This window comes from Tritonibacter multivorans, assembly GCF_001458415.1.
GTDB lineage: Bacteria > Pseudomonadota > Alphaproteobacteria > Rhodobacterales > Rhodobacteraceae > Epibacterium > Epibacterium multivorans.
In genome coordinates, this window is the sequence record NZ_CYSD01000037.1 from 287125 (window position 1) to 397735 (window position 110611).

The 110611-nt window shown below is 58.3% G+C and carries 115 protein-coding genes and 1 tRNA gene (1 of these 116 cut by a window edge); 50 read left to right on the forward strand and 66 right to left on the reverse strand.

Annotated features, from left to right (window positions below):
• Positions 1 to 2564 carry the 3' portion of a DNA mismatch repair protein MutS gene (gene mutS / locus TRM7557_RS12415; RefSeq protein WP_058290521.1) on the forward strand. It extends 76 nt beyond the left edge of the window, so the window shows 2564 of its 2640 coding nt (coding positions 77-2640); its start codon lies off the left edge, out of view; its stop codon occupies positions 2562 to 2564.
• A 108-nt stretch (positions 2565 to 2672) separates the two neighbouring features.
• On the opposite strand, the gene TRM7557_RS12420 is transcribed toward mutS, so the two are convergent.
• Positions 2673 to 3233 (reverse strand): nucleotide exchange factor GrpE, encoded by a 561-nt coding sequence (locus TRM7557_RS12420; RefSeq protein ID WP_058290522.1) that lies wholly within the window; start codon positions 3231 to 3233, stop codon positions 2673 to 2675.
• 9 nt (positions 3234 to 3242) lie between these two features.
• Positions 3243 to 4307 carry a heat-inducible transcriptional repressor HrcA gene (gene hrcA, locus TRM7557_RS12425; protein ID WP_058290523.1) on the reverse strand — a complete coding sequence of 355 codons (1065 nt, stop codon included), beginning with the start codon at positions 4305 to 4307 and terminating at the stop codon, positions 3243 to 3245.
• Between the two features lie 142 nt (positions 4308 to 4449).
• On the opposite strand from hrcA, the gene rph reads away from it, so the two are divergent.
• The 4 genes from rph to TRM7557_RS12445 are packed head-to-tail and all read left to right on the forward strand — an operon-like array spanning position 4450 to position 7282.
• Positions 4450 to 5163, forward strand: a complete 714-nt coding sequence (rph, locus tag TRM7557_RS12430; RefSeq protein WP_058290524.1) for a ribonuclease PH — start codon at positions 4450 to 4452, stop codon at positions 5161 to 5163.
• Positions 5160 to 5774 carry an RdgB/HAM1 family non-canonical purine NTP pyrophosphatase gene (gene rdgB, locus TRM7557_RS12435; protein ID WP_058290525.1) on the forward strand — a complete coding sequence of 205 codons (615 nt, stop codon included), beginning with the start codon at positions 5160 to 5162 and terminating at the stop codon, positions 5772 to 5774. The genes rph and rdgB overlap by 4 nt, the downstream gene beginning before the upstream one ends.
• Positions 5767 to 6924, forward strand: coding sequence for a radical SAM family heme chaperone HemW (gene hemW, locus TRM7557_RS12440; RefSeq protein WP_058290526.1), 1158 nt, complete (start codon positions 5767 to 5769; stop codon positions 6922 to 6924). The genes rdgB and hemW overlap by 8 nt, the downstream gene beginning before the upstream one ends.
• Positions 6925 to 6928: 4 nt before the next feature.
• Positions 6929 to 7282: a YbaN family protein gene (locus TRM7557_RS12445; protein ID WP_058290527.1), complete on the forward strand. Its 354-nt coding sequence runs from the start codon at positions 6929 to 6931 to the stop codon at positions 7280 to 7282.
• Here the strand turns inward: TRM7557_RS12445 and TRM7557_RS12450 are convergent.
• From TRM7557_RS12450 to TRM7557_RS12480, 7 genes are all read right to left on the reverse strand, one after another.
• Entirely contained in the window at positions 7272 to 8180 is a 909-nt protein-coding gene (locus TRM7557_RS12450) for a ParB/RepB/Spo0J family partition protein (protein WP_058290528.1), read from the reverse strand. The genes TRM7557_RS12445 and TRM7557_RS12450 overlap by 11 nt on opposite strands.
• 19 nt (positions 8181 to 8199) lie before the next feature.
• Positions 8200 to 9009 carry a ParA family protein gene (locus TRM7557_RS12455; RefSeq protein ID WP_058290730.1) on the reverse strand — a complete coding sequence of 270 codons (810 nt, stop codon included), beginning with the start codon at positions 9007 to 9009 and terminating at the stop codon, positions 8200 to 8202.
• Positions 9002 to 9607 (reverse strand): 16S rRNA (guanine(527)-N(7))-methyltransferase RsmG, encoded by a 606-nt coding sequence (gene rsmG / locus TRM7557_RS12460; protein WP_058290529.1) that lies wholly within the window; start codon positions 9605 to 9607, stop codon positions 9002 to 9004. Before rsmG ends, TRM7557_RS12455 begins: the two co-directional genes overlap by 8 nt.
• On the reverse strand, positions 9604 to 11478 hold the full coding sequence (gene mnmG, locus TRM7557_RS12465) for a tRNA uridine-5-carboxymethylaminomethyl(34) synthesis enzyme MnmG (RefSeq protein ID WP_058290530.1): 1875 nt from the start codon (positions 11476 to 11478) through the stop codon (positions 9604 to 9606). Before mnmG ends, rsmG begins: the two co-directional genes overlap by 4 nt.
• A 12-nt stretch (positions 11479 to 11490) precedes the next feature.
• Complete coding sequence (mnmE, locus tag TRM7557_RS12470; protein WP_058290531.1) at positions 11491 to 12777, reverse strand: tRNA uridine-5-carboxymethylaminomethyl(34) synthesis GTPase MnmE; 1287 nt, start codon at positions 12775 to 12777, stop codon at positions 11491 to 11493.
• Between the two features lie 26 nt (positions 12778 to 12803).
• Positions 12804 to 14075, reverse strand: a complete 1272-nt coding sequence (gene rho / locus TRM7557_RS12475; RefSeq protein WP_058290532.1) for a transcription termination factor Rho — start codon at positions 14073 to 14075, stop codon at positions 12804 to 12806.
• A 155-nt stretch (positions 14076 to 14230) separates the two neighbouring features.
• Complete coding sequence (locus TRM7557_RS12480) at positions 14231 to 14686, reverse strand: CopD family protein (protein ID WP_058290533.1); 456 nt, start codon at positions 14684 to 14686, stop codon at positions 14231 to 14233.
• A 418-nt stretch (positions 14687 to 15104) separates the two neighbouring features.
• Between TRM7557_RS12480 and TRM7557_RS12485 the strand changes: the two genes are divergently transcribed.
• Genes TRM7557_RS12485 through dnaQ form a run of 4 tightly spaced genes read left to right on the forward strand, consistent with a single transcriptional unit; the run spans position 15105 to position 17842 of the window.
• Positions 15105 to 15704, forward strand: a complete 600-nt coding sequence (locus TRM7557_RS12485) for a Maf family protein (protein WP_058290534.1) — start codon at positions 15105 to 15107, stop codon at positions 15702 to 15704.
• Complete coding sequence (locus tag TRM7557_RS12490) at positions 15701 to 16534, forward strand: shikimate dehydrogenase (protein WP_058290535.1); 834 nt, start codon at positions 15701 to 15703, stop codon at positions 16532 to 16534. The genes TRM7557_RS12485 and TRM7557_RS12490 overlap by 4 nt, the downstream gene beginning before the upstream one ends.
• Positions 16531 to 17124, forward strand: a complete 594-nt coding sequence (coaE, locus tag TRM7557_RS12495; protein ID WP_058290536.1) for a dephospho-CoA kinase — start codon at positions 16531 to 16533, stop codon at positions 17122 to 17124. Before TRM7557_RS12490 ends, coaE begins: the two co-directional genes overlap by 4 nt.
• Complete coding sequence (dnaQ, locus tag TRM7557_RS12500; RefSeq protein WP_058290537.1) at positions 17117 to 17842, forward strand: DNA polymerase III subunit epsilon; 726 nt, start codon at positions 17117 to 17119, stop codon at positions 17840 to 17842. The genes coaE and dnaQ overlap by 8 nt, the downstream gene beginning before the upstream one ends.
• A 52-nt stretch (positions 17843 to 17894) precedes the next feature.
• Here dnaQ and secB read toward each other — a convergent pair whose 3' ends face one another.
• Together secB and TRM7557_RS12510 are read right to left on the reverse strand one after the other, a co-directional pair.
• The gene (gene secB / locus TRM7557_RS12505; RefSeq protein ID WP_058290538.1) at positions 17895 to 18386 is read right to left on the reverse strand and encodes a protein-export chaperone SecB; all 492 of its coding nucleotides are present in this window, start codon (positions 18384 to 18386) and stop codon (positions 17895 to 17897) included.
• A gap of 66 nt (positions 18387 to 18452) precedes the next feature.
• Entirely contained in the window at positions 18453 to 18950 is a 498-nt protein-coding gene (locus TRM7557_RS12510; RefSeq protein ID WP_058290539.1) for an FxsA family protein, read from the reverse strand.
• Between the two features lie 112 nt (positions 18951 to 19062).
• Here TRM7557_RS12510 and TRM7557_RS12515 point away from each other — a divergent pair, with 112 nt between their 5' ends.
• From TRM7557_RS12515 to TRM7557_RS12525, 3 genes are read left to right on the forward strand one after another with little or no spacing between them, the layout of a single operon-like run.
• Positions 19063 to 19719: a Tim44/TimA family putative adaptor protein gene (locus tag TRM7557_RS12515; protein ID WP_058290540.1), complete on the forward strand. Its 657-nt coding sequence runs from the start codon at positions 19063 to 19065 to the stop codon at positions 19717 to 19719.
• Between the two features lie 7 nt (positions 19720 to 19726).
• Entirely contained in the window at positions 19727 to 20776 is a 1050-nt protein-coding gene (gene mltA / locus TRM7557_RS12520) for a murein transglycosylase A (protein WP_058290541.1), read from the forward strand.
• Positions 20776 to 21375: a Smr/MutS family protein gene (locus tag TRM7557_RS12525; protein ID WP_058290542.1), complete on the forward strand. Its 600-nt coding sequence runs from the start codon at positions 20776 to 20778 to the stop codon at positions 21373 to 21375. The genes mltA and TRM7557_RS12525 overlap by 1 nt, the downstream gene beginning before the upstream one ends.
• A gap of 19 nt (positions 21376 to 21394) precedes the next feature.
• Here TRM7557_RS12525 and TRM7557_RS12530 read toward each other — a convergent pair whose 3' ends face one another.
• From TRM7557_RS12530 to hslV, 4 genes are all read right to left on the reverse strand, one after another.
• A complete protein-coding gene (locus TRM7557_RS12530; RefSeq protein WP_235811470.1) occupies positions 21395 to 22438 on the reverse strand; it encodes an alpha/beta hydrolase in 1044 nt (347 codons plus the stop codon).
• Between the two features lie 145 nt (positions 22439 to 22583).
• Complete coding sequence (gene hslU / locus TRM7557_RS12535; protein WP_058290543.1) at positions 22584 to 23894, reverse strand: ATP-dependent protease ATPase subunit HslU; 1311 nt, start codon at positions 23892 to 23894, stop codon at positions 22584 to 22586.
• 9 nt (positions 23895 to 23903) lie between these two features.
• Positions 23904 to 24962: a hypothetical protein gene (locus TRM7557_RS12540; protein ID WP_058290544.1), complete on the reverse strand. Its 1059-nt coding sequence runs from the start codon at positions 24960 to 24962 to the stop codon at positions 23904 to 23906.
• The gene (gene hslV, locus TRM7557_RS12545) at positions 24959 to 25516 is read right to left on the reverse strand and encodes an ATP-dependent protease subunit HslV (RefSeq protein ID WP_058290545.1); all 558 of its coding nucleotides are present in this window, start codon (positions 25514 to 25516) and stop codon (positions 24959 to 24961) included. The genes TRM7557_RS12540 and hslV overlap by 4 nt, the downstream gene beginning before the upstream one ends.
• Before the next feature lie 261 nt (positions 25517 to 25777).
• On the opposite strand from hslV, the gene TRM7557_RS12550 reads away from it, so the two are divergent.
• Positions 25778 to 25969, forward strand: a complete 192-nt coding sequence (locus tag TRM7557_RS12550; RefSeq protein WP_058290546.1) for a DUF1127 domain-containing protein — start codon at positions 25778 to 25780, stop codon at positions 25967 to 25969.
• Positions 25970 to 26025: 56 nt separating this feature from the next.
• On the opposite strand, the gene TRM7557_RS12555 is transcribed toward TRM7557_RS12550, so the two are convergent.
• The 10 genes from TRM7557_RS12555 to regB all read right to left on the reverse strand — a co-directional run bounded on the left by TRM7557_RS12555 (position 26026) and on the right by regB (position 38852).
• A complete protein-coding gene (locus TRM7557_RS12555) occupies positions 26026 to 26391 on the reverse strand; it encodes a Lin0512 family protein (RefSeq protein ID WP_058290547.1) in 366 nt (121 codons plus the stop codon).
• Positions 26388 to 26735, reverse strand: a complete 348-nt coding sequence (locus TRM7557_RS12560; RefSeq protein WP_058290548.1) for a Lin0512 family protein — start codon at positions 26733 to 26735, stop codon at positions 26388 to 26390. The genes TRM7557_RS12555 and TRM7557_RS12560 overlap by 4 nt, the downstream gene beginning before the upstream one ends.
• A 136-nt stretch (positions 26736 to 26871) precedes the next feature.
• Entirely contained in the window at positions 26872 to 27192 is a 321-nt protein-coding gene (gene trxA, locus TRM7557_RS12565; RefSeq protein WP_058290549.1) for a thioredoxin, read from the reverse strand.
• Positions 27193 to 27253: 61 nt separating this feature from the next.
• Entirely contained in the window at positions 27254 to 30628 is a 3375-nt protein-coding gene (addA, locus tag TRM7557_RS12570) for a double-strand break repair helicase AddA (protein WP_058290550.1), read from the reverse strand.
• Positions 30625 to 33561, reverse strand: a complete 2937-nt coding sequence (gene addB, locus TRM7557_RS12575; protein WP_058290551.1) for a double-strand break repair protein AddB — start codon at positions 33559 to 33561, stop codon at positions 30625 to 30627. Before addB ends, addA begins: the two co-directional genes overlap by 4 nt.
• Positions 33554 to 34231 carry a nucleotidyltransferase family protein gene (locus TRM7557_RS12580; protein ID WP_235811471.1) on the reverse strand — a complete coding sequence of 226 codons (678 nt, stop codon included), beginning with the start codon at positions 34229 to 34231 and terminating at the stop codon, positions 33554 to 33556. Before TRM7557_RS12580 ends, addB begins: the two co-directional genes overlap by 8 nt.
• Before the next feature lie 14 nt (positions 34232 to 34245).
• A complete protein-coding gene (locus TRM7557_RS12585) occupies positions 34246 to 35244 on the reverse strand; it encodes an aminoglycoside phosphotransferase family protein (protein WP_058290552.1) in 999 nt (332 codons plus the stop codon).
• A complete protein-coding gene (gene tsaE / locus TRM7557_RS12590) occupies positions 35241 to 35720 on the reverse strand; it encodes a tRNA (adenosine(37)-N6)-threonylcarbamoyltransferase complex ATPase subunit type 1 TsaE (RefSeq protein WP_058290733.1) in 480 nt (159 codons plus the stop codon). The genes TRM7557_RS12585 and tsaE overlap by 4 nt, the downstream gene beginning before the upstream one ends.
• A gap of 57 nt (positions 35721 to 35777) precedes the next feature.
• On the reverse strand, positions 35778 to 37349 hold the full coding sequence (locus TRM7557_RS12595) for a PAS-domain containing protein (protein WP_058290734.1): 1572 nt from the start codon (positions 37347 to 37349) through the stop codon (positions 35778 to 35780).
• An 84-nt stretch (positions 37350 to 37433) separates the two neighbouring features.
• The gene (gene regB / locus TRM7557_RS12600) at positions 37434 to 38852 is read right to left on the reverse strand and encodes a sensor histidine kinase RegB (RefSeq protein WP_058290553.1); all 1419 of its coding nucleotides are present in this window, start codon (positions 38850 to 38852) and stop codon (positions 37434 to 37436) included.
• A 110-nt stretch (positions 38853 to 38962) separates the two neighbouring features.
• Here regB and TRM7557_RS12605 point away from each other — a divergent pair, with 110 nt between their 5' ends.
• Both TRM7557_RS12605 and TRM7557_RS12610 read left to right on the forward strand, forming a co-directional pair.
• The gene (locus tag TRM7557_RS12605; protein ID WP_058290554.1) at positions 38963 to 39580 is read left to right on the forward strand and encodes an SCO family protein; all 618 of its coding nucleotides are present in this window, start codon (positions 38963 to 38965) and stop codon (positions 39578 to 39580) included.
• A gap of 91 nt (positions 39581 to 39671) precedes the next feature.
• Positions 39672 to 40226 (forward strand): ActR/PrrA/RegA family redox response regulator transcription factor, encoded by a 555-nt coding sequence (locus tag TRM7557_RS12610; RefSeq protein ID WP_058290555.1) that lies wholly within the window; start codon positions 39672 to 39674, stop codon positions 40224 to 40226.
• A gap of 3 nt (positions 40227 to 40229) precedes the next feature.
• Here TRM7557_RS12610 and TRM7557_RS12615 read toward each other — a convergent pair whose 3' ends face one another.
• Complete coding sequence (locus tag TRM7557_RS12615; protein WP_058290556.1) at positions 40230 to 40823, reverse strand: HD domain-containing protein; 594 nt, start codon at positions 40821 to 40823, stop codon at positions 40230 to 40232.
• A gap of 24 nt (positions 40824 to 40847) precedes the next feature.
• Positions 40848 to 41993 (reverse strand): glycosyltransferase family 8 protein, encoded by a 1146-nt coding sequence (locus TRM7557_RS12620; RefSeq protein ID WP_328586548.1) that lies wholly within the window; start codon positions 41991 to 41993, stop codon positions 40848 to 40850.
• Between the two features lie 92 nt (positions 41994 to 42085).
• Here TRM7557_RS12620 and TRM7557_RS12625 point away from each other — a divergent pair, with 92 nt between their 5' ends.
• Together TRM7557_RS12625 and ahcY are read left to right on the forward strand one after the other, a co-directional pair.
• The gene (locus TRM7557_RS12625; protein ID WP_058290558.1) at positions 42086 to 42400 is read left to right on the forward strand and encodes a hypothetical protein; all 315 of its coding nucleotides are present in this window, start codon (positions 42086 to 42088) and stop codon (positions 42398 to 42400) included.
• A gap of 144 nt (positions 42401 to 42544) precedes the next feature.
• The gene (gene ahcY, locus TRM7557_RS12630) at positions 42545 to 43930 is read left to right on the forward strand and encodes an adenosylhomocysteinase (protein ID WP_058290559.1); all 1386 of its coding nucleotides are present in this window, start codon (positions 42545 to 42547) and stop codon (positions 43928 to 43930) included.
• Between the two features lie 52 nt (positions 43931 to 43982).
• Here the strand turns inward: ahcY and queF are convergent, their stop codons facing one another.
• Genes queF through queC form a run of 4 tightly spaced genes read right to left on the reverse strand, consistent with a single transcriptional unit; the run spans position 43983 to position 46236 of the window.
• Entirely contained in the window at positions 43983 to 44447 is a 465-nt protein-coding gene (queF, locus tag TRM7557_RS12635) for a preQ(1) synthase (protein ID WP_058290560.1), read from the reverse strand.
• Between the two features lie 15 nt (positions 44448 to 44462).
• A complete protein-coding gene (queE, locus tag TRM7557_RS12640) occupies positions 44463 to 45170 on the reverse strand; it encodes a 7-carboxy-7-deazaguanine synthase QueE (RefSeq protein WP_058290561.1) in 708 nt (235 codons plus the stop codon).
• Positions 45167 to 45532, reverse strand: a complete 366-nt coding sequence (gene queD, locus TRM7557_RS12645) for a 6-carboxytetrahydropterin synthase QueD (protein WP_058290562.1) — start codon at positions 45530 to 45532, stop codon at positions 45167 to 45169. The genes queE and queD overlap by 4 nt, the downstream gene beginning before the upstream one ends.
• Positions 45532 to 46236 (reverse strand): 7-cyano-7-deazaguanine synthase QueC, encoded by a 705-nt coding sequence (queC, locus tag TRM7557_RS12650; protein WP_058290563.1) that lies wholly within the window; start codon positions 46234 to 46236, stop codon positions 45532 to 45534. The genes queD and queC overlap by 1 nt, the downstream gene beginning before the upstream one ends.
• Positions 46237 to 46488: 252 nt before the next feature.
• Between queC and TRM7557_RS12655 the strand changes: the two genes are divergently transcribed.
• Positions 46489 to 46830 carry a DUF2853 family protein gene (locus TRM7557_RS12655; RefSeq protein WP_058290564.1) on the forward strand — a complete coding sequence of 114 codons (342 nt, stop codon included), beginning with the start codon at positions 46489 to 46491 and terminating at the stop codon, positions 46828 to 46830.
• A 197-nt stretch (positions 46831 to 47027) separates the two neighbouring features.
• Here TRM7557_RS12655 and TRM7557_RS12660 read toward each other — a convergent pair whose 3' ends face one another.
• The 5 genes from TRM7557_RS12660 to tsaD are packed head-to-tail and all read right to left on the reverse strand — an operon-like array spanning position 47028 to position 50222.
• Positions 47028 to 47423: a DUF1761 domain-containing protein gene (locus tag TRM7557_RS12660; protein ID WP_058290565.1), complete on the reverse strand. Its 396-nt coding sequence runs from the start codon at positions 47421 to 47423 to the stop codon at positions 47028 to 47030.
• 46 nt (positions 47424 to 47469) lie between these two features.
• On the reverse strand, positions 47470 to 47892 hold the full coding sequence (locus tag TRM7557_RS12665; protein ID WP_058290566.1) for an EVE domain-containing protein: 423 nt from the start codon (positions 47890 to 47892) through the stop codon (positions 47470 to 47472).
• Positions 47892 to 48164, reverse strand: a complete 273-nt coding sequence (locus TRM7557_RS12670; protein ID WP_058290567.1) for a YciI family protein — start codon at positions 48162 to 48164, stop codon at positions 47892 to 47894. The genes TRM7557_RS12665 and TRM7557_RS12670 overlap by 1 nt, the downstream gene beginning before the upstream one ends.
• A gap of 1 nt (position 48165) precedes the next feature.
• Positions 48166 to 49128 (reverse strand): NAD(P)H-dependent glycerol-3-phosphate dehydrogenase, encoded by a 963-nt coding sequence (locus TRM7557_RS12675; RefSeq protein ID WP_058290568.1) that lies wholly within the window; start codon positions 49126 to 49128, stop codon positions 48166 to 48168.
• Positions 49125 to 50222: a tRNA (adenosine(37)-N6)-threonylcarbamoyltransferase complex transferase subunit TsaD gene (gene tsaD, locus TRM7557_RS12680; RefSeq protein ID WP_058290569.1), complete on the reverse strand. Its 1098-nt coding sequence runs from the start codon at positions 50220 to 50222 to the stop codon at positions 49125 to 49127. Before tsaD ends, TRM7557_RS12675 begins: the two co-directional genes overlap by 4 nt.
• 71 nt (positions 50223 to 50293) lie before the next feature.
• Here tsaD and TRM7557_RS12685 point away from each other — a divergent pair, with 71 nt between their 5' ends.
• Genes TRM7557_RS12685 through TRM7557_RS12695 form a run of 3 tightly spaced genes read left to right on the forward strand, consistent with a single transcriptional unit; the run spans position 50294 to position 53968 of the window.
• Entirely contained in the window at positions 50294 to 51019 is a 726-nt protein-coding gene (locus TRM7557_RS12685; RefSeq protein ID WP_165592459.1) for a uroporphyrinogen-III synthase, read from the forward strand.
• Between the two features lie 53 nt (positions 51020 to 51072).
• The gene (locus TRM7557_RS20175) at positions 51073 to 52452 is read left to right on the forward strand and encodes a COG4223 family protein (protein ID WP_058290571.1); all 1380 of its coding nucleotides are present in this window, start codon (positions 51073 to 51075) and stop codon (positions 52450 to 52452) included.
• A gap of 10 nt (positions 52453 to 52462) precedes the next feature.
• Positions 52463 to 53968 carry a heme biosynthesis protein HemY gene (locus TRM7557_RS12695; protein WP_058290572.1) on the forward strand — a complete coding sequence of 502 codons (1506 nt, stop codon included), beginning with the start codon at positions 52463 to 52465 and terminating at the stop codon, positions 53966 to 53968.
• A 110-nt stretch (positions 53969 to 54078) separates the two neighbouring features.
• On the opposite strand, the gene TRM7557_RS12700 is transcribed toward TRM7557_RS12695, so the two are convergent.
• Positions 54079 to 54154, reverse strand: a tRNA-Thr gene (locus TRM7557_RS12700).
• 185 nt (positions 54155 to 54339) lie between these two features.
• Between TRM7557_RS12700 and TRM7557_RS12705 the strand changes: the two genes are divergently transcribed.
• The 6 genes from TRM7557_RS12705 to TRM7557_RS12730 all read left to right on the forward strand — a co-directional run bounded on the left by TRM7557_RS12705 (position 54340) and on the right by TRM7557_RS12730 (position 62208).
• Positions 54340 to 55971, forward strand: coding sequence for a GMC family oxidoreductase (locus TRM7557_RS12705; RefSeq protein WP_058290573.1), 1632 nt, complete (start codon positions 54340 to 54342; stop codon positions 55969 to 55971).
• Positions 55972 to 56330: 359 nt separating this feature from the next.
• Positions 56331 to 57176 carry a flagellar motor protein MotB gene (locus TRM7557_RS12710; protein ID WP_058290574.1) on the forward strand — a complete coding sequence of 282 codons (846 nt, stop codon included), beginning with the start codon at positions 56331 to 56333 and terminating at the stop codon, positions 57174 to 57176.
• 117 nt (positions 57177 to 57293) lie between these two features.
• Positions 57294 to 58595 (forward strand): flagellar hook protein FlgE, encoded by a 1302-nt coding sequence (locus tag TRM7557_RS12715; protein ID WP_058290735.1) that lies wholly within the window; start codon positions 57294 to 57296, stop codon positions 58593 to 58595.
• Between the two features lie 56 nt (positions 58596 to 58651).
• Entirely contained in the window at positions 58652 to 60097 is a 1446-nt protein-coding gene (flgK, locus tag TRM7557_RS12720) for a flagellar hook-associated protein FlgK (RefSeq protein ID WP_058290575.1), read from the forward strand.
• A 3-nt stretch (positions 60098 to 60100) separates the two neighbouring features.
• Complete coding sequence (locus TRM7557_RS12725; RefSeq protein WP_058290576.1) at positions 60101 to 61105, forward strand: flagellin; 1005 nt, start codon at positions 60101 to 60103, stop codon at positions 61103 to 61105.
• Positions 61105 to 62208, forward strand: coding sequence for a flagellar basal body P-ring protein FlgI (locus tag TRM7557_RS12730; RefSeq protein WP_058290577.1), 1104 nt, complete (start codon positions 61105 to 61107; stop codon positions 62206 to 62208). Before TRM7557_RS12725 ends, TRM7557_RS12730 begins: the two co-directional genes overlap by 1 nt.
• 404 nt (positions 62209 to 62612) lie before the next feature.
• Here the strand turns inward: TRM7557_RS12730 and fliP are convergent, their stop codons facing one another.
• Genes fliP through fliF form a run of 4 tightly spaced genes read right to left on the reverse strand, consistent with a single transcriptional unit; the run spans position 62613 to position 65926 of the window.
• Positions 62613 to 63356, reverse strand: a complete 744-nt coding sequence (gene fliP / locus TRM7557_RS12735; RefSeq protein WP_058290578.1) for a flagellar type III secretion system pore protein FliP — start codon at positions 63354 to 63356, stop codon at positions 62613 to 62615.
• Positions 63353 to 63649: a FliM/FliN family flagellar motor switch protein gene (locus TRM7557_RS12740; RefSeq protein ID WP_058290579.1), complete on the reverse strand. Its 297-nt coding sequence runs from the start codon at positions 63647 to 63649 to the stop codon at positions 63353 to 63355. The genes fliP and TRM7557_RS12740 overlap by 4 nt, the downstream gene beginning before the upstream one ends.
• Positions 63642 to 64238 carry a FliH/SctL family protein gene (locus TRM7557_RS12745; RefSeq protein WP_058290580.1) on the reverse strand — a complete coding sequence of 199 codons (597 nt, stop codon included), beginning with the start codon at positions 64236 to 64238 and terminating at the stop codon, positions 63642 to 63644. Before TRM7557_RS12745 ends, TRM7557_RS12740 begins: the two co-directional genes overlap by 8 nt.
• Positions 64238 to 65926, reverse strand: coding sequence for a flagellar basal-body MS-ring/collar protein FliF (gene fliF, locus TRM7557_RS12750; RefSeq protein ID WP_058290736.1), 1689 nt, complete (start codon positions 65924 to 65926; stop codon positions 64238 to 64240). The genes TRM7557_RS12745 and fliF overlap by 1 nt, the downstream gene beginning before the upstream one ends.
• Positions 65927 to 66045: 119 nt before the next feature.
• On the opposite strand from fliF, the gene TRM7557_RS12755 reads away from it, so the two are divergent.
• The 10 genes from TRM7557_RS12755 (at position 66046) to TRM7557_RS12800 (ending at position 76283) form a co-directional block, all read left to right on the forward strand.
• Positions 66046 to 66570, forward strand: coding sequence for a flagellar basal body-associated FliL family protein (locus TRM7557_RS12755; protein WP_058290581.1), 525 nt, complete (start codon positions 66046 to 66048; stop codon positions 66568 to 66570).
• Positions 66571 to 66579: 9 nt separating this feature from the next.
• Positions 66580 to 67074, forward strand: a complete 495-nt coding sequence (locus TRM7557_RS12760; RefSeq protein ID WP_058290582.1) for a hypothetical protein — start codon at positions 66580 to 66582, stop codon at positions 67072 to 67074.
• Entirely contained in the window at positions 67074 to 67682 is a 609-nt protein-coding gene (locus TRM7557_RS12765; RefSeq protein WP_058290583.1) for a MotE family protein, read from the forward strand. Before TRM7557_RS12760 ends, TRM7557_RS12765 begins: the two co-directional genes overlap by 1 nt.
• Before the next feature lie 89 nt (positions 67683 to 67771).
• On the forward strand, positions 67772 to 68641 hold the full coding sequence (gene motA / locus TRM7557_RS12770) for a flagellar motor stator protein MotA (RefSeq protein ID WP_058290584.1): 870 nt from the start codon (positions 67772 to 67774) through the stop codon (positions 68639 to 68641).
• Positions 68638 to 71025 (forward strand): hypothetical protein, encoded by a 2388-nt coding sequence (locus TRM7557_RS12775; protein ID WP_110590792.1) that lies wholly within the window; start codon positions 68638 to 68640, stop codon positions 71023 to 71025. The genes motA and TRM7557_RS12775 overlap by 4 nt, the downstream gene beginning before the upstream one ends.
• Before the next feature lie 300 nt (positions 71026 to 71325).
• Complete coding sequence (locus TRM7557_RS12780; RefSeq protein WP_328586549.1) at positions 71326 to 71916, forward strand: transglycosylase SLT domain-containing protein; 591 nt, start codon at positions 71326 to 71328, stop codon at positions 71914 to 71916.
• A gap of 62 nt (positions 71917 to 71978) precedes the next feature.
• Positions 71979 to 74018 (forward strand): flagellar biosynthesis protein FlhA, encoded by a 2040-nt coding sequence (flhA, locus tag TRM7557_RS12785; protein ID WP_413081162.1) that lies wholly within the window; start codon positions 71979 to 71981, stop codon positions 74016 to 74018.
• Positions 74015 to 74794 carry a flagellar biosynthetic protein FliR gene (locus TRM7557_RS12790; RefSeq protein WP_058290587.1) on the forward strand — a complete coding sequence of 260 codons (780 nt, stop codon included), beginning with the start codon at positions 74015 to 74017 and terminating at the stop codon, positions 74792 to 74794. Before flhA ends, TRM7557_RS12790 begins: the two co-directional genes overlap by 4 nt.
• Positions 74791 to 75879 carry an EscU/YscU/HrcU family type III secretion system export apparatus switch protein gene (locus TRM7557_RS12795; protein ID WP_058290588.1) on the forward strand — a complete coding sequence of 363 codons (1089 nt, stop codon included), beginning with the start codon at positions 74791 to 74793 and terminating at the stop codon, positions 75877 to 75879. Before TRM7557_RS12790 ends, TRM7557_RS12795 begins: the two co-directional genes overlap by 4 nt.
• Entirely contained in the window at positions 75879 to 76283 is a 405-nt protein-coding gene (locus TRM7557_RS12800; protein WP_058290589.1) for a hypothetical protein, read from the forward strand. Before TRM7557_RS12795 ends, TRM7557_RS12800 begins: the two co-directional genes overlap by 1 nt.
• Positions 76284 to 76366: 83 nt before the next feature.
• On the opposite strand, the gene TRM7557_RS12805 is transcribed toward TRM7557_RS12800, so the two are convergent.
• The 9 genes from TRM7557_RS12805 to TRM7557_RS12845 are packed head-to-tail and all read right to left on the reverse strand — an operon-like array spanning position 76367 to position 80981.
• The gene (locus TRM7557_RS12805; RefSeq protein WP_058290590.1) at positions 76367 to 76879 is read right to left on the reverse strand and encodes a hypothetical protein; all 513 of its coding nucleotides are present in this window, start codon (positions 76877 to 76879) and stop codon (positions 76367 to 76369) included.
• 10 nt (positions 76880 to 76889) lie between these two features.
• Entirely contained in the window at positions 76890 to 77627 is a 738-nt protein-coding gene (flgH, locus tag TRM7557_RS12810; protein WP_058290591.1) for a flagellar basal body L-ring protein FlgH, read from the reverse strand.
• Entirely contained in the window at positions 77627 to 78043 is a 417-nt protein-coding gene (gene flgA, locus TRM7557_RS12815) for a flagellar basal body P-ring formation chaperone FlgA (protein WP_058290592.1), read from the reverse strand. Before flgA ends, flgH begins: the two co-directional genes overlap by 1 nt.
• A complete protein-coding gene (gene flgG, locus TRM7557_RS12820; RefSeq protein WP_058290593.1) occupies positions 78043 to 78828 on the reverse strand; it encodes a flagellar basal-body rod protein FlgG in 786 nt (261 codons plus the stop codon). Before flgG ends, flgA begins: the two co-directional genes overlap by 1 nt.
• A 12-nt stretch (positions 78829 to 78840) precedes the next feature.
• Positions 78841 to 79554 (reverse strand): flagellar hook-basal body complex protein, encoded by a 714-nt coding sequence (locus TRM7557_RS12825; protein WP_058290594.1) that lies wholly within the window; start codon positions 79552 to 79554, stop codon positions 78841 to 78843.
• Complete coding sequence (locus TRM7557_RS12830; RefSeq protein ID WP_058290595.1) at positions 79555 to 79827, reverse strand: flagellar biosynthetic protein FliQ; 273 nt, start codon at positions 79825 to 79827, stop codon at positions 79555 to 79557.
• 3 nt (positions 79828 to 79830) lie between these two features.
• Positions 79831 to 80127, reverse strand: a complete 297-nt coding sequence (gene fliE, locus TRM7557_RS12835) for a flagellar hook-basal body complex protein FliE (protein ID WP_058290596.1) — start codon at positions 80125 to 80127, stop codon at positions 79831 to 79833.
• Between the two features lie 29 nt (positions 80128 to 80156).
• Positions 80157 to 80549 carry a flagellar basal body rod protein FlgC gene (gene flgC, locus TRM7557_RS12840; protein WP_058290597.1) on the reverse strand — a complete coding sequence of 131 codons (393 nt, stop codon included), beginning with the start codon at positions 80547 to 80549 and terminating at the stop codon, positions 80157 to 80159.
• 15 nt (positions 80550 to 80564) lie between these two features.
• Complete coding sequence (locus TRM7557_RS12845; RefSeq protein WP_082626605.1) at positions 80565 to 80981, reverse strand: FlgB family protein; 417 nt, start codon at positions 80979 to 80981, stop codon at positions 80565 to 80567.
• 62 nt (positions 80982 to 81043) lie between these two features.
• Between TRM7557_RS12845 and TRM7557_RS12850 the strand changes: the two genes are divergently transcribed.
• Entirely contained in the window at positions 81044 to 82372 is a 1329-nt protein-coding gene (locus TRM7557_RS12850) for a FliI/YscN family ATPase (protein WP_058290739.1), read from the forward strand.
• Between the two features lie 86 nt (positions 82373 to 82458).
• Here the strand turns inward: TRM7557_RS12850 and TRM7557_RS12855 are convergent, their stop codons facing one another.
• From TRM7557_RS12855 to TRM7557_RS12880, 6 genes are all read right to left on the reverse strand, one after another.
• The gene (locus tag TRM7557_RS12855) at positions 82459 to 84345 is read right to left on the reverse strand and encodes a DUF1217 domain-containing protein (protein ID WP_058290598.1); all 1887 of its coding nucleotides are present in this window, start codon (positions 84343 to 84345) and stop codon (positions 82459 to 82461) included.
• Positions 84342 to 84746 carry a flagellar biosynthesis repressor FlbT gene (gene flbT / locus TRM7557_RS12860; RefSeq protein ID WP_058290599.1) on the reverse strand — a complete coding sequence of 135 codons (405 nt, stop codon included), beginning with the start codon at positions 84744 to 84746 and terminating at the stop codon, positions 84342 to 84344. The genes TRM7557_RS12855 and flbT overlap by 4 nt, the downstream gene beginning before the upstream one ends.
• 2 nt (positions 84747 to 84748) lie before the next feature.
• Positions 84749 to 85120 (reverse strand): flagellar biosynthesis regulator FlaF, encoded by a 372-nt coding sequence (flaF, locus tag TRM7557_RS12865; RefSeq protein ID WP_058290600.1) that lies wholly within the window; start codon positions 85118 to 85120, stop codon positions 84749 to 84751.
• Between the two features lie 83 nt (positions 85121 to 85203).
• The gene (locus TRM7557_RS12870) at positions 85204 to 86058 is read right to left on the reverse strand and encodes a flagellin N-terminal helical domain-containing protein (RefSeq protein ID WP_058290601.1); all 855 of its coding nucleotides are present in this window, start codon (positions 86056 to 86058) and stop codon (positions 85204 to 85206) included.
• Between the two features lie 214 nt (positions 86059 to 86272).
• A complete protein-coding gene (locus tag TRM7557_RS12875) occupies positions 86273 to 86632 on the reverse strand; it encodes a flagellar biosynthesis protein FlgN (protein WP_058290602.1) in 360 nt (119 codons plus the stop codon).
• Positions 86629 to 86952 (reverse strand): rod-binding protein, encoded by a 324-nt coding sequence (locus tag TRM7557_RS12880; RefSeq protein ID WP_058290740.1) that lies wholly within the window; start codon positions 86950 to 86952, stop codon positions 86629 to 86631. Before TRM7557_RS12880 ends, TRM7557_RS12875 begins: the two co-directional genes overlap by 4 nt.
• A gap of 311 nt (positions 86953 to 87263) precedes the next feature.
• On the opposite strand from TRM7557_RS12880, the gene TRM7557_RS12885 reads away from it, so the two are divergent.
• The 9 genes from TRM7557_RS12885 to TRM7557_RS12925 all read left to right on the forward strand — a co-directional run bounded on the left by TRM7557_RS12885 (position 87264) and on the right by TRM7557_RS12925 (position 97401).
• The gene (locus tag TRM7557_RS12885) at positions 87264 to 88580 is read left to right on the forward strand and encodes a flagellar hook-length control protein FliK (RefSeq protein WP_165592460.1); all 1317 of its coding nucleotides are present in this window, start codon (positions 87264 to 87266) and stop codon (positions 88578 to 88580) included.
• 2 nt (positions 88581 to 88582) lie between these two features.
• Positions 88583 to 89278, forward strand: a complete 696-nt coding sequence (locus tag TRM7557_RS12890) for a flagellar hook capping FlgD N-terminal domain-containing protein (protein WP_058290604.1) — start codon at positions 88583 to 88585, stop codon at positions 89276 to 89278.
• A 137-nt stretch (positions 89279 to 89415) separates the two neighbouring features.
• Positions 89416 to 90183, forward strand: coding sequence for a phosphotransferase family protein (locus TRM7557_RS12895; RefSeq protein WP_082626607.1), 768 nt, complete (start codon positions 89416 to 89418; stop codon positions 90181 to 90183).
• A 53-nt stretch (positions 90184 to 90236) separates the two neighbouring features.
• Positions 90237 to 90977 (forward strand): GntR family transcriptional regulator, encoded by a 741-nt coding sequence (locus tag TRM7557_RS12900; protein WP_058290742.1) that lies wholly within the window; start codon positions 90237 to 90239, stop codon positions 90975 to 90977.
• A 92-nt stretch (positions 90978 to 91069) separates the two neighbouring features.
• Entirely contained in the window at positions 91070 to 92455 is a 1386-nt protein-coding gene (locus TRM7557_RS12905; protein WP_058290605.1) for an aspartate aminotransferase family protein, read from the forward strand.
• 322 nt (positions 92456 to 92777) lie between these two features.
• Positions 92778 to 93878: an ABC transporter ATP-binding protein gene (locus TRM7557_RS12910; RefSeq protein WP_058290606.1), complete on the forward strand. Its 1101-nt coding sequence runs from the start codon at positions 92778 to 92780 to the stop codon at positions 93876 to 93878.
• 132 nt (positions 93879 to 94010) lie between these two features.
• A complete protein-coding gene (locus TRM7557_RS12915) occupies positions 94011 to 95084 on the forward strand; it encodes an ABC transporter substrate-binding protein (RefSeq protein WP_058290607.1) in 1074 nt (357 codons plus the stop codon).
• Positions 95085 to 95154: 70 nt separating this feature from the next.
• Complete coding sequence (locus TRM7557_RS12920) at positions 95155 to 96474, forward strand: ABC transporter permease (RefSeq protein ID WP_058290608.1); 1320 nt, start codon at positions 95155 to 95157, stop codon at positions 96472 to 96474.
• A gap of 6 nt (positions 96475 to 96480) precedes the next feature.
• Positions 96481 to 97401 (forward strand): ABC transporter permease, encoded by a 921-nt coding sequence (locus TRM7557_RS12925; RefSeq protein ID WP_058290609.1) that lies wholly within the window; start codon positions 96481 to 96483, stop codon positions 97399 to 97401.
• 71 nt (positions 97402 to 97472) lie between these two features.
• Here TRM7557_RS12925 and TRM7557_RS12930 read toward each other — a convergent pair whose 3' ends face one another.
• The gene (locus TRM7557_RS12930) at positions 97473 to 98786 is read right to left on the reverse strand and encodes a lytic murein transglycosylase (protein ID WP_058290610.1); all 1314 of its coding nucleotides are present in this window, start codon (positions 98784 to 98786) and stop codon (positions 97473 to 97475) included.
• 110 nt (positions 98787 to 98896) lie between these two features.
• Positions 98897 to 99589, reverse strand: coding sequence for a helix-turn-helix transcriptional regulator (locus tag TRM7557_RS12935; protein ID WP_058290611.1), 693 nt, complete (start codon positions 99587 to 99589; stop codon positions 98897 to 98899).
• Between the two features lie 141 nt (positions 99590 to 99730).
• On the opposite strand from TRM7557_RS12935, the gene TRM7557_RS12940 reads away from it, so the two are divergent.
• Positions 99731 to 100432, forward strand: coding sequence for a glutathione S-transferase family protein (locus tag TRM7557_RS12940; RefSeq protein WP_058290612.1), 702 nt, complete (start codon positions 99731 to 99733; stop codon positions 100430 to 100432).
• Between the two features lie 13 nt (positions 100433 to 100445).
• Here TRM7557_RS12940 and rnr read toward each other — a convergent pair whose 3' ends face one another.
• The 3 genes from rnr to dapE form a co-directional block, all read right to left on the reverse strand.
• Positions 100446 to 102737, reverse strand: coding sequence for a ribonuclease R (rnr, locus tag TRM7557_RS12945; RefSeq protein WP_058290613.1), 2292 nt, complete (start codon positions 102735 to 102737; stop codon positions 100446 to 100448).
• A 115-nt stretch (positions 102738 to 102852) separates the two neighbouring features.
• Positions 102853 to 103278 (reverse strand): GNAT family N-acetyltransferase, encoded by a 426-nt coding sequence (locus TRM7557_RS12950; protein WP_058290614.1) that lies wholly within the window; start codon positions 103276 to 103278, stop codon positions 102853 to 102855.
• A complete protein-coding gene (gene dapE, locus TRM7557_RS12955) occupies positions 103275 to 104420 on the reverse strand; it encodes a succinyl-diaminopimelate desuccinylase (RefSeq protein ID WP_058290615.1) in 1146 nt (381 codons plus the stop codon). Before dapE ends, TRM7557_RS12950 begins: the two co-directional genes overlap by 4 nt.
• Before the next feature lie 278 nt (positions 104421 to 104698).
• On the opposite strand from dapE, the gene TRM7557_RS12960 reads away from it, so the two are divergent.
• On the forward strand, positions 104699 to 105733 hold the full coding sequence (locus tag TRM7557_RS12960; protein ID WP_058290743.1) for a transporter substrate-binding domain-containing protein: 1035 nt from the start codon (positions 104699 to 104701) through the stop codon (positions 105731 to 105733).
• 21 nt (positions 105734 to 105754) lie between these two features.
• On the opposite strand, the gene TRM7557_RS12965 is transcribed toward TRM7557_RS12960, so the two are convergent.
• From TRM7557_RS12965 to TRM7557_RS12975, 3 genes are all read right to left on the reverse strand, one after another.
• The gene (locus TRM7557_RS12965; RefSeq protein WP_058290744.1) at positions 105755 to 106123 is read right to left on the reverse strand and encodes a hypothetical protein; all 369 of its coding nucleotides are present in this window, start codon (positions 106121 to 106123) and stop codon (positions 105755 to 105757) included.
• A gap of 158 nt (positions 106124 to 106281) precedes the next feature.
• Positions 106282 to 107109, reverse strand: a complete 828-nt coding sequence (gene dapD, locus TRM7557_RS12970) for a 2,3,4,5-tetrahydropyridine-2,6-dicarboxylate N-succinyltransferase (RefSeq protein ID WP_058290616.1) — start codon at positions 107107 to 107109, stop codon at positions 106282 to 106284.
• Between the two features lie 108 nt (positions 107110 to 107217).
• On the reverse strand, positions 107218 to 107817 hold the full coding sequence (locus TRM7557_RS12975) for a GntR family transcriptional regulator (protein ID WP_058290617.1): 600 nt from the start codon (positions 107815 to 107817) through the stop codon (positions 107218 to 107220).
• A 161-nt stretch (positions 107818 to 107978) separates the two neighbouring features.
• Between TRM7557_RS12975 and TRM7557_RS12980 the strand changes: the two genes are divergently transcribed.
• Positions 107979 to 108824: an LOG family protein gene (locus TRM7557_RS12980; protein WP_058290618.1), complete on the forward strand. Its 846-nt coding sequence runs from the start codon at positions 107979 to 107981 to the stop codon at positions 108822 to 108824.
• 34 nt (positions 108825 to 108858) lie between these two features.
• On the opposite strand, the gene TRM7557_RS12985 is transcribed toward TRM7557_RS12980, so the two are convergent.
• On the reverse strand, positions 108859 to 109065 hold the full coding sequence (locus tag TRM7557_RS12985; protein WP_058290745.1) for a hypothetical protein: 207 nt from the start codon (positions 109063 to 109065) through the stop codon (positions 108859 to 108861).
• A 189-nt stretch (positions 109066 to 109254) separates the two neighbouring features.
• Positions 109255 to 110448 carry a dual-specificity RNA methyltransferase RlmN gene (gene rlmN, locus TRM7557_RS12990; protein ID WP_058290619.1) on the reverse strand — a complete coding sequence of 398 codons (1194 nt, stop codon included), beginning with the start codon at positions 110446 to 110448 and terminating at the stop codon, positions 109255 to 109257.
• Between the last annotated feature and the right edge of the window lie 163 nt (positions 110449 to 110611).

Sequence of the window (110611 nt, forward strand, 5' to 3'; positions counted from 1 at the left end):
TGGGCGATTTCTACGAGATGTTCTTTGAGGACGCGGTCAATGCAGCCGAAGCCCTGGACATTGCGCTGACCAAACGTGGCAAACACGATGGCAATGACATTCCGATGTGTGGCGTCCCGGTGCATGCGGCCGAAGGGTATCTGCTGACCCTGATCCGCAAGGGCTTCCGTGTCGCGGTCGGCGAACAGCTGGAAAGCCCGGCTGAGGCCAAGAAACGCGGCTCTAAATCGGTGGTAAAACGCGATGTTGTGCGTCTGGTCACCCCCGGCACCCTGACCGAGGACAGCCTGCTTGAGGCGCGCCGCCACAACTTTCTCGTGGCTTATGCAGAACTGCGCGATCAGGCGGCCCTGGCCTGGGCAGATATCTCCACCGGCGCATTTCACGTGATGCCCCTGGCGCGGGTTCGCCTGTCGCCCGAACTTGCCCGCCTTGCCCCGTCTGAACTGATTGTGGCAGATGGCCCGGCCTATGACCTGACCCGTCCGCTCGCGGATGAATATCACATCCCTCTGACCCCTCTGGGCAAGGCCAGCTTTGACTCCACAGCCGCCGAAAAGCGGATCTGTGCCCTGTTCAATGTCGGCGCACTGGATGGGTTTGGCACCTTCACCCGCGCAGAAGTGTCGGCCATGGGGGCACTTGTCGACTATCTGGAGATCACCCAGAAAGGCAAACTGCCGCTCTTGCAGCCGCCCCTCCAAGAAGCCGAGGACCGCACCGTTCAAATCGATGCCGCCACGCGGCGCAACCTTGAAATCACCCGCTCTTTGTCCGGTGGTCGCGCTGGATCGCTGCTGGCGGTGGTTGACCGCACCGTCACCCCCGGCGGCGCGCGTTTGCTGGAACAACGTCTATCCAGCCCCTCGCGCAGTCTAGATGTGATTGCCGCACGCCTTGAGGGTCTGGATGCAATGGTTTCAGACCACACGCTGTGCAGTGCCCTGCGCGACGACCTGCGCAAAACCCCCGATCTGGACCGCGCTCTGTCGCGTCTGGCGCTGGAACGGGGCGGGCCGCGCGATCTGGCCGCAATCCGCAATGCGCTGACACAGGGGGAAGCCATCCGGACAGGGGTTGCAGGCTTCGAACTGCCACATCTTCTGACCGACGCTGTGGCAAAGCTCGGCGGATTTGACGCACTGCTGGATCTCCTCGACGCGAGCCTCATTGCAGAACCGCCCCTGATGGCGCGAGACGGCGGCTTTATTGCCGAAGGCTATGACGCAGAGCTGGACGAAGCCCGCACCCTGCGCGACGAAGGCCGATCCGTGATCGCCGGGCTGCAAAAACAATACGCAGAACAAACCGGCATCACCTCGCTCAAGATCAAGCACAACAATGTGCTGGGCTATTTTATTGAAACCACAGCGACCCATTCCGAGAAAATGCTCTCTGCGCCACTGTCGGAAACCTTTATCCATCGCCAGACCACCGCAAACCAAGTGCGTTTCACCACGGTGGAGCTGAGCGAGCTGGAAACCAAGATCCTGAACGCCGGAAATCTGGCGCTGGAGATCGAAAAGCGGCTCTATCAAAGCCTTTCTACAGCCATCCTCGACATGGCTGCGCGCCTGAACCAGGCCGCGCGTGGCTTTGCAGAGCTTGATTTGATCACTGCATTGGCCGATTTGGCCCGCGCCGAAAACTGGTCTCGCCCCCGTGTCGATACGTCCCGCACGTTTCACGTGGAAGGCGGCCGCCACCCGGTTGTGGAACAGGCCCTGCGCCAACAAGGCGGAGAGGCTTTTGTGGCCAATGACTGCGACCTCTCCGCTCAGGATGGCGCTGCGGTCTGGCTGCTGACTGGTCCGAACATGGCTGGTAAATCGACCTTCCTGCGCCAGAATGCCCTCATCGCGATTCTTGCACAAATGGGCAGCTATGTCCCAGCTGAGGTCGCACATATCGGCATGGTCAGTCAGGTGTTCAGCCGCGTGGGTGCCTCGGATGATCTGGCCCGCGGCCGGTCAACCTTCATGGTCGAAATGGTGGAAACAGCCGCGATCCTGAATCAAGCCGACAATCGCGCAATGGTGATCCTGGATGAGATCGGCCGCGGCACGGCGACCTATGATGGCCTGTCGATTGCCTGGGCCACACTTGAACACCTGCATGAAGTGAACCAATCCCGCGCCCTCTTTGCGACGCATTACCACGAACTGACCCAATTGGCCGCGAAACTTGACGGTGTGGAAAATGCCACCGTGGCCGTGAAAGAATGGGAAGGGGAAGTCATCTTCCTGCACGAGGTCCGCAAAGGCGCGGCTGACCGCTCATACGGCGTGCAAGTGGCGCAGCTTGCGGGCCTGCCGACAGCCGTTGTCGAACGTGCCCGCGATGTTCTGGACATGCTGGAACAGGGAGCCCGCGATCATGGTGCCGCTAAAATCCAGATCGATGACCTACCTCTGTTTGCCGCAAGCCCTGCCCCACAGCCCCGCGCACCGGCTGGCCCGTCACCGCTTGAATCGCTTCTCGCGGAGATCCACCCAGACGACCTGTCCCCCCGCGAGGCGCTGGACGCGCTCTATCAGCTGAAAGACGCAGCCAAGGCACAATAAAAAAACAAAGGGCGACGCTTAAAACAGCATCGCCCTTTCATCTTTTCCCAAATATCCCCGCCGGAGGCACGGGCCCAAAGGCCCGTCCCCAAACAGGACCTCTATCGCTTAGCCCGGATTGGAAGAGACCCCAACCTGCGCCGGGCGCAGCAGGCGATCATGCAGCATGAAACCGTCTGCAGAGACCTGGATAATGTCGCCGGCTTTGGTGCCGGGCACCGGTGCCTCGAACATGGCTTCGTGTTCTTTGGGATCAAATTTGTCCCCCACTTTCGGAGACACAATAATGATGCCGTGCTTGTTGAAGATATCCAGCAGCGAACGCAGTGTCAGTTCCACGCCTTCGATCAGCGCGCCGGACACTTCTTTCTGCTCGTCTGTTGCGGCCTCAACAGCGCGCTTCAGATTGTCATAGACCGGCAGCAGGTCGCGGGACAGCTTGGAGCCGCCGTATTGCTCTGCTTCGCGGCGCGCCTTGTCGCCACGCTTGCGGGCGTTCTCGGCATCGGCCAGCGCGCGCATAAAGCGGTCTTTATACTCATCGCGCTCAGCCCGCAGCGTTTCCAGCTCCAGCGCTTCACCATCAATTTCTTCCATTTCAGCCGCCAGCTCTTCGGCTTCCGCGTCTGCGATATCGTCCAGAAATTCGTCGTTTTTGGGCTCTGCCATGTTTCACCTCTAACTCCGGTCGGAGACCAGCTTCCCGACCAGCTGTGCCGTGTAGTCTACAATCGGCACGATCCTTCCGTAATTCAGGCGCGTCGGGCCGATCACGCCCACCGCACCGATGATCTTTCGATCAGCGTTCATATAAGGAGACACCACCAAAGAGGAACCCGAAAGTGAGAAAAGTTTGTTCTCTGAGCCAATAAAAATGCGCACACCGTCGCCGTCTTCGGTGAGCTGCAGGAATTCGGCAATGTCTCGCTTGCGTTCAAGGTCGTCAAACAGCTCTCTGATCTTGTCGAGTTCCTCAACAGAACCCTCTTCGGCCAGAAGATTCGACCGCCCTCGTACGATCAGTCGCGCCTGATCTGCGCCCTGATCTTCCCAGGCCGCCAAACCGCTTTCGATCAGATCCGAGGCCAGCGTATCAATCTCTTGGCGCCGTTTTTCAATCTCGCTCTGCATGGTGCGCCGCACATCGCTTAACGTGCGCCCTTCGATCAGCGCGTTCAGGAAATTCGCAGCCTCACGCATGGAACTTGGCGTCTGCCCCGGCGGAGGTGTGAACAGACGGTTCTCCACGTGACCGTCCGAGAACACAAGAACAACCAACGCCCGATCCGCAGCCAGGCTGACAAATTCAATATGGCGAATCTCGGCCTCGTGTTTGGGTGTCAGGACCAGCGATGCGCCTTGTGTCACGCCAGACAACGCCGCGCCAACGCGGTTCAGCACACGTTCCACGTCCCCCGAATTTTCCCCCAATGTTGCATCAATCCGGTCGCGGTCCGTGGCACTGGGATCGCCCATCTGCAACAAGCCATCCACGAACAGCCGAAGGCCGGCCTGCGTTGGAATGCGACCGGCACTGACATGGGGGCTATCGAGCAGACCAAGGTATTCCAGATCCTGCATGACATTGCGCACAGTGGCCGCCGAAACCTTTTCGCTCAGGGATCGTGTCAGCGTGCGGCTCCCGACGGGCCCGCCTGTATCCAGATAATTTTCGACAACCACGCGGAACACTTCCCGCGAACGGTCGTTCATCTCCTCCAGAATGGATTTGGGGTCTGTCATGGATCTCTCGCTTTGGCCCGAAGACACCATAGGGTTAGCAGCTTTCGATGTCACTAAAGCGCATCTGCGCAAATGGTCAATCGCCCTTGCGTCGCGCCCCTTGCGGGCGGTATCCCGGGGCCAAGCTACAAAGGATATTCCCATGCGACCCTCTGGACGTGCCCTGAACGAAATGCGGCCTGTGTCGATCGAGACCGGCTTTACCAAACACGCAGAAGGCTCTTGCCTGATCAAGATGGGGGACACCCATGTTCTGTGTACCGCAACCATCGATGAACGCGTTCCCCCGTTTATCAAAGGATCGGGTCTGGGTTGGGTGACGGCGGAATACGGCATGCTGCCCCGCGCCACCAACACGCGCATGCGTCGCGAAGCTGCCTCTGGCAAACAAGGTGGCCGCACCGTGGAAATCCAGCGTCTCATCGGTCGGGCCCTGCGCGCAGGCGTGGACCGCGTTGCGCTCGGCGAACGTCAGATCACTGTCGACTGTGACGTGCTGCAAGCCGACGGCGGCACCCGTTGTGCATCGATCACCGGTGGCTGGGTGGCCCTGCGTCTGGCCGTGAACAAGCTGATGAAAGCGGGCGTCGTGAAGATGGATCCGCTGGTAGACCCTGTGTCTGCGATTTCCTGCGGTATCTACGCAGGCCAGCCGGTGCTGGATCTGGACTATCCCGAAGACTCTGAAGCCGGCGTTGACGGCAACTTCATCATGACCGGCTCTGGCAAGCTGATCGAAATCCAGATGTCTGCCGAAGGCTCTGTCTTCTCGCGCGAGCAGATGAACGAACTGATGGATCTGGCCGCCAAAGGCACATCCGAACTGGCCGAAATCCAAAAGGCAGCCTGCGCATGACCCGCAAATTCGAAGGCGACACTCTGCTGGTCGCGACCCACAACAAGGGCAAGCTGGGCGAGATCACAGAGATCCTCGCCCCCTTTGGTGTCAAAGTCATCGGCGCCGGCGAGATGGATCTGCCGGAACCGGAAGAGACCGAAGACACCTTTGTCGGCAATGCCCGTATCAAGGCCCATGCGGCAGCTAAGGCCACCGGCCTGCCGGCCCTGTCTGATGACAGCGGTATCACCATCGACGCGCTGGATGGTGCGCCCGGCGTATACACCGCTGACTGGGCCGAAACCGGCAACGGTCGTGACTTCATGCAGGCCATGACCCGCGCCAATGATGAGATCACCGCCAAAGGCCCCGACGCCCCACGTACAGCCCAATTCCGCTGCACGCTGGTCATCGCTTGGCCCGATGGCCATGATGAGGTGTTCGAAGGCGTCATGCCCGGTTCCCTCATCTGGCCCATTCGTGGCGAAGGCGGTTTTGGCTATGACCCGATGTTCATGCCCGAGGGCCTGGATGTGACCTGCGCACAGATGCCCAAAGACGAGAAGAACAAAATCTCGCATCGCGGTCGCGCCGTCGCGCAGTTTGTGGCAGGCTGCTTCGGTGCTTGAGGACTGGCGCAACGGGGGGTTTGGCCTCTACGTCCACTGGCCGTTCTGTCAGGCCAAATGCCCCTACTGCGACTTTAACAGCCATGTGGTTTCCCGGATCGATCAAAAGGACTGGGTGACCGCTTACAAAGCAGAGCTCGCCCGCGTGGCAGAGCTTGCGCCAGGCCGGGTGTTGAACGCCATCTTCTTTGGTGGTGGCACCCCGTCCTTGATGCATCCAGACACTGTTGCAGCGGTTATTGAGTCTGCGCAAGATATCTGGACCTTTGCCAATGACATTGAGATCACCCTGGAAGCCAACCCAGGATCTGTCGAGGCCGGCCGGTTCGCAGGATACCGGGATGGCGGGGTCAACCGTATCTCTATGGGCTTTCAGGCGCTCAATGACGACGACCTGCGCCGACTGGGCCGCATCCACACCGTGGCCGAAGGCAAAGCCGCCTTTGACATCGCCCGCAATTGCTTTGACCGCGTCAGTTTTGACCTGATCTATGCCCGTCAGGGACAGTCCCTGGACCACTGGCAGGCAGAGCTGCGCGAGGCGTTATCAATGGCGATTGACCACCTGTCGCTTTATCAGCTGACGATCGAGGAAGGCACCGCCTTTGGTGATCGCTATGCCCGCGGCAAACTGCGCGACCTTCCCACCGATGACACCGCCGCCGATATGTATCTGGCCACGCAGGAGATCTGCACCGACTTCGGCATGCCCGGTTACGAAATTTCCAACCACGCACGTCCCGGCGCCGAGAGCCGCCACAATCAGATCTACTGGCGCTATGGAGACTATATTGGCATCGGCCCCGGAGCGCACGGGCGGATCACATCCAATGGCACCCGCTATGCCACCGAAGCCATTCGCGCCCCTGGCGCATGGATGCAAGCTGTCAAGGACGGCTCAGGAGAGTTGCCCACCACGGCCCTCACCCGCGAAGACGAGATTGCCGAATATCTGATGATGGGCATGCGTCTGTACGAAGGTCTCGATCTGCGGCGCTATGAAATGCTCGCCGGCGCGGAAATGGATGCAGACAAAATCGCGCACCTCCAATCCATCGGCATGATTGCGCTGGACGGCCCCTACATGCGCGCTACAAATGAGGGACGCGCGGTTCTGAATGCGGTGTTGCGCGAACTTTTGACGGATTGATTTAATGCGATACCTCTTTGCCAGCTTTGGACTGATTTCAATCGGGCTGGCCTTGATAGGTGTCATCCTTCCCCTCGTGCCAACTGTGCCATTCCTGCTGCTGGCTGCCTTCTTTTTTGCGCGCTCTTCCACGCGGCTGCACCATTGGCTGATGTCGCACCAGACCTTTGGACCGATGATCGAAGACTGGCAGGACCACGGCGCCATTCGCCCAAGCGCAAAAAAGGCGGCCACCCTGTCGGTCGCCGCCGTTTTCGCGATCTCTCTTGCCCTGCAATTGCCTGTCCACGTCTTGGGAATTCAGGCCGTCACGCTGGGCTGTGTCATGATCTTCATCTGGACCCGCCCTAACGGCTGAGCAGATTGCACAGTTCGTCCAGCTGGTCGAGGTTGTCATAGCTGATCGTAATCGAACCAGCCTCTCCCCCAGGCTTGTGATCGATCGACACCTTCATCCGCAGCATGGCAGACAGATCGCCTTCCAACGCGCGCGTATCAGCATCTTTGTCGCCAGCTGGTTTTGCCTTTTTCGGGGCCGCATTGGTGTTCACGCCGGCCGCGTCTTTCTTCACCAATGCTTCCGTTGCACGAACAGAAAGACCACCTTTGACGATCTTCTTTGCCAGATCAGACGCGTTGTCGGACGTGATCAGCGCGCGTGCATGACCGGCAGAGAGCTTGCGCTCCATCACCAGATCCTGCACGTCATCCGGCAGGTGCAGCAAACGCACGAGATTGGCGATGTGACTGCGGCTTTTGCCAAGCGCCTCGGCCATCTTTTCCTGCGTGTGGCCGAATTTGTCCATGAGCTGCTTATAGCTCTGCGCTTCTTCCAAAGCATTCAGGTCAGAACGCTGAATGTTTTCGATGATGGCAACTTCCATCATCTCCAGATCGGAGTAGTCGCGGATCAGGACCGGAACTTCGTGCAAACGCGCAGCTTGCGCGGCACGCCAACGGCGTTCACCGGCAACGATCTCGTAGACGCCCTCTTTGTTGGGGCGGACGATCAGCGGCTGAAGAACGCCCTTTTCTTTGATGGAAGCCGTCAGGTCATCCAGATCTTCTTGCAGAAACTGGCGACGGGGCTGATCCGGGTTGGCCCGGACTTTTTCTATTGGTACTAGCACTTCTGCATTTCGCGGAGCGGTTCCTGCGGCAGGTTCAGATGTGCTGACGGGATCCGCCGTCACATCCGCCATCAGGGCCGAAAGGCCACGCCCCAATCCTCTTGGCTTGTTTTTCTTGTCTGCCATTTCTTGACCTTTGACTTTCTTAAGCTGCGACCTTTTCGTGGTTCGCAATTACCTCGGCGGCGAGCTGGCGGTATGCCTTAGCACCAAGTGACATCGGATCATAGCTCAGAACCGGCATTGCATAAGACGGCGCTTCGCTGACACGTACATTACGTGGAATTTTGGTCCGGAACACCAATTCACCTAGGTTATCACGTGCATCCTGTTCGACTTGAAGCGACAGGTTATTGCGGCGATCATACATGGTCAGAACCACGCCTTCGATCCGCAAATGTGGATTGGCCGCCTGGCGTACTTCGCGCACCGACAGCATCAGCTGCGACAGGCCTTCGAGCGCAAAGAACTCGCTCTGAAGCGGGATCAGAACGGAATCGGCCGCAACCATTGCATTCACAGTCAGAAGGTTCAGCGAAGGCGGACAATCAATCAGGATGTAATCCCAGTCGTATTCTTCCATCCCCCGCTGGCGCAAAGCGGTATGCAGTAGGAAGCTGCGGCGTTCATTGGCAATCAGCTCAATATCCGCGGAACTCAGATCCACTGTGGCCGGCACAATGCACAGATCTTCAGTATCCGTTGTGTGAATGACCTGTTGCAACGTCGACTGCTGGGTCAGTAGCTCATATGTCGTATGTTCACGCTGGTCGAGATCAATACCTAGGCCGGTGGAGGCGTTGCCTTGCGGATCCAGATCGACAATCAAAACCCGCATACCTTCTTCGACCAAAGCGGCTGCAAGATTAATGGTTGTTGTTGTCTTTCCTACCCCACCTTTTTGGTTAGCGATCGCAATAATACGAGGTCCTTCCGGACGGGACATGTCAGACACGCTCAACTCCCTTCATCTTGAGAATAACAGCCTGGGGCTCAGTAAGACTTGTAATCGCTTCCCACTCAAACCGCCATTGCTGCAATGCGTTATCCACTTCTTTTTTCCAATTTCCGCCCTTCGGGAAGATGCAGACGCCATCCTTTTTAAGATGCCGCTCGGAAAATTCGCACAGTTGCGAAAGATCCGCCAACGCCCTGGCAGACAGGATGTCTGCGGACTGCGCAGCGGCGGCTTCAATGCGTTCTGAAATCACATTGATTTTGACACCGCATTCACGTGCTGCGGTCCGCAAAAAGGCCGATTTTCGTTGGTCGCTTTCGATAAGCGTCACACTTAGGTCCGGTGCCTTATCCGCCGCGCAGATCGCAACAATCACGCCAGGCAAACCACCGCCGCTGCCTATATCAACCCAGTGACCTTTGGGGTCGGTAATGGCCTCGAAAACTTGAATCGAATCCAAGATATGTCGCGTCCAAAGATCCGGAATGGTGGATTTGGAAACCAGATTGATCCGCGGGTTCCACTTCTGCAATGTTGCGTCGAAGGTTTTCAGGCGCTCCATTGTTTCACGTGAAACATTCAACGCCGCGGTCATGCGGTTTTTCCCTTTTGCAAAGAACCCCGCTTGACGCGGCCAAGGATGAGCGCAAGCGCTGCCGGCGTCATGCCCTCAATCCGCGCAGCTTGTGCAAGGTTGGCAGGCTTAATGCGATTCAGCTTTTGCTGAAGCTCGTTGGACAAACCGTCTATGGCGTAATCAAAATCACTCGGAATGACATGCGCTTCGTCTTTGCGCATTGCCTCCACTTCTTTCCGCTGACGCTCAATGTAATTTGCATAAAGCGCATCCCGTTCCAGCTGTGACGTAATCTCCTGCGACAGGTCACTAAGTTCCGGGAACAAAGGCGCAATGGATGCAAAGTCGACATCAGGGAAGGCCAGAACCTCAATGCCATCACGACGGTTGCCATCTTGGTTCACCGCAATGCCGGTTTCCAAAATCTGCTTTGGCGTGAAGTGACGCGACTTCATAAGCGACACCGCCTTATTGAGGTGACCGATCTTATCCTCGAAATGCTCTCGCCGTTCATCCCCGACACAACCCAACTCCATCGCAAGCGGCGTCAAACGCTGATCCGCATTGTCCGCCCGCAGCGACAAGCGGAACTCCGCACGTGACGTGAACATTCGATAAGGTTCCGAGACACCATGGGTGGTGAGGTCGTCGATCATCACCCCAATATAGGAGGTCGCCCTGCTGAACAGCAGCGGATCCCTTCCCTGACAGGACAAGGCAGCATTAAACCCGGCGACCATGCCTTGGGCAGCTGCCTCCTCATATCCTGTTGTGCCATTGATCTGACCAGCGAGGTACAGGCCCTTCACATCACGAAGTTCCAGCGTCTGCGACAAAGCGCGGGGATCGACATAGTCGTATTCAATCGCATAGCCGGGCTGAAGAATGACGGCCTCTTCCAGACCAAAGATAGACCGGACGTAAGCGACCTGCACATCTTCCGGCAAACTGGTGGAAATACCGTTTGGATAGACGGTGTCATCCGTCACCCCTTCCGGCTCGAGGAAGATCTGATGAGACAGCTTATCGGCGAAACGCACAATCTTGTCTTCAATAGAGGGACAGTAACGGGGACCGACACCTTCGATGTGCCCACCGTACATCGCAGACCGATCCAAATTCGCACGGATGATATCGTGCGTTTTCTCATTTGTATGGGTGATCCCACAGGCAATTTGCTGGGCAAACGTGCCTTTGGTCAAAAACGAGAAGAACGTCGGATCTTCGTCTCCGGGTTGTTCATCCAGATCTGCCCAACGAATGGTTTTGCCATCAAGACGAGGTGGTGTTCCTGTTTTCAGACGGCCAAGCGGCAAATCAAAGCTCGCCAGACGTTCCGCCAGTTTGATCGACGGACGATCTCCGATCCGCCCTCCTGGCCGGGACACATCACCGATGTGAATAATGCCGTTCAGGAAGGTCCCAGATGTCAGAATGACCGCGCCGGCATTGATTTCTCGCCCATCCGCCAATACCACGCCGGCGACATGTTTTTCCTCGGAAAACGAAAAATCTGTGACCTCTCCTTCGACAATGTCGAGGTTCGGTTGCGCTTTGGTCGCTTTCAACATCTCAGTGCGATAGATTGCACGATCTGCTTGTGCCCGGGGCCCTTGGACCGCCGGCCCCTTGCGTCGGTTCAGCAGACGAAACTGAATGCCAGCGAGGTCCGCAACGCGCCCCATAACCCCGTCCATGGCGTCAATCTCGCGCACGAGGTGCCCCTTGCCGAGCCCCCCGATAGCAGGATTACATGACATCACACCGATGCCGTCTTCATGAAGGGTTACCAAGGCGGTCGACGCCCCCATACGGGCCGCAGCGTGCGCCGCTTCCGAGCCGGCATGCCCGCCGCCGACAACCACTACGTCATAGGCCGAATGTTTCACGTGAAACAATCCTCATTTTCCAAGACAAAAACTGGAGAAAATTTCATCCAGCAAGTTTTCTACACCCACACGGCCAACCAGCGCTTCAAGCGACCGAATGGCAGATCGCATGTCTTCTGCTGCTATATCATAAAATTCGGGGCCACGCGCCAGGATCTGTCGTGCCGAGGTAAGGCTGGTCTGCGCCGCCTGCATTGCATCCCGGTGCCGCGCGCGTGTTGCAATGCCGGCTTGTGTTGATCGCTCTTTGAGTTGTTCGGACACAAGGGACACCAACTGGTCCACCCCCTGCCCTGTCACCCCAGAAATTGCGCCGCTTGCATCAGCTCGTTGGTCAGCCTTTGGAAAGAAACGCAGATCGCCCTCTTGATACAGGTCCTCAATGTCCTGAAAGTCCTCGGACAGAAAGATACGAAGATCCGCTTTCTCTGCACGCTGACGGGCCCGTTCGATGCCGATACCTTCCACATGGTCTTCGGTTTCGCGCAGCCCAGCTGTATCCAGCAAAGTGACCGGCAGCCCAGCAAGGTCCATACGAACTTCAATAACATCTCGGGTGGTGCCGGCAAATTCTGACGTGATCGCGGCCTCACGGCCGGCAAGCGCATTCAATAACGTGGATTTACCAACATTGGGTGCGCCTACGATTGCGACCTCGAATCCATTGCGAATGCGTTCCGCAATTTTGACACCAGCGGTTTCCTTCTCCAGATCCGACGCCACGCCGGCGAGAAGGCTTTCAACCTCGGGTGTCACATCAACGGGGACGTCTTCATCGGCAAAATCAATGGTCACTTCGATCAGAGAGGCTGCACGGATCAGATCCGCGCGCCAGCGCTCCGCCAGATCGCCAAGCTCGCCGGCAAGGATCACCTGCGCTTGTTTGCGCTGTGCCTCGGTCTCTGCATCTATCAAGTCTGCCAGACCTTCGACCTGCGCAAGATCAAGCTTCCCGTTTTCCAACGCACGTCGGGTGAATTCACCGGGTTCTGCCAGGCGTAGACCGTCTTGGCGGCCCAGCTCTTCCAGCATCGCGCCTACGACCGCAGTACTTCCATGCAATTGAAATTCAACAACATTTTCACCGGTGAAGCTGTTTGGTGCGGAAAACGACAGGACCAGTGCATCGTCAATGACCTCCCCTGCCCCATCCTTCAGCTGCGCCATACGCATACCGCGGGCCGGCAGGGATTTAGCAGCCAATCTCGCCCCACACTCCAATGCCAAAGGACCGGAGACGCGAATAACCGCGACCCCGGCCTTACCATGAGCGGTTGCCAGTGCAAAAATTGTGTCCATGGTGGCCTCCTGGGCCGGCGTGAACGTTAGGCGTTCATCGAATCGAAGAACTCACCGTTGGTTTTGGTTTGCTTAAGCTTCGACAGCAAGAACTCGATCGCATCTGTGGTGCCCATCGGGTTGAGGATACGGCGCAGAACAAAGGTCTTGGCCAGATCCCCTTTGTCGACCAGCAGATCCTCTTTCCGGGTGCCGGACTTGAGGATGTCGATTGCGGGGAACACGCGCTTGTCTGCGATCTTGCGATCCAGAACGATTTCAGAGTTACCGGTGCCTTTGAATTCTTCAAAGATGACCTCATCCATACGCGAGCCGGTGTCGATCAGCGCGGTCGCGATAATGGTTAGCGAGCCACCCTCTTCGATGTTACGGGCTGCACCAAAGAAACGCTTCGGGCGTTGCAGCGCGTTTGCATCAACACCACCGGTCAGAACCTTACCCGAAGACGGGACAACAGTGTTGAAGGCCCTACCAAGTCTTGTGATGGAATCGAGAAGAATCACAACATCTCGTTTATGTTCCACCAGGCGCTTGGCCTTTTCGATGACCATTTCGGACACAGCCACGTGGCGGGTCGCGGGTTCATCAAAGGTCGAAGACACCACCTCGCCCTGTACAGAGCGCTGCATGTCGGTGACTTCTTCCGGGCGTTCGTCGATCAGCAGAACGATCAGATAGCACTCTGGGTGGTTCTGTTCGATCGAATGCGCGATGTTCTGCAGCAGCACGGTTTTACCGGTCCGCGGTGGCGCCACGATCAAAGACCGCTGGCCCTTACCAATCGGCGCAACCAGGTCGATCACACGGGCCGAACGGTCTTTGACGGTGGGATCTTCGATCTCCATCTTCAGGCGTTCTTCCGGGTAAAGCGGTGTCAGGTTGTCAAAAGCAATCTTGTGACGCGCTTTTTCCGGTTCTTCAAAGTTGATCTTGGTCACTTTGGTCAGTGCAAAGTAACGCTCGTTTTCCAGCGGTGCTTTGATCTGACCTTCGACAGTATCGCCTGTACGCAGCGACCACTGACGGATCTGATCCGGAGAAACGTAGATGTCATCGGGACCCGGCAGGTAGTTTGCTTCGGGGGAACGCAGGAAGCCAAAACCGTCCTGCAGCACCTCGAGCACACCATCGCCGCCGATTTCCCAGCCCTCATCCGCGCGTTCGCGCAGAATTTGGAACATCATCTCGCCTTTGCGCATGGTGGAGGCGTTTTCGATCTCCAGCTCTTCCGCCATGGAGAGCAGATCTTTGGGGCTTTTTGCCTTCAGATCGGACAGATTCAAAGATTGGACAGTCATAGCACAGGGCCCTTTAGCCCCATTGGGGCATCGCACACATAAAAATGGAGAATACGGAATCCCGGACGGGCCCGTTTGAGCCCTAGTTACTCAGTCCCCGAGGGTGAGTCAAACCCACTCTCAGCCCCCTGCCCGCTTTTCCGCGATTTGTTGCGTCAGAATTTGAAAATGACCGAAACCACAATGATCACCATCAGCAAAGTCGGCACTTCGTTCATCAGCCGATACTGACGACCGGTCAGTCGGTTTGCGCCTTTTTCAAAGCCTTTGTGGCGCGCCATCAGCCAATGATGGAACCAGGTCATGCCAATGACGCTAGCGCCCTTCATCCAGGGCCACAGAGCGCCCCAATCAACAATCCCTGGGGTCAGCACCAGAAACAGCCCAGCAAGCCACGTAACGACGCTTGCTGGGCCCATGATCAGTTTAAGAAGCTTCCGCTCCATGACGAGGAAGATCGGGCTGACACCTTCCACATTCTCAGCCTGCTCCACGTGATACACAAACAGGCGTGGCAAATAGAAGAGCCCTGCCATCCAACTGATCACGGCCATGATGTGCAGTGATTTCGCGTATGGGTAGAGCGTGTGCATGAGATCAACCAGATCCATTCCAGATATCCTTGGTCCGGAGTTCGAGGGTCATAACCCCATATATAATAAAAAGTTTTATAAGGATGATGATTATGTAGTGCACCCCAAAAACGGTGGATTAATGAGTCGCCGGCTGAGTCGTGCACAGGGTGGATAAAAATAGCGCTCTTTCTGGTGATTCTGTAGAGAAACGGTAATGCGCCATAAAAATAAGGCATCCAAGCCGTGTTGTAACCAGTTTGGGATTGTGGATATGTCTGGGAGAAACTTGAGTAACTGAGTTTATCCCCGCCGGCAGAGTTATCCATATCCCCTCTGATGGAATCGGTGAATGGATGGGACGACTCAGGGGGGTTACTCCCACCCTTGCCTTCGAGGTGGAAAACCATACAAACCGTCCAAAGACCATCGTCAGCTTACTCATAGGGTTTCCCACATGCCTACCCACATCGTACTTGCCTCAGGATCCGAGATCCGCGCCCAACTTCTGCGTCAGGCGGGGATTGAATTCGTGGTAGATGTGGCGCGCGTGGACGAGGATGCGATCAAATCTGCGCTCTTGGCAGAGGAGGCCTCACCGCGGGACATTGCTGATGCGCTGGCCGAATCCAAAGCGCGCCGGGTGAGCCACAAACACCCCGGTCACCTCGTTATGGGATGCGATCAGGTGCTGGATTTCAACGGCGAATTGCTGTCGAAACCCAAAACACCGGAAGAGGCGCAGGAACAATTAAAGCGCATGCGCGGCAAGCGGCACATGTTGTTGTCGGCGGCGGTGATTTACCGCGATGGGGAACCGATCTGGCGTCATGTTGGACAAGTACGCCTGTCCATGCGCATGTTCTCAGACGCCTATATTGAAACTTACGTGGAGCGGAACTGGGACAGTATCCGCCACGCGGTTGGGGCCTATAAACTGGAAGAAGAGGGCGTGCGCCTGTTCACCACGGTTGACGGCAGCTACTTTAATGTTCTGGGATTGCCCCTGCTGGAACTGATAAATTACCTGGGGCTGCAAGGGATCATCGAGCAATGAGTGAGGCAAAAATTCCTCTGGCTGGCGTCATCGGATGCCCGATCGCGCATTCTAAATCACCGCAGATCCATGGCCATTGGCTGAAAACCTATGGCATCAAAGGACACTACGTGCCGATGCATGTGGAACCCGAAGATCTGGAAGCGACCCTGCGCCAGATGCCCAAGATGGGCTTTGTGGGCGCAAATGTGACGATCCCGCATAAAGAAGCGGTGATGGAGATCGCGGATCTGGTCACTGACCGTGCCAAACTGATCGGGGCTGCCAATACGCTGATTTTCCGCGAAGATGGCTCAATCGTCGCGGACAATACCGATGGCTATGGTTTTATCTTCAATCTCCACCAGGGCGCACCCGATTGGGACCCCAAGGCCGGGCCGGCAACGGTGATCGGGGCAGGGGGCGCGGCACGGGCTGTTGTGGCCTCGCTGCTGGAGGCTGGTACGCCGGAAATCCGTGTGACGAACAGAACGCGCGCACGCGCTGATCAGTTCCGCGAGGAATTTGGCGAGAAAATCACTGTGGTCGATTGGATTGAGGCCGGCCTGATCATTGAGGACGCAGGGCTGGTGGTGAACACCACGTCATTGGGGATGCAGGGGCAGAAACGCCTGCGGGTGCCGCTGGACGGGCTGCACAAGGGGATTGTTGTGACCGATCTGGTCTATGCGCCGCTGAAAACTGAACTGCTCGAGGTGGCAGAGGCCAAAGGCTGCACCACGGTGGATGGTCTTGGCATGTTGCTGCATCAGGCGGTGCCGGGGTTTGAGCGCTGGTTTGGTCAGCGACCCGAAGTTGACGAGGCCACGCGCGCGGCGGCGTTGGCATGAGGTTTGCGCTTGGGCTTACGGGCTCTATCGGGATGGGGAAATCCACCACCGCCAAGATGTTTGCGGCGGCGGGCTGTGCCGTGTGGGACGCAGATGCGGCTGTGCACCGGCTTTATGGGGCAGGGGGCGCGGCTGTCGAACCTATGCGGGCGGCCTTTCCTGACGCCATTGTCGACGGTGCGGTGAGCCGCGCGGCGCTCAAAACGCTGATCGGCGCAGATCCCAGTGTTCTGAAGCGGATCGAGGCAATTGTGCACCCGCTGGTTGCCGCCGACCGGGCGCAATTCCGCGAAACCGCGACGGCTGATGTTCTTGTCTTTGATATTCCACTGCTTTTTGAGGCCGGCGGGGCGTCTGAAATGGATGCGATTGCCTGTGTTCATGTGGATGCAGAGACCCAGAAAGCCCGCGTCATGGCACGTGGCACCATGTCCGAAGCGCAGTTTGAGCAGATCCGCGCAAAACAGATGCCTATCGCCGACAAGCTGGCGCAAAGCGACTATCATATAGAGACGGACACCCTGGCCCATGCAGAGGCGCAGGTGGCAGAAATCCTGGCTGACATTCGGGGGAAGCAAACCCATGCGTGAGATTGTTCTCGATACGGAAACAACGGGGTTTGATCCGTTTTCCGGTGATCGCATTGTTGAAATTGGTGCGGTTGAATTGTTCAATCATATGCCAACCGGCGAAACGTTCCACGTCTATATCAACCCGCAGCGCTCCATGCCGCACGAGGCCTTTGGTGTGCATGGGATTGGTCCTGACCTGCTGGAGCCGCCGCAGCCCCCTGAACCCGGTCAGGTAACGTTGAAAGACAAGCCGTTGTTTGCTGCCGTTGGTCAGGCATTTCTGGATTTTGTGCGTGATTCCAAGATGATCATTCACAACGCAAGCTTCGATATGAAGTTCCTGAATGCAGAGCTTGATTGGATGGGGCTGCCGAAATTGCCGATGGATCAGGCGGTGGATACGCTTGCCATGGCCCGGAAGAAGTTTCCGGGCTCGCCGGCGACGCTGGACGCGCTGTGCCGCCGGTTTAGCATCGACAACTCCAACCGGACCCTGCACGGGGCGCTTCTTGACTCTGAAATCCTCGCGGATGTGTACCTCGAGCTGATCGGCGGCCGTCAGCCCGACTTTGGTCTGGCCAACGTTGCGGAAACCGGTGGGGCTACCTCTGCGGATGATTGGCGCCCTGTTCCACGTGCAACGCCTCTGTCGTCGCGCCTGTCCGCTGATGAACAGGCTGCTCATGAGGCTTTTGTCGATAAACTGGGGGACGAGGCCCTTTGGAAGCAGGCCTGAACGAAAAACGCCGCCCCAAGAGGCGGCGTTTTCGATTTGATCTGAACCGGACTTAGTTCGCGATTTCTGCGGCAGCAGCCTGACGGCGGGCCAGCTCGTTGCGGTAGATCGCAACAAAGTCGATATTGTCGAGGTTCAGCGGCGGGAAACCACCGTCGCGGGTCACGTCAGACACGATGCGACGCAGGAAGGGGAACAGCATCCGCGGGCATTCGATCATCAGGAAGGGGTGCATTTGCTCTTCCGGGATGCCTTGGATGTTGAAGATGCCAACATAGTCGAGTTCCAGAACAAACAGCGGCTCACCGTCGTTTGCTTTGTTCTTGGATTCGACGTTCAGCTTGGTCATCACCTCGTACTGGTGTTCTGCGGAACGTTTTTTGGCGTCCAGAGCAACCTGAACATTGACGTCGGGCTGAACTTCGCCTGCAACGCCTTTTTGGGCCATAATGTTTTCAAAAGACAGATCGCGGATGAACTGTCCGAGGATGTTCATTTGAACTTGCGGCTGCTGTGCGCCTTCAGTTGCGCCATTCTCGGCCATGGAAATCTCCAAAATTATCGGTTTCGCTTGTGCTTATCAGTTTGGGCGGCTTGGCTCAAAGTTATTTTAGCCCTTATCCGGACCATCGACCCAACCAGACGGCCCCTGACGTGGATTGCGGGGTGCAACCTCTTCGAAGTCGCCGTCAATGACATCATCCTGCGCAGGTCGATGTGGCGCGCCGTAGCTGTGGCTGCCCCCCATTTGGAAGGAGGCCACAGTCATACGATTGCGCAGATAGGCAAACGCCCGCGACCGCACAGCCGGCACCAGCAATAGAAACCCGACCGCATCTGTGAAAAAGCCAGGCGTCAGCAACAATGCACCGGCAAACAGGATCATTGCACCATGCGCCAGAGGTTCGGTTGGGTCTGACAGACGCTCAAAGCTGCCACGCAATTGGCCCAGTGCCATCATACCCTGTGTCCGCACCAGCCAGGTGCCCAGAATCGCTGTAATCACGACGATTGCCAGCGTTGGAAGCAAGCCAATTGCGCCGCCGACCTGTATGAACAGTGCGATCTCGATGATGGGAACCATTAGAAAGGCCAGAAAAAGCGGCATGAATTCAATCCTTATAGCTGGGCTGAGCAGTAGACTTGCCCTAACCTAACACCTACATAAGAGCAGAAGGGGCTGGTTTCAAACCAGCCTGACAGTCTAGCGAGAGGTAGAAATGGAGTCCCCCTTGATCCAGCTTTTGGTATTGGCCGGTATCGCCGTCTTTTTGATCCTGCGCCTGAAAAGCGTTCTTGGGACCCGAGAAGGATTTGAAAAGCCACCTCTTTCGCCCAGCGAAACCCAACGGCCGGAACGCAAGTTCGAAGTGATCGATGGCGCGCCGGATCCCGATATCGTCCACTATGTGGCGGAAGATAGCGACGAGGCCAAAGCGCTGGCGGATATGAAGCGGGTTGAGCCCGATTTTGGTGTCGCTGATTTTGTTCAGGGCGCGCGTGGCGCTTATGAAATGATCCTTATGGGTTTTGAGACCGGCGAACTGGATGGTATTCAGCCCTTCCTGTCCGAAGAAGTGTTCCAAAGCTTTGTGGATGCGGTGTCGCATCGTGAAGATCAGGGCCTGACAATTGAAGCAGACTTCATTGGTGTCCGTGAAACCAATCTGGTCGGTGCAAAATACGATCCGGTGACCGGTCTTGCGGAAATCTCCATGCAGTTTGTCGGAGAGCTTACCTCGGCGGTGCGTAACCGTGAGGGGGAAATCGTCGAAGGCGACCCCAAGGCTATTAAACGCCAGAAGGACACATGGACCTTCGCCCGTACAATGGGCGCAGACGATCCGAACTGGCAGCTTGTCGCCACGGACGTTTGATGTCGTCATGTCGGTGGCGCGCTTAGCACCCCTCAAAGCCGCGGCTTTTGTCGCGGCTTTATGCTGTCCAAAAGGCGCAGGAGCCGAGGTCACGCATCGGGTTCTTGGCTTTCCTGAACTGCCGGGCTGGGTGGGCGATGACCATGCTGCTGCGCTTGATGTGTTCAAATCGACCTGCATCGATATGGATGGCGCGGATTGGCAATCGCTCTGTGCTGTGGCGCATAATCAGGAACCAGATGGCGCGCGCAGTTTTTTTGAGCTGTTCTTTCGCCCCGTTTTGATCGAGGACGGCAAGCAGGGGCTTTTTACCGGCTATTTTGAACCCGAACTCAGGGGCTCTCGTCGGCGCAGCAGCCGCTACCGTTACCCCGTGTATCGCATGCCGCCCGAGGCCCGTGGGGCCCAATGGCTGACCCGGCGCGAGATTCTGACCAGCAATGTAATGCAAGGCCGAGGCCTGGAGATCGCCTGGGTCGACGATCCGGTTGAGCTGTTTTTCCTGCAAATCCAAGGCTCGGGGCGTATTCGTTTGCCTGATGGCAGTGTGATCCGCGTGGGCTACGGTGGCGCCAATGGGCACCCTTATCGGTCGATCGGGCAGGAGTTGGTGCGGCGGGGCATTTTCAATATCCATCAAGTCAGTGCTGATGTCATTGGCAATTGGGTGCGCCGCAACCCGCAAGCAGGGCAAGAGCTTCTGATGCACAGCCCGTCTTATGTCTTCTTCCGCGAAGTGCGCCGTGTCAGCCAGACGGATGGCCCCTTGGGGGCAATGAACCGATCCATCACACCAATGCGGTCAATTGCGGTGGACCCAAAGTTCACGCCACTTGGTGCGCCTGTCTGGGTTGAAAAATCAGGGGCCACTCCGATGAACCGTCTGATGGTGGCGCAGGATACGGGGTCTGCGATCAAGGGCGCGCAGCGCGCAGATATTTTCTTTGGTCCGGGTGACAAAGCCGGCAAGGCCGCAGGACGGCTGAAAGATCCGGGTCGAATGCTGGTGTTATTGCCGATACAACGCGCCTATTCGCTTCTCTCGGAAGACATCTAATGACCCGGCGCAAATTATCAAAAGACGAAATCGAGCTTTGGCACAAAGTGGTCGAACATGCCGAACGCATGCCCAAAGCCCGTGTCCTGCCCGAGGATGGCAGTACGCCGGATCGCCCCTTGCCCAAGCCAAAACCGAAACGCGAAGTGCGCCCGGGCCTTGAACCTTTTACGGTTGGCAGCCGCGCGGCATTGCCACCGCATCCCCACGATCTGAAACCCTCGCCGGCCCGGAAGCTGGCCAGTGATCCCCTGCGCATGGATGAAAAAGCCTATCGCCGGATGAAGCGCGGCAAGCTGAAGCCGGAAGGCAAGCTGGACCTGCATGGGATGCGCGTCGATGCGGCCCATGGTGCGCTGAACCGGTTTATCCTGTCGGCGCAGGCCTCGGGCAAACGCCTGGTGCTGGTAATCACTGGCAAAGGCAAAGACCGGGACGAGCCGGGCCCGATGCCCGTTCCGCGTGGCGTTCTTCGTCATCAGGTGCCGCAGTGGCTGGCGCTGCCGCCTTTGTCGCAGGCAGTTCTGCAGGTGACCCCAGCCCATATCAGCCATGGCGGTGAAGGCGCTTATTACGTCTATCTGCGCCGTGGCCGCTAGTTGGGTGTTTCACCTATAATCAACGCTCTTCTGAGCGCGATATCCGAATTTTCCCATTTTGCAACAATGATGTCTGGCTGGGTGGGAAGAGCTGTCCAAAGAAGGTTTCTCGTGGCCCTTCAAAACTCTGGGTGATCTGGTCGGTGGACCGGATCATGGCGATCAGACTGGGCGATGTGGCGGCTACAAAGTGGCCGACAGTGGCGTCAGATGCGAATTCGGTAATGTCGATAACCTCAACAGGGAGATCTTCCAAACGCTCTGCCGAGGCAATATTGCCCAGACGTCCGGTGGTGACATTGCCCCGAAGCATGGCTGACACGCTCAATACAGCGTCTTTTTCAGACACCATGACGCCAAAGGGCTGCGGCACGCGGGACAGGTCGCGGATCTGGCTTTCGAACAAATCGACACTCAGATCCGGTGCGATCAGAAGAACCGAATCCAGCGTCCGCGCGGCCCAGCCGGGATCTTTGAAATCGCTTTGTCGCAGCATTTCCATTGCCAGTGCTGTTCCCATGGAATGGGCAACAAGGATGATACGTTTGGCGCCCGCTGCCTTGGTGTCCCGGATGACCTGTTCCAAGCCGTTTCGCGCAAAGAGCATGCTTTCGAGATCGTAGGCGTAACCAAACGCGCGGCCGCGGCTGGGCCAGGCGTACATCAGCAAGGATCCGGGCAAATCCACGTCATGGGCAATCTGAGCAGCCCGGTACGCCACTTCAGGCAGGGTGCTGTTGTAACCATGCACAAAAATGGTGACTTCTCGCTCTGACCAGTTGTTCTGACGCTGTTCGCGGACTAGCCGCCCGGCAAGGTCGCGAACACCTGTAACTGGGGTAAGATCGGCAAGCGCAAAGTCACGTTCAGGGTCGGGATTGCGATGGCGGTAAGACAGATCGCCGGGAACGTGGTTTGGCGGGATGGAAACCGTCGCTTCCATCAAGTTCAATGTCTCACTGCGACCGGGACCGAATGTGCCGTCATCAGCCTGTTCGCGGTTGGTTGCAATGAAAACCGTATGCGGCGTTCCGATTGCCTGTGCCTCGGGGAGAATGGGCATCTGATTTCGGTCTGCACAGCCCGCCATGGCGAAACAAAGCACGAAGCTTGTGAAAATGCGCCATAGGAAGTGGCTGCGCATGTGCTTTCCCCCGAACATGTAATGTCAGGAGAAAGCTATTCTATCTGGAGTCGCTGTCTAGTGTTTAAAGAACGTAGCGGCTGACGTCGGTGGACCGGGTCAGCTCGCCGAGGTTCTTTGCCACAAAGGCCTCATCCACCACAATTTTGTCACCGCCGCGATCTGGGGCGGTGAAGGACAGCTCCTCGAACACACGTTCCATAACGGTATAGAGACGACGTGCACCGATGTTTTCGACCGTCTGGTTCACCTCGGCTGCGATCTTAGCCAGCGCCTTGATGCCACCCGGAGTGAATTCCACCACCACCTGTTCGGTGCCCATCAGGGCTTCGTACTGGCGGGTCAGCGCGTTGTCTGTCTCAGTGAGGATCCGGACAAAGTCGTCCTCGGTCAGCGCAGACAGGCTGACGCGGATCGGCAGACGGCCCTGCAGTTCCGGCAGCAGATCCGAGGGCTTTGCAATGTGGAACGCACCCGATGCAATAAACAGGATGTGGTCGGTTTTCACCGGGCCGTGCTTGGTGCTGACGGTTGTACCTTCGATCAGCGGCAGCAGGTCGCGCTGCACACCTTCCCGGCTGACATCGCCGCCGCGGGCGTCCGAGCGGGCACAGACCTTGTCGATCTCATCGAGGAAGACAATGCCGTTCTGCTCCACGCTTTCGAGTGCGGCGCGGGTCACGTTTTCGTCGTCCAGCAGCTTGTCCGCTTCTTCGCCAATCAGGATCTCGTAGCTGTCCGCTACAGAGAGCTTCTTGCGCGTGGTGCGCCCGCCCATGGCTTTGCCGAACAGATCGCCAAGGTTCATCATGCCCATATTGCCGCCGGGTTGGCCGGGGATTTCGAACATGCCGCCCATTGGGTTGGAGGTGTCCGTGATATCCAGTTCAATCACGGTGTCATCCAGCTCGCCAGATTTGAGCTTCTTGCGGAACATCTCGAGCGTCGCGGGGCGCGCATCCTCGCCGGCGATTGCGGCCAGAACACGATCCTCAGCCGCCTTATGGGCCTTGGCTTTGACGTCTTCGCGCATGTGTTCGCGGGTCTGGATGATTGCGGTGTCAACCAGATCGCGGACGATCTGCTCCACGTCGCGGCCAACATAACCCACTTCGGTGAATTTGGTCGCTTCGACCTTGATGAAGGGCGCGCGCGCCAGCTTTGCCAGCCGGCGGGAGATTTCGGTTTTGCCGACGCCGGTGGGGCCGATCATCAGGATGTTTTTGGGATAAACCTCGTCGCGCAGGTCATCCGACAGCTGTTTGCGGCGCCAGCGATTGCGCAGGGCCACGGCCACGGCGCGCTTGGCGTCCTTCTGGCCGATAATGAAACGGTCGAGTTCCGAGACGATTTCGCGGGGTGTCAGATCAGTCATATTTATCCGTCACTGGTGGGAGGGCGGCAGCCGGTGAAGCGGCAGGACGCCCGAAAGAAGGGAGAGAAGCGCGGCGCGGATGCGGGCCCAGAAGGCCCCCAGCGCCACAAGGAAAAGGCCAAGGCCCAGCACAAAAAGGCCTGCGCTTTCGCCGTCGAACACGGTCGAGGCCAGCGCCACAATGTAGCCGATGGCGGTGATCAGGAACGACCGGCGGTCGATCACAATGGCAACCAGCGCAAAGAACAGCAGCACAACAACCAAAAGGGTGTCTTGGCTGCGTTCCATCAGGCTCAGCGCGATGGTGTTTACCAGCGCCGGTGCGGCCACAACATGCAGCCAGAACCCCTGCGCAGACCGTCGCGTGACGCGGTGCGGATCAGAGAGGTCAAACGCCATGGCCATCGCAAACACAGCGAGGCCAACAGCCAGTGTGATCCAGGCAAAGGGCCCCTGCGCGCTGAGCCGGAACAGGTCAGCGAACCCGCTGGGCACGCCGGCCCGGTCCGCACCGATGATCAGCGCAACGGCAAATAGACCCAGCGCCATCAACGCCATGGTGAAGGGCACGCGGAAGCGGATCCAATAGATCGCCAGCGCAACAATCGACAACCCCAGCGCAATCGGCAGAGAGGAATAGTCGTTCTGCGCGATCATAAAGGGTTGCGCCCGCCATGCGGCAAACCCTGCAAGCGCATTGCCTGCAAACATGATCGACAGGGCAATTGCCGGCCCGACCATACGGCGGTGGCGAATGAAATACTCTGAGACGCCCCAAAGGAAGACTGCGCCAATGCCGGCAGCCCCCATCAGATGGGTTTTGTAATTGCCAAAATCCGCGGCCAGCGCGACCGAGTTCATGGTGATCCAGCCGGAACACAGGATGATCAGGCCGATCACAATGAAGATCTCGTTGAAGCCTTTGAACAGCTCAAACGGCTCATCGCCGGGCGCTAGATCTTCGCGCGCGCCCCGGCGGCTGTCGGACAGCGCTTTTAGCGAGGCAGCCTGCGCCTCGCTCAAGAGGCCCGAGCCAACAGCGGCGCGAAGATCATCCGCAGAGATCATTTTGCGATCCGCTCCACGGTCAGGCGGCCGTTGGTATAGACACAGATGTCAGCGGCAATCGCCATTGCATCGCGGGCAATGGTTTCGGCGTCGCGGTCGCTGTCCATCATGCCCCGGGCGGCGGCCAGTGCGAAGTTGCCGCCGGATCCAATGGCGGTCACGTCATGTTCCGGCTCCAGCACGTCGCCGGCACCGGTGATGACAAACAGGTCTTCGCCATCCGTCACAATCAGCATCGCCTCGAGCTTCTGCAGGTATTTGTCGGTGCGCCAGTCTTTGGCCAGTTCCACGCTGGCGCGGGCCAGTTGGCCTGGGGTGGCTTCCAGTTTGACCTCGAGACGTTCCAGCAGGGTGAAGGCATCGGCGGTGGAGCCTGCAAACCCCGCCACAACATCATAGCCGCCGGGCGATAGTTTGCGCACCTTGCGCGCGGTGCCTTTGATCACAGTTTGACCCAGAGAAACCTGCCCGTCGCCGGCGATGACGACCTCGCCGCCTTTGCGGACCCCAATAATGGTCGTGCCGTGCCAGCCCGGAAATTGATCTTCTGCCATTTGTTACTCCGTATTCAGCGGCTGTCAGTTGGTTCCCTATATGGAAGCAAGCCCGGTTCGGCACAAGAGGTGCGCGCGCGGGGGGACAACCCCGGCCAAGATTAACGTGGCTCTGGCTGCGTTATTATTTTGCTTACTTGCTATGCATTCAGCGCAAATCGGGGCTGAAAAACGGGCAGTTGTGAGACTCAGGGGCGGGGCTTACATGGGGCTTACGCGGCGACATTGGGTCAGCCGCACCAACTTAAAGGATTGCGCCAAATGGCAAATGTAAACGTTTCCGCGCCGGTCGGCGCCGTCTCCATCCTCCGCGTCGTGGATTTCGCACTGGCTCTGAAAAACCAGCTGGTTGCTTGGAATGAAATGCGCCTGACGCGCCGCGCTCTGTCCGAGCTGAGCGACGCACAGCTGGCCGATATTGGTCTGTCCCGCCACCAGACCTTCGACATCTAAGTCGACAGCTCAGCTGTGAAGATGAAAAGCCGTCCTAATGGGCGGCTTTTGTCGTTTCAGGACGATTGCTTAAACTGCCCGGCGAGAGAGGGCAGATAAGCCTCGACCGCTGCGGTGGCGATAACGTGTTTTCCGTCGCTGTGTGGATCCAGCACGTCTTGGCCACCAAAGACCGCGCGCACGCTGGCCCGGCCGCGCGGCAGCGAGGCGGCGACCTTTTCGCAATCCACTGCGTCGGGCTGTTGCACCCCGATCGTCACCTCCACGCGCATTTCGGTGTGGTCGATGCCCAGATTGGAAAACAATGTGATCGAGGAATGATGCAACGCATCCTGCACCGCCCGCAGGGCCGCCTTGGTGTAATCCTGCCCGTACAGATCATTGCCTGTTCCCATTTCAAGAATAATGCGCTGATCGCTCATGTTGCGGGCTCCATTTCAAAGGACACGGACAGAGCGGCATTGGCGATGACCGTCACGCCGCCCCCCGGTTTTTCGACATCCAGGCCGCCGCGTTTCACGTGAATTTCAGCCTGCCCATAGGGGAAGATCGCCTTCAGCTTGTCCTGGTCCACCGCATCCGGGTTTTGCACCGCAACTTCGGCGTCGATGATCATGGCTTCTTTTGGGAAGCCGAACAGCTCTGCCATATTGATTGAGTTGTGCCACAGCGCATCGCGGATTGCGCGGTCTGCGGCGGCTGTGTAATCGGCCCGACGCAGGGATGTGCCCATGCCGAACTCTACCAACACTCGTGTTTTTGCCATTCTTGGGCCTCTTGTTGCTGATGGTGCGACAGTCTCTGAAACGGTTGTTTAATCCAAGACCCAGATTGCGCCGGTGCTTCAGACCAAAAAAGGCGCCCCAAAGGACGCCTTTTGGAAAATCTGGTTTGCTCAGATCTTAGATGGATTCGTCGATCCAGCTTTGCAGGGCCGCTTTCGGAGCTGCGCCTGCGCGGTTGGAGACAACCTGACCGTCTTTGAAGATGAACAGCGCCGGAATACCGCGCACGCCCATGGCGGCGGCAGCGTTCGGGTTGCTGTCGACATCAACTTTGGCGATTTTCACTTTGTCGCCGTATTCAGCCGCCAGCTCTTCGAGCGCCGGGCCGATTTGTTTACACGGGCCACACCATTCGGCCCAGAAGTCCACGACAACGGGGACGGTGGAGTTTTTGACTTCTGCGTCAAATGTTTCGTCGGTGACGGCTACGGTGGACATTTGGATGTCTCCTGAAGGGTTGGCAACTGGACTTGGAACCTATGAACCGCATGGGCTGTCGTCAAGGTTCCAGCCTTTGGAATGTGGCTCTTTCACAGGCCTGTGACACCAGGTCGTGCGGAAGCGGCATAAGCGTCGCTGTGCGGGTCCACAAGAGCGCGGTGTCGATCTGACGATCCGGGTAAATCTGCGCAAGGGCCCGGGCATAGGCCCCCATCTGTCGCAACAGGCCTTCGGGGCAGTCCTCGGGCCGGCTGGGGACGGTGGCATTGGATTTGAAATCCACCGCCAGAACGCGTTCGGGCGTGACGATCAGCCGGTCGATTACCCCGTGCAGGCGATCCGCGCCCAGGTCCGCAGTCACGGCAACTTCGGTCAAAGCATCAGATGCAAAGATGTCGGACAGGGCGGGTGCGGTCAGCACAGCGCGGGCCTCTGCCAGCAAGTTTGCCCAATCCTCGTGACGGGCCAGAACTTCGGCGCGACCGTCCCACTCGGATTGAGGCAGGGCGGGCAGGTGTTCAAGAAGGCGATGCAAGGCGGTGCCGCGCGCCATGGCGGCGTCTTCATCAAGGCCAGCTTCACCGGGCAGGGCCTTGGCGCCACCAAGATCCGAGGGGCGCAGCGTTCCACGGGGCGGAACATAATTCGGTGCAGGGTGCTGATAGACTTCGGGCAGGGTGATTGTGCGGAAAACGCGTTCCTTCGCCGGTATCAGGTCAGGCGCGTCCCAATCGGCGTGCGCATAGCGCAGCCCTTCGCCGGTTGGTGTGTCCAAGGGCACCGCCCCAACGGTCTTCATGGCGGCCTCGATCCGCTGGTACCAGCTCTCGCCGGCTTTGTCACGCTCGCCGGCGCCGGCGACGATCAGCCACTTTTCTGCCCGTGTTAGAGCCACATACAAGAGCCGAAGCCGTTCATTTGCCAGCTTTTCCAGCGCCGCGCCGGCCGCTTCGGTCATTGCCGGCGGCATCTGCGCCTGTGACAAACCCCACACGGCGCTGTCCTTCACGTTTAAAATACTATCGAGCCGCGGCGGCTTGCGTTTGGCCGTGTCCGGCAGGATGACAATCGGGGCTTCCAGACCTTTGGAGCCATGCACTGACATCACCCGGATCATATCGCCGGCCGCACCCATCTGGCGTTTGATCTCTAGGTCGTCCGTTTGCATCCAGACGAGGAACCCGGTGAGAGAGGGCGTTTCGGTCCGCTCATAGGCCAGCGCCTGCGACAGCAGCGCGTTTACACCGTCCTCGGCTTCTTGTCCCAGTCGGCCCAGCAGACGTTTGCGCCCATCATGGCGGGTCAGAATGCGCTCGATCAGATCGAAGGGCCGTAGAAAGTCTGCTTGTCCGCGCAGGTCGTCCAAAACGTCCATCGTGCGCGGGAATTCTTCGCCTCGTTTGCGCAGCGCTTCCCACAGATGCATTTCGTCCCGCCGGTGGGCGAGGTCAAACAAGGCCTGTTCGCTCCAGCCAAAAATCGGGGATTTCAGCGCCTCGGCGAGCGCAAGTGAATCCTCGGGCAGGGCAAGAAACCGCAACAGCGCGGCAATGTCTTTCACCGCCAGTTCTGCACCAACCTTCAGGCGGTCAGCGCCGGCGATAGGCAGACCTGCGGCCTTGCAGGCCCGGATCATCTCGGAAAACAGACCCGAGCGGCTTTGCACCAAAATCAGGAAATCGCCGGCTTGAACGGGCCGGCGGACAAAGGTGTCGCGTTCAGGGCCATCTTCGGGAATGGTGACGCCGGACTGGATCATCCGTCTGATCTGATCGGCAATGCTCTCTGCCAGAACAACCGTGTGATGGCGCGGGCTGGGGCGATCAACGGGATCAGTCCAATCGCCGTCTTCGTCGTCTTTGGTTTTTTCGACCATAGGCCACAGGTCCACCCGACCGGGCAGATCGGACTTAAACGCCTGATGTTTGGCATCCGCGTTAAAGCCGGCCCGTGGTTCATGGGCAAAGATCACATCGACCAGCCCAAGGATCGCAGCCGATGAACGGAAGGAAAAGGCAAGCGAGGCGTTCTGTAGACCCTGTCCGGTTTCCTGAAGTCTGCGGCCAAATTCAGCCTGCATACGGTCAAAGGCATCCGGGTCAGCCCCTTGGAACGAATAGATCGACTGCTTTTTATCGCCGACCACAAAAATCGTACGCTCCACCCCCGATCGTGCGCCTTCGCCCGAAGTGAATTCTTGCGCCAGCTTTTCCACCACGTCCCATTGCACCGGGCTGGTGTCCTGCGCTTCGTCTACGAGGATGTGGTCGATGCCACCATCCAAGCGGTACAAGACCCAAGTTGCCACGGCGGGATCATTCAAAAGGTTGCGCGCCTTGAGGATCAGATCGTCAAAATCCAGCCAGCCCCTCAGCTGTTTGCGGCGTTCGTATTCCGGCAAAAATGCGCGGGCAAAATCATGCAGGACCAAAGATTTCTCAACTGCGTACAGCGCCAGACGCAGGGCGCGGGCGCTTTCGATACGGGCCATGAAGGGCTCAAGCTGATCCATCAGCGTGCCGTGGCTTTCGCGCAGTTTCTTGGTCGGAAAGCTGCCGATTTTGGCTGTAAACGGCGCTTTTGCAGAAGCTCCGGTTAGAAACACGCCTTCCAGAACGGTCAGATCCCGCACACCGGGGTCCGGGATCGCGGCCAGTTTATCGGCGGCCTTATTGTCATTCGCGCCGCCACTGCGCAGCATTTCGACCGTGCGTTTCAGAATGTCCGCTTCATTGCCCAGGAACACCTCGCGGTGCAGGTCTTCGTTGGAAAAATCTTCGGGCAGGTCGAACAATGCACACAACTGGCTGCGGTTACAGGCCGGCGAGAAGCCCTGTTGCTTGCCACAGATCGCGCCGGTGATGGCGTCAAAGTCAGGGTCCGTGATGTGATCGGACAGGGCTTGCACCAGATGGGCCTGATCGCCGCGGGCAAAGTCTTCGACGATTTCCGCGCGCAGCAAGGTGGCAGAGCGGTCTTCCATCTCGGCAAACTGTGGGCTCACCCCGGCTTCAAGTGGGAAGCGGCGCAGAAGCGACGAACAGAACGAGTGGATCGTCTGGATCTTCAGGCCGCCGGGCGTTTCAATTGCGCGGGCAAACAACGTGCGTGCCTGCGCAAGGCCTTCGGCAGTTGCGGCGTCTTCGGCCCCCAGATCGGTCAGCGCTGCGCGCAGGGCCACGTCGCCCAGCATGGCCCATTCGCCCAGACGTTTGAACAGGCGGTTCTGCATCTCTGAGGCCGCAGCCTTGGTGTAAGTCAGGCACAGGATGTGCTGAGGTTGCACCCCGCGCAACAACAACCGCGCGACGCGGTCTGTCAGAACCTTGGTTTTGCCGGAGCCCGCGTTGGCCGCGAGCCAGGTCGAGGCATCGGGGCGTGCGGCGCGAAACTGCGCCTCGGATGCGGCATTTCTTGGGGCGCGGTTGGTCATGTCAGATCCTCTGGTGTGGGATCGGTGCTGCGGTCCCATTCACCGTATCGGGCAAGGTGGTCGTAGTCGCCAACATGGGCGTCCTGATGCATCATGCGGCGGCTGGAATAGCCTTGCTCGGCCTCAAAATAGGCTCCGACCAGCTTCTTGAGTTCCGTCCAGACCTTTGTCGGTGGCTCGTCGGTGAGCGGGGCAGCGACCTCGGCGATCGGGGCTTTCATGCCAAGGAACAGGGCACGTTCCACACGGGCAGCCCCAAAGGGTTCAAACGCGCCCTGTTCTGCCATGGCGGCTTCGATCAAGAGCTGTTTTTCGAAAGCTTTCTGTTGGTCTGCTGAGGGCGGCTTGCCGGTTTTGTAGTCATAAAGATGCAGTCCGCCCAATGCGTCGACATCGATCCGGTCGGCCTTGCAGGTAATGTCAAAATCCAACGGCGAGAGACGGGCTGAGCCGCTGACCTCGAGCCCGGCCTTGGAAGGCTTGGCGCGTTTTTGACGTTCGTGTTCGCCGGCGACGAAATCGTCTGCGACCTGCTGCAGGCGGGTCAGCCACAGCGTGCGCGCCAGCGGCCACGGCACATGTTCTTCCAAGCTGCGGCGTGAATGTTCAACGAAGTCGTCAGCGTTGAGGCGGCTGGGATCCTCACCCACGGCCTTCATAAAGTCTTCTAGAACCGCATGGATCACGGTGCCGCGCAGGCGGGCATCGGGTTCTTGGACGAGATCATCCAACGGGCGCAGGCGCAGGACATGTTTGGCGTAAATTGCATAAGGGTCGCGGATCAGGCGCGGGATTTCGGTGACCGACAATTTGCGCGGTCGGCTGGCCACCGGAGGGCGCGGCGAGGGGCGCGGGGCCGGCGCCAGCGGCGTTGGCTCGTCCAAAACGCTTGCCCACTCCAGCCATGTTTTGCCCCGCTCGCGCATGGCTTCCAGTGCGGCGCGCCCGCCCTGTTCTGGCAGGCCCGACAGCAGGTTGGTCAATCGGTTGATCCAGCGCGAAGGCACCGAATCCGCCTCCTCAGTCCGGGTGGCCCGGGTGAGCCACACTTCGGGTGCGGCTATTGCCTGCTGGAAATCATGTGCGGCCAGGCCAATGCGTCGTTCGGGCAACAGCAGGCCGGCTTCGTGGCGCAGCTTGCGGTTCAACCAGGGGTCGGGGCTTGCGGCTTCGGGCCAACTGCCTTCGTTCAACCCGCCAAGGATCACCAGGTCGGCCCCCTGAACACGGGCTTCAAGCGTGCCCCAGATCATGATCGACCCATAAGGCGCATCGCGGTCGCGCACTTCGCCCTGCGACAGCAGCGCGCCCAGAAGATCGGCAAAGTCGCGGGCCGTCATCTCGCCGCCGTATGGGGTTTGGGTTTCCAGTTCCTCAAAGATCTCGCGTGCGCTGCGGCCGGCTTTTTGGTCCCACAGCGTGCCGGCACCTGTGGCCTGCGAGCCTGCGGCGATTGCCTCTGCCAATATGCGCAGATTGCTGACCCAGTCGGTCAGGGGCAATGTGCCTTCGATCTGCTGGCCGGCGAAATGGGTGGCCAGCCAAGGGGCCCAACCTTCGCTGAGATCACGGCCAAGTTCGAAGGTCTGCAGGTCTTCGGCATTTGGAAACGGCGGGCCATAGCGGCGCAGTTTCAGCTCCAACTCTCGTGTTTGGCGCAAATGCGGACCCCGGCCGGCCCCATCGTGGGTCAGGGGGTGTTTCAACAGGGTCAGCAGCATGTCCGCAGCCAGCGGTCGACAAAACAGATCCGCAACATGGCGCAGGAACCGGCCCGGAGGTGACAGTTGCAAGGGCAGGCCCGCGGAGTCATCGGGCAGGATGTTCCAACGGTCCAGCGCGGCTGACACCTGACGGGTCAACATCCGATCCGGCGTAATCAGCGCCGCAGTCTGTCCTTCTTCTGCGGCTTGGCGCAGGCGCAGGGCAATGGCCAGCGCTTCGGCGCGGGGGCTGTCGGCTTCGATCAAGGTGAGCGCTTCGGTTGCTTGGTCAAGGTCGCGCAGCTCTGGGCCTTCGCTCATCCAGGCATCGGTGACCGGGGCCGGGCGCAGCGCCAAAGACACCAGACGGTTGCGGGCTGGCGAGACAGGTTCAGCAGGCCCCCAGGGGCGCACGTCGCGTGGTGTCATCTCCAAATCGCGCATCATTTTGTGAAAGCGGTACTGGGGGTGGTCTTCGGCAACCAGTGCATCATCCAGACCGTCCCAAACATGGTCCGGTTGGTCAAAATCAAACCCGGGTAGAACAATTGCGCCTTGAGGCAGGCGTGCAATCGCCTCCATCAGCATCAGGGTTGTGCCACGAGAACCGGTAGAGCCTGCGAGGATCACCGGGTGCTGTGGTGGCGCGATTTTCCAATCCTCGATCAGATCAAGGACCAGTTGCCGTTGGCGCGCCTGCACATCCATCTGGTCGCCGTGCAGATCGATAAAGTCATCTGCAATACCAATAAAGGCCTGTGCCCGCGCCCAGTGACCGGACATATCCGACACATCCAGACTGCGGATCTGATCTGTGGTAACGCCTTCTCCCTGCATTTCGTCAATGAGGGCCGCAAGGCTGTCGGACAGGTCATAAAGCGAAGACCGCGCTGCCAGATCTGGCTGGGCGTCCAGAAGTTTCGCGATCAGCTGCGACAGCTCCAGACGGCGTCGCAGGGGGGGCAATGGGGGCGGCAGACCCCGCAGTGAGGCGCGTTCGGACAGGCCACCAAGCAGCGACAGCCGTGGCAAAAGACGCGCTGGGCCGGCGTCAAAAAGCTGCCGGACCCGGCGCATCATGCGTTCGGTGTTCAGGATCAGTTCGACCCGGGCCATGGCCTCGGGCGGTTGAGCTTCGAACCGTTGGATCAGCCCCTCGACCAGCGCTTTTGGAAAATCTACGCCGCAAGGCACTGCAAACAGGCGCGGGGCGGGGGTGTCTTTAAACATCGCGGATCAGCTCTTCGGCCAGTTGTATGCCTTCGGGGTGGCCGACATCGCACCAATTCCCGGGATATTCCAGTGCGCAGGCGCGACCATCTGCAATCATCTGGTCCCACAGGCGATTGAGCGAAAACACAGGATCGGGAATGCCGGCCAACCCATCAGTTTTGAGGATCTGCACACCGGTATAGACCAGATCACCGCTGCGGCTGATCTGACCGTCTGGGGCGATCGAAAAATCGCCGCCACCTTTACGCCCGACCGCGCGGGCCAGCGGGACGCACATCAAAAGCGCGTCCATGCGCGCCGGATCCCATGCAGCCGACAAAAGGTCGAGCGGGTTCGGGCCCTTCCAAATCACATCGGCGTTCATTGTGAACACTGCACCAGAGCCGAGCGTTGGCAGGGCCTGCCGCAATCCCCCTCCGGTATCCAGGATCTCGGGCTCGTGGCTGATGTGAACATCGCGGCCCTCAAGATGTGCTGCCAACATATCGCCCAGGTAATGGGTGTTCACCACTTTGGTCAGAGACAGCCCTTTTGTGAGGTCCAGCGCATGGTCGATCAGAGGGCGGCCTGCGACCTCGATCAGGGGTTTGGGGCGATCTGCCGTCAGTGCGCCCATGCGGGTGCCAAAACCTGCGGCAAAGATCATCAGGGAAGCGGGGGCGGCCATTGGGCTCTCCGGGGTCAGGGGGTCAGTTGGCGCAGAACGTCTGCTGTGGGCGCAGGCAGCGCCGTGCGTAAGTCTTCAGAGACGGGGGCAAGGGCCGGGTGCTCGAGCCCCTGTATAAAATGCGCCCAAACCCGCGGCATCAGGTCGAGGTATTGGGGTTTCCCCATTGTGCGGGCCAGACGGGCAAAGATCCCGAGGATCCGCATATTGCGCTGCACGCCGATCACAGCATAGGCGGTTTGGAACGTCTGGCCGTCTTGACCCGTTATTGCAATATATCGATCAATCATCTGGCGTTCGATAGTGGCAGGCACATCGCGGCGGGCGTCCTGCAACAGGGACACCAGATCATAGGCCCGGTGGCCGCGTCTGGCGTCCTGAAAATCAATGACACCCACACGTGCGTGCCCTGAACGATCGGGCAACCACATCAGATTTTGCGCGTGAAAATCCCGGTGCACAAAGACCATGTCGCCGGTGAGGGTTTCGTGCAGGATGGCTTCGAACTTTCGTTCAAATTCCGCGCGCAGCCTTGGGGCGTCATCACCCAGAACAGCCTGCCGGTATTCCGTAAAGGCAAGCGAGGTCATTTCGGCCAACACCGGCGGGGTTAGCGCCGCAAGATCCGGGCCGTTTTGTTTATGAAGCGCGGCGAGGAAGTCAGTTGCCGCCTCATAGAGGGTGCTTTCTTGATCTGGACTGTCTTCAATGACCGCCGCAAAAAGCGCATCCCCAAGATCTTCCAGCAAAAGAAGCCCCGCCTTTGGGTCCTGATGTAAGATCGCTGGCACAGACACGTCGCGGTTCTGCAAAAGCGCTGTGACATTCAGATAGGCGTCCATAGGGCCATTGCTGTCCACAGGCGCGTCCATCAGAACGACGCTTTGGCCGCTGTTATCTTGCAGGCGCTCGTACCGGCGCAAAGAGGCATCCCCGGCAAGGGGGTGGCGTTGCCAGCTTTCCCAAGGGGTGCCTGCCAGAAAGGCCGCAATTTCGGCGTCGCGATTTGTCATAGCGTGTCCAGTTTCTCAGCCCATTTGGGGTCGGACCACCTCAGCTCTGCGGTGCGGCTTTCTTCGGCATCCGCGACCAAAGACAGGGTCACAGTCAGAGCATGCGCCGGGGCAAGCTCTTCCAGACGATCAGGCCATTCCACAAGGCAGATGGCATCTTCAAAAGCTGCCAATAGGCCAAGTTCCTCGACCTCATCCGCATGCCCAAGCCGATAAAGATCAGCATGCCAGAGTTCACCCGCTGGAACATCATAGACCTGCACAAGCGTAAATGTCGGAGAAGGCACATCCTCGGGCACCGTCATAAGGGCCTGAATAAGGCTGCGGCAAAAATGCGTTTTGCCTGTGCCAATAGGGCCTTCAAGCAAAATGACATCGCCGGGCACAAGGCGCTGGGCGATGTCAGATGCGATCCGTGAGGTGTGGTCTGGCGTGGTGAACGTCAGCTGTTTTTCATATGTGGTCTGGGGCGTCATCATGGCCCCACAATGGCCTTCTGCCCGAGGGGCTGCAAGGCGGATAATCGTGGTTTTCTACTCGGGTTTTTGGGGTGTTGTGTCGAGTGATGCTTCCAGCGCAAACCGTTCTTGTGCCGGAGGTGTCAGAGCGAGGTTTTCAGACCGAAACCGCACCAAAGTAGACCCATTGGGCAAGGCGTTGACCTGACAAATCAGCTCTGTTCCGTCGCGCTTCGCGACTCGGGCCCACCAGTCTGTGCGGCCCTCACCGCCGGCGACGAAGTCACGGATATCACCCCACGCAGAGGTTGCAGCGGACATGTCTTGCCATGTGCGGCAGGCATCCATGATCGAATATTTAGCAAAGCTCGCATCAGGATCGGTCTGCCACATGTCGTGGTACGTCGCATTCGAGAATGTGAGGCTTCCATCTGTACCAAAGACGGCAACGGCGTCCTGGAAGGTGTCGAGGATCGACTGGCCCAGTTCCAATTCAGTGCGGAATTGGCGGGTGAGGGTGATTTCGGCGGTGATGTCTTCGAACAGGAAGGCAATGGCGCCGTCGGGGTGTGGGCGGCCCGACACCGAGTAAACCGAACCCGAAGGAAGCGACCAGGTTTCCTGATAGCGCCCTTCAGAGGCGGCTTCCAATAGATCATCCATCTGATGACGCCAGCTTGAATAGTTCTTGGGTTCCGGCAGCATGCGCTGATCCCGCAGACGATCAAAGAAGGTCATCATGCTGGGGCGCGAGCTGAGAAAGCTGGCAGGCAGTGCGGTCAGATCGATCAGCACGGGGTTGAACAGGACCAGCTGGCGGTTGCGGTCAAAGATCGCAAGGCCGATGGACAGTTGGGCAAAGGTCTTTGCAAGCGTCTGAACAAAGTTGCGCTGGGCGATTTCGGCATCGACCACGGCGTTGACGTCCATCGCATGGCACAGCCAGCCGGCCTCAGTTTCGGTCGCGGAGACATTATACCACAGCTTTTTGTCAGTCTCTGGCAGAACGATAGAGATACGCTCTGCTTTGCCGCTGCTCATTGGCGCATCCAGATCCGGGAAAAGCGGCGCCGAAACAGAGGCGTCGCGGCCACGGATTTTCTGGTTCAGCCGATCATAGGCCAGATTGGTCCAGGTGACGGTGGCATCCTCTGATTGCAGCCAGACCGGATAGGGGGCTTGGTGAACCGCAGCCCGCAGAGTGGTGAGCTCCTGATTGACGGCGGCTTGCTCTTCCTCACCCTCGGCGCGGCGCAGCTGAACACGGGTGATGCCATCGATCCATTCGCAATGGGCCTCGCGGTTGTCTGCGTCATTGGTGCCTGCAACGGTCAGGTGGCCGACGTCTTTGATGAACCCCGGAGATTGTGGCAGGCCAGGGTAGCTGCGCACCAGTCTGTCGCGCAGGACGGACCAGTTTGCATGATCGATTTGATCGCCCAGAAACCGACGCGCGCCGGTCGACCAGCCAATCAGGTTTTGATCATCAAACAGGAACACCGCGTCGGTGCGGCCATCTGTGACCAGCAGTTCTTGTTCAGGGCCGCGATTGCGTGGTTGTGGTGTGAGGAACCACACCGCAACCGCTGCACTGGCAATGCACAGGCTTGCCAGGATGAACCATTCCATCGACAAATTTTCCAGCATTTTGCGCCCCATTTGGTCTGTGTTAAGACCATATTTCGTCACAAAGGTTAAATCATGCTTAATTGGTTGCTGGAAAGTGAATCCTCAGGCTTGCAAAGGTCTATTTTCTCCTTTGGGTACAGGCGTATCACCGGTCACAGCATCCACTTTGGCGCGGGGCCATTTGACTAAGACAACCGCCCCGGACTGCCCCGAGGGGAGGTCTTTGGTAACCGCATTCTCTCCCGAATCTTTACCATTTGCAAAGCTGACCCGCGCGCCGCTGCGTTCCAGCAGGGTTTTGGCAATAAACAACCCCAGACCCATACCCTCGTAGCCGGGTCTTTGGCTGCGTTCGCTTTCAGAGGACCGGCGGCGCATGAAGGGGTCACCCAGCCTGCCGTGAAGATGGCTGGAAAACCCTGTACCATCGTCGCTGATGCGCACCCAAAGTTGATCCTTGGTCCAATGGATTTCGACCCAGACATTGGCCGTCGCAAAATCAACTGCGTTCTGGATCAGGTTGCGAAGGCCGTGGATGATCTCCGGTTTGCGCAGAACGCTTGGCTGTTCACCAACGGTGCCGTCTTGCGGGTGTTCTGAAATATGGATGCGTTTGCCGCGATCCATGTGGGGTTCGGCAGCTTCATCAATCAAAGCGGCCACCGGGGTCTGACGCATATGGAGGTCATCTTTGCCCGCCCGTCCCATTGAACGTAGAATATCGCGGCAGCGATCGGCCTGGTCCCGGATCAGGCTGGCGTCTGCGCGCAGGTCCGGTTGGTCGTCCAATTCGTCAATCAGCTCTGCGCTAGCCAGTTTTATGGTGGCCAGCGGGGTGCCAAGCTCGTGGGCGGCAGCCGCAACAACGCCACCCAGATCGGTCAGCTTCTGTTCGCGCGCCAGGGCCATCTGAGTGGCCACCAGCGCGTCGGACATGGACCGGATTTCCGCGTTGATCCGATAGGAGTAGACGCCAATGAACAGGATTGCGATGACAATAGCGGCCCAGTTTCCGAACAGAAACAGATCCGGCATGGCCACCACCAGCCCAGACGCGGTCATTAAAGGCAGGTGGTAGGGCATCAGCAAAGTCACCAGCAGGATGGCCAGCGTGCCGATCACCATGGTCGACCATAGGCCCATAACAGATGCCGAAATTGTCACCGGCCCAAGGAGCAGCAAGGCAAAGGGGTTATTGAGCCCCCCTGTCATGAACAGCAGAAACGCCAACTGCAGCAGGTCAAAGACCAGCATCAGGTGATTCTGCGGCTCGCTGAGGCGCTTGTTCATGGGGAAAATGAACAGCGCGATAATATTGCTGAGCGCAGAGACGCCAATGGCCAGGTAACAGGGCAGCGCATGGATCTGCAGGCCAAAGACGCTTTGCGCCACCCAAAGCGCAGACAGCTGGCCAAAAATGGCAGTCCAGCGCAAAAGGATCTGCGTGCGCAGACGGATCCAGTGGCTGCGTTCCTGTCCATGCATCAGCCCATCCATCGGGCCGGGGCTGGTCTCGGTCATGTGACATTCACTCCCATTGAATCTTGCGCACATATTGTTAGGTCTGGCGGGAAGACGATACAAGCCGCCGCAGCGCGGGGATGTCGCGGATCACTCTGAAGGAGCCAGCCATGAAACCAACCTATGCCATTCTAGCCGTCGTTGGTGTGGCCGCCGTTCTGGGCGGAACATGGTATGCGACGCAAAGCGATGCTGATCGGTTTGCTGATTGTCGCGCATCCAATGTGGCCGGCGGCACCGGCGCGATTGGCGGGCCTTTCGAGTTGGTGAATGCCAAGGGTGAAACGGTCACCGACACCGATGTGATCACCGAACCGTCGCTGTTGTATTTCGGCTTTACCTATTGCCCGGATGTCTGCCCGCTGGACACCAGTCGCAATGCCGAAGCTGTCGATCTGCTGACCGAGCGCGGCTATAGCACAACGCCTGTTTTTATCTCGATCGATCCGGAACGCGACACACCCGAGGTGGTAGGGGATTTTGCCTACAACCTGCATGAAAAGATGATCGGGCTGACAGGATCGCCCGCGCAGGTGAAAGCAGCAAGCCAAGCGTACCGCACCTATTATAAGAAGCAGGAAAGCGATGATCCGGACTATTACCTGGTGGATCATACCACGATGACCTACCTTGTTTTGCCCGAATATGGGTTTGTCGAATTCTTCCGTCGGGACATGTCACCGGAAGCTATGGCGGACGCTGTTGCTTGTTTCGCCGACAAAATCTGACCGGACATAGTCGAACGGGTATTTGACCTTCTCGGTTTTCCGACGATATATCCAGTCAGCACATTCATTTCGCAGACAAAAGGACATGGTTATGGCCGATGCCGATCTCCACGAACTGGGCGAGGACCGGTCGCTTCTTTTGGTAGATGACGACGAACCCTTTCTGCGTCGTTTGGCAAAAGCCATGGAAAAGCGTGGCTTCGCGGTGGAAACTGCGGGCTCGGTTGCGGCAGGACAGGCAATTGCGACCGCGCGCCCACCGGCTTATGCGGTTGTTGATCTGCGGCTTGAGGATGGCAATGGGCTCGATGTGGTCGAGGTACTGCGCGAAAATCGCCCTGACAGCCGTGTGGTTGTGCTGACAGGATACGGTGCAATTGCGACCGCAGTCGCCGCGGTAAAGATCGGCGCGACCGATTACCTGTCCAAACCCGCTGATGCCACCGACATTATGAATGCGCTCTTGGCCAATGGGGACGAGCTGCCGCCGCCGCCAGAAAACCCGATGAGCGCGGATCGCGTGCGTTGGGAACACATCCAGCGCATCTATGAGCTTTGTGATCGCAACGTGTCCGAGACCGCGCGTCGCCTGAACATGCACCGCCGCACACTGCAGCGCATTCTGGCGAAACGCAGCCCGAAATAGGCTCTAAAGCTGGGCCAAGAGTGTTTCGTGCCGGGTGACAAAGTCCCGGCGCACCTCAACAGGGGGGCGCAGATGAATGTCGAGCCCCCGGATCAACTCGGCATCTGGGCGGCCAAAGAATTTGGTGGCTTCACTCTCGGAAAAACCCGCAATCTGTACGGCTTCCATCCATGCTGAAATATTGTCGGCCCGTTTGATCTGCGCTTTGATCGTTTTCGGCAAGGTCGCAGGCAGGCCAAACCGCAAATGGATCGCCGCCGTGAGCTTTTGATCCAACTCCCCATAGCCCGACCCAACAGCGGCTTTGACCGGTGAAATCATATCGCCGATCACATATTCCGGCGCATCATGCAACAGGGCCGCCAGCTGCCATTTCACGGGGGCTTTGGGGTATTTTCGGGTGAACAGTTCTTCGACCAGCAGCGAATGTTCCGCCACCGAATAGGCAAAATCGCCCCGCGTCTGCCCATTCCAGCGCGCGACAAAGGCAAGCCCATGGGCGATGTCTTCGATTTCAATATCCACGGGTGTCGGGTCCAGCAGGTCGAGCCGACGGCCCGACAGCATGCGTTGCCAGGCGCGGGTTTTGGTGGTCATGTCGTGCTGCCTTCTGCGTGAGTGTCACAAAATGACATAGAGCTCATGGTCGAACCTGCGCAACAGCCGTGCAAACTTCCCACCAGAAAGCAGGTGTTTCAGAAGGGATTTGCGTGTTTTTGCACTGTCGGGCGCCCAGGGAACATCGGTGGTGCGGAACGCTTTTGCTTCGGGGAAATGCTGTTTGGCAAATTGCCACATGGCGCGGGCGTATCTCGGGCTCAGCTCGGCTTTGGGGTCGTTCCAGGGTTTGGTCTTGCCGATGAAATGCACCAGATTGGGTTCCGCCTGCAGGGCAAACAGGCGCGAAGACCAGGTGAACTGCCAGTTCCAGGTCGGATGCAGCTCGGCCCAGGCGCCCAGCAAGACGGAATTATAGAGGTTCTGGTCATGGCGGATCATCCGATCTGCGTTTTCGGTGCCCAAAGCCACGCACCGGTTCAGAAGGTCCTGTTCGTTGTAGCGCGCCACATCCATCAGGATCACGCCGGCATTGAAATATTTGGCGGTTGGAAGCCCCAGAACCTTGAATTGCTTGGGTCTGCGGTTTGGGGTACGCCATTGGCTGTTGTCGCGCACAGCGGCAATGGGGTAGGGGGCAAACTCCAGATCCAAAAGTGCATTGAAATCGCCACCCTGGATGAAAACATCGCTGTCGAGATAGAGGATGCGGTCATATTCCCCGGCAAAGGCTTCGGGCAGGGCAAGACGCAAATAGACGTCGTGACTTTTGCCTTTGTCCAATCGCAACCCTTTAAACCGGTCGCCCACATCAATTTTGCAGCTGCGGACATTCAAATGGGCCAAGCTGTCCGGAAGAACAACCGGTCGTTCGCAGAAGCAGAAACAAATGTCGAAATCCGGGTTTAGTGTCAGCGCGGAAATCTGCGCGGCCGCGTGGGCCGCGAACAGAAGGTAGTTTTGATCGCAGCAAAAAATAACTGCTTTTCTGGCACTTGCAGGGCGAGATGCCGCCACTGTGACGCGGGATGTAGTCAAAGTCTTTACCATAGGAAACTGGTGTCTATGTCGCCATCCACATTTCACGACTTGAGTCATGAGATCAATGACCCCGTGATCAAAAGGATGCCCGCTTAGTTCAAAAGCGTCACACCTCAGCACGATCAATTGATCGAGGGTTTCCTTGAACCGGCGCGCCTTGATCCACATGTCATTAAAGTGTCATAGTTTCAGGAAGGGGCCTTGTCCCCAAGATCGGACAGCTCCTTTCAGGATCTCAACAGACCAGAAAGGAAAGACCCATGTTCAAACGACTTTTCTCCGTTGCCCTTGTGTTTGGGATGGCTGCCATTGCGCCGCCCGCCCTGGCCAATGCCTGCGCACCGCGCGAGGTCATCACAGATCGGCTGAGCGAAAAATACAAAGAAACACTCAGCTCCGGGGGCCTGCAGACCGGACAACAGACCGGTACCATGCTGGAAATCTGGACATCCAATGAAACCGGAACCTTTACGGTTCTGATCACCCATCCCACAGGCGTCAGCTGTGTGGTTGCCACGGGTGAGGATTACTTCAACGCCAGTCCTGCGGTGGTTCCACCCGGTGTTCCTGGCTGATTTTTACGGTTAGGTCACCAATCCATAAGAAGTGTCCCCTCAGGGGCACGATTTGGCCACCACCTCTTCATGTTCGTTGCTTGGTAACCAGTCGGGTGTTACGCCACTGGGCAAGTTTATCTCGCAACCGAAACGGAGAAGACAATGGCCGCTGACTATATCGTCAAGGACATCTCGCTCGCAGCCTTTGGCCGCAAAGAACTCGACATCGCGGAAACCGAAATGCCAGGCCTGATGGCTCTGCGAGCGGAATATGGCGAAGAAAAGCCGCTGAAAGGCGCGCGGATTGTTGGCTCTCTGCATATGACGATCCAGACCGCCTGCCTGATCGAAACGCTGGTGGCGCTGGGCGCGGATGTGCGCTGGGCGTCCTGCAACATCTTCTCGACCCAAGACCATGCGGCGGCGGCAATCGCTGCGGGCGACATTCCGGTGTTTGCGATCAAAGGCCAGTCCCTGGAAGAGCATTGGGATTACCTCGACAAGTCCTTCATGTTCCCTGAAGGCCCGAACATGATCCTCGACGATGGTGGCGACGCGACGCTCTACGTGCTGCTGGGCGCACGCGCCGAAGCAGGCGAAGACATCATTCCCGTGCCGCAGTCCGAGGAAGAAGAGGTCATCAAGGCGCAGATCAAGAAACGCATGGAAGCCTCGCCGGGTTGGTTCACCAAAACCCGCGACGCGATCATGGGCGTGTCCGAGGAAACCACCACCGGCGTGCACCGTCTGTATGAACTGCAGAAAAACGGCCAGCTGCCCTTCCCGGCGATCAACGTCAACGACTCCGTCACCAAGTCTAAGTTCGACAATAAATACGGCTGTAAAGAATCGCTGGTCGACGGCATCCGCCGCGCAACCGACACCATGATGGCCGGTAAGGTCGCTGTGGTTTGCGGGTACGGCGACGTGGGCAAAGGCTCTGCCGCCTCGCTGCAGGGCGCTGGCGCGCGCGTCAAAGTGACCGAAGCCGACCCGATCTGTGCACTGCAGGCCGCAATGGACGGTTTCGAGGTGGTTCTGCTGGAAGAAGCGCTGGACGCGGACATCTTTATCACCACCACCGGCAACAAGGACATTATCCGCATCGAGCATATGCGCGAGATGAAGGATATGGCCATCGTTGGCAACATTGGTCACTTCGACAATGAAATTCAGGTGGCAAGCCTGAAGAACCACAAGTGGACCAATATCAAAGAACAGGTGGACATGATCGAGATGCCTTCCGGCAACCGCATGATCCTTCTGTCCGAAGGCCGTCTGCTGAACCTCGGCAATGCGACTGGCCACCCGTCTTTCGTGATGTCTGCGTCCTTTACCAACCAGGTTCTGGCGCAGATCGAACTGTTCCAGCGCGGTGATCAGTACAAGAACGAAGTCTACATCCTGCCCAAGCATCTGGACGAGAAAGTGGCCGCGCTGCACCTCGACCGCGTGGGCGCGAAACTGACCAAGCTGACCACCGAGCAGGCCTCCTACATCGGTGTGACCCCGGAAGGCCCGTTCAAGCCAGAGCACTACCGCTACTAAGTGGCAGCTCTGTCCCAATAGAAAAGCCCGGTCGTTTGACCGGGCTTTTTTGTTATCCGCGCCCGCGGTAAGGGGGCACGCCTTGATCCGGGATCCAGACGCTTTCCGGCATCGGGCCGGATTGCCAGAACACATCAATCGGAATGCCGCCGCGCGGGTACCAGTAGCCGCCAATGCGCAGCCATTGCGGGTCAAGAAATTCGGCCAAGCGACGACCGATCGATACGGTGCAATCTTCGTGGAAGGCGCCGTGGTTGCGGAAGGATCCGAGAAACAGTTTCAGCGACTTGCTTTCCACCAGCCATTCGCCCGGCACGTAGTCGATGACCAAATGCGCGAAATCTGGCTGCCCGGTCATCGGGCAGAGCGAAGTGAATTCCGGGGCGACAAAGCGCACGTTATAGGCGGTGTCGGCCTGTGGGTTCTGAACGCGCTCCAGCTCGGCCTCAGAGGGGTCGGTGGGCAGGACAGTGTCGCCGCCCAGTTGCTTCAGATTGCTATAAATAGAGTCTGTCATTGGAATGCTCCTGTCTCAGACGCCACGCTTATTGCCCCAGAGGAGCACATGAAGCTGCGGCAGAATACGGGGGGTGAACCAGCGGTCACGGGTCACCTTGTCGACAAGCCACAACATCCGGTCGAGGCTGTCTTGGGTTTCAATCGGCGTTTCCGGGTCGACCTCTGGATTGCCCGGCTGAAGGTACAAGGGCAGACCGGGATAGCGTTCCGATGCTGCTTTGGCCCAAGCATAGTCGGTTTTGTCAAAAACAACGATCTTCAGGACCACCTGCGGACGGTCGCCCGCCGCTTTCAGGCAGGCATCAAAGGCGTCCCAGTCCACGGCTTCACCGCTGGAGGGCGGCTTGGGGCTCAGCACCAGCGTATCCAGATCCGCAAACCACGGTTTGGCGATAGACCCTTGGGTTTCGCAAGCAAAGCGGTAGCCCTCGGTATGGCCAAGCGCGATCACCGGCGCGAAATCCTGGATTGCGGGGTTGCCGCCGGACAGGGACACGGTCAGGGGACGCCCGCCCGACAGATGCCGGACCTCGTTCCAGACCGCCTTTGGCGTCATCGGTTTCCATTCGTGGCGATACGCGCTGTCGACCGCATGCAGGCTGTCGCACCACGAACAGCGGTAGTCACAGCCGCCCGTGCGCACAAACACCGTTGGCTCGCCAATCAGCGCACCTTCGCCTTGGATGGTGGGGCCGAAGATTTCGGCAATGCGCAGTGTCACGACGCCGGACGCGGTCTGTATTCGGCCCAGGTCTTGGGCGTTTCCGACACGCGCACAGCCGAGGTCTGCGGCCAGCGTGCCTTGCACCATGTATAGAAATGATAGGCCACGTTTTCGGTGGTCGGCGGCAGATCCATTACATTGTTCAGGTGCTTATGGTCGAACTCTTCGTCGATATAGGCCTTGAACGTGTCGAGCTCGTGGAAGTCGATAATGAAGCCGGTGTCATCCAGCGTCTCGCTCTCCAGTTCGAGATAGACAATGTAATTGTGCCCATGCAGGCCCGCGCATTTGTGGCCCTCGGGCAGCGTGTCGAGGCTGTGAGAGGCGCAGAAGTGGAACTCTTTGCAGATACGGAACATTATGCGCTCTCCTCAGCTGTGCCGGTGGCTGCGCGCCAGAAGTCCGGATCCTCGTAAGTGGTAGGGTCTTCAATGCCCGCCAGATGGAAGGCCTCGCGCCGTTCCACGCAGGTGCCACAGCGCCCGCAATGGTGTTCGCCGCCTTTGTAGCACGACCATGTGTCGGCAAAGGGCGTGTTTACACGTGCGCCTTCGGTGACGATGTCGGCCTTGGATTTATGCACGAAGGGTGTGACCAGGGATACGTCGGCATAACCATCCAGCGCAGCCCGCTGCATGGTGTCGAACGCTTCGGTGAACGCAGGCCGACAGTCCGGATAGATGAAATGATCGCCGCCATGCACCGCCGTTGCCACGCCGGTATCGCCATTGGCCGCAGCAATGCCATAGGCGATGGTCAACATGATTGCGTTGCGGTTCGGGACCACGGTCACTTTCATCGTGTCTTCGGCATAGTGGCCGTCGGGCACGTCAATATCATCGGTGAGCGCCGACCCCGTCAGCGAGGCACCAATGGTGCGCATGTCGATGATGTGATGCGGCACGCCAAGGCGCTGGGCGCAGGCCGCCGCATAGTCGATCTCTTTTGCATGGCGTTGACCATAGTCAAAAGACACCAGCCGCGAGAGTTCCCCCTTGGCGGCAATAGAATGGGCAAGCGAAACAGAATCCAGCCCGCCCGAGCAGATTACGATAGTCTTCATTTTTCAGTCCTTGTTTTGATGTACCGGGTAGGCTGCGACCGGTCGGGCGGCGTTTAGAGTAAAGGTGAGACGAGATCCAGCAAAAACTCGTTCAACCCAAGCGGTCATGTCGGCAATTTGGCGCGGCAAAGGGGCCAAAAATGACGCGTAAAAGCAGAAAAAACCCTTTGTGGGCTTCCCAAAGCGCCGTACCGTTCCACCCACAGAAATAAACTTTGCCTGAACAACGGCGCCAAATGGGAGAGATACGATATGGGCAAGCGTGACGATTTGATCGCTCAATACGCAGAGGACCTAAAGAACAAATGCGGCATGGATCCGGACATGGATCTGCTGACCAAAGTGACCATCGGTTGCGGTCCGGCGATCTACAACGCGGATGCCTCCACCGTTGCCGGCAGCCAGCCGAGCGAGCTGGAAACCGTTAAAAACAATTTCCTGATCAAGAAACTGGGCCTGGCTGATGGTCCCGAGCTGATGGATGCGATCGACAAAGTGATCGAGGTCTATGGCAAATCCGAACGCAACAAATACCGCGCGGTTGTCTACTACATGCTGACCAAACATTTCAGCAAAGAGTCGGTTTACGGCTAAGTCAATTTCAGCCGCTGCATTCGGGCGGTGACGAGACCTTTAGAAGTTTAGGTTCTGAGAAATTGCAAAGACCGCGGGACTCAGGTTAGGCGTTCTTGGAACGCGCTCCATACGCTTCAAAATCGAGAATCCGTGGTGGATGAGAAAGAGGGGAGGACATTTGGTCCTCCCCTTTTTTGCGTCGCTGATCTGTGCTGTCAGAACAGGGCGAGGACCAGCCCTTTGATCGCACAGGCCAGCGTGGCATAGCCGCCATCAATCACGATCAGCCATTTCGATCGCATGCTGTAAAATGTGTTGAGCGCGATCCAAGGGGTGATCAAAAACAGGCCGATGCCAAGGCCCGCAATCAGCCCCTCCCCAATTGTGTCGATCGCCGATAGTGCAAAGATATGGCGCATCATGCCAGCAACGATCAATTGGCACAGAAACCCGCCGACATAGAGCATTGGGTTTGATCCGTTTTTTGGCTGGCCATTTTCGTCCTGCGGCACGCCAGAGGCTTTCATCCACGGCTTTGCCAATGCGCCATAGTAGCCGGCACCCGCCGCAAAAGCGGCCACTGTTGCCAGAATAATCGAGATAACTTCCATCTTATCCCCCTGAAAATAATGCATTCCCTAGGGGCAGGATGCCATATTACGCCGGCCGCGTCTGCCCCATAGAGCAGATCTTCATCCATTCGTCTTCCGTCACCGGTTGCACAGACAGGCGGGAGTTATTGACCAAAACCATCTCCGCAAGTTCGGATGTGGCTTTGATCTGGTCCAATGTCACGGGCCGCACAAAGCCATGGCGGGCTTTGATGTCCACGCATTCCCAGCGCGGGTCACCTGCTTTGCTGTCGGGGTGCACCTCGGCGCAGACCTCGACAATGCCGACCACGGATTTTTCCTTTTGGGAATGGTAGAAGAAGCCAAGATCCCCCAGCTTCATCTGTCGCATAAAGTTGCGCGCCTGATAGTTGCGAACGCCGTCCCATTCCTCGCCCATATCACCCTTGGCGACCTGATCAGACCAGCTCCAGGTGGAAGGTTCGGATTTGAACAGCCAGTACGCCATCAGCCGATCACTTTTTTCCAGGTGATCAGCTCAACCGCTTCAAACAGACCTGCCTTGGCATAGGGGTCACCCGCGGCCCAAGCTTCGCCTGCGGCCATATCTTCAACATCGAGGATAATGAGGGAGCCAACCATATTGCCGTCCTGATCCAGCAGCGGGCCCGCCTGGGCCACAACGCCTGTCTCTTCAATATAGGCCAGGTGGGCGGCGCGGTTTTCCATCCGGGTGTCCAGATGATCGGGTTTATCGCGGGCGATCAATGCAATGAGCATTTTATTCCTCTTTGAGTGGTCTTTTAAGCAAATGAGCCATTGCTTCTTCGATCGTCAAGTTACGATTGACCAAATTGGTTACCGCGAGGGTTATTGGCATATCGAGACCATCCTTCTGCGCAGTCTGCGACAGGGCCTCGGCGGTTGCAGCCCCTTCGACCGTAATAGAGTCGTCAAAATCATCGCCACGCCCCAAGGCCAGACCCAGTTGGTAGTTCCGGGACAAAGGCGACGAACATGTCAGCGTCAGGTCGCCAAAACCAGACAATCCAGAAAGGGTCTCGGGCCGGGCGCCGCGCGCTGTCGCCAACCGCTGCATTTCCGTATAGCCACGGGTCATCAGCGCTGCACGCGCGCTGTCGCCAAGGCCCGCGCCAATCACGGCACCGCAGGCAATTGCGATGACGTTCTTGAGCGCACCGCCAAGTTCAGCTCCGATCACATCATTGCTGCGATAAAGGCGCAGGCTTGGTGTTGAAAGAAGGTCTTGCAGCAATTTTGCTTGATCCGGCAAGGCACAAGCAAGCGTCAGAGCGGTCGGCAACCCACGGGCAATATCGGCCGCAAAGCTGGGGCCGGTCAGCAGGGCGGGCGTCGCTGTTGGGCAGCACTGCTGGATAACAGCGACGGGGCCCACACCGGTGCCGATCTCCATCCCCTTGCAGCAGGCAACAAGCGTTTTACCCTGCAATAGGCTCTGATTGCGTTCCAAGAACCCGCGCAGCTTCTGCATGGGAACCGCAAGCAAAAGGACCTTTGTTTTGCAGGCCACTTCCAGATCAGGCGTAACGGTCAGCGCGTCGGGAAATGGGGCATCGGGCAGGCGGCGGCTGTTTTCACGTGCGGTTTGCATCGCGTTAGCTTGATCCGCATCCCGCGCCCACAGCGTCACTGGCTGTTTCTGCGCAATGGCAATGGCCAAGGCGGTGCCAAAAGCGCCGGCACCCAGAACGGTTATGCTCATGCCTTTGCGCCTTTCTTGCCGCTGCCCAAAAGGGCGGGGCTGGTTTGATCCAGCGGCCAGCGCGGTCGCGCGGTTAGATCCATTCCATCCCGCGCGCCTGCGCGGAACCGCTCGAGGCCCGCATAGGCAATCATGGCCGCATTGTCAGTGCACAGCCGCAGGGGTGGGGCGGTGAATTTAGTCTCTAATTCGGTGCAAAGCGCCATAAGTCCGGCCCGGATCTGAGTATTAGCCGCCACACCACCGGCCACCGCGAGGGTCGGGATGTTCGGGTTTTCTTCCAGATAAGTTGTCAGCGCACGGCGGGTTTTTTTCACCAGAACGTCAACCACGGCGTCCTGAAACCCGGCGCAGAGATCGGCGCGATCCTGTCGGGTCAGCCCGCCCTTTTCGGCTGCAATCTGGTCGCGCATCCGCATCAAAGCGGTCTTGAGACCCGAGAACGACATATTGCAGTCGGCCCGATCAGACAGCGGGCGCGGGAAGCGGAACCGTTTGGGGTCGCCCTTTTCAGCCTCGGCCTGAACCGAAGGGCCACCCGGTTGCGGCAGACCCAAAAGCCGGGCGGTTTTGTCAAAAGCCTCGCCCGGCGCATCATCAATGGTGCCGCCAAGGCGGGTAAAGTCTTCGGGGCCGCGGGCAATCAGGAACTGGCAGTGGCCGCCTGACACCAAAAGCATCAGGTAGGGATACGTGACCCCATCGGTCAGGCGCGGGGTCAGCGCGTGGCCGGCCAAATGATTGACACCGACCAGCGGCAGACCGCGTGCAGCAGCAAGACCTTTGGCACACATGACGCCCGACATAACGCCACCGATCAGGCCGGGGCCTGCGGTGACGGCAATCGCATCAATGTCATCCAGCCCAACTGCGGCCTCGGCCAATGCGTCGCGCACGCAGCCGTCCAGCTTTTCGGCATGAGCGCGCGCGGCAATCTCGGGCACAACACCGCCAAAGGCGCTGTGCAGTTCAGTCTGACCAAAGACGACGGAGGATAGGATGTCAGCGGGCTTGCCTTCGGTTTGCCGTACAACGGCGGCGGCTGTGTCGTCGCAGCTGCTTTCCAGGCCAAGGATCGTTAGGGTTTCGCTCATGGTCCCACCGTTGCATCAATTCCGCACGGGGGCTACCACCTATGGGTGCTGCAAACAATCCCGGGACCGCAATGGCTGGCCTTCTGATGACACGCCCCACCGAGGGCAATACACGTTTCCTTGCGCTTTTGCCGGAGGCCCTGAAGGCGCAGTTCAACGTGGTGGAAAGCCCCCTGATCCAGATTGCGTCTACAGGTGAAAAGCCTGCACTGCAGGATACTGATCAAGTCATTTTTACCTCGCAAAACGGGGTGGAGGTCGCGTCGGTTTCGACATCGATGCGGCGGCCTGCGCTTTGTATTGGGCCGCAGACCACTCAACGTGCCTGTGAATTGGGCTGGGATGCGAAAATGGCGGGCGAAAACAGCGGGGAATTCCTGCGGACTCTGCTCAAAATGCCAGCAGTGGGGCGGCTGTTGCATCTGCGCGGCACACACAGTCGAGGCGCGATAGCGCAAACACTTCGGCAGGGTGGAATCGATTGCCGTGAGCAGGTTGTCTACAGCCAAGATCTGCTGGAATTTTCTGCGACCGCGAACAGATTGATCAAGTCGGATATACCCTTGATTGTGACGCTTTTTTCACCGCGCACCGCGCGACATTTCGCGCAGATTATGCCGCATAGGCAGCATTTGACCCTGATTGTATTGAGTGACGCAGTGGCGGAGCCATTGCGACGCTTGCAATGTGAGGCGCTACACGTAAGTAAAACACCCAACGCCCCTGCAATGGCAGCGCTTTTGAATCAGGTGGCAGACTCTGATCCTTGGGTTGAGAGGCTGCGGTCCAAAGACTAGGCTGCTGAGGCAGTACGGGGTGATATTGTTAAAGGAATCAGGGGGGAGCCGCGGTGGCCGAGGAAAAGAAATCTCAGAAGGCGTCTGACGCTGTAGAGGCGGCAGAGCAAGACGTGGCGAAGCAGCCCCTTGTTGAAGAGGTTGCAGAAGACGTGGTCGAGGAGCTGGAAGCGGAAGACGTAAGCGCCGAGGCGGATGCCGACGACAGCAAAGACGAAAACCGCGAGACAGAGGTTGACGCCGAAGAGTCGGCGGATGAGCTGTCTTCCGAGACCGAGACCGAGACCGAGACCGAGACCGAGACCGAGACCGAGACCGAGACCGAGACCGAGACCGAGACCGAGACCGAGACCGAGACCGAGACCGAGACCGAGACCGAGAAATCCGACGTGTCAGCGATTGAAGAACCGCCTGCACCTGTTGTTGAAAAGGTCGTCGAAAAACGCGGTGGCTTTGGCGCGGCGCTTTTGGGCGGTGTGGTGGCGGCCGGTCTGGGGTTTGTTGTGGGGCAGGGCGATTTGCTGAACTCTGTTCTGCCGGCCTCGTTCCAGAAACCTGACGTTGATCTGACTCCTTTGGAAACCACGCAGGCCAGCCTCAAAGAGGATGTGGCGGCCCTTCAAAACTGGCAGGCTGAAAACCAGGGCCCAGACCTTGGCCCGTTGGAAACCCGTTTGACCGCGTTAGAAACAGCGGCTGATGATGCAGATGCCCGGCTGAACCTTCTGGCTGGCGCACAGGATTTGACGGAACAGCTGGCCGATCTGTCTGCGCGGGTGGACGCGCTTGAGGCCCGTCCGCTGACCGAAGGTGCAAGCGCTGATGCGGTTGCTGCCTTTGAAGCGCAGCTTGCCAAGGTCCGCGAAAACCTCTCTGCACAGCAGGATGAGGTCAAAGCGATGGTGGCGGAAGCACAGGCAATGGAACAGGCCAGTGCAGAAGCCGCGCGCATTGCTTCGGCTCAGGGCGTGGCCAGCCGTTTGATCGCGGCACTGGATGCAGGCAAACCTTTTGGTCCGCTTCTGGATGAGCTGTCCGCCCTGAAAGTTGATGCGCCTTCTGAACTGGCAGGCACTGCGGATGCAGGGGTTGCCACACAGGCAGCCCTGCGTGATGGGTTTGCCCCGGCCGCTCGCGCCGCCTTGAGCGAAGCACGCGAGGAAAACAAAGCTGCTGGTGGTCTGCTGGACTACGTAAACCGTCATCTGGGTGCGCGTTCTGTCGCGCCGCGCGAAGGCAGCGACGCGGATGCGGTTCTGTCCCGTGCAGAGGCCGCCGTGCGCAGCGGAAACATTCAGCTCGCGCTGTCCGAACTGTCGGAACTGCCCGAGGCCGCAAAACCCGCAATCGCCGATTGGGAAACCGCTGCCCAAACACGTCTGTCTGCGATGGCCGCTGCCGAAGCGCTGTCGCAAAGCCTGAACGCCAAATAAGGACGCTGCCATGCTCTGGTCTCTTACCAAAATTCTCGCTTTCTTCGCGATTGTCTGCGCCCTGACCATCGGCAGCATTGAGCTGATTGGCCTTGCAGGCGGTATTCAAATCACGGTCGCCGGGGTGGAATACACGCTGACGGCGTTCCAGTCGGTGATCGCGCTGGGCCTCCTGATGGGGTTCAGCTGGGTGTTCTTCAAATTGATCGGCCTGCTGATCGCGCTGTTCAGAGCCGCCATTGGCGACGAAACGGCACTGACCCGGTTCTGGGGAAAGCGTCGCGAACGCAAAGGTTACAAGGCGCTGGCAGACAGCCTGATGGCGCTGGCATCTGGCGAGGGGCAGCTGGCGCTGTCCAAGGCAGCCCAAGCAGAGCGCAAATTGAAAAACCCGGCCCTGACCGATCTGCTGGTGGCTCAAGCCGCTGAAATGGCCGGTGATACCCGCAAGGCCGAAACCGCCTACAAACGTCTGCTGTCGAACCAGAAGACCCGCTTTGTTGGCGTGCGTGGCATTATGAAACAGAAGCTGACCGAAGGCGACACGGACACCGCGCGCCAGCTGGCGGAAAAGGCGCTGGCACTGCGTCCTAAGCACGAAGAGGTGCAGGATACCCTGCTGCGTCTGCAGGCACAGGCCGCAGACTGGGCGGGGGCTCGCAAAACGCTGGCAACCAAGCTGAAGACCGGCACCCTGCCGCGTGATGTCTACAAGCGGCGCGATGCGGTGCTGGCGCTGTCCTCGGCCAAGGGTATTCTGGCCGAGGACGCCACGGTTGAGCAGCAGGAACAGGCCATCGAAGCCAACCGCCTGTCGCCTGATCTGATCCCTGCAGCGGCCCTAGCGGCACGTGCCTATATTGCCAAGGGCAAGACCCGCAATGCGGTGCGCGTGATCAAGAAAGCCTGGGAAGCGCAACCGCATCCGGATCTGGCGCATGTCTTTGCGGAAATCGCACCGGATGAAACGCCGGAAGCCCGCGTCAAACGCTTTGCCCAGTTGTTGCGGATCAAGCCTGATCACGATGAAACCCGTCTGGTGAAGGCAGAGCTGCTGATCGTGGCCGAAGACTTCCCCGAAGCGCGCCGCGCGCTGGGCGATCTGGTTGAACGCGCACCGGATGCACGCGCCCTGACGCTGATGGCTGCGATCGAAAAGGGCGAAGGCGCATCGGATGCGGTGATCCAGGGCTGGCTGACCAAGGCGCTGTCCGCGCCGCGTGGTCCGCAGTGGGTCTGTGACAGCTGTAACCACATCCACGCGGAATGGAGCCCTGTCTGCGAAAACTGCGGCAGCTTTGACACGCTGAGCTGGAAACGCCCGGAAACCCCAGAGATCGCAACAGCGACCGGAGCACAAATGTTGCCCTTGATCGTGGGCAAGCCGGACACCGCCCTGCCGGTTGCTGAGGTGGAGGTTGTGACCCCGGAAGATGTCACAGACGCGCAAGCGCCGACCAAGACAGCAGAAGATGCCGTTGAAGACGGGGAAAAAGCTGAAAAGATCGCCAGCTGATCCAACGGATCTTTACTGCGAAGACTTCGAAGGCGCGTCGGGAAACCTGCGCGCCTTTGCTTTGTGCCGCAGTTTTGGCGGCCTAACGTCGATGGTGTAAACGGGAAGGATGGTGCCGATGATAGGACTCGAACCTACGACCCACGCATTACGAATGCGTTGCTCTACCAGCTGAGCTACATCGGCGCCGGGCATGGATATAGTCAGGCCGATTTGGTGAGGCAAGCCCAAAGGGTGCAGCCTGAGCGTGGAAGCGCCCCCCCAAAACCGCAGCCAAAGGTGTTTGACGTATCGTAAGTATGGACAGAAATCCCTGCCGCAGGCCTCCATGAACGCAACGAAGATCTCGACGCAGTGGGAGGAACGCGGCGATGAAGTTCGACTATGTGATTGTGGGGGGCGGTTCTGCCGGCTCCACCCTTGCCGCGCGATTGAGCGAAGATCCGGATAAAACCGTCTGCCTTCTTGAGGCAGGGGGTGGCGGCAAGGATTTGGTGATCCGAATGCCTGCGGGCGCTGTTGCGATGATTCCCGGGCGACCCAAGATCAACAACTGGGCGCTTGAGACCGTGCCGCAGCCGGGGCTCAAGGGGCGGCGCGGCTATCAGCCTCGGGGGCGTGCGCTTGGAGGCTCCAGCGCCATCAATGCGATGCTTTATGTACGGGGCCATGCCAGCGACTATGACGATTGGGCTGCGCTGGGCTGCCCCGGATGGGGGTGGGAGGACGTACTGCCCTACTTCAAGAAGTCAGAGAACAATGGCGACTTCCAAGATGACCTACATGGCACGGATGGTCCGCTGCAGGTCAGCGCACAGAAAACGCCGCGGCCATTGACGGAGGCCTTTGTAAAGGCCGGGGAAGCGCTGCAGATCCCGTCGCGTGCGGATTTCAACACCGGGGAGCACGAGGGCATTGGCCATTATCAGGTGACCCAATTTCATGACACCGCCAAGAACGGAGAGCGCTGTTCCGCAGCCGCAGGTTACCTGTTTCCCGCTATGGATCGCCCGAATCTGACGGTTCTGACCCTCGCATCCGCGCAGCGTATTCTGTTTGAGGGCAAACGCGCGGTTGGCGTTGCATTTAAAACGGCGGGCAAAACGCAGGAGGTGTTTGCCACGCGGGAAGTGATCCTGTGTGGCGGCGCCTTCCATTCCCCACAACTGTTGCAGCTGTCTGGGATTGGTGATCGGGCGGATCTGGAACCTCTGGGCATTCCAATGGTCTATCACGCGCCAGAGGTGGGGCAGAACCTTCAGGACCATCTTGATTTCATCCTCAGCTATAAAACGCGGGACCGGGACAATTTTGGGATTTCCCTTCCGGGCGCAGTGAAGCTGATCACAGAAGGGCTGCGCTGGCGAAAGGACGGAACTGGCATGCTGGCAACGCCCTTCGCCGAAGGGGCGGCTTTTCTGAAAACGGACCCCGCCCTGCCGCGGCCAGACATCCAGCTGCATTTTGTGATTGGGATTGTTGATGACCACGCGCGCAAACTGCACCCCGGGCACGGGTTCAGCTGCCACATCTGCGTTTTGCGTCCAAAATCTATGGGGACGGTGCGCCTCGCCTCGGCTGATCCGAGCGCTGCCCCCCTGATCGATCCACAGTTCCTTGCGGACCGCGAAGACCTTGAGGTGTTGGTTGCAGGCACCCGGATTGCACGCCGGATCATGCAGACTGCGCCCTTGGCAGATTTTGTGGCGCGTGAGCTGTATATAAATGGCGATGCCTCGGATGCAGAATTGGAGGATCACATTCGAGCGCGCGCCGACACAATCTATCATCCGGTTGGAACTTGTCGGATGGGCGACGACAGAAATGCGGTGGTTGATCCGCAGCTTCGGGTCAATGGGGTTGAGGGGCTGCGAGTGGTCGATGCGTCGATTATGCCGCGTCTCATTGGCGGCAATACCAATGCTCCGACAATTATGATTGCGGAAAAGGCCGCCGATATGATCCGCGCGGATGCGAACGCACAACGTTTTGTGGCGCGGTAGCAGTTCCGAAAGGGAATTGTGCCAAAGTCATCGGGTCGGGAGCGGTGATGCCGCAGCCTGACCCCTGGCGGAGGGGCCCTGTTCAGAAGACGCAGTGGGCACGAATCGTCGAAATTCCACGGTCTGTCCTGACTGTTTAAAGCCAACTCAAGTGCCCGGAATTTCAGCGTGCCACATTGTTGCCACAAGATCTCCTCGGTCTTGCCATAGCTCCACCTTGAAAAAGCCAGTATGGCCGCACTTTTGCCTTATAAATCAATCGTTTGGATAGGTTAGTTGGGGCAATTTTATCTGTTAAGAACTGGTTAGGAAACGCCTCTGTATCCCGGTTATGGGTGAACAGAAAAGGTGGTGGGAACATGTCTGCGAACAGCAACGAAGCTCCTATTATTATCAAGAAAGTGAAGAAGGGTGGCGGTGACGGCCACCATGGTGGCGCGTGGAAAGTGGCTTATGCTGACTTTGTGACCGCGATGATGGCCTTCTTCCTTCTCATGTGGCTTTTGAACGCGACCACGGAAAAACAGCGAAAAGGTCTGGCGGATTACTTCTCGCCGTCTATTCCGCTGAGCCGTGTGTCTGGTGGTGGCAATGGCGCTTTCCAAGGTGACACGATGTTCACCGAAGAAGTGAAGCCGCAGTCGGGGATCGGGGCAACCAAAGAAAACCCGACGGATTCTTCGCGGGCTCAGGGGGACTCGGGTGTTGCCGACAGCGAACAGAACGATGCCGAGGAAGAAACCTTCCGCCAGATCGAAGAAGAGCTGATGGGCCGTGGTGGCGAAAGCATGGTCAGTATTGATCTTGCCCGCCATATCGTCACCCGCGTGACCGACGAGGGTCTGATTATCGAACTCTTTGAAACCGAGGACGCGCAGCTGTTCGAAAAAGGCAGTGAGCTGCCAACAGCCCTGATGCGCGATCTTCTGCGGATGGTGGCCCGTATCACGGCCAAGGTGGAGAACAATGCGGCCATTGGCGGCCACGTCAGATCGTCTCCGGTGGTGGTGGCGGACAATCCGGTCTGGGCCCTCAGCCATGCCCGTGCGGATGCGTCACGCAAGCTGCTGGAAAGCGGTGGCATGAAGTCCAACCGAATCTCCCGCGTGACAGGTTTTGCCGATCGCAAACTCTCAGCCCGCAATCCGATGTCGGTGCGCAATAACCGGATCGAAATCACCTTGCTTCGGAAAGAGGTGAAATAAAATCAATGACAAAGCGGCTAACAGTTGTCTCAGATTTTATCTGTTAGCCGCTCGTTAAGTGAAGATGGGGTAGCCGTTGTTCTGAAGACAATTTTGATGCAGCAGAAAGGCGTATCTATGTCCATTTCTTCCTCGCTTAATGCTGGTGTATCCGGCCTGAATGCGAACGCGACCCGTCTGGCGACCATTTCCGACAACATCGCCAACGCCAGTACCGCAGGTTACAAGCGGATGACCACCAGCTTTGAATCCATGGTGATTGGTGGCAGCGGAGGCGGGTATGCCGCAGGCGGTGTGGGAACTGTCAACACCCGCATGATTGCCGAACGTGGTTCTCTTGTCTCGACCACCAACGCCACAGACTTGGCTGTAAGCGGCGGTGGTTTCCTGCCGGTCGCATCCATTACCGAGATTGAGGCCGGCGAAGACCCGACCATGGCCCTGACCACGACCGGTTCTTTCCGCCTGAACGAAGATGGTTACTTGACCACACCCAGCGGCCTTGCGCTGCTTGGCTTCCCGGCGTCTGCGGATCAGTCTTTCCCTTCTGTTCCACGTGACAGCGCGTCTGCGTTGGAGCCGGTGCGGATCAACACTGCTGCCCCTTCTGCTGAACCAACCACCGAGGTGCGCTTGGGGGTGAACCTGCCCGCTGACGAAACCGCTGCCGGTGCTTCTGGTGACCCGATCACCCAGACCATGGAATATTATGACAACCTCGGTCGTACGCAAGAGTTGACCTTGACCTACACCCCGACTGTTCCGGGCACGGGTAATTCCAATGAATGGACGCTTGTGATCACCGACAGTGCCACGAACTCTGGTGGTACAACGATTGGCGAATACACCCTGACGTTCAATGATGATGCGACAGCCAAGGGCCTGAACGCAGTGGCAACAACCACTGGTACAGCCTATGACAGCGCCGCAGGCACCATTGCCATTACCACAGGCAGCGGTCCAGTGGAGATCTTCATTGGCACCCCCGGCAACGATGATGGCATGACGCAGGTCGCAACCGAGTTCAGTGCCCAGACTATTGAAAAAGATGGCTATCCAGCTGCCAGCCAGACCGGCGTGAACGTGGATGAAAACGGCTATGTTCATGCGCTGTTTGACAATGGCAGCAGCCGGGTTGTCTACCAGATCCCGCTTGCCCATATGGCGAACCCAAATGGCATGCAGGCAATGGACTCCCAAACCTATCGCCCGACTGCTGACAGCGGGTCCTTCTACCTTTGGGATGCAAATGCAGGCCCCACGGGATCCATTCAGAACTATGCGCGCGAAGAATCCACCACTGATGTTGCGGGCGAACTGACCGCAATGATCCAGACGCAGCGGTCTTATTCTTCCAATGCCACGGTTATTCAGACCGTAGATGAAATGCTGCAGGAAGCGACCAACCTCAAGCGCTGATCCTAGCGGCGCTTGAACCCTCATAAACTCCTGTTTTCACAGAAGGTGATACACGGATGACACTCACATCGGCTCTAAACAGTGCGATGACCGGGATCACGGCGGCGAGTAAACAAACCGCTGTGGTGTCGGACAATCTGGCAAATGCACTGACACCGGGCTATCACCGCCGCTCGGTTGAACTGTCGACCAACGCCTATACCAGTGGTGTCCAGGTTGGCTCTGTCACGCGCGCCCTGGATCCTGCGATCCAAAAAAGCGTGCGCGCAGCGGAAGCGACATACTCTGGCGCAGCCGTGACGGCGAATTTTCACACTCGGATGTCTGACCTGATCGGATCGATCAATGACGACTATTCGCTGGCTCAGCGTCTGACAGATGTGGAATCCGCGCTGATCGAAGCAACCTCGCTGCCGCATTCTGACGCGCGCTTGAACGATTTGTCGATGCAGGCCGAGGAACTGGCCGTTGCCGTCAATACTGCGGCGGAAGGGCTTTCTGACCTGCGCAATTCCTCGGAAGAGTCGATTGCGCATCTGGTTCGGGATCTGCAGACAAATCTGCAGGCTGTCGATGATATCAATGATGAGATCCTGGCTGCCAAGATCGGTGGTCTGGACACGGCACCGCTGGAAGATCAGCGCGACAATCTTGTGGATGCGATCAATAAGGTTATCCCTGTTCAGATCCACAATCGCGATAATGAGGCAATCGCGCTCTATACCTCGAACGGCATTAAACTGCTCGACGGATCCCCGGCTGAAATTTCCTTTGACGAGACTGCGATCGTCACGCCCTTTATGACCATCGACAACGGTATGCTGTCAGGTCTGGAAATCGATGGACGCACCGTTGATACCACATTGAACGGCGCGCTGGGCGGCGGCGAGATGGCGGCACATTTCCATGTGCGGGATGTGGCTGCTGTGCAGGCACAGGAAGACCTTGATGTCTTTGCAGGCAGCCTGATCGAACGCTTCCAGTCTTCCACGGTGGACCCGACGATTGGCGCGGGGGATACAGGGCTGTTTACCGACAACGGCAGCGTCTATGACCCGACCAATTTGACTGCAATTTCCAGCCGCATCAGCCTGAACGCTTCGGTGTCGCTGTCTGGTGACGGTGAAACCTGGCGTTTGCGCGACGGTCTGCATGCAACAGGGATTGGCAATCAGGGCGATACCACAATCCTGAACGCCTATGGGGATGCGCTGTCTGATCCTCAGACGGTCAGCTCAAATGGCATCGGTTCGGGCGATTACAGCGCCTATGACATGGTGTCCAATATTCTGACCCATCACACGCAGGAAACCACCTGGGGCGAGCACGAGCTGGCTTATGCGTCGACCATTTTCCAGGAAATGCAGGGGCGCGAGCTGGAGATGGGTGTCGACACGGATGCCGAACTGCAGACCCTAATGACCCTCGAGACGATCTATGCTGCCAATGCCCGGATGATCCAGGCAATTGACGAGATGCTCGACCAACTGATGAGGATTTAAGCCATGATGGTTCGATCTTATGGCGACATGGCGCAGTATCTTTTCCTGCGCAACCGGAGTGTCGACCTGAATGACACCCTCGATACCCTGACCCAGGAAATCAGCACCGGCATTTCCTCCAATCTGCCCGAAAAGCTGGGTGGCGATCTTGGGTTTGTGACTGACCTGGAACGGTCTATTGCGAAGATGGACAGCTATCAGGTGGCGGCGCAGGAAACCGCGCTGTTTGCCAGCACCGCTCAGACGTTCATTGGCCGCATCAATGACAATGCCCAATCGATCGGCACCGATATTCTGGCGCTGACTGCTGGTACAAACGATACAACCACGCAGAGCCTTGCCGATCAGTCGCGCGTTTATCTTGAAAGTGCCATCTCCAATCTGAATGGTCAGCTGTCCGGTCGCAGCCTGTTTGCAGGAACCGACACCGCAGCGGTGCCTTTGGAAAGCGCGGACACCATGATGGCTGCCCTGCAGGTCGAGGTGTCCGGCCTGACGGATCCAGATGATATCGTGGCTGCGGTTGAAGATTGGTTCAATGATCCGACCGGTTTTGACGTTGTGATGTACAACGGGTCCACCAGCGACGTGGCCCCGGTTCGGATTGGCACAGCCGAAGAAGTCAGCATCTCCCTGCGGGCGGATGATGATCGCTTCAAAGACGCAATGATGGGCTTTGCCCTTGGTGCTTTGGCGGGGGATGAGACCCTTGGCCTGACGCCCGGCGAAGCGGGGGATCTGCTGGATCGCGCCGGTGTGCGTATTGTTGCGGCACAGACCAGCCTGACCGAAGTTCAGGCGGACCTCGGTTTCATTGAACACCGTATCGAAGAAACCCAGACCCGCAATGCGGCAGCTTTGACCTCCATGAGTGTCACGCTGAATGATCTGATCCTGGCAGACACCGCTGAATCCGCATCGCGCCTTGAAGAAGTGCAGTTCCAGCTGGAAGCACTTTACACAATCACGGCGCGGTCCTCGCAACTCAATCTGTTGAACTACATGTAATGAAGCAATTTCTGCATATCATAATGACCTGCCTGTTGCTGCCTTGCATGGCACAGGCCAATGCCATCCGCCTGAAAGATCTGGTGGAATTTGATGGTGTACGCGGCAACGACCTTGTGGGCTATGGCCTCGTGGTTGGTCTGGATGGCTCCGGTGACGGCCTGCGCAACTCTCCCTTCACCGAAGATATTATGAGCAATATCCTCGAACGTTTGGGGGTAAATGTCACCGGCGAACAATTCCGGCCCAAAAACGTGGCCGCCGTCTTTGTAACAGCCGCTCTGCCGCCATTTGCACGGGTGGGGTCGACCATCGATGTGACCGTTTCGGCCATTGGTGACAGCTCCAGCTTGCTTGGCGGCACGCTGATCATGACACCGCTGAATGCGGCGGACGGTCAGATTTACGCGGTGGCTCAGGGCACCATTCTGGCAGGTGGCGCTGTGGCCGAGGGCGAGGCCGCCCAGGTCACCCAGGGGGTGCCGACCTCTGGTGTCATTCCAGCCGGCGCGCGGGTTGAACGCGAGATTGATTTCGATCTGTCGTCGTTGTCCACAATGCGTCTGGCGCTGCGCGAACCGGATTTCACCACAGCGGGCCGCATTGAACGCGCCATCAACAACGAATTTGGCCGTAATGTTGCGGTGATGACCGATTCAGGCACCGTTGAGGTCAATGTAGAAGCAACCAATGCGCGTTCCACGGCCCACGCAATTGGCCGTATGGAAAACGTCCGTGTCGAGCCTCAGCGCAAAGCGCGCGTGGTTGTGGATCAGCGGTCCGGCACCATTGTCATGGGCAGCGATGTTCGAATTTCCCATGTAGCCGTGGCCCAGGGCAATCTGACGCTGCGGATCGAAGAAGCCCCGCTTGTCGTGCAGCCCAACCCCTTCACCGAAGGCGCGTCTGTTGTGGTGCCGCGCACCGGTGCCGCGATCGAAGAAGAAGAGAACGTGCAGCTGGCCGAGGTCCCTGAAACCACATCTCTGTCGGAAGTGGTGGGCGGCCTAAATGCCCTGGGTGTCTCCCCGCGCGATATGATCGACATCCTCAAGAGCCTAAAGGCCGCAGGCGCGCTGCATGCGGAGTTTGTTGTCCGCTGATTGTGGTCGCCCCTTCGAGAGATCGATCAGAGAAACAAGAGGAAACCGCCGACCTTGCAGAGGTCGGCGGTTTCTTTTTGGGGTTTTGCTATTTGGATCAGGATTGCCAATCGCTGGTAGGTCATCGCACCTGAAGTCCGGCAGGCGTCCAATCCGATGTCTGTTTTGGATGCAGCGGTGAAAGGGGCAAGCAAGGGGCACCCTGGGAAACCCCCGCTCCAAATGGGGCGCGGTTCTGGATCAAGGCATGGCCCGTTGTCCGGCCTCAAGCGCGGGCGCATTCTGTTTCACGAGAAACAAAGGATCATGTCGCCCCCCTGCACAAGGGCGCCGACAACAAAGAAACGCCCCCGATCCAGAAGAGACCGGGGGCGTTTTGCTTAGTTCTAGCTAAATTTTAGCGATCAGGACGGGAAATAACTGCGAACAAGTGCGCTCGCGATCAGGCTCCACCCATCTGCGACAACAAAGAAGGCCAGTTTGAAGGGGAGAGAGACAAGTGCCGGCGGCACCATCATCATCCCCATGGCCATCAAGGTGGTCGCAGTGACCAAATCAATGATCAAGAAGGGCAGGAAAACCAGAAACCCGATCTGAAATGCGCGTGCGATTTCAGACAGCATGAAGCTTGGGATCAGCACGGACAGCGGGGCTTCGGCCGTGGGGTCGATTCCGGTCGTGGCAGGGCGCAGATCAGCAATGGCATAGAATGTTTCGGGATCCAGGCGGCTGGCCATGAAGACGCGAAACGGCTCTAACGCGGCCATAATCGCGGGTTCAAGCTCCATCCGCTCGTCAATCAGAGGGGCGATGCCGACTTCCCAGGCTTCGGTGAACACAGGCTCCATCACGAAATAGGTGAGGAACAGCGCCAGGCTGATGATCAGCATGTTTGGCGGTGCCTGTTGCAGGCCAATGCCCTGCCGCAGGATCGACAGCACGGTGACCAGAAATGGGAAGCAGGTGATCATCACCAAAAGGCCGGGCGCGATGCTCAGCACGGTGATCAGCAAAATCAGCTGCACCGTTCGAGCAGACAGCGAACCACCGTCGGCGAGTGAGAGGCTCAGATCCTGAGCAAGTGCTGCCTGTGGCATTGCCAGCGACACAGCCGCCAGCATGCCAAAGATAAAGATGTTCCGGGTCATCCCAAACCGCTCTGAAGATCGGCGATTTCTGTCAGGCGGACCGCCAGCTGACCGGCTTGATCGCCTTCCATCTCTTCCAGCTGACCGCGGGCTACAAGGCGATCTCCGACATAGAGATCGACCGGATCCTCGACGCGTTTGTCCAACGTCAGAACCGCGTTTTCGCCAAGGTTGACGAGTTCGCGGATCAGCGGGCGTGCTTTGCCGACCGACACCACAACTTCGACGGGGACGGACACAAACGGGTTGCTTGCATCTGTTGCTTTCATGTTCAGATCGCCGTTCTCATCCATACTGGCTGTCCTCTTTGAATTGGGTGGAGAAGGCCGAGATCGATTCTGAGATGCTGTCGATCAGGGCACCGCTGTTGAGTTCACGTTCGGCGGAACCGACACGCAGTTGAGCTTGGCCTTCGGAAAAGGACGCGTCCTCGCGGACAAAGACTTCGACAGGGAAGCTTTCGCCCAGAAGCGCGCGCAGACCGGCACCTTCGCCGGCCGCGACAACGATTTCCATCGGGCCATTGGTCTGGCTTTTGGCCATATCGTTCAGGTGATCGATAATGTGGTGACCAAAGGCGGCTGCCATCGTGTCCGGCAGGATAACGCTGGTCAGCACTTTGAACATCGGATCCAGCGATTCGATGAGCTGAGACTGAGCTTCGTGATAGGTGAAATTCAGATCTTCGAGCGAACTGGCAAGGCTTGCGGAAATCCGCGTGCTTTCTTTGTCCTTGGCGTCGACGGCGTCATCCCAACCGGCGCTGTAGCCCTTTTCAAAGGACTCCAGCTTGGCTTCTTCGACGATCTCTTCGGAAAAGCTGTTTTCCGGGATTACCGGGGTCACGACCCCGAAATCCTCGAGCAGATGGGCGATTGTCATCAGGCACGCTCCTCGTTTTCTTCTAGCCAGCCGCGCAGGATCTGCACGGTTTCTTCCTGTTTGTCGCCGATCATGGAACGCAAACGGTCCACGGCCTCATCCCCAGAGGAGGCAAGCGCTGGCATGCCGCCGCCCATGCCAACCAGATCGCCGCCAAGATCGGGTAGGCCGCCCATGCCGCCCATGGGTTCAAACTGGCCGGTATCCTGATTCTGGATTTCACCATCCAGCGCGATGCCAGCGCCAAGGTTCGGGTTGGCCATGAAGCCACTGTTCGGCATGCCCATATCCGGCAACCCAGGCAGACCCGGCGGTGCATCCGGTGCAGGCAGGGCGGCAACCGGCTCGGAGGAGGCTGTGAGGATCGGGCGGACCACAAACAGGCCGAGCACAAGAGCAACGATCGCCAAAGCCGCCATTTGGATGATCGACATCAGATCCAGATAGATCCCATCGAAGAAAGACGACGACACTTCTGTGCCAGCGGGTTCCAATGCGGGAAGGTCCATGGATTTGAGCGTAATTACGTCGCCGCGGGTTTCATCAAACCCAACCGCCGCAGAAATCAGCTCGCGTAGGGCCTGCAGTTCTTCTTCGGCACGTGGTTCAAAAACAGTCTCACCCGCCTCGTCCTGCAATGTTGACCCATTGACCAGGACCGCGACCGTCAGGCGCTTGATCGCGCCGGGCCCGCGAATGATCTCTTTTTGCGTTTCGGAAACCTCATAGTTGATTCGTTCCCGCGTTGCGGCCGTATTTGCCTTGGAGCCTTCACCGGAACCTGCATCGCCATCCGGAATATTGGAGGCAACAGTCACCTCGCCCGCCTGGTTCTGCGAGCTGTCGGTGCGTTCTTCGACATCCGTGCTGATGGCAACGCGGCTTTGCGGGTCCACGACCTTCTGCAGGATCGATTCGGTATCTGTTACGGTTTCAACGCTGACCTCGACCACCGCATTTCCGTGACCTACGCGGGCTTCCACCAGACGCATGACGCGTTCGCGGATGGAATTGGCGCGATCATCGGACCCGGCGCCCGTCGCAGTCGCAGATTCGGGCGACCCGATCACGCTGCCATTGGCATCGATCACGGCGACATTGTCCACATTGAGCCCGGACACTGCCGAGGCCACAAGATAGCGTACTGCATTTGCCTGCGCTGGCGTGATGGGAGTACCCATTGGCGTCAGAGACACCGACGCGGTGGGTTCAATCGTCCGCTGAAACGGGTTGGACCCGGTGTTGGCGATGTGAACCCGCGCTTGGCTCACGTGCGGGCTGGCAACAATCGTTCGGGCCAGCTCACCTTCTTTTGCACGCCAGTAAGCGGCGTCAAACATTTGCGAAGTGGTTCCAAACCCGCTGAGCGAATCAAGCAGTTCATATCCACCACCGCCGTTTGCGGGCAGACCCTGGCTGGCCAGTGTCATCCGCAATTCATCACGTTGCGTGGCGGGCACGTAAATAGAGCCCCCACGTACGCTGTATTCCACGCCGTTTTGTTCCAGCGCGGCCACCACGTCACCAGCAGAGCTGCTTTCCAGCCCCGCATATAAGAGTTGCATGGTGGGCTTTTGCGCCACCTGCGACATTGCAAAGACAGTCACGATAACCGCGAGAGTGGCGCCAATCGCCATCAAACGCTTCCGCGTGTCCAATCCTGCCCAGACATTCAAGATCTGCTGCACATTAACCTCCGTCGAGCCGGCATTCTGCCCGGCATGCAACCCTTTTCGTCTATCGGCCTTAACATTCGGTTAGTTCCTGCCGGTCTATGAAGAGGATGCACGACGTTAAAGGGATAGCCATGACAGACGCTGTAGCTGATGTAGAAACAGACGAGCCGGCGAAGAAGAGTAAGATGCCCCTGATCATTGGGGTCGTTCTTGGTCTTGTCGGCGCAGGTGGCGGCTTTTTTGCCGTTCAGTCAGGCCTTCTTCCCTTTGGTCAATCTGCGGCTCCAGAAAAGGAGCACGTGGCCAAAGAGGCGCCAGAAGGCGTGGACAAGGGAGAATCGGCGGAGGAAATCGCCAATCTCGCTTACATCGAGATGGAACCGATCGTGATCACGCTCCGTAAGGCGAGCGGGATCAGTCAATTGCGCTTCGGTGCCCAGCTTGAGGTCGACTTGGAGAATCAGGAAGAAGTAGAAAAGCTGCTTCCTCGGGTAGTCGATGTTCTGAACAGCTATTTGCGCGCCTTGGAGCTGGAGGATCTGACCGATCCGATGGCTCTGCCCCGACTGCGGGCACAAATGTTGCGGCGGATCAATATTGCAACCGGCCAGGGCCGGGTGCGCGATCTGCTGATTATGAACTTCGTTATCAACTAGGAGGACAGGATGGAACTGATTGCTGATATCCTGCTGGCAGCTGGCGCATTGGGCGCTGGGTTTTATTGTCTGGTGCTCTCGCGCCGACTGAAGCGATTTCACGACCTGGAAAAAGGTGTGGGCGGTGCCGTAGCCGTTCTTTCCTCTCAGGTGGATGATCTCAATAAATCTCTGGTATCTGCACGGCAGATGTCGGACGGCTCCAGCAAGGCGCTGGAGCAGCTGACGGGCCGCGCCGAAACTGTGGCGCAGCGTCTGGAGCTGATGATGGCGTCTATGCACGACATTCCAGAAGCCGCCGAACGCACACCTGAACCTGTGGCCGAGTCCGCACCGGAAGCGGCAAGCGAAGAATCGGATGCCCTTGCGGCCGCCTATGAAGCTGACGCTGCTGCATCCCAGCAGGAAGAGATCGCCGAAGAGGCAGCGCCCGAGGCGGAAGAATCCAAGCCGACCGGCCTGATGTTCATGCGCCACAATCGCTCTCAGAATCGGGTGGCATAATGACCAAAGCAACCAAGTCCAACGCGGCCCGCAATGTGAAACGTGGCACTTTGATGCTGCTGGCGTTCTTCCTGGTTGGGTCTGCAATTCTGCGAATCGGCCTGGAGGCTGGTCCGGCAATTGCGCGTGAGGTGGCCGATATGGGTCACGATGACAAAGGCAATGGGGCCCATACAGCCGTTGTTGCGGGACCCGACAGCGCCGAGCTGCAGACAATGCTTGCGGCTTTCAAAGAGCGTGAAGAGCGTCTTGCCACGCGGGAAGCCGAGCTTGAAGACCGGATGAAAGCCCTGGAAATTGCCGACAACGCGATTGAGCAGAAGCTGGCGGACCTGAAAAAGGCGGAAGATGACCTGCTGAGCACCCTGGCACTTGCCGATGGCGCTGCGGAGACAGACGTGGGCACGCTGACGGCTGTCTATGAACAAATGAAGCCAAAAGACGCAGCTGCCCTGTTCGAGGAAATGGATCCAACCTTTGCAGCGGGATTTCTGGCCCGGATGCGTCCCGAAGCCGCCGCAGGCGTCATGGCAGGCCTGAGCCCGGAAGCCGCCTACACCATCAGTGTGGTGCTGGCGGGCCGCAATGGCAACGTGCCAAGAGAGTAAGGCGCGCGCGTGGCCCTGACGCTCTGATCAGTTTTTCTTAAGACGACTCGTTTACTTTCCAAGCGGTACGAACACGTGGAGCTTTGAGCATGATTGGTATTGTGGGGATTGTTGTGGTTTTTGCCATGGTCTTCGGCGGGTATCTGCTGGCCGGCGGCAAGATGGGCATTATCGTTAAAGCCCTTCCATTCGAAATGATGATGATCGGCGGTGCTGCTGTCGGGGCGTTTCTCATTAGTAATGATGGCGGCGCGGTAAAGCACACGCTGTCGGATGTGGGCAAAGTGTTCAAGGGCCCGAAATGGAAGCCTGAGGACTACAGAGATCTTCTTTGTCTTTTGTTCGCGCTCATTCGGATTGCACGGGCGAACCCGGTCGAGGTCGAACAGCATATTGAAGACCCGGAAAATTCCACGATCTTCCAGAAATATCCAAAAATCCTGGCGGATAAGGAAGCGGTCAATCTGATCTCTGACACCATGCGGTCGGCGTCCATGAACTATGACGACCCGCATCAGGTTGAAGAGGTTCTTGAAAAGCGGATCGAGGCCAATATGCACCACGCGCTGCATTCCAGCCACGCCCTGCAGACGGTTGCGGATGGTCTGCCCGCGCTTGGAATTGTTGCGGCGGTTCTGGGTGTGATTAAAACCATGGCCTCCATCGACCAGCCGCCTGAAGTCTTGGGTAAAATGATTGGTGGTGCGCTTGTTGGTACCTTCCTGGGTGTTTTCCTTGCCTACGCTTTTGTCGGCCCCTTTGCCGCCAAGGTGAAAACTGTCGTGGAAGAGGATGGTCATTTCTACCAGCTGATCCGGGAAGTTTTGGTTGCAAACCTCCACAATCACGCAGCCGCAATTTGTATCGAAGTGGGCCGTCAGAACACGCCCTCTCACATCCGGCCGGGTTTCTCTGAGCTGGAAGAAGCATTGAATGAAGTGAAGCAGGAAGCAGCATGATTTCACGTGCAATCGCACTGGCTGTCGTCGGTCTGGCGGCAGGGTTTGCCGAGGCGCAGACGATTGTCACCCGATCCGGAGAGCATGATGGGTTTACAAGGCTCGTCATGCGTGTCCCTGATCAGGTGAACTGGTCCGTGACCCAAGATGGGCGCATGGCAACTGTGAACCTTGGTTCCGACAGCGCGGTTTTTGATACCACCAGTGTTTTTGAACTGATCCCACGCACACGCGTGCAGGACGTGCGCCAAGCAGGGCCCGGTCAGCCGCTTCGGATCGATCTGGGGTGCGATTGTATTGTTGAGCATTTCCAGCAGGCAGATGGGTTTCTGGTTGTGGACGTGCGGGACGGAAATGGGGAACCGCTTCCGTTTAGCAGCGCGCACAATCCTCTGCCTTTGGTATTTCCCCAGGGTACCAGCGCGTTCCGTTTTCCCCTTCAGCGCAGTGATATTGCACGCAGCCAAGTGGAAACCGCCTTGGGCAATGCCTTGGGAACAAGCTCTGCCGGGCAGGGTGTTTCGCTGCCCCTAAGCTCTGGTTTCGCTGCGCAGGTGGTGCGCCAGGCAGAAGACGCGGAAAAGGCAGAAAAAGAGCGCGCGGCCGCAGAGGTCGAAAGACTCGCAAAAGAATCCAAAGAGGCCGCCGACGCTGCGATTTCAATTGACCTCGCCGAGGAGCAGCGTGCGGCGCTGGTCAATGGAACAGAAGCCCGGCTTCTGCAGCAAATCGGTCGGGCCAACGAACAGGGTCTCATTCAGCTGGAAGGCGATGCAGATCCGGCGCAAGTGCTGGATCCCCTGGGCAATGGGGAGCGTCTTGAGGGGCTTCCCAATGTGGCGGTGACCTCGGCTGTGGACCGGGAAACGGGTCTCTTGGCAATGCGGCGCAAACAAGATCGGGAGGATTCTCTTTGCATTCGCAACTCGCGCGTTGCCCTGCACAAATGGGAAGGCGAGGGAAGCTTTGACAAGCAAATCGGCGAACTGCGCAACAGGCTGCTGGGTGAGTTTGATGAAATCGACAAGGATGCGGTTTTAGATTTGACTCGCACCTATCTTTATTTCGGTTTTGGCGCCGAAGCCTTGAGCACCCTGCGCATGCTTCCCGATGGGAAAATCAAACCCGAGATGCGCGAAACTATGGTTGCAATTGGGCGCATCCTTGACGGTGCACCAATGCCTGTGAACAACGTGTTTTCAGGCCAGCAAAGTTGTGACAGCGACGTTGCGTTCTGGGCCGCGCTGGCCGCGGGCAGTATCAAAAAGAACGCCAATACCGACGCAATCCAACAGTTCTTTGCCAAATTGCCGGCACATCTGCGTGTTCACTTGGGTCCGCGGATGAGCACCTTGTTTGCCGATGCCGGGAACCCTCATGTGGCCAAAGTGACGCTGCGCTCGGTTGATCGAACCGGGGTCGAAGAAGTACCCGATATCAATCTGGCAGAGGCCGCGATCGCAGATCTGGAAGGCAAGCCCGAAGAGGTTGCAGAGTTTCTGACAGAAGAGGTCGCTGAGCGTACAAAAAACGCGCCAGTGGCTTTGATCGAACTGATTGACCTGAGCGTCAAAGAACGCAGGGCGTTGTCGCCCGATGTGCCCGATTTGACGGCGTCTTACGAGCTGGAAAGCCGTGAAACCGAGCTTGGGCGCGACCTGCGGCGTGCGGAAGTCGCTGCACTGGCACTGGTTGGCCGTTTCGACGAAGCTTTTGACCAGTTCGAAGCGCTCAATGAGCGCGACGGCGCAGGCGCACGTAAGGCCGCATCTGGCGCGTTCTTCACATTGCTGACTGAAAACGCAGATGATGTGACGTTCCTGAAATATGGGTTGGTCTTTGCCCATGAGGCGACACTGTCTGAAGCATCTGAGCTGGCCGATATTATGTCCCGTCGACTTCTGGATCTTGGCTTTCACCAAGAGGCAGATGTGCTTTTGTCCAAAGCACCTCTGGATGAGGAAAACGCCGACCGTCGTATGATGAATGCCGAAATTGCTCTGGAGCGAGAAGAACCTCAGCAAGCGCTGGTCGAACTGATGGGGCTGGAAGGCAAACAGGCCGATCGGATGCGGGCCGAAGCGCTTTGGCTGAATCGCGAATATGAGCGCGCGGGCGAATATCTTTTGGAAAGTGATGACCAAAACGGGGCTGCGCGCGGCTTTTGGTATTCGGCCGATCTTGAGGCTGCAGAACAATTGGATCGCGAGGCCGCGCCCTTTGGGGAGGTTGCTGAACTGACCCTGGGCATTGACGAGGCGACCCAAGCACCGGAGGGCCTGCCACCGCTGGCGGAAGCGCGGGCCTTGGTTGACAGCAGCGTCTCTGCGCGCACGGATATCGAACGCCTGCTGGGGCAGGTCACACGCTCTGAAGAAGAGTGAACGTCAGACACTTTGGGCCGCCCCTCGGGGCGGTCCTTAAAATTTGATGATAACACTTTGTAAATGCTCGCCGACTAATTTGGGATCAGGAAGAATCCTAATCCTGGAACGGGCAGAATGCCGATCATCAAACGTCTTCACCAAAAGGTGCCGATTACAGCTCTTGGGCTTTGTTGTCTGGGGCTGTTACTTTCGTTGTCCGGCAATAGTGGTTGGGCGAAATCTCCGCGATCTGAGGATCCGCAGGGCATTTCAGCAATTTGTGACCATGCTGCCAGTCGTGCCGCTGCCGAAAGCAATGTGCCCCTCGAAGTTCTGCGGGCAATCACGCGGACAGAAACCGGTCGCGGTGGCAAGTCGGGATTAGAGCCCTGGCCCTGGACCGTGAATATGGAAGGGGCCGGTAAGTGGTTTGAAACAGAGGCCGAAGCAAAGGCCTATGTAGAGAAGCATTTTCAGCGCGGCGCTCGCAGTTTCGATGTCGGATGCTTTCAGATCAACTACCGCTGGCATCATCAGGCATTCGAATCCCTGAATGACATGTTCGACCCGGTGACCAACGCCCGGTACGCCGCTAAGTTTCTTCAGGACTTGCACGGGGAGTTTGGCAGCTGGACCAAAGCCGCCGGAGCGTTTCACTCTCGCACGCCGAAATACGCAGACCGCTATGTCGCGCGATTTACCAGGATTCGCGATGACCTGACGCCAATGACTGCGGTGGCCAGTCTGCCCGAGCGCCGCGTCACAACGTTCTCTGCGCCACGCCCGCTGGTTGCCGGGCGACGAACCACCGCACTGATTTCAGCCCCCAGCGGCGCCACTTCGGCGGCGTTGGGTTCGCTGGTGCCTTTGTCCGGCGGGTCCGGACAAGCGCTGATTGCCATTAGATAAGAGACAAACCCGTGCCAAATATTAGCTTTCAGCAGATCTTTAACCCGACCATCCTTCTGGCAATGGCCCTGATGGCGGTCATTGTAATGATGATCCTGCCAATGCCAGCTTGGGTCTTGGATGTCGGATTGGCCGCCTCCTTTGCGCTGGCGATTTTGATCTTCACACTGACGCTGTTCATTGAGCGGCCACTTGATTTCTCGGCCTTCCCGACCATCCTTCTGGGCTCGCTGATGCTGCGCTTGTCGCTCAATGTGTCCTCGACCAAGCTGATCATTGGTCAGGGGCACACTGGCACGGATGCGGCAGGCAATGTGATCGAAGGGTTTGCCCAATTTGTCATGGGTGGCAGTGTTTTCTTGGGCCTTGTGGTCTTTGGCGTGCTTTTGATCGTGAACTTTATGGTCATCACCAAAGGTGCAGCGCGCATGGCCGAGGTTGGTGCGCGTTTTGCGCTAGATGGGATGCCGGGCAAGCAGTTGGCGATCGACAGTGACATGTCCGCCGGCGCGATCGACCATGCGACAGCCCGCGAACGTCGTGAAACAGAGCAACGCGAAACCACCTTTTTTGGTTCGTTGGATGGTGCCTCCAAGTTTGTAAAAGGCGATGCGATTGCAGGTCTGCTGATCACGCTTCTGAACCTGGTGATGGGTCTGATCATGGGCATTGTTGTCCATGGCATGCCAATCGGTGCCGCGTTTGAGACATACGCGATCCTAACCGTTGGTGACGGTCTGGTGTCGCAGATCCCTTCGGTGATCATCTCTATTGCGGCCGCTCTGCTGCTGGCCCGCGGTGGCGCGACAGGCGCGACGGATACAGCGATTGTCTCGCAACTCACGAAATACCCCGGCGCGCTGGGGGCAGTTTCGGTTCTTATGGTGCTGTTTGCGCTGGTTCCCGGCCTGCCGTTCCTGCCATTCATCACGGGTGGCATCGGGTTGGGCTACACTGCTTACCGGATGCATCAGAAAAACCTTGAAGAGGCTAAAAAAGAGGTCGACGCCAAGGTTGAGGAAGCCAAAGAGCCGGAAAAAACCAAGGCGCTTGGCGATATCCTAGACCTTGATGACCTGCATCTGGAATTCTCTCAGGATCTGGTGAACATGGTGCTGGATCCGGGCACCGGACTGGATGCGCGCATCGCGAATATGCGGACTCATGTGGCGTCGACCTTTGGTTTGATCCTGCCGGAAATTCGTCTGACTGATGAGCCAGAGCTGGAACCCGGAACCTATCTGATCCGCATCCAGGGTGTGGAGCAGGTCCGAGGCAGCCTGCATCCGGATATGGTTCTGGCCTTGATGCCCGACAACCACGCCGCCTTGCCCAGCGGGATGGATGTGACCGAACCGGTCTATGGCGCGCCTGCACGTTGGATTTCCGGGAAGTTCCAAGAAGATGCCGCGCTGATGGGGGCCACTGTTGTGACGCCGCCCGAAATTCTGGCAACCCACCTGCTGGAAGTGGTGAAGCAGAACTTCTCGCGCCTGCTGACGCTGAAATCTCTGCGTCGCTTGCTGAAGGAAATGACCGAGCTGTCCGACCAGTTTCGGGCCAATGCCAACCAGAAGCTGCTGGATGAACTGATCCCGGACAAGGTGCCAATTGATACGCTGCATGCGGTGTTGCGCCTGCTGCTGGACGAGCAGGTCTCGATCCGGAACATGCCGCTGATTTTGGAATCCATTTCCGAAGCCCGCCTGCGCACCACCGCGCCAGAGCTGATCTGCGAGCATGTGCGCCAACGTCTGGGCTTCCAGCTGGTTGCCGAGATGAAGCGCGAAGACGGCACTATTCCTCTGGTTCAGCTGGCACCCGAGTGGGAAGACATGTTCAACACCTATCAGGTGGAATCTCAGACCGGCCTCGATATTGCGCTGCCGCCGGACCACTTCAACAAGCTGGTCGAGTCCATGAGTGAGAAAATTGGTTCGGTAACAGAGCAGGGCATTCATGCGGCCGTTGTGACCTCGATGCGCCGTCGCCGGTTCCTGCGCACCATTTTGCGGTCGCGCGGCATTCAGAACCCGGTGCTGTCCTTCGAAGAGATCGGTCTGGAAGCCCGCCCGGCCCTGGTGGGTATGGTCGCGGCATGACCCTCGCGCTCCTCTCACCAGAGCTGATCGCCATGCTTGGCGCCGGCTTCTGGCACGCGGCGATTGTCTTTCTTCGGATTGGCGCAATGACGTCGGTGATGCCCGGATTTGGTGAGACATTTGTTCCCACCCATATCCGTCTGATTATTGGGCTGGTGTTCACGGCCATCGTGGCCCCGACCTTGCCGCAGATCACACCGCCTACGACGATCTTGCAGTATGTTGGCTACATCAGTTCAGAGGTTGTGATTGGTCTTGGGCTGGGGGTGGCGATGCGGTTTTTCGTGCATGCGCTGCAGACGGCTGGCTCCATTGCGGCGCAGACCACGTCCTTGGCTCAATTCTTTGGGGGGCAGGGGGTGGATCCAATGCCGGCCTTGGGTGCGGTGCTTTGGATTGCCGGTCTTGCTTTGATTTTCCTCCTTGGGCTGCACCTGCGTGCGGCCGAGCTGATGATCCAATCCTACGACATCTTCCCGGTTGGGCTGCGGCCCGAGGCGGCGGGGTTTTCGCAATGGGGCGTGTTTCGTATTTCGCAAAGCTTTGCCATGGCCTTTACGCTGGCCGCGCCTTTTGTGGTGACGGCGGTCATCTACAACCTGACACTGGGTCTGATTAACCGCGCCATGCCGCAGTTGATGATTTTCTTTATTGGTGCGCCGGTGATCACCTTCGGCGGACTTGCACTCTTGGCGATTGGCAGCCCTTTGATCCTGACCGTCTGGAGCCGGGGCTTGAGTGAGTTCATGATGAATCCTGCGGCGGGCCTGCCATGAGCAACGATGACGACGATTCTGATAAGTCATTCGAACCAACGCCCGAGCGGTTAAAAAAGGCGCGCGAAAACGGCGATGTTCCCAAGTCGCAGGACCTTTTGGTGGCGGCTTCCTATCTTGGGATTCTCATCGCGTTCTATGCGGTTGGCAAAGCCTCGATCGAAACGCTTGGCACATCCATGATGGCGTTTTTGGATCAACCCGACCGGTTGGCTGCGGTGGTCTTTGGGGATGCCATGGCTGCGCCGATTGCGGGTCAATTCATCACCCGGATCTCTTTTGCGGTTTTGCCCTGGTATCTGGTCCCGGCCGTCGTTGTGATTTTGGCAGTTCTGGCCCAGAAAGCTTTTGTTGTTGCGCCCAAACGCATTGAGCCCAAGCTGTCGCGCCTTTCCGTTATCAAGAACGCACAGAACAAATTCGGGCGTTCTGGTCTGTTTGAGTTTGGCAAAAACTTCCTAAAGCTGGTGATCTATTCCATTGCGCTCGGCGTGTATTTGACGGTCCGATTGCCCGATATGCTTGCTGCGGTGGGGGGCGATGCGGTGACGATCGTCCCCTTTATTGCCCAGCTTTCGATGGAGTTCCTGTTCATTGCGCTGATCGTTTCGGCCTCAATCGGTGTGGTGGATGCGTCGTTCCAGCAGGCTGAGTTCATTCGCAAGAACATGATGTCTCGCAAGGACATTCAGGACGAGATGAAAAACTCTGAAGGTGATCCGCACATGAAACAGCAGCGGATGCAAAAGGGGCAGGCGATCGTCAAGAAACAGATTAAGTCTGCGGTTGCCGGGGCCGATGTGGTTATCGTGAACCCAACCCATTATGCTGTTGTGCTGGAATGGGATCGGGCCCAAGGCGGCGCGCCGATCTGTGTGGCCAAAGGGGTTGATGAGGTCGCAGCCGTCATTCGCGAAGTGGCCCAGGAACACGGTGTGCCTATTCATTCAGATCCACCAACGGCACGTGCGCTTTATGCGACAATGGAGGTTGGAGATGAGGTCGAGGAAACCCACTACGCCCCTGTGGCTGCCGCGATCCGCTTTGCTGAAGAAATGCGTGAACGTGCGAAAGGACGGATCTGATGAAGCAGGACAAGATGCTGGCGCAGATGAAGGCTGTCACCAATGCGCTTTATTTGCGGGAACACGCCAAGGTTAAACCGATCCTGGACGCCGAAGCGCAGCTGCGGTCGCAGATCGACATGCTGAAAACCCAGATTGCGCAGGCTCGCCCGATTGCCGAAGAAAGCCATGCGATCAAAGCGCTGGGTGCGGATTTCCTCTGGCAGCAATGGCATACAAAATCCCGCCGTGAATTGAACCAGCAGCTGGCACAAGTCACCGCGCAGAAGCTGCAGGCGATGGATAAACTTCGTGCATCCTTTGGTCGAAAACACGCAGTGGAAACGATGGAAACGCAGGAGCGGGAGTTGCGTCGCAAACTGCGGGCGCAGAAGTTGCAGCAGAAACTGCTTGGCCTTGAATAACCTGCGCCCGGTGACAGAACACAAATAAACCCGCCCTTCGATGTGAAGAGCGGGTTTTTTTGGTGTTGGTGTCGTGCGGTGGGTCAGACGTCTTGGCGTGTGATTTCCAGGATCAGAACATCGATCAGGTCTTTGCCCAAATAGCGCTGCCCTTCTTCGCGCAGCGCGGTGCGCAGCGGGTCCAGAACCTCGGACCGGGTGAACGCGCCGCGAAAGCCACCCATGTTGGCATGGTCAAACAGGATTTGCAGGAAAGAATCGCGAAGCTTGGGCTCAAAACTGTGCACTTTGCCGGTCATACCGGGTTTGGCCTCGAGCGTGAGGGACATCACAACAAGCGCGCTCAGCTGATCGCGTTCGACCACAGGGATCACGAACTGGTTGTTGATCTTGATAAAGTCGTTGGGAATGACTTCCTCGCCTTCAGCAAGTTCTTCTTCCTCTTCTTCTTCGTGGTGGTCTTCGCCATGAGCGTCTCCCTCATGGCCTTCGGCGTGTTCTACCTCTTCCGGGGGCGGGGCCAGGGCAATGCCTGCCCCGATGCCGCCGCCGATGCCGACAAGTAAAAAGAGGATTGGGAGGAGTTTAGAGATCATTTTTCATTCCTCAGAAAGGCAGGATCACATCAAGGATCTGCTGGCCGTAGCGGGGCTGCTGCACATCGGTGATTTGGCCACGGCCGCCGTAGGACACGCGGGCAGATGCGATCTTGTCGTAAGTGATTTCGTTCTGGCGGCTGATGTCGTCGGGGCGGACGTAGCCCGTGACCAACAGTTCGCGCAGTTCAAAGTTGACGCGCAGCTCCTGGCTGCCGCTGATTGCCAGAACCCCATTGGGCAGCACATCGACGACGGTCGCGGCGACACGCAGTTCCAGTTTTTCGCTGCGGCTGACAGAACCGCTGCCAGAGGACGAAGAGCTGCCGCCAAGGTCAACGGCCGAGGCCGAAGAGGCGCCCGCAGGCAGCTCATTGTCCAGACGTTGCGGCAGGCCAAGAAGCTGCGGCACCTCAAGGCTCTCGGATGCGCTGCGCGAGCGGTTCGTGTCGTTGGAGATCGAAGCTTCTTCGTCAATCTCGATCACCACTGTCAGAATGTCGCCCTGCTTGGTGGCGCGGCGGTCCCCAAGAAGGGATTGCCGCGACCCGCTCCAGAGGGAAGCCCCATCGACGGTGCGCTGGTTTTGGGTTGTCAGCGGCAGGCCCTGATACAGCATCGCAACATGCTCTGGCGTTTCATTGGCCGGTGTGAAAGTCGGCGGTTTGCCGACATGGTCCAGACGGGCACAGCCACCCAGAGCCACAAGGCCAACGCAGGCAAGTTTGGCGGCAGAAATCAGTTTCATCAGTTTACCTCAATAGATCCGTCGGCGGTGATGCGGCCCGATACTGTGGCGCGCGACGACATGTTCATGACGCGGATGAATTCGCCAACCGCGCCACGGCCGAGCGAGCGGCCTTCAGTTTCTATGGTTAGTCCCCCGTGCCGGAAGATCAGTTTCACAAGGTCGTTGCGTTCGACCAGTGCTGGCGGACCGATGTCTCCGGGGCGGACCGGGCGACCAGCATAAAGGGCCACGCGTGCTTCCTGCCCGACCACTTCGGCCGGATCGCTCAGGGCGCCCATGACGGCGACATTCTTGAGCATCAGATCCTCGGCGGTGATCAGCTCTTTGGCGCGAATAGTGCGCACGGGGACCAAAATATCGGCCCACGCAGAGTTGGCCATCAGCACCAGAAGAAGGGCAGCAAGCAGTTTCATTAGCGCACCTGGGTTGTGGCCGACATCATTTGGTCGACGGCGGACAGAACGCGCGCATTCATCTCGTAACCGCGCTGGGCTTCGATCAGTTCGGTGACCTCGCGTACGGCATCAACGGAGCTGTCTTCCAGATAGCCCTGACGCAGGGTGCCCAGACCATCTTCACCGGGCGTAGAGGCATTGGGCGCACCAGAGGCTTCGGTTTGGCGGAACAGGTTCGAGCCCATCGCCTCGAGACCTTTGGGGTTGGTGAAACCGGTCATGGTCAGCTGGCCCAGAAGCTGCGCTTCGACAGCGTCGTTGAAATATGCGTAGACTTCCCCTTCGGCGTTGATCGACAGGTTGGTCGCATCATCGGGAATGGTGATGTCCGGCGCGACCGGGTAGCCGTCGTTGGTCACGATCAGACCTTCGGCGTTGCGTTTGAACGAACCGTCCCGGGTAAAGGCGCTTTCGCCGCTTGGCATTGTGACTTCAAAATAGCCGTTGCCCTGGATCGCCACATCAAGATCATTGCCGGTTTGCGACAGGGAACCTTGCTGCAGGTAAACGGAAACGGCGGAGGGGCGCACACCAAGGCCGACCTGAACACCCGTGGGCAGAATGGTACCGTCGGAAGCATTGACCGTGCCAGCGCGTGAGACCTGCTGGTAGTGCAGGTCAGCAAATTCGGCCCGGCGGGCGTTGTAGCCAGTGGTGTTCATGTTCGACAGGTTGTTGGAGATGGTCTCCACACGCAGTTGTTGTGCGCTCATGCCGGTGGCTGCGATTTTCAAAGCACGCATGGGGGTAGCTCCTTATTTCATCAAGTTTTCAATGGCATTTCGGACCCGCTCGTCCTCGGAGGTGAGGAAGCTCTGGCCCATTTCATAGGCGCGCTGGATCTCGATCATGCGGGACATCTGGTGGATGGCGTTCACGTTGGACCCTTCCAGAAAGCCCTGCAGAAGCTTTGCGTTTTCAGCTGGTTCCACCTCGCCCTCGGTGCTGAACATAACGCCGTCTTCGCGCTTGATCGTGGTGCCTTCGAGGGGTTGGAAAATACCGATCTGACCCAGCTGGCGGCCATCTGCGCTGAATGTGCCATCAGCCCCGAAAGAAATGCTTTCTGCATCGCCGGGAATGAAAACAGGCGCCTGGCCTGCATCCAGAACGCGGTAGCCATCGGGGGTGACCAGATCGCCTGCGGCATTGGACGAAAAGTTACCTGCACGGGTCAGGCGGTTGCCGTTCGGGGTTTCGATCATGAAGAAGCCGTCGCCTTCCAGCGCCAGATCCAACTGCCCGTTTGTCTGGTTTAGGTTGCCCTGTTCCAGCGACGTGTTGCGGATGTTGCCGCGGGCCAAGGACAGCGATTCCTGACCGGGTGCGGATTTCACATATTCCGAGAAAATCACCCCTTCGGACCGATAGCCGGTGGTGGCAGAGTTCGCGATGTTGTTTGCAACAACGCGAATTTCGTTCAGCAGGCCGGACTGGCGTGAAATGGCGGAATAGGCAGAGGTAGTCATTTATACGCCTCCCTGAATGAGGGGAATGATCGTGCCAGTGAAAAACGTCACGATCGCCTGGGTCATGAAACCCATTGTGATCCAAAGCACCGCGAGGGCACCGGCGAGTTTCGGCACGAAGGTCAGCGTCATCTCCTGAATGGAGGTGAGCGCCTGAAACAAGCCAACAATGAGGCCCAGCACCAGAGCAGTGGCGAGCAATGGCAGAGCCATCCCCGTCGCCACCAGAAGCCCCTGGCGCAAGACATCAAAGAACATCCCTTCGGTCATCATGGCTTAGACCGGCATCCGCAGGATTTCTTGGTAGGCTTCGACCACCTTGTTGCGGACGGTCACGGCAGTTTCCACCGCAAGCTCGGTCTGGGCCAGAGCCTGAACCAGCGCATGCGGGTCCGCACCGCCGGTCATCGCCTGAACGGACACTTGTTCAGAATGCTGCAGAGTGTTGGTAAACTGTTCAAAGCTTGCCTTCATCTGCTCGCCGGGAGAGGCGGGATTATATTCCGGATCAACCTTTGCAGCCGTTTTAGCTACTGCGTAACCGCTGGTTGCGGAGAGGGAGCGAATATCCATTCTGGATCTCCATTATTGCTCAGTACAAATTATCGACGAAGAAGATCCATCAGGGACGAGGACATTTGCCGCGTCTGGTCGAACATCTTCAGGTTTGCGTCATAGGTACGCTGCGCTTCGCGCGCGTCTGCGATTTCCATCATCAGGTCCACATTCGACCCCATGTAGTGGCCGGTTTCATCGGCCAGCGGGTGATTGGGATCGTAGATCTGTTCCAGCTCACTGCGGTCCAGTTTCGCCTTGTTCACGCGCACTTCGCTTACGTCAGTGGCAAGGTCACGCACCGCTTGAAAGGACACGGTTTTGCGGCGGTAGCCGGGCGTGTCTGCGTTGGAAATGTTTTCTGATACATGCACCAGGCGTTTTGCCTGGGCCCGCAGGCCGGATGCTGTCACGGAAAGGGCTTGGCCAAATTCACTCATTGTCCTGATTTCCTATCAATTGCTGCCGAGGCTGGTGCGCAGGATGGTCATAGAGGACCGGTAAATCGCCAGCGCGCGGTCGTGTTGCCGTTTGGCTTCCACCCCTTTGAGGATTTCTTCCTCAAGGGTCACAGAGTTGCCATTGGGGTCGACGTAAGAGCTGTCGGCTTGCACGGCCCAGTCGAATCCGCTGCCGTTCGCGCCATTTAGGTGCGACGCGCGAGAGGCGACCATGTCGCCCTGCGATTCTCCTGCGGCATAGACCTCGCGAAAGGGTTTGATATCCTTTGCCAGGTAGTCAGGTGTATTGGCGTTCGCGATATTCTCCGACACCAATGCCTGACGTTTGCCAGCATGGGTTGCCATCGAAAAAGCGATCTTAAAAACATTCAGTTTGTCGAACACCGGGGCTTCTCCCTCGATCAATTTCAATCAAGGCTTAACCCTGATTCCTTTAGAAATTGTTTGCAGAGACCTTGTTGGAGAAACCGCAGATGATTTCAGAGCTGGAAGCGTTGAGCCAAGAATTGGCCAATAGCCGCCTTTCAACCCCTATGGGGCGGGTGACCGGAATTGGCGGGGGAGAGATTGAGGTTTCTGGCCTCGCGGGGCAGGCGCGCTTGGGTGACAGGCTGGTCCTTCGGCGCGGCCCACGCGACGAGGTCTTTGGCGAGGTGCTTGGCCTGAGCGGGGAAGTGGTGCGTATGCTGCCTGACAGCGCGCCGGATCGTGCTGCCATCGGCGACCCTGTTCTTCTGTACCCGGTGCCGGAGTTTGCGCCGGATGATAACTGGATTGGCCGGGTCATTGACCCGTTTGGCGCGCCGCTGGACGGGATGCCGATGCTGCGCGGGGTAGAGGCACGCGATATTATGACAGCCCCTCCCAAGGCCGCAGAGCGGCGCGGATTGGGCGAACGCCTGCCAACCGGTCTTTCGGTGCTGAACACCGTTTTGCCGATTGTGGAAGGTCAACGCGTCGGTCTGTTTGCGGGCTCTGGTGTTGGTAAATCCACTCTGATGGCCCAGTTGGCCCAGAACATGGGCGCAGATGTCGTTGTTATGGCGCTGATCGGCGAACGGGGCCGCGAGGTCAATCACTTCGTCAAGGACGTCTTGGGCCCCGAAGGGATGAAACGGACCATTGTTGTTGCGGCAACGTCGGATCAATCTGCGCTGGTGCGTCGTCGCTGTGCTTGGTCGGCCATGACAGTGGCAGAGCATTTCCGCGATCAGGGTAAAAACGTGCTGTTTATGGCTGACTCGGTCACACGATTTGCCGAAGCGCACCGTGAAATCGCTGTTGCGTCGGGCGAGGCGCCGGCGTTGCGCGGCTATCCCCCGTCTGTGACGCCGCTGATCACCGGTTTGTGCGAACGGGCAGGCCCCGGCAACGCGAGCCAAGGCAATATCACAGCAGTCTTTTCTGTTCTTGTGGCCGGATCGGACATGGATGAACCCATTGCTGATATTCTGCGCGGGGTTTTGGATGGGCATATTGTGCTCAATCGCGAAATTGCAGAACGCGGCCGTTTCCCGGCGATCGATGTGTCTCGCTCGGTGTCGCGCAGCTTGCCGGCCTGTGCCACGCCAGATGAGAACGAGATGATCCTTGCTGTGCGCAAGTTCCTAGGGGCTTACGAACAGTCCGAGGTGATGATCCGCGCGGGTCTGTATTCGGAAGGCAATGATATCACGTTGGACCAGGCGGTGAAAATCTGGCCGGAGTTGGACGCTTATTTTGGCAAAGCAGACCCGGATGGCATCCAAAACAGTTTCAGTCGCCTGCTCTTGTTGTTGCGCCGGGCTGCCAAAAAGCGCTGACCAAAGAAGCGTCGCCCAAAGCGGCACAAGCGAATGAAAAACGCGCCCCATCAGATGAGGCGCGTTTTTTTCAATAATGGAGGGATTTAGCGGAACAAACTCAAGACCGCTGAATTGCTCGAGCTGCCCCCAGCACCCCCACCGATCTGGGATGTGGCAAGGTAGCGGTCAATCAGCCCCTGCATGTTCTCAGAGTTGGCGAAAACGGAGGGGTCGTCCGAGCCAAGCACTTGCTGTGCCCGGTTTTTATACACGTCCAGCGCAATATCGATATCCATCTGCCCCACTTCTTCGGGCAGGCCCAGAGCGGCCTGCATGAAGTCGGTCAAAGCCTCTTGCCCCATGATCGTGAACCACATGGTGTCAATGTCCGAGGTCTGATCTTCGTCATCACCAAAGATATTTTCCAGAAGTGAATCAATATCTTCTTCTTCTTCCGCCGGGAAAAGCTTCTCTAGTTCGCCGCGTGCAAGATCTTCGGTGTATGTCACCAAGCTCGGCAGCTCGCCTTCAGCTTCTGCATTGGTGCGGTAGATGCTGAAGATGTTGGTGGTGTTGAACGAATTCAGAATCTCTTCGGGGTCATTGGTGCCAAACAGGGCCAGACCCTGGTTTTTGTATTCAGCCAGTTGATCATCGATGGGTTGCTCATCGAAATCATTTGGCAGTTGGAACGCGGTTTCAAAGAACGATGGCAGTACGCCTTGTCCCATCACGGCCAGCCATTTGGCGTCCACAGCAGCGTCAGCGTTGGCATCGGCTTCATCCGGCACAACAATATTGAAGATACTGCTGGTGACAGAAATCGACCGGGATATGTCTCCGCTGCTCAGCCCCTGGTCCTGTGCGGCGGTTCTGAAGATCTCCATGGTGGCGTCACGATCACTGCCCGTTGCAAATTCGCGCGGGTCGTCAGTGCCAAAAATATCTTCGGCCTTCCGCTTGACCAGTTCAATGGCCGCTGTTGAGTCAATTCCGCTCAGGTCAGACACATTCAACGCGACTTCGAAGAATTCACGCGACTGCGTGTTGTCGAGCAGATCGCTCCAGACTTCGTTGACAGCCGATTCCTCTGCCACCATTGCGCTGAGCAGGCGGCTGCTCAGTTCCGCAGCTGCACTGATGTCCTCAGTGCTCATCGTGCCTTCGCGTCTTGCTTGGGCCGTAAACAGGGCGGTCACATTCGCGGCATTTTCCGGGGCAAAGAAGATTGCCGGATCCGAGGTGCCCAGCAGCTCTTCGGCCGAGTCCATATAGGCTTCGATGCGTTCATCATCGTCCATCGTCAGGACGCTGTTGCCCAAAGAGAATGCGGTATTGAAGAATTCATCAAGAGAATCGCGGTTCAGCATCTCTTGCCATTTTTCCTCGAGCGTCCGGTCTTCTTCTTCTTCTGGGTCGCCGCCAATTCGGGCAAGGAATTCACTCACCGCATTGTCACGCAAGCTGCCTTCGCTGCCTTCTTCCTGTATGGTGTCGCCCAGCAGTTCCGGGAAGGAGCGTTGCGCAAAAAGCGCGTTTCGCATCACTTCATCCTGTTCGCCAATGGCTTCCTCAAAGGACGACGTGTTGAAGGCATCGACAACGGACTGCATCGCGCCCTTGTCGGCAGTTTTCAAAGACTGACCTGGTCCGAACCCAAAGGCTTCGGACAATTCCACATACCGTTGGTCGTCCAAGGTATTGGCCAAGGCATCAGAGGCCGTCGTGCCTTCGTTCAGGACGCGTTCCAAAAGAGCGCGATAGTCTACTTCTTCTTGCAGCCCAAACGCCTTAACCGCCACCTGCAAGAGGCGACGGTCGTTCAATAGGTCTTCGCTGGTCTGCACTGCCCCGATATTCTCGAGGAAGTAGTCCGTATCGTTCGAAAGATCCCCGCTTTGCGAGAAAGCTTCGAACTGGCGGTCATATGTGGACTGGAGAAAGTTCCAGCCCGCTATGCCCTGCGAAGGTATATACGGCGTGAAGGTCATTGTGAGCGCACGGCCATAAGCCGTTCCTCACGGGGCAAAAGCGCCCGCAAAGCCTTCAGGCAACGATAGTGATTGTCGCTGATGACAGCGTCGGTGGCTTCCGCCAGGGCGCTGCGGCTGTCGGCATCGGTGAAGACCTGACTCAGCTCTTCAATCCGGCGCAGCATCGGCAGTTTATCTTCTTCGGCATCCACCTCGCCGGCCAGGACCATCTGGGCTGCGTAGCAGACGCGGCGCACTGGGGTATTGGCTTCTTCGGGATGAATGGCATCGCGAAGGCGCAGGATGTTTGCATCAGGGGTGACAATGGACAGACGGCTGCGGCGATCACCGTTTTCGATGACGGCACCGTTGACCAAGACGCGCTCTTTCGGCGCAAGTTTAAGGACCAATCCGCTCATTTTTAGGACGCTCCGCTCCGTAGGCCACGCAGGATGGCCGTGTTGATTTCTACCAAGGGCTGGACCGTTGCTTTGCGGGCCAGCACTTTGCTGCTGTGTTCACGCGTGAATTGTGCCAAGTGGAACAGGCGACCCTTGAGACTGTCGGGCAGTTTGTTCCCAGGCTTGGCCATATCGGCGCTGAAAAGAGCCCAGAGCTTGCGGTTGTCGGTCACCGCACTAACCAGTTCAGTAAAACCATCGGCACCTTTGGCATTGGCTGCGATCATCCGGTGGGTGATCCGCGCCATGATCTCGTATTCGGTGTCTCTGGCAGTACGGGTGGGGGCTTTTGCCGCCGCGTAGGCGCTCTTCGCCTTTAGAAGGGCATTCACGTGTTTTCCTAACGTTTTGTTCTACTGATTCTCAGCGAAGGGGGGTCTGGGGCGCGAAACCACGCCCCAGATCAAAGGTCGTATTAGCGGAAGAGCTGCATCAGTGTGGACGGAGCTTCGTTCGCGATGGTCAGCGACTGAACTGCCAGTTCCTGCTGGGTTTGCAGCGCGTTCAGGCGTGCAGAGGCTTCTTCCATGTTGGTATCGGTCATGGTGGAGATACCCATGGTCATCGCGTCGGTCAGTTTGCCAACAAAGTCAGACTGGTCTTCGATACGGGCGGCATCCGCACCCAGTGCCGCGGCACCAGTGATCGCGACTTCCAGAAGGGCCTCGATTTCACCCAGCGCTGTCGCCGCGGTTGCGGAGTCGGTGATGGAGGTCAGCGACGTGGAGAAGTCCAGGTCCGCTTCGAAATCGACGGTGGAGACGGTGATTTCCACTGCAGTCACGGTGCCACCTGCGCCTGCGCGGTCAAGCGATGCCAGAACGCCGAGGTCGGTGGTACCAGAACCCGCACCATCAATGTCGGTTTTCAGCAGGTTTGCACCGTTGAACTGTGCCGCGTCGATGATCGCAGTCACCTGTTCGGTCTTGGAGGTGATGTCTTCTTGGATCTTGGCGTGGTCAACGTTTTCAGACTGGCCGGAGATGATCAGTTCTTTGATCTCGGTCAGTGTGTCAACGATCTGCTCGGCACCGGCGGAGGCAACAGCAACGGTTGCTTCACCAACTGCCAGACCTTGCTCGATGGCTTCAAAGCCTGCAACGTCGGATTCCATGGTTTTGGAAATCGCGTATACAGCTGCGTTGTCTTTTGCAGTGCCGACTTCTTTACCGGTGGAGATGGACTTCTGAGTGTCTTCCAGGTCGCTGTTGACAGTTTTCAGAGTCTGCAGAGCAACCATTGCGCCGTTGTTGGTCAGAATGCTGGACATAGCGTATATTCCTTAGCTGGTGGGGCGATTTTACCCCGTAGATTTATCCGTGCTCCGGTATGGAGCTGTTTTCTGACGTCTTCTGACCTTGCCTTGCCCTCGGGCCTCGGCGCCACCTATCGATCAGGTGCAGATGGAATTTGGCCCATTAGGTCCTAACGGAGTCCTAAAGGCCAAATTTGCCTTTTTAAAATTTTCTCCAAAACCCAAATGGTTATGCGCGCTTCTCCAGCTTCATGGCACCATTGGTGGCATAGCGGGCGCGTTGACCACGCGGATCATAGACTTCGAGGCCCTGACGCACCTTGCGCAGCTCTTGCATGCGGGCCGAGACAGCCTTGATGCCCAGCATTGCGTTTTTCAGCAGATCCTGATTGCGGCTGACCTTGTCGTGCACATCATTGAGCTTTTCATGGCCAAGATCGTCCTGAGCGTTCAGCTCATCGATCAGCTCTTCTTTTTTGGCCAGAATCGCTTCGAGTTTGTGGAGCTGGCCATTTTTCAACGCGTCACGTTCCAGTTCGAGCTGGTCGTCCAATGCGTCGATCAAGTCTTGTGGGGTCGGTGTGCTCATTCTTGAGACTCCTTAAGGGCGTTGTAGATGGTCTCGGCCAAGCCGATGCCGCCTGATTTGGCGATCTCTTTGGCTTGGGCCTGAACAAGGAAGCCGGAGAATTGGTCTTCACCTGCACCGCCATTGCCAAATCCTTCGCGGGATTTGCCAAGGCCTGCAGATTTCAACATTTCAGAAAGAAAGGAGGCTTCCAGTTCAACCGCAGCCTCGCGCAGGGCTTTGTCCTGCGCAGACAGCGTATCAAGGGTCCCGGCAGCAGATGCGCCGGACTTCTGAAGCAATACATTAGGAGAACCCACAATGGGGTTCGAAAGAGACATGGGCATTTTGCACCTCGGTTCCATCGGATCGAATTCTTCGAACACGGTGACTTTGCGCACGATCCGGTTAAAAATCGCGTAACCGATTTGAGATAAACCTGAGACAAACGCGATAGAATGTCCGGTGGCTCATGATCAACATAGTACAGCAAGTACAATCACTTAACGCGCAATCAGGTAGGGCACAGAGCGATTCTGTGCAGGCCAAGCGCGGAGGTGGTGACTTTGAAAAACACGTACAGGGCCAGGGCCAATCGCGTGCAGATGACATGTCTTCTGACAGTGTAGAGGCACCGAAGGATACCGAAAATATGGCTTCTGACGCGACCCATCCGGGCAGCGATGAAGCGCAAGGTGCTTCGCCCGAACCAGAGACTGAAGCGCAGGGCGTGGCAGAGGCTCAGGTCTCTTCCGATCCTTTGGAGCAGCCGGAAGACGTCAATTTTGCCTCTGTGGAAACTGAGGGTCAGACCGAAGGCACGACGCCTGTCCCAACTGCACTCGCAGAGAGCGCGCAAACCCCGGTTGATGGTCCCGCTGCGGTCGAACCCCAATTGGGGGCATCAGAAGCCGAACCCGTCGCGCCGACATCAGATGGGGCAGACATCGCTGTTGACGATTTGGCCCAAGACCTTGTCGAAAAGGGTGTTGAGGGCGCTGCAGCAACGGATCCTCTGGTCGGTTTGGCGAACCCACAAACGACCTCTGCGGTACAGGCATCTGCCGCTTCTTTTGCTCAGCCTGCGCAACAGGGCGGGCGGGGGCTCGTGCAGGGCGCTGAACTGGCGCGTACTGCGACCCAGCCCGTGGCTGATGCGGGTGATGACGTATCGCAGGCGGCTCTTGCGGGGGATCTGAAGCTCAAAGCTGGCGCAAGTGGTCCGATTGTGGAACCCGCGGTGACTGCTGCTGCGTCGCGCACAGCTGGCGCTGTTCCACTTGTTCCGGTTCCGACTTGGGGCGCGCAGCCCGCGGCGCAGCCAACACGACCAGCAGCGCCTTCTGCTTCGGGTTTGATGACGGCGGCAGGGGTTTCTGTGTCTGCGCAAACTCTGGGCGCGTCATTGTTCGCAGCGGGTGCGGATGAGGCCTCGACCGGGCTGGCGGCACCGTTGGCGGGTGTGACGACCGGGACGGAACGTGGATCTGACATGCTTGCGCTGCCACAAATGCTGACCGAAGCCTCAGTGCGGGCAGGCAGCAGCACCGCCTATCGCGATGGCACCCCCCGTTTTGTGGCTGTGCAACTGGCCGAAGCGGCGATGCAGGGCAAGCCGAAGGTGGAAGTGGTCCTGAACCCGCAAGAACTGGGCAATGTGACAATGCGCCTGTCTACCACAGAGACGGGCATTGCCATGGTGATTCAGGCAGAACGCCCTGAAACCGAAGAACTTATGCGGCGCCACATCCATGAGCTTGAGAAAGAATTCAAGGAAATGGGCTTTGACAATGTTGAATTCAACTTTGCTGGCAGTGGCGCTGAACATTCCGGCAGCAGCGAAGGCAGCTCTGGCGACGCGGGCGAAGGCCTGCTGGACGGGGACGCCCTGACGGAAACGGAACAAGAGACCGCCCTGATTGGCGGACATCTAAACTTGGCAGCCGAAGTGCTGGATATGAGGGTCTAAGAATGGAACTGACGAATTTCTCCCAATTTGGGGTTACGCCGCAAACATCAACATCGCAGGCCGCTTCGTCGGCGGCCACTTCGGCACTGACGTCCGATTTTGAGACGTTTTTGACTCTGATGACCACCCAGGCGCAGTATCAGGATCCGCTCGACCCGATGGATTCGTCGGACTACACGGCGCAGCTGGCGCAGTTCTCGTCCGTGGAACAGCAGGTTCAGACCAATGACACGCTGAGCGCGATTATGGGTCAGCTGTCCCTGTCGAATATGACCCAGCTTACAGGGTGGGTTGGCAAAGAAGTGCGCGCCCCCGCAGCGGCGCAGTTTGATGGCGAAAATTCCGTCACTGTGCATCCCAACCCCGCCGCAGTGTCTGATCGCGTTGATATGGTGGTCTATGACGAAGACGGCAGCGAGGTTCAGCGCCTGTCTCTGCCGGTGTCTGCGGACCCCTATGAATGGGATGGACGCCGCGATGATGGCACAGTGCTGCCCGATGGGAACTACACCTTTGTGGTGGAAAGCTTCAGCAATGACGAAAATGTTCTGACAGAGGTGGCAGAGATCTATGCCCAGGTCACCGAGACACAGGCGCACAATGGCGAAGTGGCCTTGATCCTGGATAGCGGCTCGGCCATTTTGGCGTCGTCGGTGACCGCACTGCGTGAACCAGAGTCTGAGACCGCCGGACTCTGATTTCATCAGGCCAGTGGCTTCATCGGCCTCGCCGCTGCCGGAGCACAGGCAGCGCAACCGCGGAGCCGATCCTGAACCAGCTGTCTTCAGAATTTGAACAAACCCTGTTCCGCCACGTCGCGGGGCAGGGTTTTGTATTGGAAACACCCCTCCGGCTCAGCGGCGGACGTTCGAACCATGTGTGGCGTGCGGGGCGATTTATTCTGAAACTTTTTGCCAGTTCGGCCAGGAACCCGTTGTTTGCCAACTCTGCCGCCAGCGAACAAAGCGTGCTGGAGACTTTGTCAGGGACAGGTCTGGTGCCTGACCTTTGCGCCGCAGGGCAGTTCGAGGGGCAGAACTGGCTGCTGTATCGCCATATCGAAGGCACACCGTGGCGCGAAAATACCGCACAGGTCGCGGCGCTTTTGGGAAAATTGCACCAACTGAACCCGCCGTCTGGGTTGCCTTTGGGGGCCAATGGCTCGGCTGACTTGGCGGCGCAAACTTTGGACATTCTGCGCGCCTGTGATCCTGTGGAGGACACTCTACTGCACGCGCCCGAGGGGGTTGTGACGCCCACCGACCATATGTGCCTGATTCATGGCGACCCCGTGCCCGGCAATATCGTCGTCCGGCAGGGTGGATTGGTGTTGATCGACTGGCAGTGCCCGAAGGTGGGGGATCCGGCCGAGGATCTGGCGCTGTTTTTGTCGCCGGCCATGCAGACCATCTATGGTCGTGACCCGCTGAGTGACAATGAGGTTCAAACTTTCCTGACCGCCTATCCCGATCCCGAGGTTGTCGCACGCTTGATGGATTTGCGGCCGTGGTTTCACTGGCGCATGGCCAGCTACTGCCTGTGGCGCGGGGATCGGGCAGCGGCGAATCTAGAGCTCGCGGCGCTGGGCCTGTGTCGATCCTGAAACGGTTCCACATTGAATTTGATCATTTTTTGCGATCTGATCCGCATTCGTTTATGCTCGCCTCTGACGACCGGTTTTCGACCTCAGCCACGAAGGAAGCTCTGCCTTTGGCCCCATCTGCGCAATCTGTTTCAGTGCCTGCCAGCAAGCAGCCAGCCCATGAGGCGGTGTATCAGCAGTTGCGGGCGCAGATCCTGTTTGGGGAACTGGCGCCGGGGCAGGCGGTTACCATTCAGGGGCTGGTTGAACATTCAGGCGCTGGCATGACACCCGTGCGCGAAGCAATTCGGCGGCTTATTTCGGATGGCGCTTTGGTGTTTCAGGGCAACCGTCGGGTGTCCGTTCCGCTGCTGTCTGAGGCTGATATAGATGAGCTTTTGTTCGCACGGGTTTCTTTGGAATGCGAACTGGCCCGGCGCGCTGCACGCCATATCACCGATGATGCAATCGAGGCCCTCGCGCAAATTGACGAGACCCTTGATCAGGCCATCGCCCAAGGAGACATCCGTCGTTACTTGGAACTGAACTACACCTTCCACAAGCAACTGGATAGACATGCGGATGCGCCCATTTTGCGGGATCTGGCGGATCGGCTGTGGTTGCGATTTGGTCCGTCATTGCGGATTATTTGTGGTCGTGTCGGCACACAGAACGTGCAGGATCATCACAAGGATATCCTGAGCGGCCTGCGTCAGCGCAACGCGGATCTGGTGGCATTGGCGATGGAACGGGATGTTGTGCAGGGCATGGAACAGATGCGGCAGGGGCTTGCCCAAGGTTTGTCTGCGGATTGACAGCGCATAATTTGATCATATTCTGAAATAGCCCCGAGAGGTGCTATTTGGCCCTTAGTTTTTGGACTTGGGGCGGTTTCAGGAGTCTGCCCATGTCGTCGATCACCAACCACCTCCCCACGGCCGAACTGCAGGCGCTGGATGCGGCGCATCATATGCACCCGTTTACGGCCAATGGGGGTCTTGCACAGAAAGGTGCGCGGGTCATCACCTCGGGTAACGGGGTGATGCTGACCGACAGCGAAGGCGCACAGATCCTTGATGCAATGGCGGGGCTGTGGTGTGTTAATATCGGCTATGGCCGAGAGGAGCTGGCAGATGTTGCCGCCCGACAAATGCGGGAACTGCCGTTTTACAATACGTTTTTCCAGACCACCCACACGCCAGTCATCGCGCTTGCCGCGAAACTGGCAGAACTTGCGCCGGGGGATCTGAACAATGTGTTTTTTGCAGGCTCCGGCTCCGAGGCCAATGACACAAATATCCGCATGGTTCGGCATTACTGGGCGATGCAGGGCAAGCCGCAAAAATCGGTGATCATTAGCCGTAAGAATGCCTATCATGGCTCTACCGTTGGGTCGGGGTCACTGGGGGGGATGTCAGGGATGCACGCGCAGGGAGGTCTGCCGATCCCGGACATTCATCATATCAACCAGCCCAACTGGTGGTCCGAAGGCGGCGAGATGAGCCCCGAGGATTTTGGCCGCGCGCGGGCGCAGGAGTTGGAACAGGCGATTCTGGATCTTGGAGAAGATCGAGTCGCGGCTTTCATTGCGGAACCAGTCCAAGGAGCGGGGGGCGTGATTGTGGCCCCGGATAGTTACTGGCCAGAAATTCAGCGGATTTGCGACAAATACGAGATCCTTTTGATTGCCGATGAGGTCATTTGCGGCTTTGGTCGCACCGGTGAATGGTTTGGCAGTCAGACCCTGAACATTCGCCCCGACGTTATGACTATCGCCAAGGGGTTGTCGTCCGGCTATGCGCCGATTGGGGGATCCATTGTTTCGGACGAGATTGCTTCGGTCATTGCGCAGGACGAGTTTAACCACGGCTATACCTATTCGGGCCACCCGGTGGCGTCTGCGGTGGCGCTCGAAAATCTGCGCATTCTGGAGGAAGAGGATATTGTCGGTCATGTGCGCAATATTGCCGCCCCCTATCTGCAGGAGAAATGGCAAGCTCTGACCGAACACCCGTTGGTGGGCGAGGCAAAAATGGTGGGCCTTATGGGGTCGATTGCGCTAACGCCGGACAAATCCGCCCGCGTCCCGTTCAAGGCAGAGGCCGGAACCGTGGGGTACATTTGCCGCGAACGGTGCTTTGCCAACAATCTGATTATGCGCCATGTAGGGGACCGTATGATCGTATCCCCGCCTTTGGTGATCCAGCCCGATGAGATTGATCTGCTGATCGAACGGGCGTGGAAATCCCTGGACGAATGCCACAGTGAACTGCGCAAAGAGGGTCTTGTTTGAGGTTCAGGCGATGGGGCGTGAAGGGGACGATTCGACCCTTTGTCCCGAATTGGATCCGATCCAGTTGACGTATGTGCCTGTTTTTTAGACCGTCAAGCAGCGGTAAGTTGTGGGGGTTTCTTCGGTTTTGCTGGAGTATTTTCGAAGAAAATGCCGAAATTGTGGGTGAATCGGGTAAAATCTCCCGTTTGTGCGCGGCATGTTCAGAAAGGGATTTTTGCAATCTGGCTTTGCCCTGTTGCCATGCGCAAGGGGGCTATGCTTACCTTGAACCATCAAGAGCAGGAAAAACTGCCACGATAAACTAAACGGGGAAGAAGATTTGGCCGATGCGTCGAGATCGGATGCGTTCGTAGAATTCGAACGTGTTCAAAAGAGCTATGATGGCGAAACCTTGGTGGTCAAAGACCTGAATTTGACCCTGCCAAAGGGCGAATTTCTGACAATGCTTGGACCCTCTGGGTCGGGCAAAACCACCTGCCTGATGATGCTTGCAGGATTTGAGACAGCCACCCACGGGGATATCCGGCTTGGCGGCGTGTCCATCAACAATATTCCACCTCACAAACGCGGCATTGGCATGGTGTTCCAGAACTATGCCTTGTTTCCGCATATGACGATTGCCGAAAATCTGTCGTTCCCGCTTGAGGTGCGCAATATCGGCAAATCCGAACGCGAGGCCAAAGTGCGCCGTGCGCTTGAGATGGTCGAGATGGGTGGATTTGAAGGCCGCCGTCCAGCGCAGCTTTCCGGTGGTCAGCAACAGCGTGTCGCGCTGGCGCGTGCGCTGGTGTTTGAACCGGAACTGGTGCTGATGGACGAACCGCTCGGCGCGCTGGACAAGCAGCTGCGCGAAAAGATGCAGTTCGAAATCACGCGTCTGGCGCACGACCTTGGGATCACCACTGTTTACGTCACCCATGACCAGACCGAAGCGCTGACCATGTCGGACCGGGTTGCCGTATTCAACGATGGCCGCATTCAGCAACTTGCACCGCCGGATGAGCTTTACGAGGAACCGCAGAACAATTTCGTGGCGCAGTTCATTGGCGAAAACAACACGCTGGCGGGCACGGTGACCGAAATCACCGGCGATCGTGCGCTGGTGCAGCTTGATAGTGGCGAAGTGATCGACGCCAAGCCAGTTAACGTCAGCCAAGCGGGGGAACGCACGCGCGTGTCAATCCGTCCCGAACGGGTCGAGTTCAAGCCGGAGCGCCTGCCCGCTGGTGCCCATATGCTGACTGCGGAAGTGCAAGAGTTCATCTACATGGGTGACACCTTCCGCACTCGCCTGTCCGTTGCCGGCAATGACGACTTCATTATGAAATGCCGCAATGCGCCGGGTCAGCAGCGGTTGGTGCCGGGCAGCACGGTGCAGATCGGCTGGATGCCGGACGACTGCCGCGCATTGGATGCATGACATTGAAACCGGGGTCGGAAGCCACAGCTTCCGGCCCCGTTTTTGTTCAAGAGGTTTCGATTAGAAGCAGCGGCTGAAATGCCCAGGCTGCCGCTTCACCAGACAAATGGGCATGATACGGGAGAAAGACTTATGAAGATCAAGACAGCCCTGCTGGCCTCCGCGCTGACATCGGTGGGTTTTGCCGCACAGGCGGCGGAAGTGACCGTGATGTCGTGGGGCGGTGCCTACACCAAGAGCCAGGTTGAAGCCTATCACAAGCCCTTCACCGCCGAGACCGGTATCAAGATCAACTCTGTTGATGCCGACAACCCGGCAACCCCGATCAAAGCGCAGGTGGAAGCCGGCAATGTGAGCATCGACGTTGCAGACGTTGAATTCTCGGATGCGGTGCGTCTGTGTGACGAAGGCCTGCTGGAAGAGATTGACAGCTCCATCCTGCCGGCTGCACCCGATGGCACCCCGGCGGCAGATGACTTTATCGAAGGTGCGCTGCAGGATTGCGCGGTTGCGAATATCGTCTGGTCCACCGTGATGGCCTACAACACCGAAAACAACGCCACCGCGCCAGATTCGATCGACGACTTCTTCAACATCGCTGACTATCCGGGCAAGCGCGGTCTGCGCAAATCTGCCAAAGCGACCCTTGAAATGGCGCTGATGGCGGATGGTGTGCCCGCAGGCGACGTTTACGATGTGCTGGACACGGACGAAGGTGTGGATCGCGCATTTGCGAAACTCGACAGCATCAAATCCGATATTGTTTGGTGGGAAGCTGGCGCGCAGCCGCCGCAGCTGCTGGCTGATGGCGAGGTTGTAATGTCCACCGCCTACAATGGCCGTATCTTCAACGCCGCTGTGGGTGAAGGTCAGCCGTTGGAAATCGTCTGGGATGGTCAGATCCTCGATTTTGACCTCTTTGTTGTGCCCAAAGGAGCGCCGAACAAGGACGCAGCGCTGCAGTTTATCTCATTCTCCACGGATACCCAGCGCCTGGCGGATCAGGCCTCCTGGATCTCTTATGGTCCGGCGCGGAAATCCTCCGGTGCGCTGGTCGGCACATACTCGGACGGCAAAACTGAAATGGCCCCGCATATGCCGACGGCCGAAGCCAACCTTGGCAATGCGCTCGTCAACAACTTTGAGTTCTGGGTTGATAAAGACGCCGAGCTGAACGAGCGTTTCAACGCTTGGCTCGCCAACTGATCTTGATCTGAAAATCAACGGAGCGGGCCGGCATCGGCCCCTCCTCTTCTGACACATTCAGAAAGACCTCATGACCGACGCGACTTTTTCCCCGGATGAAGATGTGGCCAAAGCCCCGGCAAAGGGGCTGACCACAGCTGACGGACGCCCGCTGAAACAGGCCCTTGCCCGGGCGCAATCCCATGCCCGCTGGCGCGCCTTCTTTCTGGTGGCACCGCTTCTGGCTTTTATCCTGCTGACATTTGTTGTGCCCATCGGCCAGATGTTGCATCGCTCGGTCTATAATGACGGGTTCACCCTGCACGAAGATATCGGTTCGGGCACTCAAACCCCGCTGATGACCAACCTCAAGACATGGTTCAAGGACAACCCTGCAGGCACGGACCCAGACGAGGCTGCCTTTGCGGCTCTGGCCGCTGATCTTCTGGTCCTGCGCGAGGTCAAAGCCGCAGGTCAGGCGGGCACGCGCATCAACTATGAGCTCTCTGGCTCGCGGTCCATGTTCACCAAAGCTGCGCGTCGCGCAAAGAAACTGGAACCGCCCTACAAAGAAGCCATCCTTGATCTGGACGAAGATTGGGGCGACCCGATGCTGTGGCGTGTGATGCGCGATGCAACCTCGGCCTATACTGCGAATTTCTACCTCGCGGCGATGGACCGGACCAAAGATGTTGACGGCAATGTGGTGTCCGTGAATGAGAACCGGCAGGTTTACGTCAAGCTGTTCACCCGGACGCTGATGCTGTCGCTGCTGATTACTTTCCTCTGTTTCCTACTCGCGTATCCGATTGCCCATTTGCTGGCGACACTGCCGCTGGCAAAATCGAACCTCTTGATGATCCTTGTGCTGCTGCCGTTCTGGACCTCGCTTTTGGTGCGAACAACCAGTTGGATGGTATTGTTGCAAAGCCAGGGTGTGGTGAACGACGCGCTGGTCAGCATGGGGCTTTTGGGCGACGAGAATCGCCTGCAGATGATGTACAATCAGCTGGGCACAATTATCGCCATGACCCATATTCTGCTGCCCTTTATGGTGCTGCCGCTCTATTCGGTGATGCGCCCGATCAACCCGTCCTACGTGCGCGCGGCGCGGTCACTGGGGGCAACCAGCTGGACGGCCTTCCGCCGGATCTATTTCCCGCAGACCGTGCCCGGCATTGGGGCGGGGGCGCTGTTGGTCTTTATTCTGGCCGTTGGCTATTACATCACTCCGGCGCTTGTGGGCGGCGCGGATGGTCAGCTGATCTCCAACCTCATCGCCTTCCATATGCAGAAATCGCTGAACTGGTCGCTGGCTGCGGCGCTGGCTGCGCTTCTCTTGGGGGGCATTCTTCTTCTCTACTGGCTGTATGACCGGCTGGTGGGCATCGACAATCTGAAGCTGGGGTAAACGACCATGGCCCTTCCCAAACATGCCTCACGGCTCGAACGGATCTGGCATTACACCTATCTGGTGATCTGCGCGCTGATCTTCCTGTTCCTGATGGCGCCGATCCTTGTGGTGATCCCGCTGTCCTTCAACGCAGAGCCTTACTTTACCTTCACCGAGAAAATGCTGCGGCTCGATCCCGAAGGATACTCAACCCGCTGGTACGACCTGCTGCTGACCTTTGGCATGCAGGCCCCCGACGCGGCGCGCGATGGCAGCTGGTGGGCGGATGCCTGGTCCAATGCGGCCTGGATCCAGGCCACCAAGAACTCGATCATTATCGGTTTCTTCTCGACTTTGTTGGCCACCGTGCTGGGCACTATTGCAGCCCTTGGTCTGTCGCGGCCTGAAATGCCGGGCCGCCGGGTGATCATGGCCATCCTGATTTCGCCGATGATTGTGCCGATTATCATCGTGGCAACGGGCCTGTTCTTCTTTTACTCCGCGATCTCGATCCAGGATTGGGGCATTCCCTATCTTGGGGTGATCTTGGCCCATGCGACACTGGGCATACCTTTTGTGATCATCACCGTGACCGCAACGCTGGTGGGCTTTGATCATTCGCTGACCCGCGCCGCGGCCAGCATGGGGGCAAGTCCAACACTCACCTTCCTGCGCGTGCAGATGCCGCTGATTCTGCCGGGCGTGATTTCTGGCGCGCTCTTTGCCTTTGTCACATCTTTTGACGAGGTCGTGGTGGTGCTTTTTGTCGGCGGCCTTGATGAACAGACCATCCCGCGTCAGATGTGGAACGGTATTCGCGAACAGATCAGCCCGGCGATCCTGTCGGTTGCAACAATTCTCGTTCTGATCTCCATCGCGTTGTTGACCACAGTAGAACTGTTGCGTCGACGGTCCGAAAAACTCCGCGGCCTGAGCCCGGGGTAGGCCCCCGGCACTTCTTTTGGCTATAAATACTCCGGGGGGCCCGAAGGGCGGGGGCAGGGCCCCCTCCTCGCTTACCGCAAATGTTGCAGCAAGCTGAGCGAGGCATAGCCATCCGGGGTCAGGCCCTTTGCGATCTGATAGTTTCGGATCGCCGTAATGGTCTTGGGGCCGATCTTGCCGTCCACACCATCCGTGTCAAACCCGGCGCGTGTCAGGCGGCGCTGCATTTCCTTGCGTTCGCGGAACTTCAGTGCCCGGTCGCCGCGCGGCCAGCGGCCTTTGATTTCGGGGCCGCCTGCCAGTCGATCGCTCAGGTGACCAACCCCGATCACATAGGCATCGGCCGCATTGTAGCGCTCGATCGCGGCAAAGTTCTTAAAGATCATAAAGGCCGCGCCATTGCCGCCGCCGGGCAGCAGGATCGACGCGGTGCCGTGGTTTGGCACTTTGCCGCCCTCCATATTACGCACGCCCAGACGGGCCCATTCGGCGGGGCTTTTCTGCACTTTGCGGCTGGCCAAGGCATAGTTGAAGCCTTTGGGCAGGCGCACTTCCACGCCCCAGGGCTGGCCTTTGGTCCAGCCAGAGCGTTTGAGGTAGGCCGCGGTCGAGGCCAGCGCGTCGGTGGGGTTTTCCGACCAGATGTCGCGTTTGCCGTCGCCGGTAAAATCCACTGCATAGGCCAGATAAGAAGTTGGAATAAATTGGGTATGGCCCATTGCGCCGGCCCAGCTGCCCTTCATTTTGCGCGGCGCAACATCGCCCGATTGCAGGATTTTCAACGCCGCAATCAACTGCGCTTCAAAGAACTTGCCGCGCCGCCCGTCAAAGGCAAGGGTCGCCAGCGACTGGATCACATCCATATCCCCGCGATAGCTGCCGAATGAGCTTTCCAGCCCCCAGACGGCCACAACCACTTCTTTTTCGACGCCATAATGTGCTTCGATCCGCTCCAGTGTCTTACGGTGCTGTCGCAGCGCTTTGCCGCCGTTTTTCACCCGCGTATCCGAGGCGGCAGAGTCGAGATACTGCCAGATGGTTTTGGTAAATTCGGACTGATTGCGGTCGCGTTTTATAACATCGGCGTCATAGCTTACGCCCTGAAAGGCCCGGTTCAGTGTGGCTTGCGAAATGCCCTGCGCACGGGCACGGCCAAAAAAGCCCTTAAGCCAGCGATCAAAACGTGCGTTGTCGGCGACTTTGATTTCCGAACTTGCCGTCGCGTTCACCAATGCGCGCATCCGCGGCCGCGGTGTCGCCGTCGCTGCGTGATCCAAAAGGGCAGGTCTTATGGTGGGCCGCGGGCTGGTTTGCGGCGCTTCGGCCCAGGTTGGTGTTGCCATGATCGCGGTCGCCGCGACGGCCAGTTTCAGCCATGTCGTCATGATACCCTTAACCTATGCTGCTCGTTGTTTCGTTTGACTGTAGCGGGGGGCGCGGCGCGGCGGAAGAACTCTCTTTCCGCGTGAGCAAGCGCTTGCCGGCCATCACGCTTTTATTGCGATGCTGTTTTGCGAAACTGGGCCATCGCGGCGCGCAGCAGGGGCACGCGGTCTGGTCGAAAACTTTGATCGCTGACAGTCAGCACATCCATCCGGTCCAATCGGAAAACCCGGAAATCCTGTCGCAGATAACACCAGGCAACCAAAACGGTTGAGCGATCAAAATAGAACAAGGACAAGGGCTTCACCCGCCGCGTGCTGCCTTTGCCAGCGCCATCCACATAGTCGAACGTGATCTCGCGCTCGTCCCAGCAGGCCGTGCGTAGGGTGGCGGGATCCACATTGGGAACCGCAGGCCGATCAAAGCGATGCGCGTTCAAAACGGCGTGGCGCAGCCGGTGGGCCTGGCTCTCTGGTAGGCGCGATTCCAATTTTCCAAGGGCCTTCTGCGCGGCCGTTGCCAATTCGGGATCCGCTGTTTCCTGCACCTCGCGCAGGCCCAGAACCAGCGCCTCCAGTTCCGTTGCGGTAAACCCCAAAGGCGGCAGCGTCGCGTCTTCGATCAGGGTAAAGCCAAACCCCGCCTCGCCATCGATCACCGCACCCAGTTTGCGCAGCTCGTCAATGTCGCGGTGCAGGGTGCGCACCGATACGCCCAAATCTGCGGCCAGCACCTGCGCGGTGATCGGCGGTGTGCCCAAGCGCAGCAATTGCATCAGGCGGAACAGGCGGGCGGTTTTGGCCATTGGTGTGTTGGGTCCTTGCGCGAGTCTTCAGAACTGTGGAGCGAGCTCATGACAGAAATTGGCATGAGGGGAGGTTAGACCAAAGCCATCGCAACGGACAACGATCCTTTAAACGACCCTAAAATAGAAGGAAATTTCCTCATGCTCACTCTTCTGTCCCATCAGGGGGGCGGTGGCCTTTACAGCCTTTCGCCTTTTTGCACCAAAGCGGCCTATCTGCTCGAACTGTCGGGCCAACCCTGGCAGCGCGAGGACTTTGGCGATCTCACCGCGACGCCCCATCACAAGTTGCCCGTGCTGCGGGTCGGCACAGATCTGATCCCGGACAGCGAAGGCATTCGCCGGTTTCTTGAAGGGAAGGGAGCTGACTTTGATGCAGGGCTCACCGCGCAGCAAAAAGCGCAGTCCCGGCAGATCATCCGCATGGTCGATGAAAGCCTGATCCTGCGGCTGATTTGTGCGCGCTGGTTTGAACCCGCAGGCTGGGATGCGCTGCACCAGACGATTTTTGCCCAAGCGCCAAAGGAAATTGTTGAACAATTCCGCGCTGGGGTGCTGGCGGGCCTGCATTTCACCGGCCTTACCCGGTTTGACAAACAAGAACGTCTGCTGCGGCTTGATCAGGATCTGTCGGCGCTCCGCGTGACACTTGGCGACCAGCCCTTCCTGTTTGGCGACCAGCCCACGGCGGCGGATTGTTCGCTGGCCCCCATGGTGGAAGCCCTCACGCGGTTCCCAACGGATCCTGAAACGGCAGAGCGCGCTGCGAACCACAGCGCGCTCCTGTCCTATAGCGACCGGGTGGCGCAACGCTTTGCCCTCACCCTGCCTGTCGCAGCCTGATCCATGGTCAGGGTCACTTGCGTTTGCGGGTGACCTTGCGCTTGGTTTTTGCAGCTTTGTGTTTCGATTTTTCGACCTTGCGGCGAGTCACCGTACGGCCCGCGGGGCTGCGGCGACGCCCGCTGCCTTTGCCGGGGCGGCCACCGTGCCCCTTTGGCATGGCGGCATCTTCCAGCGACAACAGCTCCAGCTCCAGCCCGCCCGTCACCGGCGCAGCCTGCACCAGCTTTACCGTGACGCGCATACCAATCGCAATCGTCAGCCCGGTGTCGACGCCCATCAGCGTGCCGGCATCGGCATCAAAGTGGAAAAACTCGCGCCCGATAGACCGCACTGGCACCAGACCATCTGCACCGGTTTCGTCCAGCTTTACAAAGGCCCCAAAGCGGGCAACCCCCGAAATCCGGCCCGCAAACTCATTTCCGACCCGTTCGGACAGGTAAGACGCCAGATAGCGGTCCGTTGTGTCCCGCTCCGCCACCATCGAACGGCGCTCGGTCTGCGAAATATGGGTCGCGGTGTCCTCCAGCTGTTCGATTTCCTCGACGCTCAGCCCATCATCCCCCCAGCCGTGCGCCTTGATCAGCGACCGGTGGACGATCAGGTCCGCATAGCGGCGGATGGGCGAGGTGAAATGCGCGTAGTTGCGCAGGGCAAGGCCAAAGTGGCCAAAGTTTTCCTGCGCATAGTAAGCCTGCTGCATCGACCGCAGGGTCGAGATATTGATCAGCTCTGCATCATCCGTGCCCGCGGCCGCATTCAACAGCGCATTCAGATGGCGGGTCTGCAGCACCTGACCTTTGGCAAGGTTCAGACCGGCAGCTTGCGCGGTTTCGCGCAGGTTATCCAGCTTCTCCTGTTCGGGTTCTTCATGAATCCGGAACAACAGCGGGCTGCGTTTCTTGATCAGGGTTTCGGCGGCGGCGACATTGGCCAGCACCATAAACTCCTCGATCAGCTTATGCGCATCCAGTCGGTCGCGGAAATTGACCGAAGTGACCTCGCCTTTGTCGTTCAGCACGATCTTGCGTTCTGGCAGGTCCAGATCCAGCGGCTGGCGGCGCTTGCGGGCCTCGACCAGCGCGGCATAGGCGGCGTAAAGCGGCTTAATAACTTCTTCCAGGAAGGGTTCGGTGCGCTCTGACACGCGGCCGTCCATGGCATCCTGCACTTCTTCATAGTGCAGCGAGGCCGCGGATTTCATCAGACCGCGCACAAACTTGTGGCTGATCTTGTTGCCCTCGGCATCGATCTTCATGCGCACGGCCAGACAGGCCCGCGGCACCCCTTCGTGCAGCGAACACAGATCGCCCGACAGGCGGTCGGGCAGCATTGGCACCACGCGGTCCGGGAAATAGCTGGAGTTGCCGCGCTTGCGCGCCTCGCGGTCCAGTGGCGAGCCCGGTTTCACATAGGCTGCAACATCCGCAATCGCGACCCAGATGATATGGCCGCCCGGGTTTTCCGGATCGTCATCGGCATGGGCGAAACAGGCGTCATCATGGTCGCGCGCATCGGCGGGGTCGATAGTGACCAATGGCATATCGCGCAGATCTGTGCGGCCCGACAGGCCCACCGGTTTGGCGGCATCTGCCTGTTCGATCACCCTATCGGGGAAGTGATCGGGGATGCCGTGCTGATGAATGGCGATCAGCGACACCGCCTTGGGGGCGCTTGGGTCGCCCAGGCGTTCAACAACGCGTGCCCGTGGCAGGCCCATGCGGGTCTTGGGTCCCGCCTGTTCGGCCTCCACCAGTTCGCCGTCGCGAGCGCCATGGGTGGCGTCCTCGGCCACCTGAAATTCGCTTGATGACGCCTTCTCGATCGGCACCACACGCCCGCCTTCGGATCCTTTGCGGAAAATACCCAGCACACGTTTCGGGTTCGATCCAATGCGGCGGATCAGACGGGCCTCGTAATTGTGGTCTTCGTTCTGCACCACGGTCATCCGCGCCAGAATACGGTCGCCTTCGCCAAGGGCCGGATCCGAGGCGCGGGGGATGATCAGAACCACCGGTTCAACACCTTCGCCGTGCCATTCCAGCGGCTGCGCGAACAGGTCGCCGTCTTCATTTGGGGCTTTGACAAGGAGAACGGTCACCGGCGGCAGGCGATCCGGGTCGCCATAGCTGCGCTTGCGCTTTTCCAGATGCCCTTCGGCCTCTAGCTCCCTGAGCACACGTTTCAGGTCAATCCGCTCTGCGCCTTTGATGCCAAAAGCCTTGGCAATGTCGCGTTTGGAGGTCTGAGTCGGGTTGGCGGAGATCCAATCGAGGACCTCGGCTTTGGTAGGAATGCGAGCCATATCCCCGCGTACCACGCCCGCATGACAACGTCATGTTGAAAAATGCAGGAGTTTGGCGCTGTGACTCGGGTGCTCTGTCTGGGGCAAGGGCGGGGATGCTTGGGTCAGCTTGGTGTCAGCTCAGGCGGCGGACCATGTCGCGGTGCTCAATGCCTGCATCCAGGTAGATGTCGCCGTAGGCCTCAAATCCCAGTTTCTCATAAAACCCAAGCGCATGAATCTGCGCGCCGAGCTTGGCGCGGGTGATGCCATCGCGGGCACGGGCGGCATCAACGCAGGCTTCGATCAGTTTCGCGCCAAGGCCGGTGCCGCGCGCGGATTTCACCACGCAAACCCGGCCGATTTTGGCGGTGTCGCCGATAAACACAATCCGCGCGGTGCCCAGAGGCGTGCCATTGTCCGTCGCCAGCAGGTGCAGCGCGCTGTCGTCCAGCGCGTCGCGTTCTTCTTCAATGGGCACGCCCTGTTCGTCGACAAACACCTCAAACCGCAAGCGCAGGCAGGTGTCAAAGTCGTCGGTCACCGCGATTTCAAGGCTCATGCAAAATACTCCTTGAGGATACGGCTGTAGATCGCCTTCAGCTGATGAATATGCGCCACCTCGACCCGTTCGTCCACCTGGTGCATGGTCTTGCCGACCAGACCGCATTCGACGACAGGGCAGTGGTTTTTCACAAAGCGTGCATCCGAGGTTCCGCCGGTGGTGGACAGTTCGGGGCGAATACCGGTTTCGGCCTCAACCGCGCCTGCGACCAGATCGGACAGGTCCCCTGGCGGGGTGATGAAGCTCTCGCCCGAGATTTTCACCTTCATCTCGACGGTCAGGCCGAATTCCGCCTCGATCTTGTCTGCCTCGGCTTGCAGCCAGTCGGTCAGTGAGGCGCCGCTGTGCAGGTCATTGAAGCGGATATTGACCGCCCCGGTGCAGTGCGCCGGGATTACATTGGTGGCGGCATTGCCCGTGTCCAGCTGGACAACGGCCAGCGTCGAGGCATCAAAATGTTCCGACCCCTGATCCAGCTCGTGACCGGCCAGCCGGTCCATCAGGCGCACCATCCCATTCAGCGGATTGTTGGCCCGGTGCGGGTAGGCGGCGTGTCCCTGAACGCCCAGAACGGTGAACCATGCAGTGATGGACCCACGGCGGCCGATTTTCAGCATCTCGCCCATGTGGTTGGGGCAGGTGGGCTCGCCCACCAGACAGTGGCTCATCTGTTCCTGCTCGGCGTCCATATAATCCAAGAGCGCTGTGGTGCCGTCGGTCGCGTCGCCTTCTTCATCGCCGGTAATGGTCAGGATCACCGCCCCATCGGGCGGCGTGTCGCGCACAAAATCCACTGCGGCGGCGGCAAAGGCGGCAACGCCAGATTTCATGTCCGTAGCACCACGGCCGTACATGAACCCATCTTTTTCCTCAGCCCCGAATGGATCCACGGTCCAGGCTGTTTCGTCCCCAACCGGTACAACATCAGTGTGGCCATTAAAGCCAAAGGTGCGGGCATGGCCTTTGGCCCCCCAACGGGCAAAGAGGTTGGACGTCTCGCCGCGATCCACCCGGGTGCAGTCAAAGCCTGCCTCGCTCAGCAACTGTTCCAGAAGAACCAGCGCGCCGCCTTCGACCGGCGTTACAGAAGGACAGCGGATCAACGCAGCTGTGAGGGCGGCAGGGTCTGTTGCAGTCATGGTCAACACCTTGTCTGAAAATTCTGATTTCAGCAGACCTAGCGCGGATCAGCCCCCCTGTGCAATTCATCAGAGCCCAGCAATTCAGCGCATTGCGTGGTTTTGTGGTCGCGTTTTTTCCCCTTGAATGGTCCGGCGTTCAGTGATCCTTGCCTTGATCCTTTTCAGGGCCTATTCGCATTGCCGAAATCCACGCAAAGTGATGGTCTCCCCCGTTGATTAAATTCTGCCTCCGCATCGTTGTTTTGGCGCAGTTCCTGCTGCTTCCTGCTTTTGTCATGGGGCAAGAGGCTGGCGCCTCTGTGGACACTGCAGACCGGCAAACGGTGGTGGTGAACACCGTGACGCGGCCACCGTTTTCGATGGAGGAAGACGGCGCAGAGACGGGATTCACCATCGATCTGCTGCGCGCGCTGGCGGATCGGTTGAACTGGGATCTTGAAATTCATCGTCAAGATAGCTTTGCTGCCATGCTCTATGGGGTTCCGGGCGGGCAGGCAGATGTGGCGGGTGCCAATATCTCGATCACTGCGGTGCGTGAAGAAACAATGGACTTCAGCCAGCCGATCTTTGAAAGCGGGTTGTCGATCATGGTCTCCAACGAAGACCTTCGGCAGCCCAGCCTGCTGCGGGCGTTGTTTTCCTGGGATCTGGCGGCTGCGATCGGGCTGGCGTTTCTGATGCTGTTCTGCGGTGGCATGCTGATGTGGGTGTTTGAACGCAAAGCGCAGCCCTATTTTGACCGCCCATTGAAAGACGCCTGGTTCCCATCCTTTTGGTGGGCGCTCAATCTGGTGGTGAATGGCGGGTTCGAGGAACGCGTGCCGCGCTCTGCCTTTGGGCGGGTCTTTGCGGTGCTTCTGGTGCTGTCGTCCCTGTTTATCGTGTCCGTTTTTGTGGCGAAAATCACCGCTGTGATGACTGTGGATGCAATCACCGGCTCGGTGCAGGGGGTCAATGACCTCTATGGCAAACGTGTCGGCACGGTAGAGGCCTCAACTGCGGCCGGATTTCTGGACCGCCGCGAGATCGACTTTATTGCCTATCCGGGGCTGGATCAGCTGATCGAAGCGTTCGAGGACGGTGATGTGCGCGTTGTGGTCTTTGATGCGCCGATCCTTGACCACTACATCCGCGCTGGCGGCCACACCACAGGTCACATTGTCGGCAACCGCTTTATGACCGAATACTATGGTCTGGCGTTTGGTCAGGGCTCGTCCCTGGTCGAGCCTACAAACCGCGCGCTTCTCGCCATGCAGGAAGACGGCAGCTACGACCAGCTTTACCGGAAATGGTTTGGCGCGCGCCGCTAAGGCGCGCGAGGTCTTCAGGGCTTAGTGCAGCACCGCGCCTTCAATGTCCTCGTCGCCAAAGAACGGGGTCATCTGCGCCACGATCACGGCGTTTTCTTCCAGCGCCCGCTGCATCAGATCGCGCTCTTCATCACCAATCTCATGGCCTTCGGCCTCGCGTTCGGCGAGGGTGCCATACCCTGTGACATCCAGCGGTGCGGTGTCGGCCTGTTTCAGGATCGCAACGGTTTCGCGTACCGCCTCGGCTTCATCCACGCCCGAGGCATAGATCATCAGCGCCGCGCCCGTAGCGCCTTCAGGCAGCCCATCGCCCTCCTTGCGGCCGATCTGGACGAGGAGCGTATAGACTTGCTGGCGGGAGGGCTTTTTTTCTGGCTTTTTCTCAGACATGGCTCCGCCATAGCGCCGCGCCGGGTTTGACGCAAGCGGCCGGCGGGCCTCGCCTTTCATCTTTTCAAAAATATCCCGGGGTTTGGGGCAGAGCCCCAAAGAAAAAGCGTCCCAGCCAAAGCCGGAACGCCATGTATAAAACAGAACTGAGACTTTGATCAGTCGCGCAGCAGCTCGTTGATGCCGGTCTTGGAGCGGGTCTTCTCGTCCACGCGCTTCACAATCACTGCACAGTAAAGGTTCACACCGTTCTTGGACGGCATGGAGCCCGCAACAACCACGGAGTAAGGCGGAACTTCGCCGTACATCACTTCGCCGGTTTCGCGGTCGACGATCTTGGTGGACTGGCCGATGAATACGCCCATGCCCAGAACGGAACCTTCGCGCACGATCACGCCTTCGACAACCTCGGAACGGGCGCCGATAAAGCAGTTGTCTTCAATGATGGTCGGGCCTGCCTGCATGGGTTCCAGAACGCCGCCAATGCCGACGCCGCCGGACAGGTGCACGTTTTTGCCGATCTGCGCGCAAGAGCCAACGGTCGCCCAGGTGTCAACCATGGTGCCTTCACCAACGTGCGCGCCTAGGTTCACAAAGGACGGCATCAGCACCACGCCGGGTGCGATATAGGCGGATTTGCGAACAACGCAGTTCGGCACGGCGCGGAAACCTGCGTCTTTCCACTCGGCTTCGCCCCAGCCTTTGAACTTGCTGTCGACTTTGTCCCACCAGCCAGAGCCCTGCGGGCCGCCGGACTGCTCTTCCATGTCTTTCAGGCGGAAGCCCAGCAGAACCGCTTTTTTGGCCCACTGGTTGACGTGCCAGTCGCCGTTTTCCAGCTTCTCGGCGACGCGCAGTGTGCCGCCGTCCAGCGCTGCCAATGTGCTCTCAATGGCGTCACGGGTTTCGCCGGTGGTGGCGGGGGTGATGGTGTCACGGGCCTCCCAGGCGGCCTCGATTGCGGCTTCCAGCTGCGCGTTCGACATGGGTGTTCGCTCCAAGTTTAGAAGGATTCGAACCCTCATAACGGCATTTTGTCAGAACGTCATGGGGCAAGCGCGGCATAATGACGACAGGTCGCGCCCAATTGTTGCTTAACCGACCCGCCGCAGGTGGCGGCGCAGGATCGAACACGCCTCTGACAGGTCATCCCGTGCCACAGCTGCCAAGAGATCCGCATGATCCGCGTCCTGTCGCGGTTGGCGGCGTTCGGGCAGGCGGGCAAAGACATGGCGCGAGGCCGAAATGTGCAGATCCTCGATCGAAGACAGCAGCCGTGGCATGGCGCAGGGGCTGAGCAAGGACATATGAAACAGCCGGTCCTGCCGGTCCCATTCGGCCATGGTTTCGGCGGCATCACAGGCGTCGCGCGCGGCTGTGGCGCGGGCCAGGTCCGTTTTTGTCAGCTGCGGCAGCGCATGGGTCAGCGCCAGTGTTTCCAAGGCAATGCGCATTTCGATGACTTCGCGAATCTCGGTTGGCTCCAGATCCGTGACGCGGGTGCCTTTGTGGCGAATGGAAATTGCCAGCCCGCGCGCTTCCAGTCGCAGCAGCGCTTCGCGCACGGGGACATGGCTGGTCTCGTATTCGCGGGCGATATGGTCCTGCCGCAACGGCGCGCCTGCCTCCAGATCGCCGGTAACGATCCGTTCGAGCAGCGCGTGATAGATCCTGTCGACCGTGGTTTCTTGCATGAGAGACTCGATAGGGGGCCATGAAGCGTCGCGCAAGGGGGCACTGTCTGTTCAACTTGGCCGTTCTACGCCACAAGGTGGCGTTGACGCTGGTCTGCTTGCCCGGATGGCGCTAACCTGATCCTCTCGAAGTCAATTTTTACGATAAGCAGGCAATTCATATGAGCGACGACCGTCACAGCCGACTGACCGATGCCCACAAAGACATCGACCGTGCGGAACATGTGCCCTCCACCCCGCAGACCAATGCTCCGGCCTACCGGCTGGCCTATGCGGACGAGGACTTCCTTTGCCGTGAGGACCTGCGCCCGGTGCGCCTGCAGCTGGAACTTCTGAAACCCGAATTGATGCTTGATGAGGCCGGCATTGAAAGCACCGTGGTGCTGTTCGGCGGTGCGCGTATTCCTGAACCCGCCAAGAAAGACACCGCGCGCACACAAACGCTTGCGGATCTCAGCCATTTCTATGACGAGACGCGTACGTTTGCGAAGCTGATGACGGAAAAATCTATGGCGACCGGCGGCAAGCGCCATGTGATCGTCACAGGGGGTGGCCCCGGTGTGATGGAAGCGGGCAACCGCGGTGCGATTGATGCGGGCGGGGCCTCGATCGGGTTGAATATCGTTTTGCCGCACGAGCAGGCGCCGAATGAATACGTCACGCCCGAGCTGTGCTTTAACTTCCACTATTTCGCGATCCGCAAGATGCATTTCCTGATGCGTGCGGAAGCGATCTGTGTGTTCCCGGGCGGCTTTGGCACGCTGGACGAGTTGTTCGAGGCGCTGACCCTGATCCAGACCGGCCGGATGGAGCCGGTTCCCTTCCTGCTGTTTGGGTCCGAGTTCTGGAAAACCATCGTCAACTGGGACGCCCTGGCCGATGCCGGCACCATTGCCGACAAAGATCTGGAGCTGTTCAAGTTCGTCGACAGCGCCGAAGAGGCGATGGACGCGCTTGCCAACTGGCAGCCGGAACCGGTGCGCGAAACCCTTCCGGGTCGCAACTGATCCTATCTGCCTCGCCTTTCAGGGGCGGGGCGGTTTAGGCAAACTCAGCCGGCAGTACGCCGATCATTTCACCACGCGGCAGCCGGGTCAGCACCTGGGTGCCGTTTTCATCGCGCACCGACAGGCCGTGGCCACGTAGGCGAAACTTCCATTCGCGCGGGCTCAGCGCTTTGGCGCGTTCTTCGCGCACCAGCGCCAGAACGGATTGATCCATCTCTTGAGCGGTCGTCTGCGGGGTCATGGCTTCTGCCTCCATCCGTGTCTAACTGTTCCTGAATTCGAAACTGTTCGCCGGAAATGGCGGAAATTTTGCGCAAAAAGGGAAAGATTGTGGCGGTGGGGTAGTCGGGGCCAGCGCTGCCCCCAGATCTTGATCCGCAAACAAAAAGGGCCGCCACCGGCGACCCTTTTGTGATTCTGAGCCCAATGTTTAGCCCTTGGACATGCCTGCCTCGGCCTCGATTTGCTTGCGGGATTTGCGGGCGCGTTCGGTGGCCGACTTCAGCTGACCACAGGCGGCCATAATGTCTTCGCCACGGGTTTTGCGAATCGGAGAGGCATAGCCCGCCTGATAGATGATATTCGCAAAGGCCCGGATGCGGTTGTTGGACGAGCGTTTGTAAGGCGCGCCGGGCCATTCGTTAAAGGGAATCAGGTTGATCTTGGCCGGGATCTTGTAGCGTTCGATATGTTCGATCAGACGGTGTGCGTCTTCATCACTGTCGTTCACCCCATCCAGCATCACATATTCAAAGGTGATCCGTTCCGAGTTCGACACTTTGGGGTAGCTCGCCAGTGCTTGCAGCAGCTCATCAATGTTCCAGCGCTTGTTGATCGGCACCAGAACATCGCGGGTCTCGTTTGTGGTGGCGTGGAAGGAAATCGCCAGGAGGCAGCCGATTTCGTCTGCGGTGCGGGCAATTTCCGGCACCACGCCAGACGTCGACAGGGTGATGCGACGGCGGGACAGGGAAATGCCTTCCGGGTCCATGGCGATCTTCATCGCGTCGCGGACGTTTTCAAAGTTATAGAGAGGCTCGCCCATGCCCATCAGCACGATATTGGACAACAGGCGGGTTTCATCCTTGGGGGCGCCGGGGACGGGCCATTCGTCCAGATCGTCGCGCGCCATCATCACCTGGCCGATGATTTCGGCCGGGGTCAGGTTGCGGACCAGCTTCTGGGTGCCGGTGTGGCAGAAGGAACAGGTCAGCGTGCAGCCCACCTGAGACGAAATACACAGCGTGCCGCGGTCGTCTTCGGGGATATAGACCACCTCGACCTCGTGGCCGCCATTGATGCGCACCAGATATTTGCGGGTGCCATCGGTCGACACCTGACGGGAGACGACTTCGGGAATTCGGATCTCGAACTTTTCTTCCAGATCAGCGCGGTAGGCTTTGGCGAGGTTGGTCATCTCGGCAAAGTCGCGCTTGCCCCATTGGTAGATCCATTGCCAGATCTGACCGACGCGCATCTTGGCCTGCTTTTCCGGCGTGCCATTGGCGATCAGGGTTTCACGCATCTGGTCGCGGGTCAGGCCGACAAGATTGATCTTATCGCCCTCGGCCTCTTTGCGGGGCAGGGTCAGGACGTCTTGGGTAATCGGCGCAGATGCGGACATGTGGGAACCTCGCGTCGGAACGGGCTAGGAGCTTTCAGGGTGGATGCGGCTCTATATAGGATATTGCGGAAATAGCAAAAGGAAACCGCCCGGAAGGGGCGGCTTACTGTCGGCTATGATTGAGACGCATAGGGGAGGAGGGGCTTTGCCCCTCTGCCCGATG

What these genes read in the sequence shown, in the direction of transcription:
- TRM7557_RS12420 (WP_058290522.1), bottom strand. Translation starts at nt 3,233, where the DNA reads ATGGCAGAGCCCAAAAACGACGAATTTCTGGACGATATCGCAGACGCG.
- hrcA (WP_058290523.1), bottom strand. Translation starts at nt 4,307, where the DNA reads ATGACAGACCCCAAATCCATTCTGGAGGAGATGAACGACCGTTCGCGG.
- rph (WP_058290524.1), top strand. Translation starts at nt 4,450, where the DNA reads ATGCGACCCTCTGGACGTGCCCTGAACGAAATGCGGCCTGTGTCGATC.
- rdgB (WP_058290525.1), top strand. Translation starts at nt 5,160, where the DNA reads ATGACCCGCAAATTCGAAGGCGACACTCTGCTGGTCGCGACCCACAAC.
- TRM7557_RS12445 (WP_058290527.1), top strand. Translation starts at nt 6,929, where the DNA reads ATGCGATACCTCTTTGCCAGCTTTGGACTGATTTCAATCGGGCTGGCC.
- TRM7557_RS12450 (WP_058290528.1), bottom strand. Translation starts at nt 8,180, where the DNA reads ATGGCAGACAAGAAAAACAAGCCAAGAGGATTGGGGCGTGGCCTTTCG.
- rsmG (WP_058290529.1), bottom strand. Translation starts at nt 9,607, where the DNA reads ATGACCGCGGCGTTGAATGTTTCACGTGAAACAATGGAGCGCCTGAAA.
- mnmE (WP_058290531.1), bottom strand. Translation starts at nt 12,777, where the DNA reads ATGGACACAATTTTTGCACTGGCAACCGCTCATGGTAAGGCCGGGGTC.
- rho (WP_058290532.1), bottom strand. Translation starts at nt 14,075, where the DNA reads ATGACTGTCCAATCTTTGAATCTGTCCGATCTGAAGGCAAAAAGCCCC.
- TRM7557_RS12480 (WP_058290533.1), bottom strand. Translation starts at nt 14,686, where the DNA reads ATGGATCTGGTTGATCTCATGCACACGCTCTACCCATACGCGAAATCA.
- TRM7557_RS12485 (WP_058290534.1), top strand. Translation starts at nt 15,105, where the DNA reads ATGCCTACCCACATCGTACTTGCCTCAGGATCCGAGATCCGCGCCCAA.
- TRM7557_RS12490 (WP_058290535.1), top strand. Translation starts at nt 15,701, where the DNA reads ATGAGTGAGGCAAAAATTCCTCTGGCTGGCGTCATCGGATGCCCGATC.
- coaE (WP_058290536.1), top strand. Translation starts at nt 16,531, where the DNA reads ATGAGGTTTGCGCTTGGGCTTACGGGCTCTATCGGGATGGGGAAATCC.
- dnaQ (WP_058290537.1), top strand. Translation starts at nt 17,117, where the DNA reads ATGCGTGAGATTGTTCTCGATACGGAAACAACGGGGTTTGATCCGTTT.
- secB (WP_058290538.1), bottom strand. Translation starts at nt 18,386, where the DNA reads ATGGCCGAGAATGGCGCAACTGAAGGCGCACAGCAGCCGCAAGTTCAA.
- TRM7557_RS12510 (WP_058290539.1), bottom strand. Translation starts at nt 18,950, where the DNA reads ATGCCGCTTTTTCTGGCCTTTCTAATGGTTCCCATCATCGAGATCGCA.
- TRM7557_RS12515 (WP_058290540.1), top strand. Translation starts at nt 19,063, where the DNA reads ATGGAGTCCCCCTTGATCCAGCTTTTGGTATTGGCCGGTATCGCCGTC.
- mltA (WP_058290541.1), top strand. Translation starts at nt 19,727, where the DNA reads ATGTCGGTGGCGCGCTTAGCACCCCTCAAAGCCGCGGCTTTTGTCGCG.
- TRM7557_RS12525 (WP_058290542.1), top strand. Translation starts at nt 20,776, where the DNA reads ATGACCCGGCGCAAATTATCAAAAGACGAAATCGAGCTTTGGCACAAA.
- TRM7557_RS12530 (WP_235811470.1), bottom strand. Translation starts at nt 22,438, where the DNA reads ATGCCCATTCTCCCCGAGGCACAGGCAATCGGAACGCCGCATACGGTT.
- hslU (WP_058290543.1), bottom strand. Translation starts at nt 23,894, where the DNA reads ATGACTGATCTGACACCCCGCGAAATCGTCTCGGAACTCGACCGTTTC.
- TRM7557_RS12540 (WP_058290544.1), bottom strand. Translation starts at nt 24,962, where the DNA reads ATGATCTCTGCGGATGATCTTCGCGCCGCTGTTGGCTCGGGCCTCTTG.
- hslV (WP_058290545.1), bottom strand. Translation starts at nt 25,516, where the DNA reads ATGGCAGAAGATCAATTTCCGGGCTGGCACGGCACGACCATTATTGGG.
- TRM7557_RS12550 (WP_058290546.1), top strand. Translation starts at nt 25,778, where the DNA reads ATGGCAAATGTAAACGTTTCCGCGCCGGTCGGCGCCGTCTCCATCCTC.
- TRM7557_RS12555 (WP_058290547.1), bottom strand. Translation starts at nt 26,391, where the DNA reads ATGAGCGATCAGCGCATTATTCTTGAAATGGGAACAGGCAATGATCTG.
- TRM7557_RS12560 (WP_058290548.1), bottom strand. Translation starts at nt 26,735, where the DNA reads ATGGCAAAAACACGAGTGTTGGTAGAGTTCGGCATGGGCACATCCCTG.
- trxA (WP_058290549.1), bottom strand. Translation starts at nt 27,192, where the DNA reads ATGTCCACCGTAGCCGTCACCGACGAAACATTTGACGCAGAAGTCAAA.
- addA (WP_058290550.1), bottom strand. Translation starts at nt 30,628, where the DNA reads ATGACCAACCGCGCCCCAAGAAATGCCGCATCCGAGGCGCAGTTTCGC.
- addB (WP_058290551.1), bottom strand. Translation starts at nt 33,561, where the DNA reads ATGTTTAAAGACACCCCCGCCCCGCGCCTGTTTGCAGTGCCTTGCGGC.
- TRM7557_RS12580 (WP_235811471.1), bottom strand. Translation starts at nt 34,231, where the DNA reads ATGGCCGCCCCCGCTTCCCTGATGATCTTTGCCGCAGGTTTTGGCACC.
- TRM7557_RS12585 (WP_058290552.1), bottom strand. Translation starts at nt 35,244, where the DNA reads ATGACAAATCGCGACGCCGAAATTGCGGCCTTTCTGGCAGGCACCCCT.
- tsaE (WP_058290733.1), bottom strand. Translation starts at nt 35,720, where the DNA reads ATGACGCCCCAGACCACATATGAAAAACAGCTGACGTTCACCACGCCA.
- TRM7557_RS12595 (WP_058290734.1), bottom strand. Translation starts at nt 37,349, where the DNA reads ATGCTGGAAAATTTGTCGATGGAATGGTTCATCCTGGCAAGCCTGTGC.
- regB (WP_058290553.1), bottom strand. Translation starts at nt 38,852, where the DNA reads ATGACCGAGACCAGCCCCGGCCCGATGGATGGGCTGATGCATGGACAG.
- TRM7557_RS12605 (WP_058290554.1), top strand. Translation starts at nt 38,963, where the DNA reads ATGAAACCAACCTATGCCATTCTAGCCGTCGTTGGTGTGGCCGCCGTT.
- TRM7557_RS12610 (WP_058290555.1), top strand. Translation starts at nt 39,672, where the DNA reads ATGGCCGATGCCGATCTCCACGAACTGGGCGAGGACCGGTCGCTTCTT.
- TRM7557_RS12615 (WP_058290556.1), bottom strand. Translation starts at nt 40,823, where the DNA reads ATGACCACCAAAACCCGCGCCTGGCAACGCATGCTGTCGGGCCGTCGG.
- TRM7557_RS12620 (WP_328586548.1), bottom strand. Translation starts at nt 41,993, where the DNA reads ATGTGGATCAAGGCGCGCCGGTTCAAGGAAACCCTCGATCAATTGATC.
- TRM7557_RS12625 (WP_058290558.1), top strand. Translation starts at nt 42,086, where the DNA reads ATGTTCAAACGACTTTTCTCCGTTGCCCTTGTGTTTGGGATGGCTGCC.
- ahcY (WP_058290559.1), top strand. Translation starts at nt 42,545, where the DNA reads ATGGCCGCTGACTATATCGTCAAGGACATCTCGCTCGCAGCCTTTGGC.
- queF (WP_058290560.1), bottom strand. Translation starts at nt 44,447, where the DNA reads ATGACAGACTCTATTTATAGCAATCTGAAGCAACTGGGCGGCGACACT.
- queD (WP_058290562.1), bottom strand. Translation starts at nt 45,532, where the DNA reads ATGTTCCGTATCTGCAAAGAGTTCCACTTCTGCGCCTCTCACAGCCTC.
- queC (WP_058290563.1), bottom strand. Translation starts at nt 46,236, where the DNA reads ATGAAGACTATCGTAATCTGCTCGGGCGGGCTGGATTCTGTTTCGCTT.
- TRM7557_RS12655 (WP_058290564.1), top strand. Translation starts at nt 46,489, where the DNA reads ATGGGCAAGCGTGACGATTTGATCGCTCAATACGCAGAGGACCTAAAG.
- TRM7557_RS12660 (WP_058290565.1), bottom strand. Translation starts at nt 47,423, where the DNA reads ATGGAAGTTATCTCGATTATTCTGGCAACAGTGGCCGCTTTTGCGGCG.
- TRM7557_RS12665 (WP_058290566.1), bottom strand. Translation starts at nt 47,892, where the DNA reads ATGGCGTACTGGCTGTTCAAATCCGAACCTTCCACCTGGAGCTGGTCT.
- TRM7557_RS12670 (WP_058290567.1), bottom strand. Translation starts at nt 48,164, where the DNA reads ATGCTCATTGCATTGATCGCCCGCGATAAACCCGATCATCTGGACACC.
- TRM7557_RS12675 (WP_058290568.1), bottom strand. Translation starts at nt 49,128, where the DNA reads ATGAGCATAACCGTTCTGGGTGCCGGCGCTTTTGGCACCGCCTTGGCC.
- tsaD (WP_058290569.1), bottom strand. Translation starts at nt 50,222, where the DNA reads ATGAGCGAAACCCTAACGATCCTTGGCCTGGAAAGCAGCTGCGACGAC.
- TRM7557_RS12685 (WP_165592459.1), top strand. Translation starts at nt 50,294, where the DNA reads ATGGCTGGCCTTCTGATGACACGCCCCACCGAGGGCAATACACGTTTC.
- TRM7557_RS12695 (WP_058290572.1), top strand. Translation starts at nt 52,463, where the DNA reads ATGCTCTGGTCTCTTACCAAAATTCTCGCTTTCTTCGCGATTGTCTGC.
- TRM7557_RS12705 (WP_058290573.1), top strand. Translation starts at nt 54,340, where the DNA reads ATGAAGTTCGACTATGTGATTGTGGGGGGCGGTTCTGCCGGCTCCACC.
- TRM7557_RS12710 (WP_058290574.1), top strand. Translation starts at nt 56,331, where the DNA reads ATGTCTGCGAACAGCAACGAAGCTCCTATTATTATCAAGAAAGTGAAG.
- TRM7557_RS12715 (WP_058290735.1), top strand. Translation starts at nt 57,294, where the DNA reads ATGTCCATTTCTTCCTCGCTTAATGCTGGTGTATCCGGCCTGAATGCG.
- flgK (WP_058290575.1), top strand. Translation starts at nt 58,652, where the DNA reads ATGACACTCACATCGGCTCTAAACAGTGCGATGACCGGGATCACGGCG.
- TRM7557_RS12725 (WP_058290576.1), top strand. Translation starts at nt 60,101, where the DNA reads ATGATGGTTCGATCTTATGGCGACATGGCGCAGTATCTTTTCCTGCGC.
- TRM7557_RS12730 (WP_058290577.1), top strand. Translation starts at nt 61,105, where the DNA reads ATGAAGCAATTTCTGCATATCATAATGACCTGCCTGTTGCTGCCTTGC.
- fliP (WP_058290578.1), bottom strand. Translation starts at nt 63,356, where the DNA reads ATGACCCGGAACATCTTTATCTTTGGCATGCTGGCGGCTGTGTCGCTG.
- TRM7557_RS12740 (WP_058290579.1), bottom strand. Translation starts at nt 63,649, where the DNA reads ATGGATGAGAACGGCGATCTGAACATGAAAGCAACAGATGCAAGCAAC.
- TRM7557_RS12745 (WP_058290580.1), bottom strand. Translation starts at nt 64,238, where the DNA reads ATGACAATCGCCCATCTGCTCGAGGATTTCGGGGTCGTGACCCCGGTA.
- TRM7557_RS12755 (WP_058290581.1), top strand. Translation starts at nt 66,046, where the DNA reads ATGACAGACGCTGTAGCTGATGTAGAAACAGACGAGCCGGCGAAGAAG.
- TRM7557_RS12760 (WP_058290582.1), top strand. Translation starts at nt 66,580, where the DNA reads ATGGAACTGATTGCTGATATCCTGCTGGCAGCTGGCGCATTGGGCGCT.
- TRM7557_RS12765 (WP_058290583.1), top strand. Translation starts at nt 67,074, where the DNA reads ATGACCAAAGCAACCAAGTCCAACGCGGCCCGCAATGTGAAACGTGGC.
- motA (WP_058290584.1), top strand. Translation starts at nt 67,772, where the DNA reads ATGATTGGTATTGTGGGGATTGTTGTGGTTTTTGCCATGGTCTTCGGC.
- TRM7557_RS12775 (WP_110590792.1), top strand. Translation starts at nt 68,638, where the DNA reads ATGATTTCACGTGCAATCGCACTGGCTGTCGTCGGTCTGGCGGCAGGG.
- flhA (WP_413081162.1), top strand. Translation starts at nt 71,979, where the DNA reads ATGGCCCTGATGGCGGTCATTGTAATGATGATCCTGCCAATGCCAGCT.
- TRM7557_RS12790 (WP_058290587.1), top strand. Translation starts at nt 74,015, where the DNA reads ATGACCCTCGCGCTCCTCTCACCAGAGCTGATCGCCATGCTTGGCGCC.
- TRM7557_RS12795 (WP_058290588.1), top strand. Translation starts at nt 74,791, where the DNA reads ATGAGCAACGATGACGACGATTCTGATAAGTCATTCGAACCAACGCCC.
- TRM7557_RS12800 (WP_058290589.1), top strand. Translation starts at nt 75,879, where the DNA reads ATGAAGCAGGACAAGATGCTGGCGCAGATGAAGGCTGTCACCAATGCG.
- TRM7557_RS12805 (WP_058290590.1), bottom strand. Translation starts at nt 76,879, where the DNA reads ATGATCTCTAAACTCCTCCCAATCCTCTTTTTACTTGTCGGCATCGGC.
- flgH (WP_058290591.1), bottom strand. Translation starts at nt 77,627, where the DNA reads ATGAAACTGATTTCTGCCGCCAAACTTGCCTGCGTTGGCCTTGTGGCT.
- flgA (WP_058290592.1), bottom strand. Translation starts at nt 78,043, where the DNA reads ATGAAACTGCTTGCTGCCCTTCTTCTGGTGCTGATGGCCAACTCTGCG.
- flgG (WP_058290593.1), bottom strand. Translation starts at nt 78,828, where the DNA reads ATGCGTGCTTTGAAAATCGCAGCCACCGGCATGAGCGCACAACAACTG.
- TRM7557_RS12825 (WP_058290594.1), bottom strand. Translation starts at nt 79,554, where the DNA reads ATGACTACCTCTGCCTATTCCGCCATTTCACGCCAGTCCGGCCTGCTG.
- TRM7557_RS12830 (WP_058290595.1), bottom strand. Translation starts at nt 79,827, where the DNA reads ATGATGACCGAAGGGATGTTCTTTGATGTCTTGCGCCAGGGGCTTCTG.
- fliE (WP_058290596.1), bottom strand. Translation starts at nt 80,127, where the DNA reads ATGGATATTCGCTCCCTCTCCGCAACCAGCGGTTACGCAGTAGCTAAA.
- flgC (WP_058290597.1), bottom strand. Translation starts at nt 80,549, where the DNA reads ATGAGTGAATTTGGCCAAGCCCTTTCCGTGACAGCATCCGGCCTGCGG.
- TRM7557_RS12850 (WP_058290739.1), top strand. Translation starts at nt 81,044, where the DNA reads ATGATTTCAGAGCTGGAAGCGTTGAGCCAAGAATTGGCCAATAGCCGC.
- TRM7557_RS12855 (WP_058290598.1), bottom strand. Translation starts at nt 84,345, where the DNA reads ATGACCTTCACGCCGTATATACCTTCGCAGGGCATAGCGGGCTGGAAC.
- flbT (WP_058290599.1), bottom strand. Translation starts at nt 84,746, where the DNA reads ATGAGCGGATTGGTCCTTAAACTTGCGCCGAAAGAGCGCGTCTTGGTC.
- TRM7557_RS12870 (WP_058290601.1), bottom strand. Translation starts at nt 86,058, where the DNA reads ATGTCCAGCATTCTGACCAACAACGGCGCAATGGTTGCTCTGCAGACT.
- TRM7557_RS12875 (WP_058290602.1), bottom strand. Translation starts at nt 86,632, where the DNA reads ATGAGCACACCGACCCCACAAGACTTGATCGACGCATTGGACGACCAG.
- TRM7557_RS12880 (WP_058290740.1), bottom strand. Translation starts at nt 86,952, where the DNA reads ATGTCTCTTTCGAACCCCATTGTGGGTTCTCCTAATGTATTGCTTCAG.
- TRM7557_RS12885 (WP_165592460.1), top strand. Translation starts at nt 87,264, where the DNA reads ATGGCTTCTGACGCGACCCATCCGGGCAGCGATGAAGCGCAAGGTGCT.
- TRM7557_RS12890 (WP_058290604.1), top strand. Translation starts at nt 88,583, where the DNA reads ATGGAACTGACGAATTTCTCCCAATTTGGGGTTACGCCGCAAACATCA.
- TRM7557_RS12900 (WP_058290742.1), top strand. Translation starts at nt 90,237, where the DNA reads ATGCTCGCCTCTGACGACCGGTTTTCGACCTCAGCCACGAAGGAAGCT.
- TRM7557_RS12905 (WP_058290605.1), top strand. Translation starts at nt 91,070, where the DNA reads ATGTCGTCGATCACCAACCACCTCCCCACGGCCGAACTGCAGGCGCTG.
- TRM7557_RS12915 (WP_058290607.1), top strand. Translation starts at nt 94,011, where the DNA reads ATGAAGATCAAGACAGCCCTGCTGGCCTCCGCGCTGACATCGGTGGGT.
- TRM7557_RS12920 (WP_058290608.1), top strand. Translation starts at nt 95,155, where the DNA reads ATGACCGACGCGACTTTTTCCCCGGATGAAGATGTGGCCAAAGCCCCG.
- TRM7557_RS12925 (WP_058290609.1), top strand. Translation starts at nt 96,481, where the DNA reads ATGGCCCTTCCCAAACATGCCTCACGGCTCGAACGGATCTGGCATTAC.
- TRM7557_RS12930 (WP_058290610.1), bottom strand. Translation starts at nt 98,786, where the DNA reads ATGACGACATGGCTGAAACTGGCCGTCGCGGCGACCGCGATCATGGCA.
- TRM7557_RS12935 (WP_058290611.1), bottom strand. Translation starts at nt 99,589, where the DNA reads ATGGCCAAAACCGCCCGCCTGTTCCGCCTGATGCAATTGCTGCGCTTG.
- TRM7557_RS12940 (WP_058290612.1), top strand. Translation starts at nt 99,731, where the DNA reads ATGCTCACTCTTCTGTCCCATCAGGGGGGCGGTGGCCTTTACAGCCTT.
- rnr (WP_058290613.1), bottom strand. Translation starts at nt 102,737, where the DNA reads ATGGCTCGCATTCCTACCAAAGCCGAGGTCCTCGATTGGATCTCCGCC.
- TRM7557_RS12950 (WP_058290614.1), bottom strand. Translation starts at nt 103,278, where the DNA reads ATGAGCCTTGAAATCGCGGTGACCGACGACTTTGACACCTGCCTGCGC.
- dapE (WP_058290615.1), bottom strand. Translation starts at nt 104,420, where the DNA reads ATGACTGCAACAGACCCTGCCGCCCTCACAGCTGCGTTGATCCGCTGT.
- TRM7557_RS12960 (WP_058290743.1), top strand. Translation starts at nt 104,699, where the DNA reads ATGGGGCAAGAGGCTGGCGCCTCTGTGGACACTGCAGACCGGCAAACG.
- TRM7557_RS12965 (WP_058290744.1), bottom strand. Translation starts at nt 106,123, where the DNA reads ATGTCTGAGAAAAAGCCAGAAAAAAAGCCCTCCCGCCAGCAAGTCTAT.
- dapD (WP_058290616.1), bottom strand. Translation starts at nt 107,109, where the DNA reads ATGTCGAACGCGCAGCTGGAAGCCGCAATCGAGGCCGCCTGGGAGGCC.
- TRM7557_RS12975 (WP_058290617.1), bottom strand. Translation starts at nt 107,817, where the DNA reads ATGCAAGAAACCACGGTCGACAGGATCTATCACGCGCTGCTCGAACGG.
- TRM7557_RS12980 (WP_058290618.1), top strand. Translation starts at nt 107,979, where the DNA reads ATGAGCGACGACCGTCACAGCCGACTGACCGATGCCCACAAAGACATC.
- TRM7557_RS12985 (WP_058290745.1), bottom strand. Translation starts at nt 109,065, where the DNA reads ATGACCCCGCAGACGACCGCTCAAGAGATGGATCAATCCGTTCTGGCG.
- rlmN (WP_058290619.1), bottom strand. Translation starts at nt 110,448, where the DNA reads ATGTCCGCATCTGCGCCGATTACCCAAGACGTCCTGACCCTGCCCCGC.